Genomic DNA, 100056 nt, shown 5'->3' on the forward strand with positions numbered 1-100056 from the left:
TCCATGCTTACAGGCTATCACATAGAGTTTGAAACCATTCCTAGCGTCAAAGAAAACGCAGAAAATGAAAACGAAAAAGAAACGCCAAAAGTAGGGGTAGAAGCTTTAGAGTCTTTGTTTAAGAATTAAAATAATTTCTGTCTTGATCGAAGAGCTAAAAGAAAAGAAAAAAGAAATCACGCATTCTTTGATTTTATCTAAAATGTCTTTAGGGGCAGTGGTTAGGCTTATTTTTTGTTATACATTAGAGGGGATAGTATTAGATTTGAGAGCGTATCGTTTTAGAGCTTATTATCACGAAAATAAAGATACCTTGCTTATTAAAGGCAAAAAACGCCTTCTTTACAATTATATTAAAGTCCATATAGCGTTGAACTTGCTATGGACGATTAGAAATCGCGCGTATCATTGGGAAAACTTACTCAAAATCCAACCGAACAACCGCCCACGAATAACTACACCATTCAATGGAAAAACAGAAAACATTCCAATGGACAGAATTTTAGTGATTGGTATTGAACCTAACAAAATCACTCTATTTTTAGATGATTTGATTAAAAGCATTGAGAATAAAGATTTTGAAGACTTAAGTAGTTTGTAAAAAGTGGGCTACTGAAGCCCTTATAATGTAGAAGCATTATAACTCAAAAATTAGAACAAATCAAGATTTCTTAAAAGCTTACTCGCTTTTTTCATCTTTTAACCATCCTTTTAACACAAGAGCCGTTTTTTTATTTAATTCTTCCACTAACATTACCCTCTTTTTGAAAGTTTTCCTGTTGCCAATATACAGATTTAAAAGCAATTTGATGGTATTTTTTACACCAAATTTTTAAGGCGTTTGTTTTAAGCATCACAATCCCTACTATTTATGGTTTTAGTCCAAAGCCATGCGTTAGAAAAAGCTTTTTAATCTTTAAATCGCACTTGATTGTTTTTGCTTGTTTTAAGGGTTAGGATAAAATAACGCTAACCCCCTAGTTTTTTTGCTAGAGATTAGGGGGTAAATTACCTTCAAAGGATTACTATGTCCAAAAAACATGGTAAAAAGCCCTTGTATTATACTTAAAAATACCTTTTTTTAAGTATAGGGTTAAAATCGTTGTTAAAAAAACCCATTAAGCCAAAGGTTTCCCCTATTTAAGGGGTTTCCTTTAAGGTAAAGTGCTTTTTATTTCTTGTGAAGTTTTTCGATGCGACTTTAAATGAGTGGTTTGCAGCTTTTATAAAAATCGTTTTTGTGAGATTAGGATAAAATAACGCTCACCCCCTAGTTTTTTTGCTAGAGATTAGGGGGTAAAATCCACTTTTAGGAGCTTACTATGAAAAATCATCGTAGTAAACACTCTTGGAGAGAATTATACCTAAAAATCAGTTTTTTGGGTTTAAAGTTTGATCTAGTGGTTAAACGCTAATTCTTAAAAAGAGTTGCCCCCTAGATTAGGGGGTCATCCTTAAGTGGGAAATGAGCTTTTTACTGCCCGTTTTCAATGGTTTTGATTTCTTCATCGGTGAGGTGGTAGAGCTGATAGACTAAGGCGTCAATTTCCTTTTCTAATCCTTGAGTGTTGGCTTTAGGGTCTTTTTCTTTTAGCGCTAGGATTTGCTTCGCGCAATCGGTGATTTTATGGGCTAATTCTTGGTTTTTGGTGGTGATTTTAGGAATGGGTATTTTTTCTAAAGCATGCTTATTGTATTGATAACCACTCTTACCTAAAATACAACCTCCGCAAAAATTTTTAAAATAGAATGTAACAAGTTTAGAATTGAGCAAAGCAGTCAAAAGTTTAAGATTGTAAGCATCACTAACAATCATAAATGCGGTTTTTTCTAAAAATATTCCGCTGTTTTCATATACAAAATACGCCCCTTGTGAAGTCTCTGGATACACAATTTTCTCTTTTTCAAAATCCTCTAAATACGCGCAATTCCTTAAATTGTAGGGGGTGTCTCCTTGATCGCATCGTGTTGCAATAGTGTCGTAATGAGCGTCTAAATGCGCTTTTGTTGCGGGGTATTTTTCTATATCAATGGGTGGGATTTTAGATTTTGTGGCAGAAGTGTAGCCGTTATGGGTGTTAATCACCCACTCCCCCGCCCACTCATAAGAATACCTTTTAATGTCTTTCCCTCTTAAAATGGGCTTGATAAGCTCTTTAGTCCTTTCTCTTTCGCTCATTCCGCTTTCATCTTTTTGCAAATCGTCGCAGTTTTTTAAGATTGCGTCTCTTTTTTCAGTGGGAATGATAAAGGCTTCGTTAGCGCCGGTTTTAATCCCGTAATTGATTTGAATGCCCCAATCTTTAAGCGGGGTGCCGACGCTCTCTATTTTGTCCCTTAAATCCAAAAGCGTGGCGTTGGCAAAAATAAAGCTTTCTGTTGAAAGCGCGTTTTGTTTCATCAAAAGGGAGGGGGTGCTTTTCAAATCGTCTTTATCGTTTGAGGTGGGTTCGTAATAATTAAAATCGCTCTCTTTAAGGGGCGCTTGCTTGATGAAATGAATGATGCTGGTATCCACTGCAGCACTTTCAAAGACTTTTAAGGCGTTTAATTCCATGTAGTTGACAAGGGTGGTTTTTTTGAGTAATAATTCTCTCAATTTGGCGCCGTATTTGGCTCGCGCGTATTTGTTGGAAGTGATGAAAGCGTTAAACCCCTTTTCTTTTAAAAGGTGGTAAGCCAGGGCAAAAAAGTAGGTGTAAATGTCGCTTGAGCTGTTATAGAAATCTTGGTATTGCTTTTGTAATAAAGGCTTTAAGTCTTTGATGTGTTCTTGGCGGATATAAGGCGGGTTGCCTATGATGCAATCAAAGCCTAAAAAATCCCCCTCATCATCTAAAACTTCAGGGAATTCAAAGCGCCATTCAAACGCATTGTGATACTCTCCACCACTTAAAGCATCATCAAGCTTTTTCCTTAAAGCTCTAATACGCCCATAAGAAGCAAAAGCCTCTTCCTCTTCTTTGGGGCTTAATTTAAGCGTGCCAAAAAGGCTTGGGATAAAGTAATTTAACCCATCTAGCAAACTCTTATCGTCTAGGGCAAAGAAATTGTATTTTTTGATGTGTTTTTCAATAGCCTTTTCAAGCTCTGCTTTGGTTTTAGGATCTTTGAGCGTGAGGGAAAAAGTGTTTTTTAAGTCTTGGATTTTGTTGATAAGATCTTGCTTATTTAAGGGATAGAGAGGGTTTGGGTCTTTGTATTGGGCGACTAGATCTTTGTATTCTTGGATTTTTTGCTTGATATTGGGGATCTTTTTGAGATCGTCATTCAAATTAAAGCGTGAGATCAAGCTGTTAGCACACTTAATGTTAATGTCAATGTTGGGGAGGGTTTCAAGATTGTTAGTGTTCTTACCCTTTTCAAAAATATAGTAGCTGTATTTTAAAAGCTCTATCCATAGCCTGAGCTTGGTGATTTCGCAAGAATTGGGGTTAATATCCACGCCAAAAAGGCAGTTTTCAATGATGTCTTTTTTAAGCTCAAAAAGTTCTTTTTGGATGTGGTGGTGAGGGTCGTTTTCGCTATGCGGTATGGTGTATTTAAAGACTTTATTCTCTGGCGTGTGAATGATGATTTCATCGTTTTCTAATCTAAGATCGTGGCGATACAAGGAAGCAATAAGCCCTAGCTCATAAGCAATTAACACCATTTCATTGAGTGCTGAAACCAAGAAATGCCCGCTCCCCACCGCCGGATCGCAAATGCGTAAAGTGAGAAGGAGTTGCAAGTATTCTTTAGCTTTTTCATTTGAAAAATTTCTGTCTATTTTTTCTCGCAACGCTTCTAAATCTTTGCAGTCCCACTGATAAGTGGCGTTGAATTTATCCAACACAATCGGCGTGATACTCTCTTTACACATGTAGCTTGTGATGAAGCTTGGGGTATAAAAGCTCCCCTCTTTATAGCCGTTGAGTTTTTCAAAAACAAGCCCCAAAACGCTAGGGTTAATCAAACGGCTTTCGTTAGTATTTTGATTATCTTTAATGTCTTTAGGGGTGGTGGTGAAATCATAAACGCGCAAAAATTCAAAAAGGTATTCCAGCAAGGTCCAATCTTTTTCTTCTTGGTATTTTTTATCTTTTTTGAGAACGGAATTTTTATAGAGTTCTAGCTTTTTATTTTTTAAAAGCCTGATTTCATGCCCCTTTAATTCCAAAGGCGTTTCATCAAACAAACTGGAATTCAAATAAGGGATTTTTTGTAAAATCTTGTCTTCTTTAATTTCTGGTAAACGCTCGCTGTTTTTCTTGGCTAGGACTTCAAAAAAGAGGGTGTTTAGGGCGTTGAAATCCTTAAAGTTTTCTATGGTTAAGAAACGATCTTTATCTTCAAAATGCTTGAAAGAAATTAAAAGGCTTTCTAAAAGCCGTAAAAACAAGATGCGGTTATTCCAAGCGATGAGTAACGCCATGACTTCTTCATCGTCTAAATCTTTGTATTGTTTTTTTAAAGCATAACTTAGGGAGTTTTGGGTGCGGCTGGGCTTGATTAAAATTTTCCCTCTGTCATTTTTCTCTTCTAACCCTAAAATATAGAGCAATTCTTCATAAAAATCTTTGTTAAGCGTGTTAGCGTCAGAATATTTTGGAATTTTGAGCAAAAAATTAGGGCTTAGGGCTTGATAGATTAGGGCTAAATTTTCTTTTTTGAGAGAGATATGGTGGTATTTCAAAGAACGATCAAGTTCATTAAGGCGCTTTTGGCAAACATCATAAAACGCTTCTGTGCGTGTATCGTTACCCTTTCTATCGTGGCAATTTTTAAAGGCGTTTTCAATTTCTTTATCTTTATTAAAAACCTCAAATTCGTTCGCATCAATAATATAAAGCTCTTTAATAGTGGCTAAGATAAGATGCTTAAGGTTGTTATTACCCTCTTTTCTTTCTATGAGATAATAGAAAAGGCTTTCATGAAAGGCTTTAACATTCAAATCACCCTTTTTAATAAATTCGTTGGGGTTTTTAAGGGCTTTAAATTCAATGATCACTTCCACTTTGTCATTGTCATTAAGAATAGCGCTGTCTATTCTTTTGGTGGGCTTAACCTTGTATTTAAAAACACCTTTCAATAAATCATTAAAAGCGTCGTTGTGGTGGTTTTCATTTTCTTGTGGGTTGGTTTCTAAAAAGGCGTTAAAAGCGGTTTCAAAAGCTTTCAGTTGCTCTTGATTCGGGTAGTTTGTGTTGGGTAAATCTAATTTTTTATAATCCATGTTAATTCCTTACATCGCTTAAAAACACATGCTTTAAAAGTTTATCGTTGTTTATAAAAGCGTTTTTTAATGCCACGCTTTTATAAGTGTAATGCTTTTCAATGCTTTAAAATTGGATAGAAGCGATTATAACAAAAGTGCCATGAATTTTAAATAAAACGCTTTTCTTTAAAATTGTTCCATGTGAAACATTAGGGTAATTGATCTATTGATAAGCCTTATTTAATTTTTTGACTTCCTCAAAACATGTATATAAATGATCAAGGGATATGTCCAAAATGGGTTCAAACATGAAAGAGTTAATGTGGATATTTTCAGGAGTAATCATTAAAACCTTTTGTATAATTCTTTTTTCATCATCAAATAGTTCTTTTTTAGTGGCATCATATAACTCCCTTGTTTGATTTTTCTCCGATTTGAATTCTTGATTTAGTTTATTTAAATTTAGTTTATTTAACATCCATTCTTCAGCTTTTAATCTGATCACTATTGAAAAAATAATCTTATTTTGTAGTTCAATATGATTACGATTTTTATCGTTATAAATTTCTTCTGCAACATTATAAATTGCTTGAAAGTATAATTCTGAGTTATCTTTTTCAATTTTTTTCTTTTTTCGCTCTGTGCCAAAAACGCTATCAAAAATCTTTGAAATAACTTGAATTTGAATATTTTTTGTATCTTCTTTAATGTGCAAGCAACTTGTAAGTTTTATATAATTTCTGTCTTTGTCTGCTTGAAAGCTTGTGTATTCAATCAAATTTCTCACAAAAGGTATCAGTGTGAAAAAGTCTTTATCATCTTCTGAGTCTCTAATCCATTTAATAAAACTCTTCAAATACCCACCTTTTTCAAAAATTATTTCTCTAGCATCATTTTTGCGGATTATTTTAATCTGTTCTCTAGGAATATCCAAACGGCTTGCTAGGGTGCGATAAAAATCAAAATTATGCGTCATCACGAGCAATTTAAATTGTCTGCATTCTTGCAAATCCTTAAGATACTCAATAATTGCATATTTATTTCTATAATCAAAAGAGTCTGAAATATCATCAAAAACTAAAAGTTGGACTTTGTCGCTTCTTTTTCTAGCCTCAATTTCAAACAAGATTTGTAAGATATATAACGCTCTCTTTTCTCCTCCGCTTAAATGTTTTTGCAAATCTTCTTTTTGAACATTCATATCCTGATTGTCATCAGAAAATATAAATTTAAATTGCGCGGTGTCTTTATTCAATAAAATATCTTTTTGATTTTGAAGCTCCACTTTAAAGGGAACAAGAAATCTTTGATTAAAAATTTCAATGACAGATTCCCATTCTTTCTGGTCTTTGTTAGCTTGTTTTATAATTTCTTCTATTTTAGGCTTTTTCTCTCTATAAAGATTAACCAAACTTTTAACATTTTGAATAACTTGTTTAAGATAGCTAAACAACACCTTTTTTCTAAAAGAATCATAATCTAAAAATTCTGTCAATAATGTATTATCCTTACTGATAGCATCTTTAAAGGCTTTAAGTTCCTTATTAGCATTTATGACTTTTTCAATCTTATCAAAGCTCTCTTTAAGATCCTCATTATTTAAAATTCTATTTTTTTCATTTTCAAAAATATCTGACAATTTTTGATAATTCGTAATTTCCTCTCCAGCAATTTTCAAACTATGGTTAGCTTTAAAAAACCTGTTATTTTCTAAAGCTTTTTTAAGATCATCAGCATGGTTTGTTCCAAAATCCCCACTATTCATATGTTTAAAAATCTTAGATTGAGACAATAACTCTTGATATTTATTAAAATACTGCTCAATCAAATCATGATGCTTATTGACAAAATCTTTTACTTTTTTTGATCTATCAAATATATCACGATATTTAAAAGAATAGTGTTTTTCGCTGCTTTCTATTTCCGTCAAATGATTATCTAAAATTTCATAAAAACTTTTATTTTTTTCATTTTTAATGGTTTTTATTTCTTCTTCATAATCAAAACCGCTTGCAATATCTCTAAGACTTTTTAAAAGTGCCTTCTTTTCTTTTTCTAATTCTAAAAGAATATTATCATATCGTTGTTTGAGGTCTGATTTTGCCATAAAAGTTGTAACGCTGTCTTCAGAGCTAAATTCTTCATCATAAGAATGAAAAACAGCAACATTTTCTTTTGATATTTTCTCACCATTAAATTCAATCTCTATTTTACTTTTACGATTAGGATAAAAATTATCTTTTGGCATTTCGTTATTTATCAAATCGGTCAGGCTTTTTGCAAATGAAGTTTTAAAAACCCCATTTTGAGCATATAAAAGATAGCTGTTTGATCGTGAAAAATCTAAAAATTTTTCTTGTATCTTGCCTATCCCATAACAATTCTCTATATTGATAATTTCTAACTTCATTGACTACTCCTTAGTAAATTTAATCAAACCTTATCGTATTCATTTCAATAAGACCTTTTTAAAGATTAAGTTTAAATTGATCCAAATTGAGATTGTTCCATGTGAAACATTAGAGTAATTGAGCTTATTAGCTCTAATCTTTACGATTTAAAATTTCATTAACCAACGCGCTTAATTGATCTTTGTTCGTTTTGGTTTTGTATTCAATATTCACGCCTTGCTTTTTTAAAGCTTCAAAAAATTTCTTAGCGGTTGAAATTTTCCGCTCTTCTTCAGGGCGTAATTCACTTTTTTTATCAACCCCCTTAGTTTCTACCACTAACAACACTTTTTTATCGTTATTTTCAACCACATACCCAAAATCAGGGCTATAAGTTTGATTTAACCCTACCGGGATTTTAACCCTAGGGAGCTTGCCAAAAACAATGATTTTAGTGTCGTTAGATTCTTCAATCGTGTCTTTTTCAATCTCGCTCTCCACTTGCATGAAATTTTCATACAGGCATTTTTCTCGCACGCTTGAATTTTTAATTTCATATTTATCCCCATCCAAACTCCCGTCTAAAAATTCTCTAATTTCTCCTTTTTCATCATAAAACGCATCGTTTTTTCTGTTTTTAATCGTCGTTTCGCGCATTTGATAGGAAATTTTATCTTTAATATTTTGATAAATGATTTCCAAAAACAGCTCTTCTAACCGCCTTAAGCCCTCTTGTTCGTTTTTTTTAATTTCATTAAACTTGTTTTCATCAATGTTTTCCAACACTTTAGCCACGCTTTTAAAACTCAATTTCACCTTATTAGACAAGGCGCTGATAAATTCATGCAAGCTCCACACGCATGCGCTTTCTCGCTCAAAAATCTCTGTTTTGGCGTTATTTCCCATAGTTTCTACTTTTTTATGCGTCGTAACCGAAACGATTTTTGAACTGACCTTAAAAGAAGCATTGATCTTTTTGACAATCTCATCAATCAAGCTCTCGCTATCAATGGCATAAGCGATCCGGGCTTGATGATTCAAACCCGCCCATAAGGTTTCAAATTTTTTAAAATTTTCTTTATTGATTTTGATTTTTTCAGTTTTTCGCTCGTTTTTGTTCCTAACTCTAAAATGGCCAATCAAGCGATCTTTTAAAAAATCTTTTAATTTTTCAAAATCCAAGTATTTTTCATCTTTTAATTTTTCTAGTTCCGGCTCTTTTTTTAAAAATTCGTTTTGATTGAGGGTGAGTTTAAAGTTTTCATCATCTGTTCTTTCTCCAAAACCCAAACCCTCCAACTTTTCAAATAAAGCCCCGTAATACCCTTTTTTAACCATGCCGCTTTTTTCTAACTCTTCTGCACTAAATACTTGTTTAATCAAACTATGTTCGCTTATCTCTTGCTGGATCGCTCCTACAAAATCCCCCTCCACTTGCGGCACGATCACGACTAATTCATTGACAAAATCAAAATCAGCATGCTCTTTAGTGATGCGCTCGCCCTTATCATTCACAGCGAGCCTTAGCCCCCTACCGATTTGTTGCAATTTAGTGATATTGGAATGGCTAGGGGCTAATTTGCAAATCGTCATCACGTTAGGATTATCCCACCCCTCTTGCAACGCCCATTGCGAAAAAATAAACCTGAGATCGGAATCAAAACTCAGCAATTTTTCTTTTTCTTTTAAAATGAGCGCGATCACTTGGGCTTCATCGCTCTCTTTCTTGCTTTTAGCAAAATACCCTCCATGCACTTTGTAAATAGCGTCTTTAGTGCGCTCTAAATACGCTCTGTAATTTTCATCTAAAGGCTTTTTTAAGACTTTTTCAAGCTCTTGTTGGTAAAGTTTTTCAAATAAAAGGGCTAATTTAGCCGGCTGTTCATTTTCGCTTAAATAGCTATTCACCCCGCTAATAAACACCATGCACAAGGCTTTAATCCCCTTTTTAAAAAGCCCTTCTTCTCTTTCAAAATGGCTTTTTATCGCTTCTTTCAGCATCACTTCTTGCTCGCCCTCTAAAAGATGAGAAAAAGGCTCTTTTTGATCCAGCAACAAATTAACGCCGTTCAAAAAACGCACCTCTTTTTTAGTGATGTTTTCTACAATGTAATCTTCTAAAGCGCTGATTTGAGTTAGCACGCCTAAATTATCATGCGTTTTGACTTTGACGCTTTGAGTTTTATTTTCCAAATTCGTGTAATTGATCGTCGCTTCATTTTGTTTCTTGTTAGCCTCTTTAAGCTCTAAAAAATACTCATCACTCTCCCCCACAGACGCCACGCTAATGCTTTTCACTAGGGCGCAATCAAACGCTTTTTTGCTGTCTAGCGCGTAAATCAGATTATTATAACCATCTTTAAAAGTCGCCCCAAACCTGAGCGTGATTAAAGCGTTTAATTGTTCCAAATATTTTTTTGTTTTATCGCCTAAAAATCGGTGCGGTTCGTCCATGATTACGATGGGGCGCATACTCGCTAAAGCTTGCATGTAACTTTTTGCGCCATTGAATAGATTCGTGTTTTCTAGGCATGATTGATTGATAATGTTATCTTTTTTATTAAAGGCGGAAAAAGTCATCACCAACACACAGCATTTGTGGTTGCTCGCTAGAATAAACCTTTCTGTATTTTCATAGCTTTCTAAATGCGTGTTAGAATACTCGCTTTTAAAAAATTCTCTGGTGATTTCAACACTCTTTAAAACCCCTAATTTAATAGCGTTGCTTGGCACTAAAACGATAAATTTTGACAAATGGTAGTTTTTGTGCAAGGCATAAACGCATTCCAAAAAGCAAAAGGTCTTCCCGGTGCCTGTTTCCATTAAAATATCGCAGTTTAACGACTTCTCAATCCCCACGCTTCCCTGGGTTATTTTTTGTTTCGATCGCAAATTCTCAATATTTTCTAATAAAACATTTTTGAGCGCCTCTGTTTCAAAAACAGGGTTAGAAATCCTTTGAATATCTTCTTTTGACTCTTCAAAATAGATCCCCTTAAACACCCCTAAAATTTGGTCCCGGCATTGCTCCTGATAATCCAATCGTTTGAATTTGATTTTCACCTCTACCCCCTAATCTTTAAATCGCCGCTCTCTAATTTCAAATCAAACAAATTACTGCCCAATTCCAAACACAGCCTGTCGTTACTGATAGCGGGCATATACATGCTAATTTTTTCCACCCCTTTATCTTTCAAGTTTTCTAAAACCTCACTCATTTCTATATCCCCCACAATGAAAGCCGTATTTTCAGCCAGATACAAGGCGTTTTCAATCAAGCAAGTTATAGGGGTGGTGAGCTCCAAACCCTCGCAGCCTAAAAGCTTGATTGAAATCGTTTGGGTTTCCATTTTGTCAGGGTTTGAATAAGCGAACAAATCCTTTTGATGGGCTTGACTGAGATTTTTATCATTAACATGCGTTTCATCATCAATGATTTCAAACGCTCTAAACCCCACGTCTAAATTGGGGCAAGCTTCTTGGATTTTAGCCCCCGCTCTTTTAATCCTTTCTTCGGTGATGTCAAAAATGCTTGGGGAGAGTGATTTTAGGGTGTTTAAACAAAAATCATGCGCGCTTTTGTTTTTCTTGGGATCAATTTTTTCATCTAACTGGACGAGAATGAAGCGCCTTTCTTTAAATGCGGCGTTCAAGCCATTAAATAACCCCCCCCCCTCACTTAATTTTTGATAATCGCTCTTATTACTCTCTAACACGGCATGCGCGGTCGTCCCACTCCCAGCGAAAAAATCTAAGATGATGTCGCCTTTTTCGGTAGTTTGATCTATAAGAAAACTTATCAATTCAACAGGTTTAGAATAATCAAAAATATTCTTAACATTAAAAATTGATTGCAATTTTTTATTTGACATATCATTAGAGTATTTATTATCTAAAAATTCTATACTTGAAATATTTTTAGTGCGGTTAAAATATTCTATTTTATAAGGCTTGCTATCAGATATTTTAGCCTTTGTGTAAGTTTTTGTATAAATTCTATTGTTTTTAACTTCTACAAAACCATTAGCCAATCCAAAATCAAATTTTGCTTTGCTCCAACGCCAAACCCAATCAATCGTTCCAAAATTACCTTTTTGTCTTTCAGTATAAGTTTCCAATCCGCCAGCATAAAACTTTTCATTACCAATTACAATTTCATAATCCATTTTTTTATTATATTGAAGTGAATTGTAATCCAAATTTTGATTTAATTTATACCCACCTCTTTCATTGTAAAATTCATCTTTTAAAGGGTAATCGTTTTCATCAATATCAATCTGTTTAAAATTAATACTATTCTTTTGATAACACAAAACATAATCATGATTTTTAGCGATTTGATTAGTAGATTTTCCTGCTTTCTTTGTTAATCTTGGCATTTCAGCCACAAAATTCCCCTCCCCAAAAATTTCATCGCATAAAAGTTTGAGTTGGGCGGCTTCGTTATCGTCAATAGAAATGAAAATCACGCCGTCTTGTTTGAGCAAATCTCTAGCGAGCAGCAATCTAGGATACATGAAACTAAGCCACCCGCTATGGCTTTTTAACCCAAAAAGATTCTTGATATAATCCAACTTTTCTTTAGAATAATCCAATTGTTTTAAAACCTCTTCATTGGATTGCGAGAAATCATCGCCATAGATAAAATTCTCGTTTTTCGTGTTGTAAGGCGGATCAATGTAAATCATTTTGATTTTTTCACTATAGCTTTGTTTTAAGATTTTGAGAGCGTCTAAATTATCGCCCTTGATGAGAATGTGCTTGCTCGTGGATTCATGTAAGGGCTTTAAAATCTTATGATTTTTCTTAAAAGCTTGATTCAAGGCGATTTTCTTACCCACAAAATCCAACCCATAGCCCTCTTCTTTTATTTCGCTAAAATCCCCGAGTAACGCTTTTAATTTTCCTGTATCCAGCGTGAGTTGGTTGTCATTTTCTATACTCAAGCAACCGGGAAAATAACGATTAAAAATTTCTACATTTTTTTTCATTAACGCTTTTTTCTTGATCCATTTCTTTATTTTGCATTACTATCCTTTATTTTAAATGATTTAAATTACCCAATTCCGCCTTAATTTTCAATTTTCAAATGTTCCTTGTGAAACGCTAGCGTTTTTTAAAAAATCTTGTTTCACTTCAGCGATAATGTTTTCATCTCTGGCTAAGTCAATGTATTCAAAACTATTCCCGCTCTGTTCCCCCCCTTGGAGTAAATCCCCGCTTTTTCTGTATTGTAAATCCAATTCAGCGATTTTAAAGCCGTCTAATTCATCAGCAAACTTTTCCAATCGTTCGTTTTCTTCTTGGATCGTGCATAAAAAACAATAGCCTTTCAAGCCGTTACGAGACACGCGCCCCCTTAACTGGTGTAAAGTCGCTAAGCCTAACCTTTCGGGCGCTAAGATCACCATCACGCTCAATCGTGGTAAAGAAATGCCCACCTCAATGAGCGTAGTCGCTAAAAGAATGCTCCCAAACTCTCTAAATTCTTCAATCACTTCTTCTTTATTTTTATCTTGCCCTGAAGTGGTATAAACATTTTTAAAGCGTTTTTGCCAAAAACTCGCCCCCTCACTGAGCGATAAATACGGGATTTTTTCGCTCTCATTCACCAATGGATAAACGACAATGACTTGATGGTTTTTAGCGATTTCTTCGCTGATTTTTTCCATCACTATTTTAAAATCTCTTTTATGCAAGACTAAAGTTTCAATTTCTTTAGGGTAAGGGATTTCTCTAATCATGGTCGTTTTCACAAACGCGCTTTTGGCTAAAGCCAGAGTGCGAGGAATGGGGGTAGCGGAAAATTGCAAAGAATGGGGTTTATTGCCCTTACTGCTTGCCATTTTTTCTAATTGGTAGCGCTGCTTGGTGCCAAATCGGTGCTGTTCATCAGTGATTACTAGTGCGAATTCATTCAAATCGCGCTTATCAAACAACAACGCTTGCGTGCCGATAACCACATGCGTGATTGTTTCAAACAAATGATTGGATCGCTTCTTGTGGCTCCCGCCGAGCAATAATTCCACTTCAAAATAAGGGGGTAAAAATTTTAAAGCTTCGTTATAAAGCTGTTTAGCGAGAATGGAAGTGGGCGCCATTAAAAGGGTTTTATTAGGGTAAGCTAATACCATGCTCGCTAAAATCACCATCGTTTTCCCGCACCCCACATCGCCTATAATCAAACGCTTGCACGCTATAGAACTGGTGAGATCGCTTTGGATTTCTTTAATGGCGTTTTGTTGATCGCGCGTGAGTTTGAAGGGTAAAGAAGCGGTAAACGCTTTCAGGCGTTCGCTGTTATTGGGGCATGCGATTTTAGCGCCAAATTGCAATTTCTTGCGATCTAAATTTTTCATATAAAAAAGCATTTCAATGTATTTTAATGCATTTAAATGTCGTGAAGGAAAATTTTTATTCGTTTCAAAATCCTTGACAAAATGCGGCGTGGGGAAAAAGATTTCTAACAACAAATGCGCGATATTTTCTTTAACGCCTTCCTTTTTTAAATTTTCTAATGAAATGAGTTTTTGTAAATTTTCTTGTATTTTTTTATGATTTTTAACTTTTTTAAAAATTAAAGAAATTTTGCCAAATTCGGTAAGGATTTTAGGCGTGTTAATGATATAAGCTTGATTAAAAGAGCTTTGCTCTAATTTACCATAAATGAACAAACTCTCGCCGGTTTTAAACTGGCTGTGATGGAACGCGCTGTGATTGAAAAAAACAAGCTCTAAATTTTTGTAAAATCGTTTGGAATAGGCAAAAATCTTTAAAACTTTGGCGTAGTTTCTTTTATCTAAAATACCCACTTCTAAAACGCCGCTCAAGCCCGTTTCAAAACGCTCTAATAAATTCAAATCTTTATAGCCTTTGGGCGTATAAACAAGCAAAGCTTCTAAAAGCGATTTCACGTTCAATGTTTTTAATAAGTCATCTGTTTCTTGCAATTTGTTCTTAGTCAATCCTTAATCGTTTTTATGATAAGATAACCAAATTATACATTGACTTAAGGAAATTTAATTGATGAAATCTAAAATCACTCATTTTATCGCTATCTCTTTTGTTTTAAGCGTGTTGAGCGCATGCAAAGACGAGCCTAAAAAATCGTCCCAATCGCACCAAAACAACACTAAAACCACTCAAAACAATCCAATCAATCAAGCGAATAAGGATATAAAAAAGATTGAGCATGAAGAAGAAGATGAAAAAGCCACTAAAGAAGTGAATGATCTGATCAATAACGAAAATAAAATTGATGAAATCAATAATGAAGAAAACGCTGATCCTTCGCAAAAAAGAACGAACAACGTTTTGCAACGAGCCACTAACCACCAAGACAATCTTAACTCCCCACTCAACAGGAAGTATTAAAGTGTGAAATTTTTTTCAAAGGATTTATTTAAAAAAGTAACCCCTTTATTTTTAAGCGTTTGTTTTTTAAGCCCTACCCTTACGCAAGCCAAAAGTCGTTTTTATGTGGCTTCTCAATACCAGGTAGGGAAAATGATCATGAAAAAATACAACGATCTCAAACGCACGATTGAAGGGGCGAGCTTTTCTTTAGGCTGGGAGATTAACCCCACTAACTACTGGTTTTATTCGCGCTATTACTTTTTTATGGATTATGGGAATGTCATTCTCAATAAAAGAACGGGCGCTCAAGCGAACATGTTCACTTACGGCTTTGGAGGGGATTTGATCGTGGAATACAATAAAAACCCCTTGTATGTATTTTCTCTTTTTTATGGCATGCAAGTTGCCGAAAACACATGGACGATTTCCAAACACAGCGCGAATTTCATCATTGACGATTGGCGCAGCATTCAAGGGTTTTCGCTCAAAACTTCCAATTTTAGGATGTTGGGTTTAGTGGGGTTCAAATTCCAAACCGTGCTATTCCACCATGACGCTAGTATTGAAGTGGGGATCAAATGGCCTTTTGCTTTTGAATACGACTCACCCTTTGTAAGGCTTTTTTCTGTCTTTATTTCGCACACTTTCTACCTTTAAACTAATTCCAACCCCACTGGGCAATGATCACTCCCTAAAATATCTTTATAGATTAAAGCGTCTTTTAAGCATGTTTTTAAAGGGTTAGAGCATAAAAAATAATCAATGCGCCAACCAATGTCTTTATCCCTTGCTTGTTGCATGTAACTCCACCAAGTATAAGCCTTTTCTTTGTTAGGGTAAAAATAACGGAAAGTGTCAATAAAACCGGCGTTCAAAAGCTCGTTGAATTTTTCTCTCTCTTCATCGCTAAAGCCGGCATTTTTTCGGTTGGTTTTGGGGTTTTCTAAATCAATTTCATTGTGGGCCACATTCAAATCCCCGCACACAATGACCGGTTTTTTCAATTCTAAAGCTTTTAAAAATTTTTTAAATTCCACTTCCCAGCTCATGCGATAATTAAGCCTGGATAGGGCTTGTTGGGAATTAGGGGTATAAACATTCACCAAGTAAAACGACTCAAATTCGCAAGTTACCACGCGCCCTTCTTTGTCATGCTCTTCCATATTAATCCCATAGCTCACGCTTAAAGGCTCTTTTTTAGTGAAAGTTACCACCCCAGAATAGCCCTTTTTAATCGCGCAATTCCAAAAATCAAAATACCCTTTAAATTCAAAAGTGTTTTGTTCTTGTTGCATTTTAGATTCTTGAATGCAAAAAACATCTGCATCAACGCTATTAAAAAAATCCATAAAGCCCTTAGTCATGCAAGCTCTTAACCCGTTCACATTCCATGAGATCAATTTCATTGTAATCCTTGTTTAATTTTGAGTGAATTATATCTTTTTAGTTATTTTTTTAAAAATTAAGCTTTATTTTACCTTTTTTATGTAATAATTGTCTTTTGCTTGGCTTGATAGCTCAGTCGGTAGAGCAGAAGACTGAAAATCTTCGTGTCGGTGGTTCGATTCCGCCTCAAGCCACCATTTTAAACTTCATTGAATAAATAATTCCCCTTTTTGACACACACCACACGAGAGTTTTCAATGCTCAAAGGCGTGCTTTTGGCTCGTGGTTGCTCTTCTATTTCTAAAACCATGCACACCCCTTCTTTAAAGCGCACATGGTTTTTAACCCATTCTTTATACTCACTGCTTTCTTTGATTATATCGTTTAAATAATGCCCTTCATACACTTCCACAAATTCCATGAATTTTTCATTCAAATTCAATTCATTATGCGTTATTTCGCTTTTTCGTGTGGAAGAATAAGCCAATTCGCTGGTTTCATAAAAAGTCGGCTCTATTTGATCGTCTTGTTTGGGGCGCTCATAAATGGCTTTCACTAATTGCGTGGTGATTTCATATTCACTCTCCCACGCTTGTTTTAAAGGCTCTTCTATTAGATAACATTGCCTAGTCGTGCCGTCTTTTCTTGCTCTGGCCCTTTTACACTTTTCTGTAGAGCTTCTGGCTTGAAGAATCGTAAAATTGTTTTTAGCTTCAAAAGTTTGTGGCTCTTCTAAAGGCTCTGTTTTATGAACAGAGATTTTAGTATAGGGGGTAATGATTTTACCGCTTTTATTTTCAGCGGTGCTGTAATCGCAAGGGGTAATATCTGTCGCAGTCTGTTTGTCTTCATCAACGCGTTTTAAAATGCTTGGGCGATAGGCTTGCAAGTTTTCATCATCATAAACCCACTTCCCGCACGCAAATTCTTTAATATTAGGATCTCTAATGGCTTGTTTTTCCACATTATCCTTATTCTCATTGCTTTCATTATTTTCATCAATATCAGCGTTAGAGGTGTCGTTAGGGAGCGTTTTTTCGGTGGGTGGCGTTATAAAGAGGTTGTTTTCTTGATCTTCTGAAGAATGCTTTAAAGGGGGTTTGGTGTCGTTTGTTGGCGTTTTAACTTCGTTAGTGGGGCTTATTTTGCTAGGAGTTACTAAAGGCTGCAAAAGGCTGTTTTTAGAGTTTTTAGAGCCTAGTTTGGACTCTGGGTAAGAAAAGTTTTGAGAAGGTTGTTGCGATGAACTAGGCTTGTTTTGTGGTTTTTGCATGGGCATGTTTAAAGAAGGCATTTGGTGCGCGTGCGCTTCTTTCAATTCTTTTGAAGAAAAAACAATTTGGGTGTTTCTAGGGATAGTAGGGCGGTTGGGGCTTAAGGTCGTTTCTAAAGAAAGTTTTTCATCAAGGGGTTGATAGACGATTGCAGTGGATATGTGGGTGATAGTGAGCGTGAGTTTTTTGTGTGGGGAGATATTATAAACGCCTAAAACTTGTCTGGGTTCTTTAGAATCAAGGACTTTAGCCTTAAAAGTGCCTTTATGCGGCGAAGTTTTGATTTCTTCTAAAAGCTCGATCACAAGGGCTTGAAGAGGGTTAGAGAAAGTCAGAAAGAAAGACAGACAAAGGGATTTTTTCATGCTTGTTCCTTTTTATTTTGGATTATAGCTTAAAAAAAGGTTTAGTAAAAGTCATCAATAAGTTATAGATAGGTAACACTTTAATTAATAATAATTAGTAACAGTAGTAGGGGCGTGAATGGATGGAATGAAACAATAAAAAGCTTTAGAGGTGTGCGTTTTTAGGGGGGTTGTGGGATTTAAAAAAGAGTGAATGAAACGCTTTTTCATAAGCCTTTTTTCATTCACTCAAATTGAAAGCGGTTTTTTTGTCGTTCAATTCGTTCAAGCGGTTTTTGATTTCTTCTCTAAGGCTTAAAATAAAAGGGCTTTTTTCTTCTTCAAGCATTTTTTTAACGCTAGAATACATTTTAGAAATGCTTGAATGATCCTTTAAATCCAAAAATTGAGCGAGCGAAAGCGTGGGGTTAGGGGTATAAAGCCTAGCGAAATACACGACTAATTTTCTCGCCAAAGCGACATTTTTTTGGCGCGAAGAGACTTTGATTTCGCTGGATTTGAGATTCAAGCTTTGCGCGACAGCGAGCAAGATATTTTCCAAGCTTGAGCCTTCAGCATGATCTTTTTGCAAATCTTCTAAAACGGTTTTAGCGAGGTTCAAATCAATGGAAGCGTTCATCAAGTTCGCGTTCACGCTGATTTTAATGATTGCGCCTTCCATTTGGCGGATATTGTCGCTGATGTGTTGGGCGATGTATTCCATCACTTCTTCAGGCAAAGTGATTTGATTGAGTTGGCATTTTTGTTTGACAATGGAAAGTTTGGTTTCTAAATCAGGGGGCATGACTTTAGCGGTTATCCCCCATTCAAAGCGCGATTTTAAGCGATCTTCTAAGCCGGCGATGTTTTTAGGCGATCGATCTGAAATCAATACGATTTGTTTGCTGTTGGCATGCAATTCGTTAAAAGTGTGGAAAAATTCTTCTTCTAGCTTGGGTTTTCCTTGCAAAAATTGAGCGTCATCTAACAAGAAAAAGTCGCAATGGCGGTATTTTGCTTTAAAAGAATCCATGGTTTTGTTGTCTAAATGCTTTAAAAAGTCTGTCAAAAAGTCTTCTGAAGTGACTAACACGACTTTTTTATGCTTTTCTAGGGCATGGTTGCCGATAGCGTTTAAAATGTGCGTTTTGCCTAACCCTGTGCCGCCATAAAAAAGCACCGGGTTATAAGGGGGGGTATCGCTTTGGGCGACTTTTTTAGCGATTTCATAAACGGTGTTATTGCATGAGCCTACGACAAAATTTTCAAAAGTGTAAGAGTCTTTGACGCTCGTTTTTGTGGCTTTGTAATTGATATTAGATTGGGCGTTAACCTGGATTTTAGGCGCTACTTCAATACGCACATCCACGCTATGGGCTAAATGCATGCCGACTTTATTCTGGCTTAAAATTTCTTTAAGCAACGCGCCGTGTTTAGCCGTAATCCAATTGCATAAGAGCATGTTAGGGGCATAAAAAAAGGCAATGTCGCTCTTGCTCGCGTTAGGGTCGTATTTGAGCTGGCTCAAGCAATTTTCATACTCTATGAGGCTGACTTTTTGTTTGACTAACGCCAAGATTTCTTTTTCAATATTGTTGTTGGTATCCATGGCGTTATTATAGCGTGAATAAGTTGTGAATGAAAAAGGAATAACATGTGAATGAAATGTGAATGAAGCCCTAAAATTAAGGTGTTTCTTTTAAGGGTTTGTCTATAATGCTTGCTTTATAATAAGCTAATGGATGCGAAAAAAAGGATTTTCATGCTACTTTGCGCTGGAAGGAATGAAACTTTAAAAAAAGCGGTGCCTATTGGTGTGGGCTTGATAGAGAGCGCGATTAATTTAACGAGAATGTGTTTAAAAAACCCTGATACAGAAAGCCTTATTTTTATAGGGAGCGCGGGGAGTTATAGCCCAGAAATTGAGCTTTTAAGCGTGTTTGAAAGCGTTCAAGGCTATCAAATTGAAGAGAGTTTTAGCCATTTAAACAGCTACACGCCTTTAAATAATTCCATTCACATAGAAACTAAAGAGCAGGCTCTGTTTGAAAGGGTGCGTGTGAATAGCAGTAACTATATCCACACCGGCGAAATGTTTGCTAAAAAAATGGTTCAAAAGGGCGTTTTATTAGAAAACATGGAGTTTTTTAGCGTTTTAAGCGTGGCTAAGGCGTTTTCTTTGAAGGCTAAAGGGATTTTTTGCGTGAGTAACCATGTGGGACTTAACGCGCATAAGGAATTTAAAGAAAACCACGCCAAAGTCAAACAGATTTTAGAAAACATCATTGATAGTTTAATAATTTAATAGTTTAGCTATCATGGAGCATTCTAAATTAAAGGCGATCACATGTTTGAAAAAATACGCAAGATTTTAGCGGATATTGAAGATTCGCAAAATGAAATTGAAATGCTTTTAAAATTAGCGAATTTGAGTTTGGGGGATTTCATTGAAATTAAAAGAGGGAGCATGGACATGCCAAAGGGCGTGAATGAAGCGTTTTTTACGCAATTAAGCGAAGAAGTGGAGCGATTGAAGGAGCTTATTAACGCTTTGAATAAAATCAAAAAAGGGTTATTGGTGTTTTAAATGTGCGGGATTGTAGGTTATATAGGGGATAGCGAGAAAAAATCCGTTCTTTTAGAGGGATTAAAGGAATTAGAATACAGAGGCTATGATAGCGCTGGTTTAGCCGTATTGAGTAATGATCGTTTGGAAGTGTTTAAAACTCAAGGGAAATTAGAAAACCTTAGATTGGAGCTTAAAAATAAAGAGTTTTTGGATTTTGGCGTGAGTATCGCTCACACCAGATGGGCAACGCATGGCAAGCCAAGCAGCGCGAACGCCCACCCGCATTTTACAGAAAATTTAGCATTAGTTCATAATGGCATCATTGAAAATTACGCGAGCTTGAAAAAAGAATTGGAAAACAAAGGGCATGCGTTTTTAAGCCAAACGGACACGGAAGTCATTGCGCATTTATTAGAAGAAACGCTTAAAAGCGAGAGCGATTTATTGAAAGCCTTTGAAAAAAGCATCAGCCTTTTGAAAGGGAGTTATGCGATTTTAATGCTCCATAAAAGGGCTAAAGAGAGCCTCTTTTACGCTAAATCTTCTTCGCCTTTAGTCGTGGGTAAGGGCAAAGAGGGGGTGTTTTTTGCGTCCAGTTTGAGCGTGTTAGCCCCTAAAGTGGATCAATTTGTCATTTTAGAAGAAAACAGCGTGGGGCGGATTTCTTTAGAAAATTTTAAAGATTTAAACAATATTGAAAACATGAAAGATTACGCTTTTGAAAACAAGGATTATTCTAAAGGCAATTTTAGGAATTATTTAGAAAAAGAGATTTATGAGCAGCACAGCAGTTTGTTAGAGTGTTTAGAGGGGCGCTTGGAAGCCTTGAGTGTGTATTGCGAGATCGATCCTGAATTTTTAGAGAATGTGAGCGAAATCACGCTGTGTTCTTGCGGGAGCAGTTACCATGCGAGTTTGGCGAGCGTGTATTTGTTTGAAAGATTAGCCAAAATAAGAGCGAGGGCCATTTTAGCGAGCGAGTACCGCTACGCTAATTTTAAAAGCAACCCTAACGAGCTTTTTATAGCGATTTCTCAAAGCGGTGAAACCGCTGACACTTTAGAAGCTTTAAAATTAGCCAAAGCCCAAGGGCTTAAAACCATTAGCTTGTGTAACGCCCCTTTTAGCATGATGAGCCGCATCAGCGATCACACGCTTTTAATTAGAGCGGGGGTAGAAAGGAGCGTGGCATCCACTAAGGCGTTTTCTTCGCAAGTGATGCTTTTATGGCTTTTGAGCGTGTATATGGGCAAACAGCTAGGGACGATCTCTAAAGAAGAAGAAAGAATCCAAGCCAAAAACATGCTCAATAGCGTGAATGCGATGAAAGTAGAGCCTAAATTGCATGAAAAAATCAAGCGCCTATCCAAACGCTACTTGCATGGGCATGGCTTTTTTTATATCGGGCGCGATGTGTTTTACCCGCTCGCTTTAGAAGGGGCGTTGAAACTTAAAGAAATCAGCTACTTGCACGCTGAGGGGTATGCGAGCGCGGAAATGAAGCATGGGCCTATTGCGTTGGTGGATTCTAACCTTTTTACCATTGCTTTATTGTCTAAGCATCTGTTATTTGATAAAACCAAAAGCAATATTGAAGAATTGAGCGCTAGGGATTCTACGATTTGCGTGTTAAGCTCTGAAATTTTAGAAATTGCTGATGATTTTATCCAATTAGAAGAGAGCGAAAGCTACATGGAGGAATTTTTCCGCATGAATTTAGCGGTGCAGCTTTTAGCCTTAGAAATCGCTATGCGCCTGAACCACGATGTGGATCACCCAAGAAACTTAGCTAAAAGCGTTACCGTGGAATAAAAAGCGATTAGGAGTCAAATAATGGAAGTGATTTGTAAACACTACACCCCTTTAGACATTGCGAGCCAAGCGATCCGCACTTGTTGGCAGAGTTTTGAATACAGCGATGATGGAGGCTGTAAAGATAAGGAACTCATCCACAGGGTGGGGAATATTTTTAGGCATTCTTCCACTTTAGAGCATCTTTATTACAATTTTGAAATCAAGGGTTTGAGCAGGGGGGCGTTGCAAGAATTGAGCCGGCATCGAATAGCGAGCTTGAGCGTGAAATCAAGCCGCTACACTTTAAGGGAATTGAAAGAAGTGGAGAGCTTTTTACCCCTTAATGAAACGAATTTAGAAAGAGCCAAAGAGTTTTTAGTGTTCGTGGATAATGAAAAAGTGAATGCAATGAGCGTTTTGGCTTTAGAAAATCTAAGGGTTTTATTGAGCGAGCATAACATTAAAAACGATTTAGCCAAATACGCCATGCCTGAAAGCTATAAAACGCATTTAGCCTATAGCATTAACGCTAGGAGCTTGCAAAATTTATTGACTTTAAGAAGCAGCAATAAAGCCTTAAAAGAAATGCAAGATTTAGCCAAAGCCTTATTTGACGCTTTACCTGGCGAGCATCAGTATTTGTTTGAAGATTGTTTGAAGCATTAGATTTAAACAATACCGCTTAATAACGCTCATTCTTTAATGTTTTAAAAACGCCTTGTGTTTGATTAGATGAGATTTTAAGGGGGTTTGTTGTAGGATTTCATCACGCCCCATAGTTGCATTATGGGGCAAATCACCTTAAAAGGAGCATGTTATGTCAAAGCCACATAACAAACGCTCTTGGAGATCATTATACTTTGAGTTTGCTTTTTTGGGGCTTAAAGTGATCGTTTCTGTGAAACGCTGATTTTTCTAAGAGCGTTCCCTTAAGTTTAAAAGCTTAGGGGTTTCCTTTAAAAAGCGGGTTTGTCCTTGACTTTTGGGGCGTTTATTTTTTTAAAACCCTGATTTTAGCGCTCATTAAATCGTGGTTTAAAGCTTTTTTGATGTTTTCAAATTGGCGTTTTTTGTTTTTAAGGCTAATGATTTCACTATCCAAATCGCTTAAAATGTTAGCGATAGCGGCTTGTTCGTCTAAATCTTTAGGGACAAAAAAATCAATTTCTTCAAAAACTTGTTTTGATATTATATAAGTAGCAGTAACTCCTGCTTTTCCTAATAAATATTGTTTATTATTTTCCATCAAATAATAAATAAAATCTGCATTAAAATCTTTGTTAGGAATAATAGCGTTTATCTGTTGATTACAAGCCCCATTAACTCTTAAAATTGCATTTTTCCCAATACTAGCAATACAAGTAACCAAAACACTATTTTTTGGTATCATTCTTATCGTATCCAATCCTTTTTGCGTGATTTTTCGCTCTGAGTTAAAAATATCTTTATTGTCATTTATATCTGTTGGTGTGATCCAAGAAATTGTTCCATTCCAATACTCGCTAATTTGTGTTAAAGGTGTAGAGCCTGTGATAATAATTCCAAAATCTTTAACTTTTACTCTTTGCCAATTTTGATTGAAGCCTTTCAAGCGTTTCCTTTGGCTCAATAGTTCAAAGCTTAAAGCTTTTTTAACGCTCTCTTTTTTAAGAATGAGGGCGTCTAAAGAATAAAGATAACGATCCACATCGCTTAAAATGTTAGCGATAGCGATTTGTTCGTTTAGGGGAGGTAGGGGGATTAGTAAATTTTTAATTTTGTTTGGGCTAACTTCTAAAAAAGTGCTACCACTTGCCAACTCTAATAATTTATTTTTTAGTGTTAACATTAAATAGTATAAAAATTCATTATTGATCTTTTCTAATGGTATCAGCGATTGAAAACCTTGATTTGTTGTAGCCACCACTTTAAGAATGGCACAATCTCCAATGCTGGCGCGACTTGTCAATAAAATTGTTCCTATAGGTAAAAGTTTGGCACTTGACTTTTTTAACCCTAATGGCGTGATTGTTCGCTGACTTTTATAAACATATTTTGTTATGCCTATTTCTGTAGGCGTGAACCAATTAATACTGCCATTCCAAAATGATGTTATTTGAGTGCTAGGTGTGCCTCCGCCAATAATCTCGGCAATATCCCCAAGCCTTACTCTTTGCCAATTTGAGGGCGTTGTCAATGCGTCCATGCGTCCTATCACCCCATTAGCCCCAAATCTTTCAAATGCTCTAAAACTTTTGATTCGCTCTCTTTGACTTCTTTGTCTAATTCTAACAAGCTGTTAGAATAGCTTGAAATGATTTCATTAAGAGCGCTAGCAAAAGCGTTGATGCGTTTTTGGATCTTGTTTTCTAGGGCGTTTTTCAAGCTGTTGAGCCATTTGTCTTTGATGATGAGATCTTTAATTTCATTGATTTCAAGGTTTTTATACTGGTGGAACGCTTTTAATTCCAGCTCCTCATAAGCTTTATTTTTCACTTTTAGCGCCTTGTTTTTAGCTTCTAGCCATTCTAAAGCGGTTTTTAGGATTTGTTTATCTTCTGGGTCTGTGGCGTTTTTTAGCTCTTTTTTCAAAACGCTTTCGTTGATTTTCAATCCATCAAAAAGCCCCTCTTCGTTAGAATGCTCTTCTATAAATTCTTCAAAATTAGCCTCTTTTTCATTGAGGGCGTTTTCTAATTCTTCTAATTCTTTCGCTTCTTTTTCAAAAAAGCGTTGTTTGATTAAATGTTTAGGGATTAGATCGCTTTTGTAGTAGGTTTTTTGAATGACAAAATCCGGCTCCTCTAAATAATTGGCTTTTTTGTTTTTGTCTTTTAGGGGGGTTAATTTTCTCAATTCTTTAGCGCTTATAAAGCCATTGAATGAGATGAGGAACCAATCGTCTTGCAAGACTTCGTTATAGTAATCTTTGAAGAGCTGATACACGCCGTATTTGTCTAAAATTCCCACTTTTTCAAATTCTTTTAAAACCTTTGAGCAAACGCTTTCTATGAGGGTTTTTGGGTTAAAACCTGGCTCTAAATCATTAAAAGTTTCAAATAAATTCAAGCTTTCAAAAGCGCTCAAAACAGAAGCGTGGAAGGTTTGGTATTCTAGGCTTTGAGTGATTAATTCTTTGATGTTTTCGCATTCTGTTTTTAAAGCGTAATAACCCTCTTTATCGCTCTTTTTAAACAGCGTGTTTTTAAGCTCTTTAAAAACTTGAAAATAAGGGGCGTAGGCTTTTATTTCGTTTTTGGGCAAATAACTGGCCTTGTGGCTGTTGATTAAAGCGAACAAGTCTTTTTCCAATTCTTGCTTGGCGGCAATGTAGCGCGGGATATTCAAGTTATAGTCGTTAGCGCTGATTTCTTCTAGGCTTACCATTTTGGAATAATAAGGGATTTCTTTGTAAGCGTTAAAAGTGTCTATCATTTTTTGGACATCTTGCTCCCTCAAGCGGTTTTTATTGCCGTCTTTTTTAAAATCCTTGCTCGCATCGATCACAAAAACGCCCTTTCTGGCATGCGCGTTTTCTTTGTCTAAAACGATCACGCATGCAGGAATGGAAGTGCCATAAAAAAGGTTAGGGGCTAGGCCTATCACGCCTTTAATATAGCCTTTTAATAAAAGATTTTTTCTAATCACTCCCTCAGCGTTCCCCCTAAATAGCACCCCATGGGGTAAAATCACTGCCCCTTTGCCTGTGTTTTTTAAGGATTTGATGATGTGGAGCAAAAAAGCGAAATCGCCGTTTTTTTCAGGGGGTGTGCCGTCTTCAAAACGATTGAAGCTATCGTTAATGACTTGCTTGCTTTTGGGGTCTATGCTCAGCCCATCAGTCCAGTTTTTCAGGCTAAAGGGAGGGTTAGCCACGACATAGTCAAAGGTTTTTAGCATGCCATTTTCAGTAGTAAAAAGGGGGTTAGAAAGGGTGCTAGAACCCCCTTTAGCAATATCAGCATCAGCGCTATTTGTGTAAGATCATATTCATTTTACAAAGGGCTGTGGTGGAAATGTCTTTTTCTTGACCATAGATAGTTAAACCTTTTTCACCGGCCAAACTAGAAGCTTTTAATAATAACGAACCGCTCCCGCAAGTGGGATCATAGATGCTTTTATCCTGTCTGGTGTTTTCATCAATGCCAAGCAAAAGGGACAATAAAAGCGAAACTTCGCTAGGGGTGTAAAACTGCCCTTTGGATTTACCGGACTCGCTGGCGAAATGGCGCATTAAATATTCGTAAGCATCACCCAACAAATCATCGTCTAAAGCCCCATGCGCGCCCAAACTCAAATCCGCAAAGATTTTAACCAAATTAGAAAGGGTGTCAATCATCGCCTTACCCTCGCCTAGCTTAGTGTTATCGTTAAAATCCACGCTGTCAATCACGCCTTTTAAATCGTTTCGCTCTGCGATCTTGGCGATGATTTTATTGAGCTTGTCGCCTATTTCCTTATCGCCCTCTAAAGCGAGAATGTCTTCATAAAAACACCCTTGTGGCACTTCTATTTCACTATCAGCATTGTTTTTAGCGTCATTTCTGGCTTTATCGCTGATGTATTTTAAAAAAAGCAGGTTCAAAACATAGTTTTTATACTCGCTCGCATCCATTCCGCCCCTTAAACTATCCGCTCCAGCCCATAAAGAGCTATACAATTCGCTTTTTTTGATCGCCATTTTAACCGCCCTATTTTGTTTTTAGGATTATAATATAAAGCGGTAAAAAGCGTTCTTAAGGGGTTTATGATGAAAACAGAAAAAGAAGTTCAAAAACAAGTCATAGAAACTTTTAAAGCAATGGGCTATGCGTATTTAGGGGATTTAACAAAGAGCGATAATGAAAACATTAATAAAGAAAGCCTAAAAGCATGGCTAATTAAAAGTCAAAAAATTGAGCCTGAAAGGTGGCATAAAATTGAGCATAAAATCAATGATGCTTTAAAAAACGACTTATACGAAGCGAATCAAAAATTTTACGATCTTTTGATTTATGGCGTGGGAACTAAAATAAGCCAGAATGAAAACACTCAAACGACTTATCTCATTGATTGGAAAGATATTTCTAAGAATGAATTTAGCGTGGCTGAAGAAGTGAGCGTTAAAGGGCCAAACGCAAAGCGGCCGGACATAGTGCTTTACGTTAATGGGATCGCTTTAGGGGTGCTAGAATTAAAAAAATCCAGCGTGAGCGTAGAAAGCGGTATCAGGCAAAATTTAGACAACCAAAAGAAAGAGTTTATTAGAGATTTTTTTAAAACGATCCAATTGGTTATGGCGGGCAATGAAAGTCAAGGGCTAAGATATGGCGTCATAGAAACTAAAGAAAAACACTACCTTTCTTGGAAAGAAGAGGGCGTTTTAAAAAATTTGTTTGAGACGATTGAATGCTTTTTAAAGAAAAAAAGGTTTTTAGAATTTATCCATGATTTTTTGATTTTTGATAAGGGGCAAAAGAAATGCGCCCGGTTCCACCAGTATTTTGCAATTAAAAAAACGCAAGAATTTATCCAAAGAAAGGAAGGGGGGATTATCTGGCACACGCAAGGCAGCGGTAAGAGCCTTACTATGGTGTGGCTTACTCAATGGCTAAGAAGGAATAAACAACAAGCGAGGGTTTTAATCGTTACAGACAGGAGGGAATTAGACGCTCAAATTCAAGGCGTGTTTTTGGGAATAGGCGAGACTATTTATCGCGCAGACAGCAAGAAGGATTTGTTGAGCGTGCTGTTTGAAAATAAGAAATCTTTGGTTAGCTCGCTTGTCCATAAATTTGATGACAACGACTTAGAAGATTTAAAAAAACAACCTGTTTTAAAGGAATGGGTTGTTTTAGTGGATGAATGCCACAGAACCCAAAGCGGCAAATTGCACAAAGCCATGAAAAGCCTGCTCCCTAATGCGATTTTTATCGCCTTTAGCGGCACGCCTTTATTGAAACAAGATAAAAAGACAAGCCAGGAAGTGTTTGGGAACTATATCCATTGCTATAAATTTAATGAAGCCGTTAGCGATAGGGTGGTGCTGGATTTAAATTATGAAGCCAGGAGCGTGGATCAATATGTCAGCAACCCTGAAAAGCTGGATGAATATTTTGAATTAAAAACCCAAGGCTTGAATGAGACGGCTAAAACAGAGCTTAAAAAGAAATGGGTTAATTTGCAAAAAGTTTTTTCCACTAAAGACAGATTAGCTCGCATTGTACAAGATATTGTATTGGATATGGCAAAACTCCCACGATTGAGAAATGAAAAGGGGAATGCCATGCTGGTGGCTGAAAGCGTGTATAACGCATGCCGGTATTTTGAACTCTTTTTAGAAACAGAATTAAAGGATAAGGTGGCTGTGATCACAAGCTATGAACCCAATATCGCTGATCTTAAAGATTGCGGGAGCGATGAGAGCGAAGAGAGTTATCAATACCGCATTTATTGCAAAATGCTGCAAAACTTTTTTAATGAAAAAGATGAGAAAAAAGCCCTCAATAAAATTAAAGAGTTTGAAGAAAAAGTTAAAGAGCGTTTTATTAATGAGCCTAATAGAATGAAGCTGTTGATCGTGGTGGATAAGCTATTGACCGGTTTTGATGCGCCAAGCCTCACTTATTTATATATTGATAAGAAAATGCAAGATCATGGGCTTTTTCAAGCGGTGTGCAGGGTGAATAGATTAGATAGCGAAGATAAGGATTTTGGCTGTATCATAGACTATAAGGATTTGTTTGATAGCCTACAAGAAGCACACAGCGATTACACTAATAAAGCGTTTGAAAACTATGAAAGAGAAGACATTCAAGGGCTTATCTCTGACAAAGCCCAAAAGATTAAGAAAAAATTAGAAGAAACTAGAGATCAGTTAAAATCGCTTTGCGAAAGCGTGAAAGAGCCAAAAGATGAAATGGATTATATCGCTTATTTTTGCGGGAGCGATTTAGAAAAAAACGCTCAAAAAAGGCGGTTGTTTTACCAGCTTGTTGGCGCGTTTTTAAGAATGTTTGTGGAATTGAATAACTTAGAAAAGCCCATTTATTCTAAAGAAGAAATGCAACCAATCAAACAAGAAGCGGGATTTTATAGGCATTTACAAAAAGCGGTTGGCTTGAGTAGTGGGGATAGCGTGGATTTAAAAAGCTATAGCGAAGAGATGCGCCGGATCTTAGACGCTTACATTAAAGCCACGGATAGCGAGACGCTAATCCAAATAGAAGATCAAGGGTTGTGCGAAGTTTTAGTCCAAATGAATGTTAATGATTTTAATAAGGCGTTATCTCAAGTATTTAAAAATGAAAGCTCTATGGCAGAAAGCATCGCTAATAACACCAGAAAACGCATTATAGAAAAAGAAGCGAGCGATCCTAAGTATTACGAAAAATTATCTTCGCTTTTAAACGATTTGATTCTCCAGTTTAGGGAAAAGAAATTAACCTATTTAGAATACTTGCAACAAATCCAACATTTAGCCAAAAAAGTTATCCATAAAGAAGATAGAAATTACCCTAAAAAGATCAACACTAACGCTTTAAAAACTCTCTATGATAATTTAGATCAAAATGAACCATTAGCTTTAAAAATAGACGCATGCATAAGGGGTAATAAAAAAGATGGTTGGGTGGGGCATAATCAAAAAGAAAAAAACCTTAAAATCGCTTTAAGAAAAATCATAAACGATAAGGTTTTGTTAGAAAATGCCTTTAATTTAGCCAAACACATAAAGGAGTATCATTAATGAACGCTTATTGTTTGACTTTAAATAATACCAACATCGCTATAGAAAAAAAGGATATTAAGCATTTACACATTAGCGTTTGCCCACCTGATGGCTCTGTGCGTGTGTCTTGCCCCCTAGCTTTAAACGATGAGAGCCTTAGGTTTTCTTTGATTAAAAGACTCCCTTGGATAAAAGAACAGCAACAAAATTTTTTAAACCAAAACAGACAAAGCCAAAGAGAAATGCTAGAGAGAGAAAGCCATTATCTTTTTGGGAAACGCTATTTGTTAAAGATTGAACACACTATAAAAAAACACTTCGTCCTCCAAAGCCCTAAATATTTAATCTTGCATGTCCATCAAAAGACAAGCTTAGAAAACCGCTTAAAAGTGTTAGAAAACTATTACAGACAAGTTTTGAGAGAAAAAATACAAACCTATATCAACCAATACGAAAAGATTTTAAACGAAAGCATACAAAGCTTTAGAATCCAAAAAATGAAACGGATATGGGGGAGTTGTAATATTGCTAAACGCACCCTACTTTTTAATTTGGAATTGGCTAAAGCGCCTAGTGAGGGCATTGAATATGTGGTTGTGCATGAATTATTGCATTTAAAAGCACGCCACCATAACGAATATTTTAGGGATTTGCTGAGTTTGTATTTGCCTAATTGGCAAAGGGCTAAGGCCAGCCTCAAAGAAACTTATTTGGAGCGCTCTTAAATGAATGCTCCACAATATTAGTGAAACTGCTAAGCGGCTAATTTGAGCGGCTCATCATAGCGCAACAACCCCCCCCCCTTTTTTAAAGCCTTTAGAAAGTGTAGTTCAAATACGCTGTAACCGATCTTCCAGGCGCGGGTTGCAAGCCTGCAGGGCTAGAGCCAATCCCTGTAAAATAATACTTCATGTTAAAGATATTATTGATTTGCAAGCTTCCTGTAACTCTGTGTCTCCCATTTTCCCAGAAAATTTGGCTCACTTGGATATTCCACACCCAATACCAAGGCAAGAGCCCTTCATGTTGGGTCATACACCAAGCTTCGCATTGATAACCGCTATTAAGAACGCTTTCATAGTTGTTCCCCCCACTATAATATTGCATCCCATAATAGCCTCCTGCTGCGCTGTTGCTAATCCCGCTATAAGCGCGGCTGTAAAAATAGCTAGAAATACCAATGGTGGTTTTACGCCAATTGTAGCGAGCGTCAAAAATGAACTGGAAAGGGCTTACAAATGGGAAATGCTTGTTATAGCTTGTCCCTTTTAGCACATCCCCGTTCAAGTCTGTCAAAGGGCCATGGCTAGTTACACGAGTGTCAATGTAGTTGAAAGCGGCATGGAATTGCAACCCTCTAATAGGCCTGTAATACAATTCTAGCTCCACGCCTTGAGAATAGCCATTAATGGGGCGCACATTACCCTTCATGGGACCGCTTGTATAGACTGAATACTGCCCGGTGGCAAAATCGCGCGCCCAAATCCTGAAGTAGTCTGCATTGAAGCTGAATTTATCCTTATAGGTGTAGCGTGCTCCTGCTTCCACCGTGTCAAAGTGTTGGGTAAAATACTCCGCTCCTCCATAGCTCAAAACGTCTAATTGAGGCGGGACAAAAGAGCGTTGGTAGTTGAAGTAGGTAAGCACATTGTGATCGCCTTGCACAGGGATAAAGCCAATGTTGGTTGAGGGCATCCAATTGTTCATGTGCTTGATTTTTCTTAAATCCTTCTCAGGGATTTGCACCCAATTAGCCGCATTTTCGTTGTTGTATTGCACAAAAGCGTAGCGCAAACCAGGCACGATGAAAAAGCGCCCATCCCAAGCTTCAATGCGATCGCTCAAATAGACTGCCGTGTAATTGTTACGCCAGTTATTCCAGTTTCTATAAACGCCATGCTTGATGTGGGGTTTCCAACCGCTCATCACGTTAGCACCCTCACACAAGAAGCCTGCCCCCTCACCGCTCGTTTTGGTGGCGCATTCATTGGTGTTTAAGTATTGGCGCTGTAAAAAAGTGGTGGTCATGAAACGCAAGCCCATGATAAAGGTTTGCTTGACTTTCCCGGTATTGACGATCAAATTCACTTTAGGCTCAAAAGCGTTGTTAATGGAGCGCACAGGGTTTTCTACTTCTGCCCAGCCATTGTAGTTGGTGGCATAATAAGGCACAGCCAAGTTGTACCCTGCCGGAAGTCCTGCCGCCCTGCATACCGCTTCGCTAAAACAAGTAACCATGTTAGCGCTATTGTAGCTAGAACTCACCTGAAAGTCCCTAGTCATCAACTGCCCATAGTAGGTGAAGCTAAAAGTCCCGCCCACTCTGTCTAAATCCCCGAAGCGGTTTTCATACACAGCCCCAAAGCGTTGTGAACGTCCGCCTTTTTGGTTTAAGGGGCGCAAATTAGCGAAGCGGTTTATTTTGTAATCTTGCTCGCTGAGTGATCCCGGTTGAGCGATAGCAAAATCGTAGTATTGGTAATAGGCTTTAATCCCATTGCTTTCATTGATGTCATAGATCCCATCTAGCCAATAGTTTGAAATATTAGAGGGGCTATTGTCCCTAAAGCCTTGTCCTCTAACCCAGTTAGCTTGCGCTTGGATACCCACATGCTTATTAATCATCCCTCCACTCCTCACGTAAGTGTTATAGAGGAGATTGTTGCCTAAAGACTTGATAAAAGAAGGATCGCCGGTTTTATCAGGGGGAGCGGCAAACCCGGCGTTTCTAGCCTTAGCCCAATAAGTGATCCTTTCAGTCGCTTGGTTTTCCCATTGAGTAGGGATAGGTTTAGTGATGATATTGACAATACCCCCATAAGTGTTAGGCCCATATTGCACGCTGCCTCCACCTTTAATCACGTCAATGCGATCAATGGCTTGAAAGGTAACAGGGAAAATGTCTAGCTCAATGTGAGCGTAGGGGGCCATATAAACAGGAATACCATTAACTAACATGAGCGTCGCATCGCTATGCCCTGAACCTCCAGCTCCAAAGCCACGGATTTGGATAGTGGGCATAGCTCCTACGCCTGTGGCATTCCTAATTTGCAGACCGGGGACATTCTGTAAAGCTTCTTCAATGCTTTGGTTAGCTTGTTGGGTGAGCGCTTTATTAGAGATCACCGTGCGGCTTCCTGTGTATTTTTTCACTTCTTCATCTTGCCAACTCTTAGGCGCGGTAATCCCGCTATAACCCAAATTGACCTGCCCAGAATAATCAGATCTATCCTTTTTCCCGGAAGTAGAAACCTTGCCCAAAGTGTAGTCTTTTTCCTTAGCGAACAAAGACTCTTGGCAAATCAAACTAGCAGTTAAAGCCAACAGAACTTTTTTATGCAACACAAACTCCTTAATGTTTTGAGAGATTAAAAAATGATTTAAACTTTTCAAGTAAAATCACACCAATAACGAACGCCTATTAAGTAATAAAAACAAAAAAAACTTAATAATGCACGGAATTTTATCATAAAAATTCTTAAAATTTTATTAATCTCATGAAAATCTTTTTTTTTTTTTTTTTGATTTGGCTGATTTTACTCAATCTCTAGTGAAAAATCCCCATTTTTGACACACGACAAGCTTGCATGCGTTCTCAAAACACACAAGACATTCTTTGACGCTCAAAGTGGTTTAACTTTCCATCTAAACACTGCCCCTTGTAGAATAAAATCCATAAACCGATAATCTAGGCCTAAGCTTTAAGTGATCTCAAAAGCGCTAACACCCTAAATGATTATCTTTTTGTGTTTGTGTGTATTACCATTTTAGTCTTAAAATCCTTTGTCAAAAGGATTTTTGCACTGATTTTTTCTTGATGCCTCCTGTTTTTTAGATCTCATTTTTCAACTTTTTCAACTTTTTATCGTTTGGTTTGAAAAGCGATCAGCGACTCATTGCAAAAGATCGCCTCTCATCTTTAATTTTACAGCACTTAATGATGAGATCCAAAATTTCTAAAACCTGCTTTTCTTCTTCGTTATTGTGTTTTATACTCACCGTGGGGTTGTATTCGGTTACCTCAACGGCCCCTAATCGGTCTTTAAAACTTTCTAAAAGCAAGCCCAGTAATTGCTTTAATTCATCAAAACTCAGCCCGTTATTTTCACGCACGCCGGTAGAAGTAAAAAGCTTGCCATCCATAATGTCTAAATCCAAGCTAAGGTAAATAATACCCACCGCTTTTAACAATTCTTTGGTTTTTTGAAGCACTCCTTGCATGTTTTCTCTTATCGCGCCCACGCTAAATAAAGGGATTTGCAATTCCTTAATCACATCTCTTTCGCTCTGTTCGGTGCTTCTTACCCCAAAATACACCAAACATTTAGGATCAATTTCTAACCCTCCCTTTTCTAACCCCAAAGAGCAAAGCTTCTGCCATGCCTTTTCTTCGCTCTCGCTCATGCGATTAAACCCACTACGGACACGATTTAAAACCATGCCTAAAGGCATGCCGTGGATATGCTTTGAATCGCTGTCATAAGCCGTATGAATATCCGCATGCGCGTCTAAATACAAAATCCCTATTTTTTTGTCTTTATGAACGCTCCTAAAGGCTTGGAAAATCCCAAACATGTTCGCATGCTCTGAGCTTAAAATCAAAGGGAATTCTTTTTTCTCAAACACTTCTTTCATGCAAGGGATCAAATTTTCTTTACAAAAAAGGTAGTAATCTTCAAAATTCTTAGCGTATCTAAACTCTTTATAAAGCACGCACCGCTCTTGAGTGATCGTTTGCATGCCTTTAATCACATCGCCATGCGTTGCGCTCAAAACCTCTCTCAAACGCCTAACCCCTTTATCGGTGCCTCTTTTTGACGCTCCTAACTCCGCTTCTAATCCTACTAAAATCATTTTATAACTCCTTCAAATTCCTTTTTCTTGCTGATAGCCCCATTTGTCCTTACTCAAATAATACGCTCCATAGCAAAGCCCCATAAACACTAGCGTGAGATACCCTCCAATGCGTTCATTCGCATCCATATACGCCCCTATAAGCCCCACTAAGCACCCGCTGATGCCAATGATTTGGATTAAGGGATTGAGGGGGGCTTTATAAGGCAGATCTTTTAAGGATTTCCCCAAAGCCAGATACTCTTTCCTGAAGCGGTATTGCGCTACGCTGATGCTGATCCATACAATAATCACCATAAAACTCACCACATTGATCAAGCTTGCCATGATTTTTTCTGGTGCAAACGCTTCGGTGAGCATGCCAATAAGTGTAACCCCTAAAGATAAATATAAAGCATAAGTGGGCGTTCCAGAGGCGTTAAGTTTAGCAAAAAGGGGGAAAAACATCTTTTTTTGACTTAAGCCATAAATCATCCTCCCTGAAGCGTATAACCCAGAATTAGCGGTGGATAAAATCGCAGTGACAATGACAAAATTCATAATATCTGCTGCATAAGGGATACCCACGCCCAAAAAGGGTAAGGGGATTTTTTCTAAAGCGCTCACAAAAGGGCTTTGCGTCAAACCGCTATCCGTCATGGGTAAAAACACCGATACCACAAACACCGCCCCTAAAAAGAAAAACACGATCCGCCATAAAGTCGCCTTAATCGCTTTAGGCATGACTTTTTTCGCATCTTTAGTTTCTCCTGCTGCAACGCCAATAATCTCTGTGCCCGTGTAAGCAAAAATCACCGCTAAAATCGCCCCAAAGAACGCCCCCACTCCTTTAGGGAAAAAGCCTTTTTCTAGCCCTTGAGTCTCCCCATTAAAATAGAAATTAGCAAACACGCCTTCAAATCCATGCAAATAAAACGAATAAACAATGCCAATGCCCCCAAGCACAATAAACACAAAGACCGCTAAAACCTTAATGGTGCTGAGCAAAAATTCGCCTGTGGCAAAAATCTTAACCGAAAAGAAATTCAATAAAAATAAAAGCGCAATGCATGCGATGACCCACACATACACAGGAACAGTCGGGAACCATCGTTGCATAAGCAAGCCTATAGCGATGTATTCCACGGCCACGGTTAAAACCCAGCTCAGCCAATACATCCAAAAGACCATATACCCTGTGCTTGGGTTAATGAAACGGCTCGCATAATCCCCAAAACTCCCTGTAGTGGGATACACGCTCGCTAATTCCCCCAAAGATAAAACAATAGAATAGACAATAATCCCTCCAATCAAATACGCTAAAAGCGTGGCTAAAGGGCCCGCGCTAGCGATATTCCCCCCTGTGCCTACAAAAAGCCCGGTGCCAATCGTCCCCCCTAAAGCGATCATCATCAATTGGTTGAAGCCAATGTCCCTACTTAAGGTTGTGTTGTCTTTCATAAACGCATCCTTTAATCGTTAAGTGAATTCTATTTTAAATCCCAACCAACGATTACAAAATAATAAGAAAATGAATAACAAACAAAATTAACTTCATTGTGTAAAAGAGTAATACTATTTAGCTTTTTAAAAGAAAGATACCCAATCGTTTAATGGAGTGAGTATAATCATAACTGACACTACTATTTAAAGGATTAACATGACTATTGGGTTGGTCAAAGAAAGCATGGATTTAGAATCACGAGTGGCTTTAGTGCCTGATGATGCGGCGCTAATCACGCAAAAGGGCGTGGAGGTTTTAGTAGAAAATAGCGCCGGCGCTAATAGCGGTTATAGTAACGAAGCGTATGAGAGCGTGGGGGCTAAAATCGTGGATACTAAAACAGCGTGGGGGCAAGATTTGGTGGTCAAATGCAAAGAGCCTTTAGAACATGAATACCATTTACTAAAAGAAAAAGCGACTCTGTTTAGTTATTTGGATTTAGCGTATCAAAAAAGCTTGTGCGAAATGTTTATAGATAAAAAAATCACTTCCATTTGCACTGAAACCATTGCCGGGCCTAAAAACGACTACCCTATTTTAGTGCCTATGAGCGTGGTGGCTGGGAGGTTGGCTGCGCATTTAGTCCAGCATTATTTATTGGCTTTAGAGCATGTTAAAGGGTTTATGGGTAAGGGGGTCATGCTTGGGGGGTTATCGGGCACGCAAAGGGCTAAAATCGTCGTGGTTGGAGGCGGTGTGGTTGGCATGGAAAGCGCGAAAGTCTTAAGCCAAATGGGGGCTAAAGTAACGATTTTAGAACTAGACTACGCTAAATTGCAAAACCATCCCTATTATCATTTGTATGATTTAGAAGTTTTAAGCGTGAATGAAGCCAATATCATTCAAGCCTTAAACGGAGCGGTGGGGCTAGTGGGAGCGGTGTTAGTTACAGCGAGCCAAACCCCTAAAGTGATCTTAAGAAAGCATTTAAAACGCATGCAAAAACAAGGGGTAGTGATAGATGTGGCTTGCGATTTAGGGGGGTGCATAGAGACCATACACCAGACAAGCCATTCTAACCCTGTGTATGTGGAAGAGGATTTGTTGCATTATGGCGTGCCGAACATGCCAGGGATTGTTGCTAAAACGAGTTCTACGGCTTATAGCCATGCAAGCGTGCCGTATTTGTTGTATTATTTAGAGCATGGTTTGAAGGGCTTTTTAAAAGCCAACACTAAAATCGTGGCAAACACCCTTGGAGGCTTGAGCGCTTATAACGGCTATATCACCCAAGAAGGCATCGCTAAAACCTTCAATCTAGCGTTCAAATCGCCTTTAGAGGTTTTAAAGGAGCTTTAAAAATAAGTTGTAAAAAAGGGCATGGCGATAAACCATGCGTCTTAATGTGTGGAAATATTTCAAAAAAAAAAAAAAACACTTTTTAATGTTATAATCTACCCTAAATCATACAAGGGGTTTTTATGGCAAAAATTGATAGCTATGAGTGGTATCTAAAAAATACTTTAAAAGAAGAATTCTATTACCAAATCCCTATCTACCAACGCCCTTATCAATGGACAAAAGAAAACTGCGAAAAGCTTTTAGACGATTTGTTTGAAGACTATGAAGAGGATAGAGAAAGCGATTATTTTTGCGGCTCATTAGTCTTAGTCAAATCCGATCCCAATTCCAAAACCGAAATCTATGATATTGTGGATGGCCAGCAACGCTTAAGCACTTTCATTCTGTTGGCAAAAGTTTTAGCCGATCTTTATAATGATTGTTTAGACCCTAAGCATTTAGAACATTTACAAGAGGGTTGGAAAGATAGGCATACAGAAAGAAAACGACTGAGTTTTAACACTATAGGGTCTAACGCTGAATATGATTTTCAAGATGCATTAGATTTTTTTGATGACTCTCATCATGTAAGTAAAAATGATGAAAACAATTACTTAAAAAATGCGGTTTGTTTAAAAGACTATCTCAGGAAAAAAGAGATTGAAAACATTAACGATTTCATTGAGTGGCTGTATTCTAATGTTAAATTTATCACCATCATTTGCCCAAGTATAGACAAGGCGTTAAGGATTTTTAATGTTTTAAACGCTAGGGGTTTGCCTTTGAATGCGACAGATATTTTTAAGGGAGAGTTGTTAAAAGAATTGGCTAAAGAAGAGGATCAAAAAAAGCTTGTGTCTCGTTGGAACGCCTTAAGCCAAAAATGCTCAGATAATGATTTAACAATGGAGACATTATTCAGCTGGCATTTGACCTATCTCGATCCGGTAACTAGTGGGAAAAAAATGGAAAAAAGACTCGTTACTTGGTTTAAAAATCTTAACAAAACCCCTTTAGAATACCTTAAGGGCATAGAAAATTTCTATAACGCTTATGGTGAGGTGTTAGAAATGCAAGACCGACACGCTCATTTGCTCTCGTATAAAGACGATGATCATTTATGCGTTATGTTGTGTGCTAGCTTGTTGCACCGCTATAGCGAAAGCGAGATAGAGACTTTAAAAGAATTGTTAGTCAAGTTTTATTACCAAGATTGGGTTGCAGGGCAGACAAAAACCACACGCAGCCAAACTTGTTGCAACATCATTAATGCCCTAAAAGAAAAGAAAAGCGTAGAGAATATCGCTTCTATTGTGAAAAAATATTTTAAGGATAAAAATATCACGCAACGCTTTAAAGAAAACCTGCAAGACAGCAACTTATACACAAAATTCTACTTAATTAATGGCAAGCCTCCTAAAAAAAATTCATGGCTCAAACCCGTTCTCATTCTAGTGGAATATTTCATGAGCGATGACGATTATCCTAAACGCATTCAAAAGAACGATTTTCATGTTGAACACATCTTACCCCAAAAACCCGATCCTTCAAGCCAGTGGATGAAAGACTTTAGCGAAGAAGAAAGAGGATTATACACGCATTCTTTAGCCAACCTCACGCTTTTAGGAGGCAATAAAAACTCTCAAGCTTCAAATTTGGATTTCAAAGATAAAAAGAAAATCTACATGGGAGAAGAAATCAGGTCAAGAAAAACGAAAACTTCTAATGTGATGACTTGCTATAAGATGACCATAGACATTGCACACAAATACACAGAATGGACGCCCAAAAGCTTAGAAAAAAGAAAAGAAAAGTTGATTCAAATCATTGAGAGTGCGCTTGAGCTCTAGGGATGCGCCCCTAGAAAGTGAACACGTAATTCACATACCACGAATACACGCGTCTAAACCCTATATCCAAATTTTTTGCAGTGATGTAGGGGTTTTTCTTTAGCATGGGGAATTTCACGCCCGCTTCAATGCTGGAATGTTTTAAGATCCTTAAACGAGCCCCCACATTGAATAAAAATTGGAAAGAAGTGGCTTTTTTGCTCACCAAAGCTTGCTCCACTAAAATACCCTCAAAACTTGGTGTCGCCATAAGCCATGAATTGCCGGCCAATTGCACCCCACCAAAAGCCCCCAAACTCATGATGCCGTTATTGATGACATTGACCATTAAATCCATAGCCCCCCCATAAGTGAGCATGTTGGGTTCAAAGGTTTTAGGATCAGCAAGGCTCGTTAAACGATTGATTTCCTGTTTCCCAAGAATTTGACCCGCCAATCGCGCCACTTCGCTGTTATAGTTAGGGTTTTTAAGCCTAATAGAATTGGCATGAGCGTAGTCAAAAAACCCATAAAGGCGTAAGCCAAAGTATTTCCCAAAGAAAAATTGATACCCTAAAAGCGCATCAAACCCCTTGATAGTAGCGTTGGTGGCTTGTTTTTGAGAATTAATATCCGCATGCATTTGGGCTTGCCCTTGCAAATAACCCGCTCCTAAAAAAACGCCATTGCCATCCATCGCTGATAACGCGCTTACAGAAACAACTAAAGCTAACAAAGATTGAGAAAAAAATTTTTTCATGGATGATTCCTTAACATAATGTTTAATTCTTAAAAAGAATACCCAAAAAACAATTAAAAACGATTAAATAATGAAACATTAACCACAATAAAAACTTTTCATGAACTTTACACAAGATGATAAAAAAGCAATTAAAACCCCCTTTTTTAAAATTTTGTTTCAAGCTTTAAGCTACAATATACGCATGAAAGATTCACATCAAACTATCGGCGTGTTTGTGCGGCCCACTCATTATCAAAACCCCCTTTTTGAAGAGCTGGAGCGAGCTAAAGAATGGGTTTTAAAGCTTTTAGAAGGTGAGGGGTTTGGAAGCTTTATGATTGATAGCCTTGATGGAGCACAAGATGAACGATTGATAGAAAAAGCCTATGCGTTTTTGTGTTTAGGGGGCGATGGCACGATTTTAGGGGCTTTAAGAATGACGCATTCTTACAATAAGCCGTGTTTTGGGGTTAGAATTGGGAATTTAGGGTTTTTGAGTGCGGTTGAATTGAACGGGTTGAAAGATTTCTTACAAGATCTCAAGCAAAACAGGATCAAATTAGAAGAGCATCTGGCTTTAGAGGGCCGTATTGGAAAAATCTCTTTTTATGCGATCAATGAAATTGTGATCGCTAAAAAAAAAGCTTTAGGGGTTTTAGACATCCAAGCTTATGTGGGCCATACGCCCTTTAACACTTATAAAGGCGATGGGCTTATCATTGCCACGCCCTTAGGCTCGACCGCTTATAATTTGAGTGCTCATGGGCCGATTGTGCATGCCTTAAGCCAGAGCTATATTTTAACGCCCTTGTGCGATTTTTCTTTAACGCAACGCCCTTTAGTGTTAGGAGCGGAATTTTGTTTGAATTTTTGCGCTCATGAAGACGCTCTTGTGGTCATTGACGGGCAAGCCACTTATGATTTAGAAGCCAACCAACCTCTATACATTCAAAAAAGCCCCACGACCACCAAGCTCTTACAAAAAAATTCAAGGGATTATTTTAAGGTGCTTAAAGAAAAGCTATTATGGGGGGAAAGCCCTAGCAAAAAAAAATAAAAAGGGTAAAAAATGCGAGATTTCAATAACGCTCAAATCACACGCTTAAAAGTGCGTCAAAACGCTGTTTTTGAAAAATTGGATCTAGAGTTTAAAGATGGCTTGAGCGCGATTAGTGGGGCTAGTGGGGTGGGCAAAAGCGTCCTTATCGCGAGCCTTTTAGGGGCGTTTGGGCTTAAAGAAAGCAACGCTTCAAACATTGAAGTGGAATTGATCGCGCCTTTTTTAGACACGGAAGAATACGGCATTTTTAGAGAAGATAACCACGAACCTTTAGTCATCAGCGTGATTAAAAAAGAAAAAACGCGCTATTTTTTAAACCAAACAAGCCTGTCTAAAAACACGCTCAAAGCGTTATTAAAAGGTTTGATCAAACGCCTATCTAATGATAGATTCAGCCAGAATGAACTCAATGATATTTTAATGCTCTCCTTACTAGATGGCTATATCCAAAACAAAAACAAGGCGTTTAGCCCCCTTTTAGGTGTGCTTGAAGAAAAATTCACCCATTTAGAGAAGCTAGAAAAAGAAAGGCGGTTATTAGAGAATAAAAAGCGTTTTCAAAAGGATTTAGAAGAACGGTTGAATTTTGAAAAAATGAAATTAGAGAGGCTGGATTTAAAAGAAGACGAATACGAACGCCTTTTAGAGCAAAAAAAATTGCTCTCCAGCAAGGAAAAATTGAACGATAAAATCGCTCTGGCGTTAGAGGTGCTAGAAAATACCCACAAGATCACGCATGCTTTAGAGAGCGTGGGCCATAGCGCGGAGTTTTTAAAAAGCGCTTTATTAGAGGCAAGCGCTCTGTTGGAAAAAGAGCAGGCTAAATTAGAAGAGTGCGAGCGTTTGGATATTGAAAAGGTGTTAGAAAAACTTGGCATGCTAAGCGGGATCATTAAGGATTACGGGAGCATTACGCATGCTAAAGAACGCTTAGCGCATGTTAAAAACGAATTGCACAACCTAAAAGAAATTGACCATTATTGCGAAACTTACCACAAAGAAATAGAGCGATTGAAAGCCGAATGCTTGAAATTGTGCGAAGAAATAGGCGGCTTTAGGAAAGAGTATTTAGCCGGTTTTAACGCTCTTTTAAGCGCTAAAGCGAAAGATTTGCTCTTAAAAAGCCCTAGTTTGATCTTAGAAGAAGCCCCCATGAGCGAGAAAGGCGCTCAAAAACTCGTTTTACATTTACAAAATTCCCAATTAGAGACTTTAAGCTCTGGAGAATACAGCCGTTTGAGGTTGGCGTTCATGCTTTTAGAAATGGAGTTTTTAAAGGATTTTAAAGGTGTGTTGGTGTTAGATGAAATGGATTCCAACTTGAGCGGCGAAGAGAGTTTGGCGGTCTCTAAAGCCCTTGAAACCTTGAGCAGCCATTCGCAAATCTTTGCCATTTCGCACCAAGTCCATATCCCAGCGCTCGCTAAAAACCATATTTTGGTGTTTAAAGAAAACCACAAAAGCCTTGCAAAAACCCTTAGTAACGAAGAAAGGGTTTTAGAAATCGCGCGCATGATAGGGGGGAGCGAAAACATAGAGAGCGCGATTTCTTTCGCTAAGGAAAAATTAAAGGTGTGATGATGAAATTTTTTCTTTTAAAGAAAATCAGCGAATTTTTAAACACCCAAACGCATTTTAACCTCAAACGCTTGAGCGCGTCTAGCTTTTTATTAGAAACTTTTTCTAAAGAAAAACACGCCTTTGTTGTAGATTTGAACGCGCCTTATATCGGTTTGTCCAAAAAACCCCCAGAGAGCGTTTTAAAAAACACCCTAGCGTTAGATTTTTGTTTGAATAAATTCACTAAAAACGCCAAAATTTTACAAGCAAACATCATTGATAACGATCGGATTTTAGAAATCACAGGCACTAAAGATTTGGCTTATAAGAGTGAAAATTTTATTTTGCGTTTAGAAATGATCCCTAAAAAAGCCAACCTTATGATTTTAGATCAAGAAAAATGCGTGATAGAAGCCTTTCGTTTTAATGACAGGGTCGCTAAAAACGATATTTTAGGGGCATTGCCTCCTAATATTTACGAGCATCAAGAGGAGGATTTGGATTTTAAGGGATTGTTAGAAATATTAGAAAAAGATTTTTTATTTTACCAACACAAAGAATTGGAACACAAAAAAAATCAAATCATCAAGCGATTAAATATTCAAAAAGAACGCTTGAAAGAAAAATTAGAAAAACTAGAAGATCCTAAAAATTTACAATTGGAAGCGAAAGAATTGCAAACTCAAGCCTCATTGTTGCTCACTTACCAGCATTTAATCCATAAGCATGAAAGTCGCGTGGTTTTAAAGGATTTTGAAGATAAGGAATGTGCGATTGAAATTGATAAGAGCATGCCCTTAAACGCTTTTATCAATAAAAAATTCACTCTCAGTAAAAAAAAGAAACAAAAATCGCAATTCTTGTATTTAGAAGAAGAGAATTTAAAAGAAAAAATCGCTTTTAAAGAAAATCAAATCAACTATGTTAAAGGAGCGCAAGAAGAAAGTGTTTTAGAAATGTTTATACCGGTAAAAAACTCTAAAATCAAACGCCCGATGAATGGGTATGAAGTGCTGTATTATAAGGATTTTAAAATCGGTTTAGGGAAAAACCAAAAAGAGAATATCAAACTCTTACAAGACGCAAGGGCGAATGATTTGTGGATGCATGTAAGAAATATTCCTGGATCGCATTTGATCGTTTTTTGCCAAAAGAACGCACCCAAAGATGAGGTCATTATGGAATTAGCCAAAATGTTGATTAAAATGCAAAAAGATGCGTTTAATAGTTACGAAATTGACTACACGCAGCGAAAATTTGTCAAAATCATCAAAGGAGCTAATGTCATTTACTCAAAATACCGAACTATTAGTCTAAAGGACACTTAAACATTCTAAGGAGATTAGCATGGGTGTTTCAGCTTTAGGCAATGTAACTTATATCAATCAAAACGCTCCTTTAAATTCTGCTATCCAACAGGGTGCAAGAAGTGATATGTTGGATTTAGTGCAAAGCTTTCAAAGCAAGCTTGAATTAGCCCAAGAAACAAGGGCGTTAGAAAACATGCAAGCTATTAGCGATAAAGATCCTAAAGAAGGCTCCAAAAACCGCTATCCAAACAGCCAAAGGGCTAAGGCGTTTGGCTTGGAAGAAGAAGAAATTGAATTGTGGCATGAAGAACATTTGCTGGATATTGTGGGGTAGGGTATTGCGAATAACCCCTATCCTTTCATGAGTTTAAAATGAAATAATCAAGTCCCCGTTTTTTAAACATTAAAAGATTTTAGCTATCAATATCAATCGCAATAGAATCTTATATTTTTAACAAAAGGGAATGCGTCATGTTAAGGGGTGTCAAAAAAGCGGTTTTTAGGGTTTTGTGTTTGGGGGCGTTGTGTTTAGGGGGGTTAATGGCAGAGCAAGACTCTAAAGAGCTTATATTTTCAGGTATCACTATTTACACGGATAAAGATTTCACTAGGGCTAAGGAATACTTTGAAAAAGCTTGTAGATTAAACGATGCTGATGGTTGTGCGATCTTAAGAGAGGCTTATTCTAAAGTCATCCTAAAAGGAAGTGCAAGAGAAAGCATTGAAAAAGCTCTTGAACACACCGCTACTGCTAAAGCTTGCAAATCAAACGATGCTGAAAAATGCAAGGACTTAGCAGAGTTTTATTTTAATGCAAACGATCTTAAAAATGCTTTAGAATATTACTCTAAATCTTGTAAGTTAAATAATGTTGAAGGGTGTATGCTGTCAGCAACTTTTTATAACGATATGATAAAGGGTTTGAAAAAAGATAAAAAAGATCTAGAATATTATTCTAAAGCTTGCGAGTTAAACTATGGCGATGGCTGTGCGATTTTAGGGGATATTTATCATAATGGTGAAGGCGTAACACAAAATTTTAAAAAAGCTTTTGAATATTCTGCCAAAGCTTGTGAATTGAACGATGCTAAAGGGTGTTACGCTCTAGCAGCGTTTTATAATGAGGGTAAAGGCGTAGCAAAGGATGAAAAGCAAACGACAGAAAACCTTAAAAAGAGTTGCGAATTAGGGTTAAAAGAAGCATGCGATATTCTCAAAGAACAAAAACAATAAAATCCTAGCCCTATTAAGCCCCATTAAACAGCTTTCGTTTAACTGGTTGCTTTTATGATATTTAACAAACCCTTTGTCCTTTCAAAAAGAGAAAATGGCGGTGGAGTCTCTTGGTATTTGGATCTTGGGGGTCTTTTGATAAGAGTGTTAGCACATTTGGAAAAATCAATCAAATCCATTGTTGTTTTGATGTAACTGGGCAAGTTTAACAGGCATATTTCAAAGAGTTTATAGCTCGCTAAAGCGTCTGCGTAGGCTCTATGGCTGACTTCTATGCCAAACCCTAAAAGCTCTTTTAAAAAGCTCAAAGAATAACGCATGGACAAAATGGCTCGTTTGGATAAATCCAAAGTGCAAAGCTTTAAATTCAATAAGGGGCAATGCAATTTTTCTACAAAATAACGCCCTAAAAAGTTGTAATCAAAATTAGCGTTGTGGGCCACAAACACGCTATTGCCTAAAAAAAGCCTCAATTCTTGCAAAGCTTCATGCGCGCTTGGGGCGTTTAGGGTGTCTTCATAAGTGATGCCTGTAAGATCAGAAATATAATCAGGCACGCTTTTGACTTTCACAAGGGTTTCAAAACGATTGATAATTTCCCCCCCTTTCACTTGCACGGCCCCGATTTCTAAAATCTCATGCTTTATGGGGCAAGAGCCGGTGGTCTCTAAATCAATAAAGGAAAAAACCTCATCTTTAAGGGGGGTTTTAAGGTTTTTGAGCGTGATTAAATTTTCACTCGTTTCTATGAAATTAAGCCCGCATGCTTTTAAATATTCCAAATTGATTTCATCATAAATAAGGCGAGAGAGCGATTTTTCTAGCATGCCCAAGCTTAAATCCTGGTGCTTTAAGCGAGCGATTAGGGCTTGGATGTCTTTATGCAAGAGGTTGTCTGACATTCTGTAAGCCTTCAATAGCCAGCTTACGATCTTTGGATTTAAAAATATAACTCCCTGAAACCACCACATCCACGCCCGCTTGTTGGAGTTCAAAGATATTTTTATCGTTCACGCCCCCATCCACTTCTAAAAGGCAGCTCGGGTTGTAGCGCCTGATCAATTCTTTAACTTTCAAACACTTTTCTAGCACTAAATCTAAAAACTTCTGCCCACCAAAGCCCGGATTCACGCTCATTAAAAGCACTAGCCCCACGCTTTCTAGCAAGTATTTAACACTCTCTTCATGCGTGTGGGGGTTTAGGACAACGCCTGGCGTGATGCCTAGATTTTTAATGAGTTGCAACACCCTGTGGGGGTGTTTTTCATTTTCTGCATGAATGCTAATGATTTGCGGTTTTAAAGGAGAAAATAATTCTACAAAAAAGCTCGCGTTTTCTACCATTAAATGCACATCTAAAGGCACTTGGCTCATTTGAGTAACATTCTCTAAAATCACAGGCCCCATGGTTAAATTAGGCACATAATGCCCATCCATCACATCCACATGCAAAAAATCAGCGTTACTCACGCTCTCTATCTCTTTGGCTAAATGCAAAAAATCAGCGCTCAAAAGGCTCGGGGCTACTTTCAAAATACTTCCCTATTTCCAATGTTTTAAAGTAAAATATTAGCATCTTTAATCAAATCATAAAAGGGTTTTTATGGATTACAAACATTTTAAATGCAAGCATGCGAACATCGTTATAGAAATTATTAGTCTTTTAGAAAAAGGGGTTAAAAAAGCCCAAGAAATTTTAGAAAAACCGGACGCTGGGAGTTACACTAAGTTAGAAAACAGCAGCGGGGATACGCCCATTAAAGCGGATTTAGCCCTAGATAAGTTTTTAGAAGAAAATTTTTTGAGTTTAGAAAATGTCAAAAGCGTTTTTAGCGAAGAAAAAGAAACGCCTGTTACTAAAGAAAACGGCTCCTATTTGATCGCTTATGACCCCTTAGATGGGAGTTCAGTCATGGAGGCGAATTTCTTAGTAGGCACGATTATAGGGGTTTATGAAAAGGATTATAAGGCGCAAAATTTAGTTGCAAGCCTTTATGTGGTTTTTGGGCATAAAATTGAATTAGTGGTGGCTTTAGAAGAAGTTTATCGTTACGCCTTTTATCAGAACAAGTTTCATTTTATAGAAACCATCGTTTTAGAAAATAAGGGTAAAATCGTCGCTAGCGGAGGCAATCAAAAGGATTTTTCTTTGGGCTTAAAAAAGGCTTTAGAGGGGTTTTTTGCAGAAAATTACCGCTTACGATACTCAGGATCTATGGTGGCTGATGTCCATCATGTGTTGGTTAAAAAAGGCGGGGTGTTTTCCTACCCGCAAAAGAAATTGCGAAAGCTTTTTGAAGTCTTTCCTTTGGCCTTGATGGTTGAAAAAGCTAAAGGGGAAGCGTTTTATTTTGATAAGGGGGTTAAAAAGCGTTTGCTAGAACAAAGCGTGGAAAGCTATCATGAAAAAAGCGAATGCTATTTAGCCAGTCCGCATGAAGCTCAGGTTTTAGAAAAATATTTAAAGGGAGAATGATGCAAAATAGCGCTAAAAAATTAGAATACGAAGAGCGTTTTAATGCCGCTCTTTTGAAATTACAAGCATGCCAAGAAGAAAAGCAAGTAGCGAGTTGCTTGAAATGCGAGCAGGTTTTAAAATGCGAGATCCGCAACAGCTATGTGGATGCGGCTTATGAAAGCATGAGTTTAGGCGAAGCGGGCGGGTTTGATTTCAATTAAATGGGATTAAAATGGCTAGTAATGCTACCTTGCAAAAGAATTTAGACGCTTTTTACACCCACCCCAAAATCGCGCGATTTTGTTTGGATTTACTAAAAGATCTCATCATTCAAAATCTAGGGCTAGACTTAAACGCATTCCATTTTTTAGAGCCAAGTGCAGGGAGTGGGAGCTTTGTTGATGCGTTAAAAGAATTAGGGATTGCTGATTGCATCGCCCTTGATATTGCCCCTAAAGCTCAAGGCATTCAAAAAAAAGATTATTTGTTGGAATTGATTGAGTTTGATAAAAAGCGTGTCATTGTTGGCAACCCTCCTTTTGGGCATAGAGGGAAATTAGCCCTAGATTTTTTAAACAAATCTTTAAACGAAGCGCCTATTGTAGCGTTTATTTTGCCTAATTTATTCAAACGCTATTCCATTCAAAAACACATTGATAAGCGTGCAAAATTGGTTTTAAACGCTGATTTAGAAAAAAACGCTTTTATTTTTAATGAACGGCCCTATGATGTGAAATGCGTTTTTCAAACCTATATGCATAAAAATATCGCCCTAAATCTTAAAGACGAACGCATCATTGCACCCCCTAAAATCCGCCATAATGACTTCATCACTTATATTCATAACAACACGCCACACACCCTAAAATATTTCAACAAAGAAAAATACCAATGGGATTTTGCGGTGGTGAGACAAGGCTTTTATGACTACAACGAAAAGATCACCAATGCAAATTTACTGGTTAAAAACCGACAATATTTTTTTATTAAAGCCCACTCCAAAGAAGCTTTAAGGATTATCCATAAAATTGATTTTAACAAACTCGCTCATAAAAACACGCAAGTTTTAGGGTTTTCTACTTATGATTTTGTGGAAGAATATTGCAAATTAAAGGAAATGCATGCTTGAAAAAGTGTTCCAAGAAATTACCAATAAAAGAAAGTTTTTTGCAAGTTCTAGCACAGGGGAGCAGTTTGAAAACCAATTTAGGAATGAATTAAAAAAACACTTTAGCGAAATCAATGGCGATTTAACAGAAGAATTAAGCCATATTGAAGAAAAGCCTAATAAAGAAATCAAAACCGCTTTTAACCAACTCAAAAAGCAAGTTTTAGAAAAAAATCACCCACACACCCTTAAAAACCCTTTTTCAAACCTTACAAGCCATTTTTTATACCAGCCTTTTGGCTCACAAAATTACCCTGATTTTTTGGTTTTTATTTTTGATCATGTGGTGGGGATTGAAATCAAGTTTTCTAAAAACGATAAGGGTGAAAAAAATCTTCAAACTTCTCGCCCCATGTGGAATTCAAACCTGCCTAAACCCAATGCGATTTATGTGTATGGAGTCGCTAATGCAAACATCACTTTTTTTAAAGGCTCAGATATTTTGAGTTATGAAATCAGAGAGGTCTTGCTCAAGTATTTTGATACTTTAGATAAAGATGAAGGAAGTTTGAAAAACGCCTTAAAGGATTTAGAAAACCCTTTTGGGTTTGCCCCCTACATCAGAAAAGCTTATGAGCATAAAAAGGAATTTTCTAACCACCACCAGATTGAAAGCTTCTTTTCGCCCAACCACATTTTAAGAGAGCAGAATGTCTTGGAATTTTTGAAAACGCTCACTCATTAGCGTATTTATTTCCCACTTATCTATTTCTTGTAGAATGCAAATTTGTTTTTAGCGTAAAGAAATTGATGATCGGTCTCATAGAAAAACCTCCTTGCATTCTCTCCCCCTTTTTTCACTTCAATGCACTTCGCTCCAAACTTTTCTTTTCCACGCATAAGCCAAGAACGACAGCACCGCAAAGAAAATCATGATTTTTATCCCTAAGGTATTCCTTTCATGTTTTTTCCTATCGCCTGCTTTTTCCAAATATGCGATGACTTGTTTTTGAGCTTGTTCACTCAACCCCACTCTAGGCATAGCCGTGCCAGGCAAAAGCTTTTGCGGATCGTTGATGAAAATATTCAAGCCATGTTCGCCTTTAGCTCTAATCATCATGGACAAATCAGGTGCATGAGAGCCTAAATAATTGGCTAGATCTTTAGGATCGCTAAAGGCCTTATCTTTCGCATAATCCAGGCTATGGCACCTTTGACAGCTTTGCGCGAACACTTCCTTATCGCTCAAATTTTTAGGCAAAATAGAAGTGAGATACGCCACAATATCGCTCAAATCTTTATCGCTAAATTGAGAAAACGCCGGCATAGGATAGGGCCTTTCATCGTTGAACTTATGGCTCAATTTCGCCGTTTTCACGGGGTCTTTGATGAAGTGGGCTAAGAAATTCGCGTTCAAAACCCCCGCCACATGGCTTAAATCCGGTGGCACGACCCCAAAAGAGTTGCTCGCACTAAGGCTGTCCATAGGGGCTGGAATGTTTTGGGATTTAATGCCATGGCAAGCGGTGCAATTTTCAGCTACAAGCTGTTTGCCTTTATTGGCGTCGCCATTTTTTAAATCCATCGGCTCTAAATCCTTGAAAGCAAAATCCGCCGGAGCGACTTTAGGGTGCATCACCGAATGCGCATAAGGCTCAACCCCATAATAAATCACGCCTACCACCACAATAAGGATGATTAGAATCTTAAATTCTTTCATCTAACACCCCCTTGTTTCTTGCTCTCAGCGATAGTGATAATGGGCAATACCACAAAGAAAAGGGCCAAAAAAGTGATTGAACCCGCTAAGCCAATGTATTTACCGATCCCAAGCGGAGGCAATTTACCATAGATCGTTAAAACAATCATATCAATGATTAAAAGCCAAAACCACGCCTCAAACGCAGGCCGTTTGTGCGCGGGAGCGACAACCGGGCTTCTGTCCAAAAAGGGCAGTAAGAAGAAAATCACTTGCGCCACGCCAAAAGCCATTAGCCCTAAATCAGCGCTAAAGAAAAAGCCCCTTAAGACTTCATAGCTCCATAAGAAATACCATTCAGGGTAAATGTGAGGCGGCGTTTTAAGGCTGTTAGCCCTTTCAAAGTTGATAGGATCCATCGCGAAATCATAGTGGTAACACACCAAGTAAAAGAAAAAGACCATGAACGCGCAAACCACAAAAATATCTTTAGACAAGAACACCGGCCAAAAAGGAATGACTTTGGATTCTTTTTTCTTGCCTTCAATGAATTTCTTTTCTTCTAATTCAAAGTCAATCTCTTCGCCTTCTTGGTTATTGACATGCGGGATGCGTAAAGAATAAAAATGCACCCCAACAAGTAGAATGATCGCAATGGGCAGTAAAAAGACATGGAGCATGAAAAAGCGCGTTAAAGTGGAATCCGCCACGACATAATTGCCCCTAATCCATTCCACCACATCAGCCCCAATAAAAGGAATGCCCCCAAATAAATTAGTGATAACCGCTGCGGCCCAATAGCTCATCTGCCCCCAAGGCAACATATACCCGCTAAAGGCTTCCGCGCTAAAGACCACAAATAAAATCATCCCGCTAATCCAAATCATCTCACGGCCCTTTTTGTAAGAGCCATAATAGATGCCAACAAACATGTGGATATAAATGATGACAAAAATCATGCTCGCTGCCGTGGCATGCATGTGGCGCCAAAGCCAGCCATAAGCCACTTCTTGCATGATGGTGAAATTCACGCTATCAAACGCCATTTTCGCATCAGGCTTGTAATACATGAGCAAGAAAATCCCTGAGACCACAAGCACGCCAAAAAGGGTCAATAAAATCACCCCCATCGCCCATAAGAAATTGATGTTTTTAGGGATCCAATATTCTGTCATTAGCACTTTAACAAGCTTGTTAGTACCAAGACGCATGTCCAGCCATTCGCCTAAATTCTTCGCCTTTTTTATCTCTGCCATGGAATTCTCCTTACGCTTTAGCCATCATTTTCTTGTATTCAGCCCCGGCTTCACCAAAAGTGATTTTAGTGCCTTCAATTTTAAAAGGCGGGATATCAAAAGGGCGTGGAGGGGGGGTGCCGGCAATATTCACGCCATCAGCAGTGAAACGCCCCCCATGGCATGGGCATAAAAAACCTTTTTCTTCATCTTGATAAGTGGGGATACACCCTAAATGCGTGCAAATTTGAATGGCTGTGGTAAAAACGCTCTCGCCAATTTTAAAATCGCGCTTCTCATTAAAGCCCTCTTTTTTAGAACGCTTGAGGATATAGACCGGTTTCCCACGCCATTCCACCGTGGAAAACTGCCCTTCTTGCATGTTCGCCACATCTATGGTTGTAAAACCGGCTGAAACAACGCTTGGAAGCGGATCCCAAGTCTTTTTCATCGCTACTAGACTCGCTATCGCCCCTATAGCTGTAACGCTAGCAAGGCTCATTCCTAAAAAATCACGCCTTTGAATATCTGCCATGATTAAAAAACTCCTTAATGATAATTACCTTTTAACGACTAAAGGCATAGCAAATCCCTATTTTACAACAAACTCTCTTAATAATCTTTTTAAAATAACAAATTGAGACCAAAATCAAACGCTTTTAACGCCGTTTTAAAGAAATTTGAGCGCGCAGATGTTTCAAAAGGGTTTCTAAAATATCGTTATCGTCTTTGCTTGGGGCTTTCAGGCTTTCTTTATGTTCATCGCTATAAGTAAGGGTGATGTTTTGATTGAAATTAGAAAGTTTAATGATGCCAAGCTGGTTGGCTAAAATTTTAAGCGTAATGATTTGCAAAAATTGAGCGCTCAAATCGTCTATTTTGCCAAACCTGTCTTCTATTTCTTCATGGATTTGCCCCACCTCATCTGTATTTTCACACAAACTCAAACGGCGATACAAATCCAACCTCAAACTATCGCTTGCGATGAGTTCAGGGTTTAAAAAAGCGCTCACGCCAAGTTGGATTTCTACGCTTTTTTCAAGCCTTTTCTTCCCCCCACTCAATTCATAAATCGCGTCTTCAAGCATGTGCGTATAGAGCGCATAACCGATATTTTTAATATGCCCGCTTTGATCCTGCCCGAGCAAATTCCCGCCCCCCCTGATTTCTAAATCATGATAAGCGATACTCTCCCCACTGCCTAAATACGAATTTTTTTCTAAAGCGAGCAAGCGTTTTAAAGCCTGTTCGTTCAAACTTTTTTGATCTTCTATGAGGAAATAACAAAAGCCTTCTTTTTTGCCTCTCCCCACACGCCCTCTTAATTGGTGCAAATCAGCCAGCCCGAAATTTTGCGCATTATCAATAATAATCGTGTTAGCGTTAGGCAAATGAATCCCTGATTCCACAATAGAAGTGCATAATAAAACCTGATAGTTCCCCTTATCAAACTCTAGCATGATTTCTTCGCTCTTATTAGCGTTAATCTGGGAATGCAAAATAGCGATTTTGAGTTTAGGGATTAAATCTTCTAGCTTGGTTTTGACTTTTGAAATGCTAGCGATGTGGTTATGGATGTAAAAAATTTGCCCGTTACGGCGTAATTCTCTATGAATAATCTCTTTTAAGAGTTCGTCATTCTTTTCTTTCAAAAAAGTGCGGCTGGGCTTTCTGTCTGTGGGCGGGGTTTTTAAAGAGCTAATGCCTTTAATTTGAGAGAGCGCCATGTTTAGAGTGCGCGGGATAGGCGTAGCGGACATGCTTAAAAAATGCACGCTTTTGCTCAATTCTTTTAAAGCTTCTTTTTGTTTCACGCCAAATTTATGCTCTTCATCCACCACCACTAAACCCAAGTTTTTGAATTTCGCGCCTAAAATCGCATGCGTGCCTACAAGAACATCAACTAGCCCTAATTCTACGGCCTTTAAAAGCTTGTTTTTTTCGCTCGCATACCTGTCCAAACGAGCCACTTTAACGCCAAAATTTTCAAAACGCGCCCTTAAGGTCTCAAAATGCTGGTGCGCTAATAAAGTAGTAGGCACGACTAGCGTGCTTTGAAAGCCGTTTAAAAACGTGCAAAAAATCGCATGCATCGCCACTTCTGTTTTCCCAAAACCCACATCCCCATTCAACAATCTGTCCATCACCCTGTGAGAGCTTAAATCCCTTGAAATTTCAGCGATGGCTTTTTCTTGATCGCTGGTGTATTCAAACCCCGCATGCGATTTAAAGACCTCCAACTCCGCTAAATGCACATCCATCTTTTTACCCAAGATCAAATTGCGTTCAGCCGCTAATTCAATGATCTTGCCTGCAATTTCTAAAAGCTTAGTCCTGACTTTAGCTTTTAATTTGAGAAAACTCCCTTTCCCTAGACGGTCTTTAGCTGGCACGCTATCGCTTTGCGCCACATAGCGAGCGATGAGATGCAAGTTTTCTACCGGTAATAGCAGTTTGTCTTCGCCCAAATAAGCGATTTCTAAAAAATCCCTCTTGCTCCCTAAAACGCTGTGCTGGACTAATTGAGAAAACACGCCCACCCCGTAATCATCATGCACCACCCATTCGCCCGCATTCAATTCATTCAAAGCGAGCTTGGATTTTCTATGCTTTTTCTTCCTTTCAAAAGAATTGAGCGAAATAAAAATCCCATCAGGTGTTTTAAAGTTTAACACAAAGGGGGCGATCACGCATTCCATGCTGCTTTTTTCAAGCACACTTATCGCATTGTCTAAAATCGTTTTATTAGGAGCTAGGAGCGTGATTTTATGGTGCGAATGCAAAGCGATAAAGCCTTCTAGGGCATGCGCATGGATTTCTAAATCTTCATAGCCTTGCGCGTTTTCTAAAACCTTTAAAAATTTGAAACGCTCATCATCCAATTCGTTTAAGCTCGCTAATTCTTGAATTTCTTCTAAAGCTCTAGGGCTTATAACGCTTTTATAAACGCTTAGCAAGTCTTGTGCTTTTTCTCCTAAAAACCACAAACCAAAACTGGTTAAATCTTTAGAAAAGCTATTTAAGGGGCTTTGTTCCACTTTTGTTTTTAGATCCTTATAGGATGGTTCGTCCAAACTAAAAAGCGTGGGGGGGATTTCAATTTCTAACAAATCTTCTTTAAGACTCATTTGAGTGGTAGGGTCAAATTCCTTAATGCTCTCACACTCCGTGTCAAAAAAACTCAAGCGATACGCCTTAGAATTAGGTATATAAATATCCACAATATCCCCCCTAAAGCTCGCTTCGCCTTCCAATTCCACTAAGTCTAAAATTTCATAGCCATAATAAAAGAGCTTGTCTTTCAAATCCTTAAGGTTATATTTTTCTAAAAGAGTGATTTTAAAGCTTTTTAAAAGTTCTTTTTTAGGTAAAGGGTGCAATAAAGCGCTAATAGGGGCAATGATGATAGTTTCTTGCTTGTTTTCTAAGGCCTGATAAAACTCCCTCAAACCCCCTAAAAGCTGTAAAAATTCTTCAAAAAACGAACGCAAATCGTCGTTTTTTTTAGCCCTAAACTCTGGGAAAAGAACGGCTTTAATATTTGGCTTAAAATAGCTTATGACTTCTTTAGCGAGCCTGGATTCTTTAAAATCCTTACAAGCGAGTATTTGATAATCAAAGCCTTCATTTAAGGCTTTATAAAGGCTAGATTGGATCATTCCCTATTTATTTTCAATTTTCTTTTCTTGCTCATTGATCAACAACGCACCCCCTTGAAGGTTTTTAGGGCGAGTCTCCCCAATCAAAATCCCTTTCCTTTCCACCACAAGCTCTTGGCTAGAGATCTTACCATCAAGGCGCCCTAAAGGCATGATTTCTACCACTTCCGCTTCCACCGTGCCAGTAAACTTGCCATTCACTACTAATTTATTAGCGAAAATCTCACCCACTACCGAGCCGGTTTGCCCAATCACCACCGTGCTTTTAGAATGCACCACCCCCTCTAATTCGCCATCCACATGCAAATGGTAATCCAAATGAAGCTCACCCTTTATTTTTGTGCCTTGAGCGATGATAGTCGCTGGTCCTGTTTTTGCATTAGCCGATTTATTATTGTTATCAAAGATTGCCATCTGATGCTCCTTTCCTTATTAAAAACTTCTTCAAAATCTTTCATGTTCCATTTGGTGAAACTCATGGGGTTTATGGGTTGATCTAAGAAGCGCACTTCATAATGCAAATGCGGCCCTGTGCTCATCCCTGTATTACCACTATACCCAATCAACTGCCCTTTTTTGACAAATTCGCCCGTTTTTACGACGATTTTATTCAAATGGGCGTAGTAGGTTTTAAAACCAAAAGGGTGGAAAACTTTAATCAAATTCCCATACCCCCCATTCCACCCTTTGCTCGCTAACCCCACTACCCCGCTCGCGCTCGCATACACAGGGGTGTTAATAGCGGTGCTTAAATCAAGCCCGGTATGGTTGTGCAACACATGCAAAATAGGGTGGATTCTTTTATTAAAGGCAGCTGAAACGCGCCGATAGGATTCTAGCGGGTAGTCATTAGGGATAAGGCGCATGATAAAGCTTTTTTGAAGCCCGGTAATCCCAGCGACATCCAAGCGGCTGGAAAAATTGCCCTCTTCTTTTTCTTCTTCAGGCCTATTCACCCCCACCACTTCTTCTAAATCGTTGATGCGTTCCCCTGAAAGTTGCAAATCGTCTAAAAATTCATCCATTTGCAAAGAAAGCTTTTCATTCGTCTCTCTTTTTTTCTCAAATTCCTTAGTGATTAAAGCATGCTGTTTTTCAATGTTTTTAATTTCTTTATTTAAAACCAGTAATGAAACGCCTAAAAACAATAGAGAGCCTATAACGCTCAACAGCGCATACAAGCCAATTTGGCGGAATAAGATATGCACATTAATATAACGGCTCCCTTTAGAGTCCGTAACCATCACAATCAAACGCCTGTCTAAAAACACTAAAATCCTTACTGGCTTATGAGCGCGTCTTTATCCACATGCTCTTGGAGCTGGACGATGTCTTCTAAAACCCAAAACAAATTCTTCCATTCAATAAATTTATTTTCTTCCAAAGCGCTTTGAAAATGATCTAAATCCCATGCCAGAAATTTTTGCACGTCTAAAATTTTACCCAAAAACCGCACTTCATAATGCAATTTTTCACCGCCGCTATTACCGCTCTTCCCGCTATAGCCAATCAACTGCCCTTTTTGGATAAAGCTTTTAGGCTGCACATTGACATGATCTAAATGCGTGTAAATGGAGCTAAAACCAAACGCATGCTCAATGCGCACCAAGTTCCCATACCCCGCATTAGAACGAGTCTTCACAAAATCCACAATCCCATCAGCGCTCGCATACACAGGCGTGTTTAATGGCGCGATAAAATCAATCCCGGATTCAACGCCCTTAATCTTTTTAATGGGGTGGTTCCTTTCTTTGGTAGGTTTGATAGCGCTATAAGTTTTTAGGGGCATGCCATTAGGAATGAGCATGAGCGCTAAATTTTTTTGATTTAAGCTCAAATTTTCTAAATCCACTTCATCATAGAGATGCCCTCCCCCATTAGCCCCCTTTTTGATTTCAATCAAGGATTCTAGCCCACGGATCTTTTGCCCCACAATAAAGAGCTCTTCTCGCTTGTTTTTAATCTCTTTTGCTAGGGCGTAATTTTTTTGATACAAATCCCCAAAATCCCTTAAAACCGCATTCCTCTCGCTTGTCATCGTATCCATTTTAGCGATTAAAAATTTTAAAAACCCCACGCCAAGCCCCACGATCAACAAAAGAATGATAACAGAAATGATGAGGTTGCGTTTTAAGTTTTTAGAAAATTTGAGCTGTTTAGAGCCTGATTCATCAATGATGGTGATCATAAGCTGGTTTTGTGGCATCAATCCCTCTTCTTTGGATAGCGTTTATAAAAAGCGTTGGCCACTAGAAATGAGCCATACACCAAATAATTTTCATTTTCTTCCAAATCTTCAAACAAAGCGTATTCTAACCCTAAAGCTTCTAAAATCCCTTTAAGCTTTTCTAACTTGATAACCCTTTCTTCATGCAATTCTAAAATCAAAACCTTTTTAACCACAGGCTTTAAAATTTCTAGCACCAAAAAAGCGTCCTTATCTTGATAGCAGTTATAAATCAAAACGATTGGAGTGTTAAAAACGCGTTTGATTTCTTCTTTTAAGGCTTTGGCGCTATGGGGGTTATGCCCCACATCTATTAAGACATTAGGGCTTAAAAGCTCGCAACGGCCGATTAAATTTAGGGGCTTTAGGTTTTTTAAAACTTCTTGTTTATTGCATGGCAATAGCGTTTCAAACGCTTTTAGAGCCACTTCCAAATTCATCGCTAAAAAATGGGCTAAATGGTGGCGTTCAATATAATCCCTGACTCCTTTTGAAATTTCATTTTGAACCACAATCAATTGCGCGTGTTTGTCTTTGGCGATTTTTTGAGCCACATTTAAAACCAGTTCTTGTTGGGGAGCGATGATGCTAAGAGGGCCCATCGCCTTTAATTTGGTAGTCGCAATGCTTTCTAAACTATCCCCTAAAAATTCCTTATGATCATAATCAATGGGGGTAAAAACGCTTAGGGTTTTTTCCAAAGCGTTCGTGCTGTCAAACTCCCCCCCAAGCCCCGCTTCTAAGACTAGATAATCGCAATCTTTAGCGAGCATGACGGCTAATAAGGTAGCGTATTCAAAATACGAGCAAGCACTGCTGAAAGCGTGCGGTTGCAATTGCTGGTGGGCGTTTTCTAAAACGCTTTCTTCAACAACAGAGCCATTCAAAAAAAAGCGCTCCCTAAATTCAAAAACATGAGGGGAGGTGAAATGCAACACTTTAAAATTTTGATCGGCTAATAAAAGGGTTAAAAACCGCCCGGTGCTGCCCTTGCCATTAGTCCCTACCACATGAATGACTTTCGCTTGAATCTCAAAAAAAGCGTTCTTAAAATCCTTATAAATTTGAATGAAGCGGCTAGGGTCAAACTTGTGGTATTCTTTAGGCTTTGTTTCTAAAAACGCCTTTAATCCATGGCTATTTTTCATTATTGAATTTCCCCTCATAAGCGATTTGCGCGACAAATTTAGTCAAAGTTTGCTCCACAGCCTGATTGATAGCGTAATAGCGGTTCTGGTAGGTGTTAAGGGGGTCTTGCAAATTCACGGCGTAATTATAATACCCGCTATTTTGAAAAGTCTTTTGTGTGCCTCTTTTATTATCGTAAGTGTAGCTTACAGACACAGTCGCGCGATAGAAAGTCGTAAAGCCTTCTTTATTTTGCGTGATGCTCGTATCGGTTACATTCGTGATTTCTATAATAATGATAGAATCCGCATCTTTTTCACTCGCTAAGCGGTTTTGGAAGCGTTGCACGACTAAACGATTCATCAAGTCTTTAAACTCTACAGAATTTTCAGGGTTAGGCAAATTCACAATGAGTTTCACGTATACGCTATCGCCTAAAGCGTTTTGAGCGTAAGCTGCAATAGGCTTATACCCACAACCCTTGAACCAAAGCAACAAAATAAAAAAAAGTAAAGCCCTCATGCGACAACAAAATTAACAAGCTTATTAGGCACATAAATTTCTTTTTTAACGCTCGCCTTTTCTAAATATTTCTCTAATTCTTTTTTAGCCAAAACAATGATTTCTTCTTTGCTGGCGTTAATATTGACTTTCAATTCCGCACGCCTTTTGCCATTAATGGTAAGCCCTAAAGTCATAAAGTCTTCCATCAAAGCGCTTTCATCAATTGCTATAGGCTTGAAATTCTCTCTTTTAAAAAGCATCTCGCTCAACTCCCATGCGGTGTGCGGGATAATAGGCTCTAAAATTTGCAACAACACAAAATAACCCTCGCATAAAATCCGCTCATTATTTTGCGCACTCAAAGCGTTTAAGGCTTCCATGCAGCTTGCGATCAAAGTGTTAAACGCGTAAGCGCTTTCAGCCTTATTGAAAATTTCATGCGATTTTTTTAACGCTTCATAGACTTTTTTACGCCCTAGTTTTTGCGCTTCATTCAGGCCCACTCCTTTAAATTCAGGCTTAGAAGTGGTAGGGGTAATGGCGTTCGCTTTATCATATAAGCGCTTGATAAACCGGTGCGCCCCCTCTAAAGCGCTGTCATTCCATTCCAATTCTTTAGCCGGTGGGGCAGCAAAAAGGATAAAGAGCCTTGCAGCATCAGCCCCGTATTTTTTAAGTATCTCTTTAGGGCTAACGACATTGCCTTTAGATTTGCTCATCTTAGCACCATCTTTTAAGACCATGCCTTGAGTGATAAGCTGTTTGAAAGGCTCATCTAAATGAAGATAGCCCAAATCCCTTAAAGCCTTAGTGAAAAAGCGCGCGTATAACAAGTGCAAAATCGCATGTTCAATGCCGCCGATATAAGTGTCCACCGGCATGAAATACTTCAAGTAATTTTGATCAAACGCTTGATTTTCACGCTGATTTTTGGGGGTGGTGTAGCGCAAGAAATACCAACTGGATTGGATGAAAGTGTCCATGGTGTCTGTCTCTCTTAAAGCGTCTTTGTGGCATTTGGGGCATTGAGCGAATTTCCAACTCGCATGCTTTTCTAACGGATTGCCCTCCCCATCAATCACAATGTCTTCAGGTAAAGTTACCGGCAGTTGGGTTTCAGGCACAATCCCGCAATGTTTGCAATGAATCATAGGAATGGGCGCTCCCCAATACCTTTGACGGCTCACTCCCCAATCTTGCAAGCGGTAGTTGATCACCCTTTTACCGAGGTTTTCTTTTTCAAAATAAGCGATGATTTGCTCTCTGGCCACTGAGCTAGAAAGATCGCTCCACTCCCCGCTATTTTTTAAAACCTCTTCTTTGGTATGGGGCAAACTTTGAGAACTTTGAGTGATCACTTTAATAGGGATATGATAAAGATTAGCGAATTCAAAATCCCTTTCATCGCAGGCTGGCACGCCCATTAACGCCCCAGAGCCATAATTAGCTAGGGCGAAATTAGCCACCCAAACAGGGATTTTTTGCTTCGTTAAAGGGTGGATAGCGTAAATGCCTAAAAACGCCCCTTTTTTCTCTAAAGCCCTTTCTCTTTGAGTCGTGTTTAAAATCGCTTTAATCATCTTTGAATCTTCTTGACTCACTCGCTTAATGGCATGCTCTACTAAAGGGTGTTCTGGGGCGATGGCGATGTAAGTTACGCCATAAATGGTATCCGCTCTTGTAGTAAAAACTTCAATTTCTTGAATGCCGTTGCAAGCTTTCAAGCACTCATCAGCGATTTTAAAGCCAAATTGCAACCCGCTAGATTTCCCTATCCAGTTTTTTTGCATGATTAGGACTTGAGAAGGCCAATGATCTTCTAAAGTTTCTAAGTCTTTTAGTAATTCTTCAGCGTAGTTTGTGATCTTCAAATAATATTGATAGAGTTCTTTTTGAACAACTTCCGTATCGCAACGCCAACACCTCCCATCAATGACTTGCTCATTAGCTAAAACGGTTTTGTCGTTAGGGCACCAATTGAGCATGGCTTTCTTGCGATAAATTAGCCCCTTTTCCCACAAATCAATGAAAAATTGCTGTTCAAATTTCGTGTAATCCGGATCTGAAGTGGCGAATTCCCTGTTTTTAGAAAAAGAAAACCCTAAAGCTTCAAACTCTTTTTGCATGGCTTCAATGTTTTCATAAGTCCAGGTTTTAGGGTGGATACCATGCTTAATGGCCGCATTTTCTGCAGGCATCCCAAAAGAATCAAACCCCATAGGGTGTAACACATTATAATGGTGCAAACGATAATAACGCGCTAAAGCATCGCCAATGGTGTAATTGCGCACATGCCCCATGTGGATTTCCCCACTAGGATAAGGCAGCATGCTTAGAATGTATTTTTTAGGGAGGTTAAAATCGTCTTTAGGCTCAAAACTCTTATTTTTCCACCAAAATTCTTGCCATTTTTTTTCTATATTGATAAAATCCATCACTACCCCTTAATCCGTTTCGCTCGTTACAACGCTTTCAATCAACAAAAAGATGAGACTGAAAGCGTTACTAATCAACGCCCCAATCATGAGCATGTAAGCGGTAACCAAATTATTTAAAATCTGTAAAAACACAAACGCCGGTATGAGGTGCAACACGGTAGCTAAAGAGCTGGCCAACAGCTCTGAAGCGAAACGCTTGATCACCCCAATTTTGAGCGTAACAGAAATAAGGTTTAAAGCTAACGCTACAAACAACACCACCGTATTAGGCTCATACAAAAACCCTGCAATGGTGGTTAAAGAAATAAGGCTGAACAGCACATGAATGACCCGACCCCAATCCATAGAAACTCCTTAAACTTGACCGCCCTCATACAAACGGCGCATTTTTTCTTTCTCTTGAGCTTTTTTGATTTTTCTAGCCTCATTCTCATAATATTTACCCATATCAAAGCCTAACAATAACGCTACTTTAGGGGCGATGAAAATAGAGCTATAAGTCCCTACAATCGTGCCTATTAGCATGGGCAATGAAAAGCCAATGATGATCTTACTCCCAAATACGCACAAAATCAACACCACAAAAAACACGGTTAAAGAAGTTAGAAGCGTGCGCGTGAGCGTGCTAGAAATGGCTTCATCAATGGCTTGAGTGGCGTTTTTGGTTTTTTGAGAGAGCATTTCTTCTCTGATCCGATCAAAAATAATGATCGTATCATTAATGGAATACCCAATCAAAGTGAGCAAAGCCGCAATCACTTCCAAATTCATATCAATCTTAAAAACAATCACTGAGCTTGCCACTAAAATCACATCATGCACAAGCGCAATGATGCTCGCTAAAGCGAAGCGCCATTCATAGCGGAAACTCACATAAACCATGATCGCCATTAGGGCTAAAATCAGCGACAAAATGCCCTTTTCTTTCAACTCGCTCCCCACTCTAGGGCCCACGGTGTCAAATTTACGGATTTCAAAATCGCCGCTAGGTTTTAAAATGTTAGCCACGATAGCGTTCAAGTCTTCGTTTTCAGCCGTTTCTACAAAAGGGAATTTGATTAAAATCTCTTCTTTAGAGCCAAATTCGCTCACTTGAACGCCCTTGAAGCGAGCTTCTTTTTCAAAAAGATCGCGCACTTCTTTAATGGGGGCGTTTTGAGCGTAACGCACTTGCACCAAACTCCCCCCCGCAAAATCAATCCCTAAAGAAAACCCTTTAAAAAACAAAAGCCCTAACGCCAGAAGCACCAAGATCGCTGAAACGATCACCCCATAATTGGAATAACGCATGAAGCTTAAGATTCTAACTTGTTTGAATAATTCCATAAAATCTCCTAAGCTCTTTTATTCACGCCAAACCAAAAGTAAAGGCTTTTTGTTTGAGTGAGTTTAGGCAAAAGGGCTTGATAAATCCCTTGCGTGCCTATAATAGCGGTGATGATAGAGGCTAAAATCCCAATGCCTGTGGTTAGGGCAAAGCCTTTAATCGCTCCTGTGCCATAAGCGTATAACAACACTGAAGCGATCAAGGAAGTGATATTGGAATCAAAAATCGCTCTACTCGCATTGATATAGCCTAAATGGATCGCTTTAGCGATGCCCTCATTCTCTCTTAAGACTTCTCTAATACGCTCATTGATAATGATATTAGCATCCACGGCAATCCCCACGGTCAAAACAATCCCCGCCATTCCCGGTAAAGTCAGCGTCGCTCCAAAAATCGCCATGACCGCCACGATCAAAAAAAGATTGACCACTAACGCCATACAAGCGATCACCCCAGCCATGGAGTAATAAAGCACCATAAAGCCCATCACTAAAATAAAGCCTCCAACTAGAGCGATAATGGAAGTTTTAATGCTGTCTTTCCCTAAACTCGGGCCTATAATCCTTTTTTCTAAAACCTGAATGGGCGCGCTCATCGCCCCACTCCTTAAAGCGATCGCTAAATCGCTCGCTTGAGCCACGCTAAAATTCCCGCTAATCTGCCCGCTCCCCCCACCAATACGCTCCCTAATCACCGGGGCTGAATAGACCTTATTGTCTAAAACGATCGCCATGCGTTTGCCCACATTCGCGCCTGAAAAATCCCCAAAAATCTTAGCCCCTTGCGCATCTAGCGTGAAGCTCACCACCGGCTGGTTGTTTTGATCGTACACTACTTTCGCATCTGTAAGCATTTCGCCATCTAAAATGGGGATCGCTTTAAGCAAGATTTTACCCCCCATTTCCACATCAGACAACAACACGCTGCCTAATTTTTGAGCCTCTAAATCCGTCATTTTCATCGCATCTTTATTGTGTTCTTCATCCACCGCCATCATTTGTAAATGAGCGGATCTTGAAATCAAGTCTTTAGCGCGCCGTTCTTCTTCTAAAGTCTTAATGCCGGGCAATTGCACCGAAATTTCTTCTTTACCTTGCTGGATAACTACAGGTTCTGCCAAACCAAATTGATCCAAGCGGTTACGAATGATCCCTATCACTTGCAAGATCGTGTTTTTACGCAATTCTTCTTGCTCTAAAGGGGTGAGCTTCACGCTATAAAACTCCGCTTCTTTTTTGATTTCAAACTGGCTATGACCTTGCAATTCCAATAAAAGCGCGTCTAATTTTTTCGCCTCATCTTCATCTAAAAGCTCAAAGCTGATCCCCTCTAAATTGGATTTAATGTCTTTAAGCAAGATATTTTGCTTTTTAGCGTTGTATTCTAAAGCGGACGCTAGGCTTAAATACTTGTTTTTTAAAGCCTCATCGGTTTGTACCCCTAAAAGCATGTTCAACCCCCCCCTTAAATCCAAACCTAAAGTGATCTTAGGGCCTTTAGTTTCTAGTAAAGAAGGCACAGAAAACCCTACCCCTAAAAGAAGCGCGCAAATAAAAACGATTAAACGAGGGTTAAAAAGTTTCATTAGTTGTTATTTTGCACCGCTTCTTCGTCTAGTTTGAACGCTATGTAGTTTTTAGAAAGTTTAGCGGTGGTGTCATCATTGAGCTTCACGCTAAAAAAATTCGCTTCCGCTTTAAGCACCTCAACGATGAGCCCTCCTTGAGTGACAATTTTATCGCCCTTAGTCAAGCCTTCTATCATTTCTTTATGCTTTTTTTGTTGCTGGCGTTGCGGGCGAACAATCAAAAAATAAAAAATAAGAAACAACACCAAAAAGGGTAAAAGCGTCGTTAGAATGTCTCTTGTTCCCATTTAATTTCCTTAAAAGATGTTTTAATCTCAAATTATAGCATTTTTAGCTATTTCTTTAAAGCCGCTCTTTTATCTAGCGCGAATAAATATAAAGCCCCTATGATCCCAGAAATCAAAGATCCGAGTAAAATCGCAATCTTTGCCACTTCCATAGCGTCCTTATGCTCGCTTGTGAAAGCCAGATTAGAAATAAACATAGACATGGTAAAGCCAATCCCTGCTAAAAGCCCAGCCCCTAAAATATGCCACCAGCTGATGCCTTTAGGGCGCGCGGTGATTTTAAGCTTTTCGCCTATAAAAGTGATTAAGAAAATCCCTAAAGGCTTGCCCAAACAAAGCCCTAAAATGACCCCAAAAAGCACCTTATCCACTTCTAAATTGATGCTAGAATCAACGCTCACCCCTGCGTTTGCAAACGCGAATAAGGGCATGATGAAATACCCGCTAATGGGGGCTAAAAAATGCTCCAACCTTTCTAAGGGGCTTTGTAATGCGTTCGCTTTTTCTTCAATGGAATGCAAGATTTCTTGCTGCTCTTTGGTCAAAAGCGCTCCTGAACTCGTCTCTGCGTATCGTTTGCCTAGTTCTAAAAGCTCTACATTTTTAGAATCTTTAGGGATCTTCACCGGTATCATAAAAGCTAAAATCACTGCAGCGATTGTCGCATGGATACCGCTTTGATGCACGCAAAACCAAAGCAACACCCCTAAAAGCAAGTAAGGGATGAGCGAGCGGACATTCAAGCGGTTCAATACCGCTAAAATCAGAACCACCCCTAAAGCCCCTAAAAGCCATGCGAATTTTAAATTCGTGGTATAAAAGAGCGCGATCACCACAATAGCCCCCAAGTCATCAGCCACCGCTAGAGTGATTAAAAAAACCTTTAAGGCGGTTGGCACCCTCTTGCCTAAAAGCATGATCACGCCTAAAGCGAACGCAATATCCGTCGCCATAGGGATCCCAAAACCATGCTGAGAGAGCGTATCAGCGTTAAGGAAAAAATAAATCAATCCTGGGGCTATCATGCCCCCAAGAGCCGCAATCACAGGGAAAGAAGCTTTTTTGAAACTGGATAATTCCCCAAACAACAATTCTCGCTTGATTTCTAAACCTATCATTAAAAAAAATAACGCCATTAAAACATCATCAATCCAGTTATGCAAACTAAAGCCGATAAAAAAATCCCCTATTTGAAACCCAAAAGGGGTGTGCCATAGCGCAAAATAACTTTCTTTTAAAAACGAATTGGCCACCACCATTGCTAAAACAGCGTTCAAAAAGAGGAAAATCCCTCCAAAAGACTCGCTTTTAATGAAGTTTTTAAGCGTCACACTGAGCGCGTTTTCTGTTTTTTTGATATTCATAGACAACCTTAAAATTTTTAATTTCGGACCCATAATTTTTCAAGCAGTCTTTTATGAGCGTAAATAATGCCCGCTTGTATCTTAAAATGGGGGGCTTGAGTTTTTAAAAACTCAGCGTAATGAGACACTTGCGCTTTATGGCTTTGCTGGTAATTTTGAGAGCTTTTATAATCTAAAACATACAAATTTTGCCCTCTATCCCACAATAAAACATCTATCCTAGACACAACCCCTTCAAATAAAAAAGCCGTTTCACCCCTTAAGGCATGATTTTTAAAAAGAGTTTGTATCTCTGCATCGTTTTCAAAAAGCTCTAAACTTTCTTCTAACGCTTGGTAATCCAAACCATAAAAACCATGATGATAGTTTAAATATTCTAAAACGCTCTTTTTAGGAATATTATAAGCGTATTGGTATTCTAACCCCTTGTGCAAAGCGATGCCAAAATTGATCGCTTCCTGGTCGTTATTCTTTTCATAATCGCTAGGCTCTTCTTCTATCTCTTGGACTTGCTCGCCATAGGCATGGGGCTTGATGAGAGCGCTTGTAATTAAAGGCTCTTTTTGTGGAGAAATAACCGGCATAATTTCGCCCTCTTCTAAAGGCACAAGATCCAATTTTTCGTGCATTGTTTTGTTTTTGCTTTCTTTTTTGTCTTTGGCCACGACAATCAGCCCTAACTCAGCCCTAGTGAATGCGACATAATACACATTAATTTCTTCGTGATCTTTGGCCGCTTCTTCTTTATTTAAAGCCCTAGCGTAATCTTTATCCGCGACCTCACGATTTTTCATTCTGTAATAAAGGCGAAGAAGCTCTGTGCCGTCATATTCTTCAAGGAGTTGATCGGCATGGCTTGAATTAGGCTTGCCCAAGCGTTCGCACACGATCACATAAGGGAATTGCATGCCTTTAGATTTATGAATGGTCATGATCTGCGTGCCTTTTGGATTGAAAGAAGCGATCGATTTAGCCTCTAATTTTTCTAAAAAATCATCGGCGTCTTCGCACCCAATGGCTAATTCCAAGCAGATTTGTGCAGGCTCTCCATAAAGTTTAAACTGCTCCATAATTTTCCACACAAAGCCTGCCACGCTCTCTTTTTTGGGGTTAAAACCAGGTAAAGCGATCACATCATCATGCAAGTATCCAGCGAGTTTTAAAACGCTGTGCTTATAAAAGGGCTTGTAAGGTTCTTCCGCTAGAGCGTATTTTAAAGCGTTCTTAATGATTTTAGATTCTACAAATTGAGACAATTTCGCACTAGATTCCGTGCTTGGATAAATTTCGCTTAAATGCTCTTGCAAATAATTTTTGATTTCTAAAGCGTCCTTATTGGTGGCGCATAAAATAGTAATGTCTTTAGGATCAATACGATGCTCTAAAAGGTTTTGAGCTTCTTGTAAGACCTGATTTAATAACAATTCTTTTTCATCAGCCACCAAAGAAACTTTAACATAGCCCTCTGTAACATGTCTATTGTTGGAAGCTTTAGGGTATTTTTGCTCCAAATAAGCGGTGGGGGAATTTTGATAAGCCTTTTTAAAAATGGTGTTCACATAATTAATGATTAAAGGTACACTGCGGTGGTTGAATTCCAAATTATCGTGGTAAAAATCCTTAGAAATGCTTTCAAATAAGGAGCTAAAACTCCCCCTAAAGGCATAAATGCTCTGCTTGACATCGCCCACAAAAAACACGCTCCTGTGCCATTTCGCTTGCCCTATCCCCGCTTTAATCTCATCAATAAAAGGGGCTAAAATCTTATAATCGTTCAAGCTCGTGTCTTGAAATTCATCAATCAAAATGTGTGCGATCTTGCTATCTAATCTGAAATAAAAAAACTCCGCCGGCATTTCTTCATAACCATTCAATAAAACATGGACCTTATCTTTAATCGCATCAAAATCTAGGGCTTGGATTTTAGAAGTGGCTTTATCATAAAGCTGGATGAATTTAGGGAATTTTTTAAATATTGCGGTTTCTTTGGCTTCATAATAGCGTTTTAAATCGTTTTCAATCTCTTCGCATTCGCTCTCTAAAGTGGGGATTTCACTTTTAAGTTTTTTGAAAGATTGATATTCGCTCTTTTTTTCAAGCCAGGTTAAAGAGCTGTTTAAAAATCCCCTAAAACTATCGCATTTAATGGCTGTTTTAGCCCTATCTGACGCTGTTTCTATGCTTTGAATTTGTTCGTTTAAGCTCCTTAGTTTTTCTAAAAAACCCTTTTCATCAAATGCAGGCTCTTTCTTATTAGGATCAAATAAGTAGAGCTTGTTTTTTAAAAAACGCAACCGCTCTAAAATGGAATCGCTTGTGTAATTATCATAACTTAAGCATTGAGCGATAAAAACGCTCAATTCCTCAAGCTGTTCGCTGTTTAAAGCACCCAAAAAACCCTCATTAAGCTGTCGTTGGTGCGCTTTGGTGTCTTCATTGACTTCAAAATTCGCGCTCAACCCCACAAACCAGCAAAATTTCCTTAAAATGCTTTGAAAAAACGCATCAATAGTGCTAATCCTAACTTCAGCGTTTAAAAAGCGTTGGTAGATTTTTTGAGCGCTATTTCGCACCAAGCTAGGGTCTAAATGGTATTTTTCTTCTAATTCTTTCAGGATATTTTGGGATTTTTCTTTTCCGCTCTCAAGGTTTTCTTTTTGCAAGATTTTTAAATAGTCTAAAATGCGCTCTTTCATTTCGGCGGTGGCTTTTTTAGTGAAAGTGAGCGTTAAAATCTCGCTAGGATTAGCCCCCTTAAACAATAGGGCTAAAAACCGCACGCTCAAAGCGAAAGTTTTCCCACTCCCTGCTGAAGCCTTTAAAGCCATGCATTGTCTTTTTGCATCCATTATAGCTACCCTAAATTTCTGTTTTGTCTTTATTATAACCTAAAAGCCTTTTTTACTTAAGCTAAAAAACCTTAATCTTTTGCTATAATCATAGGGTTTTGTCGTTTTTCTATCATTTTAATAGGAATAAAGGCAAAGACAGCGTCAAATTCACACATGCTAATCCTTGTATTTAGGTGTTCTTAAGAATTTAAGAATCAAATGAGCATGGAGGAAGAGAACCAAAATAACTTTAAGGAGAATTCTCGTGGTAACCATGAAAGATTTATTAGAATGCGGTGTGCATTTTGGACACCAAACAAGGCGTTGGAACCCTAAAACCAAAAAATTCATTTTTGGCGTTAGGAAAAATATCCATATTATTGATTTGCAAAAAACTTTGCGCTATTTTAGATACACTTATAATATCGTGCGCGATGCGAGCGCTCAAGGCAAGAGTATCATGTTTGTAGGCACTAAAAAACAAGCCAATGAGACTTTGAAAGAATTTGCTGAAAGCATTCAAGTCCCTTATGTCAATTACCGCTGGCTTGGTGGCATGCTGACTAATTTTAGCACCATTAGAAAGTCGGTGAGGAAATTAGAAATCATTGAAGAAATGGAAAATAGCGGTCAAATTGATCTATTGACTAAAAAAGAAAAGCTCATGATTTTAAGGAAAAAAGAAAAGCTGGATAAGTATCTTGGTGGGGTGCGCCACATGAAAAAAATCCCTGATATGATTTTTGTGATTGATGTGGCTAAAGAAAAAATCGCTGTCGCTGAAGCGAGGAAACTCCATATCCCTATCGTGGCTCCCTTGGACACTAACTGCGACCCTGATTTAGTGGATTACCCCATTCCTGGAAATGACGATGCGATCCGCTCTATCAGGCTATTTTGTAAAGAAATGAGCGAAGCGATTTTAGAGGGGCGAGAACTCATGCAAGAAGAAATCGTCCATGCGGATGAAAATAGCGAAGAGATAGAGTTCGTGAGCAATGAAGAAAAAGAAGAAATGCTCGCTGAAATCCAAAAAGAAATCACTCAAGGAGCCGAATAATGTCAGGAATTAGCGCTCAATTAGTCAAAAAATTAAGGGACTTAACCGATGCGGGCATGATGGATTGCAAAAAAGCCCTTGTGGAAGTGGCTGGGGATTTGCAAAAGGCCATTGATTTCTTGCGCGAAAAAGGCTTGAGTAAAGCCGCTAAAAAAGCCGATAGGATCGCTGCTGAGGGCGTGGTCGCTTTAGAAGTAGCGTCTGATTTTAAAAGCGCAATGATGGTAGAAATCAATAGCGAAACGGATTTTGTGGCTAAAAATGAGGGCTTTAAGGAATTGGTGAAAAAAACTTTAGAAACGATCAAAGCCCATAACATCCATACCCCAGAAGAGCTACTTAAAATCCTGTTAGACAACAAGCCTTTTGAAGAATATTTGCACTCTCAAATCGCTGTGATTGGTGAAAACATTTTAGTGAGAAAAATCGCTTATTTAAAAGCCCCTAGCTCTCATATTGTCAATGGTTATGCGCATTCTAACGCCAGAGTGGGTGTGTTAATCGGTATAAAATACGATAATGAGAAAAACGCTCCAAAAGTGGTTGAACTAGCCCGAAACATCGCTATGCATGCCGCAGCGATGAAGCCTCAAGTGCTAGATTGCAAAGACTTTAGCCTTGATTTTGTCAAAAAAGAAACTTTAGCCTTGATCGCTGAAATTGAAAAAGACAATGAAGAGGCTAAACGCTTGGGCAAACCTTTAAAAAACATCCCCACTTTTGGGAGCCGCATTGAATTGAGCGATGAAGTTTTAGCCCATCAAAAAAAGGCTTTTGAAAACGAACTAAAAGAGCAGGGCAAGCCTGAAAAAATCTGGGATAAAATCGTTCCTGGAAAAATGGAAAGATTCATCGCTGATAACACCCTGATTGATCAACGCCTGACCCTTTTAGGGCAATTCTATGTCATGGACGATAAAAAAACTATCGCTCAAGTGGTTGCTGATTGTTCCAGAGAGTGGGATGATGATTTAACAATCACTGAGTATGTGCGTTTTGAATTGGGCGAAGGCATTGAGAAAAAGGCAGAGAATTTCGCTGAAGAAGTGGCTTTGCAAATGAAGTGAGATTTTAGAAAACAACCTTTAAAGGTTGTTTCTTCTAACCTTTCAACTTTCTTTATTTAAAATTTTCCATTTTAAGGTGCTTGAAATTTTTGTAATTTTCAATCTCTACGCTTTTAATCATTTGAATTTCGCCTTTTAATGAGCCTAGTTGATACTGCCAAGTTTATAGTCGCTCTAATTTTACATTATTTGATTAAATTTTGAACACTCGCCTATTGTAAACTTTGCGTTTAAATTACAATAACAAGTTAATCCGCATTCTTTTTGATTTAAGGGTTAGTTTTGATTGTCTTTCTAGGGATCATGCAAGTCTCATTTTATTTAATTGGGTTCAATCTAACTTGAATAGACTTTTTCTAATCTATCCTCTAAATTTAGCCCTAATACAGCAGATCCGGCAACTTTAGACTCCTTTTTTGGAGTTTGGGTTAAAAAGAGCCTTTTATTTTATCTTAAAGCGGTTTTTCTCCAATGCGTTTTGAATCGCAATAGAGGGCGATAGGTAATTGTAACGCACTAAAATTTCGGTGATTTCTTTAAAAATAGGGGCTGCAATCTTGCTAGCGTAATATTCTTCCTTGCCGTGCGAGCCTAAAATAACCACGCCGATAGTAAAAACCTGCCTTTCATCTTCAGCGAACCCAAAAAAAGAGCTGTTGTAGGATTCTGCGCTATAACTCCCGTTTTTAGCAACCCTAGCCGTGCCGGTTTTACCCCCTATGTATAGCCCTTCAAATTGAGCGTTTTTGCCTGTGCCATAACGCACCACTTTGATTAAGGTTTCTTTCATTTTCCTAGCGCTTTTTGGGTTGATGACTTGAAATGTGGGTTTGGGGCTAGGGATGTAAATATCGCCATTAGGGGCGGTTTCTCGTTGCACTAAATAGGGGGTAGTTAATTTGCCTTCATTAGAAAACACCGCATAAGCCCTTAAAAGCTGCAAAAAAGTCGCGTTCAACCCATAGCCATAAGAGACGCTCCCTTTTAACACTTCACGCTTGAAAGCGGACAAAGGAGGGATCTTCCCTGTGGCTTCTAAGGATAAGTCAATGCCCGTTTTTTGAGAAAATCCATAGCCTAAAAGCCCGTTATGGAAATCCTCTGGGTTTAAGTTTTTACTGATTTTTATCATGCCCACATTGCTAGATTGGATCAAAATGTCTTCCACAACGGCTTTTTTACTGGGGATAAAGTCGTCTTTAATGGTGTATTTTCCTAATTGGTAATAGCCATGGTTTAAATCAATGCGTTCTTTAGGGTTGATCAAATTCTTATCCAACAGCAAGGAATAAACAATGGGTTTAATCGTGCTGCCTGGCTCAAAAACCTTTTCAGCAACGCTCAAATTCAAGCTTTCATAATCGCTGGTTTTAATGGCGTTAGGATTGAAGCGCTTGCTTGAAGCCAGCGATAAGATTTCCCCGCTTTTAGGGTTAATGATACCCACTAGGATTTCTTTAGCCCTGAGTTTGTCTTTGGTTTTATCTAATAGGGTTTCAATTTCTCTTTGGAGTTTTAAAGGAATACTCAAATACACCTCATAGCCATCAAGCCTTTCAACCTCTGTGTAAGAGTGGTTTTGGATAAAATTAAAACTCACGTCTCTTTTGCCTGTTCTTATGCCATTTTGTTGGGCTTTAAGCAAGTGATCTTGAGATTTTTCAACGCCTTTCTTACCGGTAGTTAAAGTGAGCTTGTCTTCTTCTTGTTTTTGCACATAGCCAATGATTGGCTCTAGGCTATTTTGATAAGGGTAATGCCTAGAAACGCCGCTCACTTCAATGTTTAGCCCTTGCTTTTGCCACACCTTATCGTGCGCGTCTTTGAAATTTTGAAAAACCCCAAAGGTTAAAAATTTTTTATTCAAGTCCCTAATATTAGCGGCCATATTGGGCGTGAGATCATAGGCTAGAATAATATAGCCTTTCGTATTGATGGCGTCTTTTAAGGACTTTTTAGGGATATTGCTATAAATAGAAAGGAAATCAATGAAAAAATCTTCTTTATCCGGGTTTAAAAACCTTGTATCAAAGCCCAGTTTGAAAAGGGTTTGCGAAGCGGCCAGGCTGTAGTTGTCTTGACTATGGATAGTCCCCCTAGCCGCAGTGTCTTGTTTGCTCATCACTAGAGTGGGCATGTTGGCTTGGGCAAAAAAAGCTTTCTTAAAAGCCACCATTAAAAAAACGATAAAAAGCAATAAAAAGATTAATGCTGTAACAGAACCCTTGTATTTTTGGGTTTCTAAAAATCGCTCTGGGTTGAAGTTAGGATCAATGTTTTTATTATCCATGAACGCTTACTTGAAAATGGCGTAGCTTCGGTTTTTCACAACGCATGAGAACATGAATGTTTGATGGTAAAATCTGTTAAAATGGGGTGCAACAACAACGAACCCTCTCTTTAAAAAAAGACCAAGCGATCATTTAAAGAGAAGCCACTTAAGAGACTAGATCTGCGTTCTTAAAAGCTCTTTATAAGCGCTAATCGCTTTGTTGCGCACTTCAAGCATGAGTTTCATGCTCGTTTCAGCTTTCCCTATGGCGATAGCCGCTTGGTGCAAGTCTTTGATTTGCCCTGTCGCCATATCGGCTAAGGCTTTATCAGACTGCTCTTGAGTGTTGTTAAGCTCATTGATAGATTGTTTCAAAAGTTTAGAAAATTCCCCACCTTTTTGTTCTTTAAAGGTGCTACCTGATTCTTCTCTTTTAGTCCTGTTGTCCGTGTTAAGCTCAGAGAAAGGACTCAATAAGCTTTTATCATTGTGTATGGCTTGCATAGAACCTCCTTAAGCTCTTTTTTAAAAATCTAACTCTATTAAATATTTTATTCATTTTGTATTCTACTGATCTTTGGCTAATACTACCTAAATTTCCTTATACTACCATAAATTGTTACAAATCATTCATGTTTGTAACATGCCAATCGCGTTTTGCGCCATGTTTTTAGCGCTTTGAAAGGCTGCAACATTGGCCTGATAAGCTCTAGTCGCTTCCACTAAATCCGCCATTTCAACCACCGCATTCACATTGGGGTAAGCCACATAGCCTTGAGCGTTAGCGTCAGGGTGGCTGGGATCGTATTTCATCAACGGCTCGCTATCATCGCGCACAATCTTATCCACCACCACGCTTGTAATGGGGATTAAGGGGTTGTCATCGCCTTCATCTAAAGGGTCTTCATAGGGGATAATTTGATTGTTTTGGGCGATTTTTTGATTTAAAATCTCGTTGAAATCAAAAGCCCTAAACACCGCTTCTTGCCTCCTATAAGGGCCTCCTTCGCTCGTGCGTGTGGTGTTAGCGTTGGCGATATTAGAAGAAATCAAATTAGCCCTTAAGCGTTGGGCGGACAAACCATAACCGCTAATATCAAAAGAAGATAAAAACATGCTTTCCCTTAACTATAAATTCTTACTGGAATCAATGGCGTAATTGATCACGCCTCGATACTTTTTTAAGGCTGAACTCAAGGCTAAATACATGGTAGAGTTCTTGCCCATTTCGCTCGTTTCAATGTCTAAATCCACGCTGTTGCCATCATTTTTAGCCAAATGCCCGTCCCTAAAAAAAAGACTCGCCCCATCTTTAACGCTATTTTCAAAGTCTAAATGCCTAGGGTTAGTGTGGGCTAAAGGCAAAACTTTACTGGTTTGGTTTTCAAAAATTTCTGCTTTTTTCTTCGCTAAAACGCTTTCAAAATCCAAATCCTTTGGCCTGTAAAAGGGGGTATCCACATTAGCGATGTTAGAAGCGATCATATCCTGCCTTAAAGCCCTATAATCCAACGCCTTATAAACCAATCCAAACGCTTTAGAAAAATCCATCAAAACCCCTTTTTTAAACCCTTGCAAATTAATAACATGCAAAAAGCATTCCAAAACCGGCTCGCTTTTTTCTCGCTTTTTCATTAAAGAATGCGATCAATTTCAAAGCATGCTTAAGCTTGAGCACTAAGCCAATTCAGAGCCATTATAGTGTAAAATACCCCTAAAATACCTTAAAATAACGCCTATTCAAAAACCAAAATAAGGAAATCCTAATGACTACAGACAGAAACCTGTTTTTTTGCGCTTCGTTGTTGATTTTTTTAGGGGTATTGATGAGCTATTCGCTCTCAACTTACACCACAGTGGTGCTGTATCATTATGGGGAATTCCATTTTTTCATACGCCAGCTTTCAAGCGCGATCATGGGCATTATTATCATGTGGGGGTTGTCTAGGGTTGATCCTAGCAAGTGGTTTAGCCGTTTGGGGTTTTTTCTTCTTTTTGTCCCATCATTACTCATTATTGGCATGTTTTTTTTGCCAGAAAGCCTTTCTAGTAGTGCAGGGGGGGCGAAGCGATGGATTCGTTTGGGGTTTTTTTCTCTAGCGCCTTTGGAGTTTTTAAAGATTGGTTTCACCTTTTTTCTTGCGTGGAGTTTGTCTCGCACCTTTGTGGCAAAAGAAAAGGCTAATGTCAAAGAAGAACTCATCACTTTTGTGCCTTATTCGGTGGTGTTTGTAGCCTTAGCGATTGGGGTGGGGATTTTGCAAAACGATTTGGGGCAGATCGTTCTTTTGGGGGCGGTTTTAGCGGTGTTGTTGGTTTTTTCTGGGGGGAGTGCGCATTTGTTTGGTTTGATTGTTTCAGGGGCGTTTGCGATCAGCGTTTTAGCGATTGTTACAAGCGAGCATAGGATTTTGCGCCTGAAATTGTGGTGGTCTAATTTGCAAAACTCGCTTTTCACGCTCTTGCCGGATAGATTAGCGAACGCTCTTAGAATAAGCGACTTGCCCGAATCCTATCAAGTCTTTCATGCAGGCAATGCCATGCATAATGGGGGGTTGTTGGGGCAAGGGCTTGGGCTAGGGCAAATCAAGCTTGGATTTTTGAGCGAAGTGCATACAGACATGGTCTTAGCTGGGATCGCCGAAGAATGGGGATTTTTGGGGCTATGCGTTTGTTTTATTTTGTTTTCTGTTTTGATTGTTTTGATTTTTAGGATCGCTAACCGCTTGAAAGAGCCAAAATATTCGCTATTTTGCGTGGGCGTGGTGTTGCTTATTAGTTTTTCTTTGGTGATCAACGCCTTTGGGGTGGGTGGGATTCTTCCGGTTAAAGGTCTAGCGGTGCCGTTTTTGAGCTATGGAGGGAGTTCGCTTTTAGCGAATTGCATCGCTATAGGGCTTGTTCTAAGCCTAGCGCGATACATTAAGGGCTAAAAATATTAACCCTTTTTTAAAAATCAGTGCCACAAAAAGGGTTCAACTTCTGCGTCATTCAAATCAAAAACCACTTTATAATAATCTTTGACTATCGCATTAATATCCACGCCCTTAAAGGCTTCAGGATGGGCTTTTAAAGCGATAAAAAGGCTAATGAGCGGGGCTCTAGGGCCGCCAATATCCATTGTGGGGAGTTTATAAACTTGCTTGTTTTTAATGGCTTTAATAGTAGCAAATTTGGGGTTGTTTAACACATCTTCAGGGCTAAGCGGGCTTATCCACCAAATAAAGATAATCTCAGGGTTTTCTTTAACGATTTTTTCCACGCTAATGTCAGCACGCCCAAACTTAACGTATTTCAAGCCAAAATTGTCTATACCCCCTTTTTCTAAAATGTCTGAATCGAGGGCTTGATGGCCGCTGATTTTATTGGCTTTATGGAAAAGCTCCACCCCTTTTTTCTTTTTGACACCTTTCAAACGCTCAGCAATAAAATCCAAAGTTTCTTGCATTTTAGCCAGTTTTTTAGAAGCGTCAATTTCTAAGGCTTTAGCTTGAGCGTCAATATCTTCCATGACTTCTGCAATGGTTTTTTCTTGGAAAGAAAGAAATAATATACCAAATTTTTTCGCATGCTCTACCGCTTTAGGGTTGCCCACAAAAGTTACCACAAGATCAGGGCTAAGCTTTTTTAATAATTCCACATTCAACGCCGCCACATGATCACTGCTCATGGATTTAATGCGTTTAGGATCTTTAAGAGTGGCTTTAACAATATCAGATTTAAAAGCGTAATCCGAAATGCCTACGACCCTATCCCAAGTATGGAACATAGCAGGCACTTCTGCAAAGCTACCCAAGTAGATTATTTTAGAAACAGGAAGCTTTATGGCTTGATCCCCAAAATAATCCTTGACTTGGACTTCTTGCACTGAAGCGTTAGCCACGCCTAATAACGATGAAACAATGAGTGTACCTAAAGAATAAGAGATTAAAGCTTTTTTAAAGCGAGCGATTAGCATAACAATTCCTTTCGTATAATTTATGAAGCGATTATAACACCATTAAGGAAATACAAGCAGTAAAAATGAAACTATTTTTCACAAAATCCTAAAATATTAAAGAAAATATTTTTTCATTAACTTTTTAAGATTATACTCCACCATGTTTCCGCTGATTGAGTGGAAAGCATAATAAATTAAATCTGTTTTAGGTTTAATTTTGATCCAACAAAATTTTAAAACACTTAAGGAGTTGTATATGTTAGTTACAAAACTTGCCCCGGATTTTAAAGCACCTGCCGTTTTAGGAAACAATGAGGTTGATGAACACTTTGAGCTTTCTAAAAATTTAGGTAAGAATGGTGCGATTCTTTTCTTTTGGCCAAAAGATTTTACCTTTGTATGCCCTACAGAAATCATTGCGTTTGACAAAAGAGTGAAAGACTTCCACGAAAAAGGCTTTAATGTGATTGGCGTGTCTATTGACAGCGAACAAGTGCATTTTGCATGGAAAAACACCCCTGTAGAAAAAGGCGGTATTGGTCAAGTAACTTTCCCTATGGTAGCTGATATTACCAAAAGCATTTCTAGAGACTATGATGTGTTGTTTGAAGAAGCGATCGCTTTGAGAGGAGCTTTTTTGATTGACAAAAACATGAAAGTAAGGCATGCGGTGATCAATGACTTACCATTAGGCAGAAATGCAGATGAAATGCTTCGCATGGTGGACGCTCTCTTGCACTTTGAAGAACACGGTGAAGTGTGCCCAGCAGGTTGGAGAAAAGGCGATAAAGGCATGAAAGCAACTCACCAAGGCGTTGCAGAGTATCTCAAAGAAAATTCCATTAAGCTTTAATCGGCTTAATTCTTTTAACCAAGAGAGTTCTTTCTTGGTTAAATCCTTTCTTTTTGATTCTTCGCTTAGTTTTAAAGTTTTCGTATCGTTTTATCTTTTTATCATTTTTGAATTAATTTTTTTTTAATAAAGGGGTTTTTATGAATGCATTCAAGCGTATTATTAGTGTGGGGGTAATTGCTTTAGGTTTGTTTAACCTTTTAGACGCCAAACACCACAAAGAAAAAAAAGAAAACCACAAAATCACTCGTGAGCTTAAAGTGGGTGCTAACCCTGTGCCGCATGCGCAAATCTTGCAATCAGTCGTGGACGATTTGAAGGAGAAAGGGATCAAATTAGTGATCGTGTCTTTTACGGATTATGTGTTGCCTAATTTAGCGCTCAATGACGGCTCTTTAGACGCGAATTACTTCCAGCACCGCCCTTATTTGGATCGGTTTAATTTGGACAGAAAAATGCACCTTGTTGGTTTGGCCAATATCCATGTGGAGCCTTTAAGATTTTATTCTCAAAAAATCACAGACATTAAAAACCTTAAAAAAGGCTCAGTGATTGCCGTGCCAAATGATCCGGCCAATCAAGGCAGGGCGTTGATTTTACTCCATAAACAAGGCCTTATCGCTCTCAAAGACCCAAGCAATCTATACGCTACGGAGTTTGATATTGTCAAAAATCCTTACAATATCAAAATCAAGCCTTTAGAAGCCGCATTATTGCCTAAAGTTTTAGGGGATGTGGATGGGGCTATTGTAACAGGGAATTACGCCTTGCAAGCAAAACTCACCGGAGCCTTATTTTCAGAAGACAAAGACTCGCCTTATGCCAATCTTGTAGCCTCTCGTGAGGATAACGCGCAAGATGAAGCCATAAAAGCACTGATTGAAGCCTTACAGAGTGAAAAGACCAGGAAATTTATTTTGGATACCTATAAAGGGGCGATTATCCCGGCTTTTTAAGCCATTTGGATAACATTCGTCTTTAAGATGAATGGTGCTTTATAGGCACTAATAATAGGCGCTAATAAAAAGCTTTGTTCTCATTGGATATTGATCAAAAATACTAAGAGTATTTTTAAAATAAAACGAAAAGAGCTTGCACTAATCAAGCGACAATTTCTTAAAAGCGTTATTTCTTAAAGGGGGAAATGGCGCAAAATAACCCCCCCTTATCCCTTTAAACCACCCAAGCAGAAATCCCAAATATCTTTAGTGTTTGGGATGAATGCTTTAGTTCCGCTAGGAACTATACTTAAATTATACTTAACATTATTTTTCACTAGTGGAATGAAACGCTTGCATTCAATGAGGTATTTTGGGTATCATTCATGGCGTGAAATTATTAACACTAGCACTAACATGATAATATTTTCACTGACACCTTTAAACAAGGTGTCGCTTTTCATTCAATTCGCAAACAACGATTATTCGTTGTATCGCACTTGCGAATAAATGCAACGAAACCTCTTCACATAAGTGTCATTAGGGTTGTGTTTCACAACATGATCAATCATTTTGCAGAACTCAATCAGTCTCATATTGTCAATTTCATCTGTGGAGCACAGCCAATGCCTAAAATTTTAATAAAGACCAGTTTTAAACAATTATTAAACTGAGTGAGTTATAGAGCGGTGGAATGAGTTGGAAACAAGTTGGCTGATTGTCTTTAGCGTTTGGGTTAATGCGTTTTTGAAAAGATTTGGAGTTTATTAAAGATAGCCAAGCTCATAGAGTTTGTTGCTCATTTTCACTAACAAGCCCCCTAGTTTTGACCCCCCTTCCCCATGTTCTACTAAAATAGTGATAGCGTATTTGGGTTTTTCATAGGGCAAAAATGCGGTAATCCACGCATGGGATCGATGGAAATATTCCATATCCTTTTCTTTCATGCGATTGACGATGTTTTGAGCGATTTCTACGACTTGCGCGGTGCCGGTTTTGCACGCTAAAGTAACCTTAGAACCCCTTGTGGAATGATAAGCGGTGCCGTCTTTATGGTTGCACACTTCATACATGCCCATGCGCAAGGCTTGGAGCTTCTTTTTTTGAAAACTATTCAGGGGATCTTTGAGTGGTTGTTTATTATTGATAGCAAAATGAGGCGTTGCCAGTTTGCCTGTCGCAATGAGTCCCGTGTAGGCTAGAACCTGCAAGGGCGTGGCTAAAAAAGAGCCTTGCCCAATAGCGGTAATGAGCGTGTCCCCAACGCGCCAATCTTGATTGAAGCGTTTGAGTTTCCACAAATTATCCGGCACAATCCCCACAAATTCATTCGGCAAATCAACGCCCGTTTTTTCCCCAAAGCCCACTTCCCTTAAAGTTTTAGAGAGTTTTTCTATAGAGATTTCAAGCCCAAACTTATAAAAATACACATCCACGGACTCCCTAATGGCTTTATACAAATTGGAATTGCCATGCCCTGTTTTTTTCCAATCCCTAAATTTGCGCTTACCCACTTCAATAAAAGGGGGGGTGGGTATGGTGGTGTTTTCTGTGATATGAAGGTTTTCTAAAAAGCTCAAGCCCACGCCCATTTTAACCACAGATCCCGGCGGATACAAGGCGTTAGCGAAGCGGTTTAATAAGGGGTTATAAATATCATCTTGAAGTTTTTGCCATTTGTCTTGACTGATCCCGCCTACAAAATCGTTCAAATTGTATTCAGGGTAACTTCCTGCAACGAGCAATTCCCCATTTTCTGCGTTCATCACTAAAATAGCCCCTCTCTTATTTTCAAAGAGCTTGTCCGCTTCTTTTTGCAAGCGTTTGTCTAAACTCAATTGCAAGTGGTTGTTGGTGCTTGGCGGCACGACTTCTAAAGTGGCTAATTCCTGATTGAGTGCATTGACATGCATGATTTTATAACCCACCTTGCCTTGCAAAAGCTTGTTGTATTCTTTTTCAATGCCGGTTTTGCCTACAATCTGGCTGTATTGATTCTCTTCATCGTCTTTTAAATCTTGCAAACTTGCCACCCCCACATAACCTAAAACATGCGAGGCTAAAGCGTTATTAGGGTAGTAGCGCTTGTCTAAAGGGCGCACAAAAATGCCTTGAGTTTGAATGAGTTTGGTATAAATGGATTGCATGGTGGCGTAGGGAATGAAGCCCACCACTTTAATGAGGTTATGGTTATAAAGCGAATTTTCTTTTTGGTAATTATTTAAAAGCGTTTCTTTGGAAAAATTAGGGAAAAACTTTTGGATCATTTCAATTTTTTCTAAAAGCTCTTTTTGTTTCAATCCACTAGGCAAAAACACGCCAAACACCAATTCATTAAGGGCTAAAAACTCATGGTTTCTGTCTGTAATATCGCCCCTTGTAGGGACTAAAAATTCCTTTTTGGTCATGTTGCGTTCGGCCAGTTTTTCATAGTATTCTTGATTTTTAACGCTTAGAATAAATAAATTTAAAACTAACAACCCCCAAAACCCTATAAAAACAAAGAGTAAAAGCTTATAGCGAAGATTTTTCATACAAACCCCACAAAGCGCTCTCTATGAGTGCAAAAAGAGCGAGAAAGCCGATCGTCTTCAAATCCAAAGACACCGAAAAAAAGCGCGATAAATAGAGGTAATAAACCAAAAAGACATGCAAAGTTTTGAATAAAAAGCCGTCATTAAAAAGCTTTAAAGAGTTTTTATAAACGATTTGGTGGTAGATTAAAAACAATAAAGCTAAAACGCCTAAAGTCTTTAAATGCATGCTCTCAAACCAAAACAAACAACCAAACACGCTCAAATTGGGTAAAAAACGATCGTATTTTTTCGCATAAAACAAGAATAAAAACCCAATCATAGGGGGTAAAAAAGGCATTAAGTCTCTCAAAAGGCTATAAAAATAAAAACTAAAGATCCCTAAACATAAGAAAAAAAAGGAATCTTGTTTTAAAGAGAGCATGGTTTTGTGGCTTATAAGGGGTTAGTGAGCAAGTATTTCAAAAGGGTTTGGCGCACTATTTCAAGGGTTGGGTATTTTGAAGAAAGAGCGTTAAAATGGGTGGTATTGATTAAAAAAGGTTTAGGAGCGTTTAAAAAAAGGCGGTGTTGCTCGTTTTTATTCAACTTGTCAAATTTCGTAAAAAGAGAAAGGTAGGCTTGATCGGGCCTTAAAAGGGCTTGAATGTTTTCTTTAGCGTTTTTATCAATTTCTAAATCCAAGTGGCGTGCATCTATCAAGTGGATAAAAAGTTTGATTGAAGTCCTAATGCTCAACAATTCCCATAAAAACCCCTCCCATTCTTTTTTCAAGCTTTTAGAAACTTTAGCGTAGCCAAACCCGGGCAAATCAATCACATTAAAAGTGGTCGTTAAGGCGTTTTCTTTATCTTCCCAAGTGGTGGAAAAAAAATTCACTAAGCGGGTTTTTCCCGGCGTCGCTGAGCTTTTGGCGAGATTTTTCCCTAACAAGGTATTAATAAACGAGCTTTTGCCTACATTGCTGCGCCCTAAAACCACCATTTCAGAAGTCAAACTCGCAGGGCATTGAAAAAGCTGGCTAGAAGAAGTGAGAAAATGAGCGTCTTTAATGGCGATCATGGTTTTTCCTTAGCGCCTTTCTTCTTCAATTTAGCCTTACGATTTTCTTCATTAATATCTTCCATATCAAACACAAATTTAGCGGGCCGTTTCGCGCTCCCTAACACGTCAGCATAACCCTTAGCTTTGTTTAAAATGATTTCATCGCCGGTGATGACATTAGATTTCCCCACTTCTCTAACCACCGCATTTTGCAATAATTTGTATTCCCCATTCAGCGCGTTATAAATGAGCTTGTCAGCGCTCCCGCTGATTTCACGATTATCCTCTGTAAAGATGTTAAAATGCGTGTTCCCTGTGGCTTCATAACGCTCTGGCTTTCGTTTATCGTTTAAAAACACGCTCACCTTATCCGCAAACAACCGGTCTTTACCTTTTTTGATCTGCACATTGCCTTGAATGACGGCGGTTTTTGTTTTGTCGTTCGCTACAAATTGGTTGCCGGTAATCTCTAAAAGCTCTCTTTCTTTTTTCAAACCTTTATTCTCTGTTTTTTGCGCGTCCATCACGCTTAAAATACCAAAACAACACACCAAAAAACACCACCAACGCATTAAAATCCTCCTTTGAAAGTGGGGAATTTTTTCTTTTCTTTCTGACTTTGTTTGATTTCATCTAAAAACAAATTGGCTTGAATGCTTTGAGCTTCAATAATAGCTAATGCATGCGAATAGGAAATGTCAAGCCCTTCAATCTTACTATCCTTTGAAGTGAGAATGAAACGGCCCTTGCCTTTAAAATTTTGCTCCTTATGGTTATAAATCCCTGTTTCACTCCAAAAACTAGAATCATCGCTTCTTTTATAAGTAACCCCATTAGGGAAGAAATACAAATCCTGCTGCCGTTTGGCCTTAGGAGACTCAACGCTTTCTATCGTGTCTTCATCATAACGGCTGATTTTAGAATCAAAAAAGATCTCATGATCGTCGTATTGTAAAGCTTTTTTGCCCTCTATGGACAGATCAAGGATTTTATCGTTGATTTGAAACGCTTTAAAATTTTCTAATTCAATTTTAGGGATATTTTCTTTAGAGACCACGCTAGTGGGTTGGGAACGCAAAAAGAAAAACACTAGCCCTATCGTGATAAAAGACAAAACCACAAAGAAGTTTAAAACGCTATTAGAGGTAAAGCTTGAGCGCTTCATCTTGCAAGCCTTCTAATTCTAAGAGATAATCAATCGCTTCCCTAACAGCCCCCTTACCCCCTGAATTTTGCAACACTTTATAGGCCTTGCTTTTAAGCAAGGGGTGCGCATCAAAAGGAGCGAAACTCAAAGCGCATGCCTTAAACATGCCTAAATCGTTATAATCATCGCCTACACATGCGATTTCTTGCGCACTCAATTGCAAGTCTTTTTTGAGCCGCTCCACAACCACGCTTTTATTTTCAACGCCCATAAAAACAAATTGAACGCCCAAACTCTCCATGCGTTTTTTGACCATGATTGAAGTTCTTCCTGTAATGATAGCGATTTTTTTGCCTAATTTTTGCCATAGCGTCATGCCAAGCCCGTCTTTAACATTAAAAGCCTTGATTTCGTGAAAATTTTCATCAAAATACAACGATCCGTCTGTGAGCGTGCCATCCACATCTAAAAGCAATAACTTAATCATTCTCTCGTTAAAACCGCATTCTGGTTATATTTTTTCATAAAATCCCTAGCCTCTTCTTCGCTTTGAAACCCTTGAACTAAAACCTTATACAAATCGTCCTTAAAAGCAACCTTGACGCTGTAATTTGGATTTTCTGCTTGCAATTTATCCGCTAAAGTTTGAGCGCCTATTTGGTTTCTAAAAGCCCCCATTTGTAAAGAAAATTTCCCTCCGCTCACGCTTTTTTCGCTCTCGCCGACTTTAAATTCCTTGTGTAAGATCTTTGAAGAGCTGGCGTTAAAGGATTGTTCGTATTGCGTGGAGATAATCCCACCAAAACCCAAAACAATAAGACGCACGCTGGCCGTGCCTTTTTTAACCATGTCAATATCCCTAGCGGCCGCATTAGACAAATCAATGATGCGATCGCTCACAAAAGGCCCTCTATCATTAATGCGCACAATGGTGCTTAAGTTATTATCAACATTGATGACTTTCACCACGGTGTTCATGGGTAAAGTCTTGTGCGCAGCGGTGTGGGCATACATGTTATAAATTTCCCCATTACTGGTTTTTTTGGCATGGAAGTTAGGGCCATACCAGCTCGCAATGCCATCAAATTTTTCGCCTAAATCCACTTTAGTGGGGTAATACCACTTGCCCCCCACTTGATAAGGGCGCATGGTGGCCCTTTGGATCGCGCTAGAATCGCGCATGCCGTTATCTAGGGGTTGTTTTGTATTGCTGTCTTGCGAATCGGAGTGGTGTTTGAAATGGCGTTCAAAAAAATTGCGCTTATAGGTGGCTTTTTTGGTTGTCGGATCATAGTCTTTAGCGTTTTCATAAGCGCGCAAGCTTTCATGCTTATAAGACAAATTCTTTATTCCCTCTTTTTTAACCGCACAAGCACTAATCAAAAAAATAACGCCTAAAAAACAAACTTTTTTTAACGCCAAACCCATTAAAATTCCCTTGTAGCGAGTAATTTCTTATTGGTAGGGATGATTAAACGCTGGTGGATAAAGATATTAGAATCTTTGAGGTTATTGGCTAATTGGATACTAGAAATACTGACTTGATAGCGTTTAGCGATAGAAGATAGGGTTTCTTTAGGCAAGACCACATGGGTGATGAAAGGGCTTTTAGGATTAGCTTGAGCGTTTTTATTTTGTTTGAGTTGGCGTTGTTTGAAAAGGGCGAGTTTTTCATAAGGGATATAAATGGTGTAGGTGGGGTCTTTAGAAGGCAGAATGTTATAGCGGAATTGGTGGTTGTAGGATTTTAAGGTTTCTAAACTCAAGTTTAAATTTTTGGCCACTTGGATTAAAGAAGTGTGCCTTTTAAACGGAACGCCCACCAAACTCACCCTCGCCCCACGATTGAGCAAGTATTCTTTATCTTTGAGGTTGTCTAGGCTATTGAACTTTAACGCTAGGCTCAGAATGGAGCGGATATACTCTCGTGTCTCTTTAGGGAGGTATTTTTTATCTTCATCTAACAAAATCTTAATGTCCGAAGTGCCAGCGGCTTTAATAGCGTTTTGAACCTTGCGTAAGCCGTAATTATACGCCATAGCGACTAAATACCACTCCCCAGTTTGTTTGTAGAGCCGTTTCAAATAAGTGATTGCTGCCTGAGTGCTTTTAATGGGGTCTCTTCTTTCGTCAATGTAATGATTGACCTTAAGCCCTAATTCTTTAGCCGTGCTTGGCATGAATTGCCAAATCCCTACCGCTTTTTTCCTACTATAAGCCCTTGATGAAAATTTAGACTCGGCCATGGCTAAAAATAAAAATTCTTGCGGAACGCTCGCTTCTATGAGCATGTTTTTAATGATGGGGATGAACTGGTAATTCACATCAAATCTTTTGACAAGTCTTTTCCATTCTTCTTCTTCATTCATTTTCTTTAAAGCGTTGGGCATTTGGGATAAAAAGCCCGCATTAACCCCAAAAGCCTCTAGCGCTTTGGTGTCAATATTAGATTCAAAAGCCATTTTCGCATGGCCTAAAGAAGCCAATAAAAGGGTAACAAAAAAAACCAACCATTTTTGACTAAAACACTTCATTCTTTTTGGCATCATATCCTAATAATTAATCTAGCTTTTAAAATAGCTTCGATTATAACTAAACTTGAATAACGCTTTCTAACACAGCCCTAATTTTAGGGGAAGTTAAAGAGCGTTTGAGCGTTATGCGTGCTTAAAGAAGCGAGCTCTTCAGTCTCTATGTGGATGATTTCGGCAATTTTTTGAGCGATTAAAGGGATATAAGTGGGGCTATTCCTGGTGCCTCTAAAAGGGTGTGGGGTTAGATAAGGCGAATCCGTTTCTAAAAGAAGCCTGTTTTTAGGGATTTTAGGGAGGATCTCTACCAATCTTTTAGCGTTTTTAAAAGTGCTAACCCCCCCTATCCCATAGTAAAAACGATCGCTCAATTCCAAAAGCATGCTATCAGCGTTAAAGCAATGCAACACCCCAAAAGCCTTAGGATAGCTTTTTAAAAGATTCAAACTATCAAAACTCGCCTCTCTGATGTGGATAATCAAGGGTTTGTTGTGTTGGATAGAAAATTCAATCTGTTTGGTGAAAACTTCTTTTTGCTTGCTTTTATAATTTTCTCTTTCATTCAATTCAGGCAAGCGGTAGTAATCCAATCCGCATTCGCCTATCGCCACGCATTTTTGATGCCCAACAAATTTTTCAAACAAGCCTTCATCAAAGCTTTCCACATCATAAGGGTGAGCGCCTATGGCAAAAAACACGCCTTCAAATTTTTCGCTAATTCCTACCGCTCTATCCAGATCCTTCATGTCTGCGCCCGGAATCACGCATTGAGTAACGCCTTTTTCCAGGCTTTCTTTTAACACTTCTTCTAAATCGTTTTCATAATCCTTGTGATCCAAATGGCAATGCGTGTCTATAAACATGCTTTTATCCTATGGTTTTATTTAGTATGTTACAATACTTAAGCATTTTAACATAAGGAAAATAATCATTAACGATGTTCAGCGGTCTAATCAATCAAATAGCTAAAGTGAATAGTTTCCACAACAATATTTTAAGCATAGAGAGCGATCTCAATCCCAAGCTTGGCGATAGCATTGCGATAAATGGGGCGTGTTTGACCGCCATAGAAAGTTCAAAAACGCATTTTAGCGTGGAATTGAGCCAAAAAACCCAAAACAGCGTAGCGTTAGAAAATTACAAGGATTTAGTCCATATTGAGCCAGCCCTAAAAGCCGATGCGAGTTTGGATGGGCATTTTGTGCAAGGGCATATTGACGCTATCGGGGTCATTGAAAAAATCATTCACAACGCTAATCAAGTGGATTTTTTCATCAGCGCTTCTCAAGAAACGCTTTTATTGTGCGTTGAGCAAGGCTCTATTGCAGTTGATGGGGTGAGTTTGACTTTAAGCAAGGTAGAAGAAAAAGGGTTTTGGCTAACGATTATCCCTTACACTTTAGAAAACACCCTTTTTAAGACTTATAAACTCAAACGGCGCGTGAATATTGAAACGGACATGTTAGTCCGCAGCGTTGCGTCTATTTTGAAAAAAACAAAAGGGTTTGAAAAAAATTTCTCTTGGAATGACGCCGATGCCTTGACTTTAGGGTATTAGATGAATAAAACCATAAAAGCCGCCGCTCTAGCCTATAACATGGGGCAAGATCATGCCCCAAAAGTGATTGCAAGCGGGGTGGGCGAAGTGGCTAAAAGGATCATTCAAAAAGCTAAGGAATACGATATAGCGCTCTTTTCTAATCCCATGCTGGTGGATTCGCTTTTGAAGGTGGAATTAGATTGCGCGATACCTGAAGAATTGTATGAAAGCGTGGTGCAAGTGTTTTTATGGCTCAATAGCGTGGAAAATAACGCGCAAATGTCCAAGTGATCGGGATATAAAGTTAAAACGATGGTAGTGGAATTAAAAAACATTGAAAAGATTTATGAAAACGGGTTTCATGCTCTAAAAGGCGTGAATTTGGAATTGAAAAAAGGCGATATTTTGGGCGTGATAGGCTATTCAGGGGCGGGGAAATCCACGCTCATTCGCTTGATCAATTGTTTAGAGCGTCCTAGTTCTGGCGAGGTTTTAGTCAATGGGGTCAATCTGTTAAACTTAAAGCCTAAAGAATTGCAAAAAGCGCGCCAGAAAATAGGCATGATTTTTCAGCATTTCAATTTATTGAGCGCTAAAGATGTGTTTGAAAATGTCGCTTTCGCTTTAGAAATCGCCCGATGGGAAAAAACTAAGATTAAATCAAGGGTGCATGAATTGTTGGAATTGGTGGGGTTAGAAGATAAAATGCATTTTTATCCTAAACAGCTAAGCGGTGGGCAAAAGCAACGAGTGGCGATCGCTAGGAGTTTAGCGAATTGCCCTAATTTGTTGCTTTGCGATGAAGCCACATCCGCACTGGATTCTAAAACCACGCATTCTATTTTAACGCTTTTAAGCGGCATTCAAAAAAAGCTTGATTTGAGTATCGTTTTCATCACGCACCAGATTGAAGTGGTTAAAGAATTGTGCAATCAAATGTGCGTGATCAGCAGCGGCGAAATTGTGGAAAGAGGCTCGGTGGAAGAAATTTTTGCTAACCCTAAACATGCCGTTACTAAAGAATTGCTTGGCATCAAAAACGAGCATGGGGATCAAAAATCGCAAGACGTTTATCGCATCGTGTTTTTAGGGGAGCATTTAGACGAGCCGATCATTTCTAATTTGATCAGGCGTTTTAAAATAGACGTGAGCATCATTTCAGGCAATATTGAAGAGCTTACGACTAAAGATATAGGGTATTTAGTGGTGCGGTTTTTAGGCAGTGTTGCAGAGACTCAAAGGGCTTTAGAGTATTTAAACGCTTTAGGCTTGCAAGTGGAAAAATTAAAGGATTAAAATGATTTCTCAAATGCTCATTCAAGCCACGCTAGAAACGCTTTATATGGTGTTTGTGGCGAGCTTTTTGGCGGTTGTTTTTGGCTTGCCTTTGGGGGTTTTATTGTTAGTGAGTAAAAAAGGGCATTTGTTAAACAAACCCCTTTTGCATAAGATTTTAGACACTTCTATCAACATGACTCGCTCTTTCCCTTTTATCATTCTCATTATTTTGCTCCTGCCTTTATCACGCTTTTTGATTGGCACAAGCATTGGCTCTAGCGCGAGCATTATCCCGCTAGCCATTTCAGCCATTCCTTTTGTCGCAAAGCTTTTTGAAAATTCTTTAATGGAAGTAGAGCATGGCAAGATTGAAACCACTTTAAGTTTGGGAGCGTCTAATTTAGAGGTCATTAAAATGATGCTTTTAGAGAGCTTGCCCTCTTTAGCGAATAACATCACCATCACCTTAATTTCTTTAATAGGCTATTCGGCTATGGCAGGAGCGTTAGGGGCTGGGGGCTTGGGGGATTTAGCCATTAGGATTGGCTATCAAAGTTATAGGGGCGATGTGCTTTTTTATGCGGTGGTTGTGATCATTGTTTTAGTGCAAATCATTCAAAGCACGGGGGATTATGTGGTGAAACGCCTAAGAAAGCATAAGTATTAGGGATTTGGCTCTCATCAAATACGAATATTCAAAGCCAACTTTAATACTCTTTGGCTTTTTAAATAGGATCGCTAAGCTTTGTTTATGGCGAAACTCAATTCTCTAAAAACGCTTTAAAAGGTTATCGCTCAACACTTGAATTAAAGCTTTTTACAATCAATATTCAATTAAATCGCTATGCAAAAATGGGCTTTATTTTGTGCCGTTGATAAATTTATCCATCTGTTTTTCTAAGTCTATGATTTGCGTTATCGCTCCTTCTAAAATTTCAAAATTTTTAGCGTTTTTTGGGGCAACGCATGCGAGTTTGTTGGAAGCTTTTTCTAACGATTGGATGTCTTTAAGCAAGGTTTTTAAAACTTCTACGCTTTTAAAATCCTTTTCAAAATAATCATCAAATTGCCGTTCTGTTTGAGACAAGTTCTCCAAAAAAGCGCTTTGAAGGCGTATTTGGGTGCGATCATGCCCGGTTTCTATGCAGGTTTTATAGGTTTTATCGATCGCAATAAAAGCGTCTTTGGCTTTCACAAAAGCCTTTGAAAGCTCAACAATGATTTCATAATGTTCGCCTTCCGCTCTTAAAAACCCTAAAAAGAGCGAAATGAATAATAACTTTTTTAGCACTTTATCCCTTTACCATTGATAAGAAAAGCTCACCCCATAGCGGCTACTGCCCTTAAAATCGCTAGAAATTTCAGGATAGAGCATCCATTGCTTAGGTTTGTAGCGTGAAGTGAATAAATAAGCAAACCCCCATGCGATAAGGCTGCCGATCGTAACTTGCAAGATCGTGTGTTGTCCTGCCACCACTCTGCTAGCGTCAGTAAGGATTGCAAGAGCGATCACAGGAAGAGCCGGCTTCCACCCATAGCGGTAATACACAAACCCAGCCGCGCTAAACGCCCCCCCAGCATGCCCGCTTGGCATGCCCCTCCAAGAATTACAGCATGGCCGTTTAGCAAATCCCACTCTAGCCCCATCTTTATGGGCGGTGCTAAAAGCTCCTTTAAGGCCATAAATCACTCCTTGAGTAACCAATGTGCCGACCGCTAATTCCCCTAAACCTCTATAATCGCGCATCGCCAAACTGACTGTGCCTACAAAAATAGGTAAAAACCTAAGTACATCGCCAATCTCTTCTAAAATGTATGCCCCCTCATTGATCGGCTCACTCCTTAAAGGATAGACCCATAAGAGCAGGATCAAAAAAAGACCTTTGAGTTTTTTCATTGAAACGCTCGCTTTTCTAAAGCGCAAACTTGTCTGTTCAAATAAGCATAGCCTATTAAATAGCATGCGATAAAGACTAAGCCAATAATAATGAGCGCGTAAGAATTTAAGCGGAATAAGACGCTGATTAGAATAAAAGGCAAGTTGCACAGAATAAGGATAAGCGCGCATAAAGGGTTAGGGTAATTGAAAGAGCGTTGTTGCAAGAATTTAAATAAAAGGGTGTGCAAATGCAAGTTATCTGGCATGGTGGCTTTCTGGCGTTTTATTTTGCGCCTTAGGATACTAAAAAGCACCTCTATGACCGGATAAAGCATTAAATTGAGCCCAAAAAACACGCTGATTTTTTGCTCCAAACTCAAATGTAAAAGGGAAATCCCGCACACCAAACCCAAAAAATACGCCCCCCCATCGCCTAAAAAAATCTTTCCTAAAGGGAAATTTAACACCATAAACCCAAGCACCATGTAAGCCAGCAAACAAGACAAACTGCTAGGGTCTATATAATGGATGACTAAAAGAGTAATCGTGCAAATCCCTGATGCCAGCCCGTTAAACCCGTCAATGATATTAATAGCGTTACTGATACCCACCAGCATAAAGATAGCGAATAAAAAAGCGATAAAATAAGGCAAGCTAAAAAGGGGCGAAAAATCGCTCACCACTAAAGGCGTTGATGAGATGATGCAAACAACCCCTACGGCTTGCAAAATAAGGCGTATTTTGGGGCCTAATGAAAGGTTAATGTCTTCTAAAAAACCGCTTAAAAAAACTAACAACAAACCCAAGAAAACAAAAAACCCCTTAAAAGGCATTTCAAAAGGTTCAAAATAACAAGCCAACGCAAAAGAAAGAAAGATCCCAAGCCCCCCGGCTCGTGGGGTTCTTGCATGATGAAAGCCCTGTATCTTATTAGCGTTATCCACAAAGAGCATGGATTTTTTAGACCACAGAACGATCAAAGAGCAAATAAATAAACTGGTTAAAAAATATAGCACCCACAACACTTTTTATTGGATTTAATTGACATTTTGTTTTGGGTATTATAGCATTTTTAAAAGATAGCTTGATGACAAAATCTTATAAGCATAAGGAGGGGTTTTATGTTACAATTCCAAAAATCATTATTATAAAATAAAGGATAGCCATGCGTTTTGGATTGAATATTGATCACATTGTTACTTTAAGAGAGATAAGAAAGACTTATGAGCCTGAGATTTTAGAAGCTTTATTCATCGCTAAAAACACCCATAAAGTGGATTTAATCACCATCCATTTGAGAGAAGACAGACGGCACATTCAAAATGAAGATGTTTTGAAGTTGCTTGAAATAAGCCCTTTGCCTATTAATATTGAATGCTCTATCAACGCTCAAATCACTGATTTTTTATGCTCTTTGAAAAATAAGCCAAGTAAGGTTACGATCGTGCCTGAAAACAGGAATGAGGTTACGACAGAGGGGGGGTTGGATTGCTCACTAAAGGGTTTAGGAGAGGTGATTAGAGCGTATCACAATAAAGGCATTGAAGTGTCTTTGTTTATTGATCCTTTAAAAGACTCTTTGCATTTTGCAAGGGAGCATCAAGTCAAGCAAGTGGAGTTCCACACTGGGGTGTATGCGAATTTGCACAACGCTTTATATTCTAACGCTAACAATCAAATCCATGCCATTAGCGCGCTCAAAGACAAAAGCCCCAAAGAATTGAAAGAAGAATTGCACAACGCCTTTTTGCAATTAAGGAGAATGAGTAAAGAAGCGTTTTTTATGGGCATCACGGCGTGCGCGGGGCATGGGTTGAATTATACTAATGTGAAAGAATTGTTAAAAATCCCCTCTTTAAGAGAGCTTAATATCGGTCATAGCGTGGTTTCAAAAGCGGTTTTAGTGGGCTTAGAAAAAGCGATTTTAGAAATGGCGCAACTTATTAAGCGATAAAATGGCTAAAAAGAAAATTGCGATCAGTTGCGGGGACATTCAAGGCGTAGGCTTAGAATTGATTTTAAAAAGCCATAAGGAAGTGAGCGCGATTTGTGAGCCGTTGTATCTCATTGATGGCGAACTTTTAGAGCGGGCCAATCAATTGCTTCATAACGCTTATGAAACTAAAACGCTTAACACACTCGCTATCCATTCCCCCTTACCCTTATTAAACTCTAGCACGATAGGCAAAGTCAGCGCTCAAAGCGGGGCGTATAGCTTTGAGAGTTTTAAAAAGGCTTGCGAGTTGGCGGATAGTAAAGAAGTGGATGGCATTTGCACTTTGCCTATCAACAAACTCGCATGGCAACAAGCTCAAATCCCTTTTGTGGGGCATACCGATTTTTTAAAACAACGCTATAAAGATCATCAAATCATCATGATGCTTGGGTGTTCAAAACTCTTTGTGGGGCTGTTTAGCGACCATGTGCCTTTAGGGGCGGTTTCTCAACTCATTCAAGTGAAAGCGTTAGTTAAGTTTTTATTAGCGTTTCAAAAAAGCACTCAAGCCAAAATCGTTCAAGTGTGTGGTTTTAACCCCCATGCGGGCGAAGAGGGCTTGTTCGGGGAAGAAGATGAAAAGATTTTAAAAGCCATTCAAAAGAGCAACCAAACGCTGGGCTTTGAATGCTTTTTAGGGCCATTGCCGGCCGATAGTGCTTTTGCCCCCAATAAACGAAAGATAACCCCCTTTTATGTGAGCATGAGCCATGATGTGGGGCTAGCCCCTTTAAAAGCGCTCTATTTTGATGAAAGCATCAATGTGAGTTTGAACGCCCCCATTTTACGCGCTTCCACTGACCACGGCACGGCGTTTGACATTGCTTATCAAAACAAAGCGAACAACAAAAGCTATTTGAACGCGATCAAATATTTGGCTTAAAGATTTTAAAATACAAGCCAACAAAGTATAATTCAATCTCTAATATTATTCAAAGATAAAGACATGATTTTAAGCATTGAAAGTTCTTGCGATGACAGCTCTTTAGCCCTTACAAGAATAGAGGACGCTAAACTCATCGCTCATTTTAAAATCTCTCAAGAAAAGCACCACAGCTCTTATGGGGGTGTTGTGCCTGAGCTTGCATCGCGCTTGCATGCTGAGAATTTGCCGCTTTTATTAGAACGCATTAAAATAAGCTTGAATAAGGATTTTTCCAAGCTCAAAGCCATCGCTATTACGAATCAGCCAGGTTTGAGCGTTACTTTAATAGAGGGTTTGATGATGGCAAAAGCCTTGAGTTTGTCTTTGAATTTGCCCTTGATTTTAGAAGATCATTTGAGAGGGCATGTGTATTCGCTATTCATCAATGAGAAGCAAACTCGCATGCCTTTAAGCGTGCTGCTAGTCTCTGGGGGGCATTCTTTGATTTTAGAGGCTAGAGATTATGAGAATATTAAAATCGTTGCCACGAGTTTAGACGATAGCTTTGGGGAGAGTTTTGATAAGGTTTCTAAAATGCTTGATTTAGGCTATCCAGGAGGCCCTATAGTGGAAAAATTAGCCCTTGATTATAGGCATCCAAACGAGCCTTTAATGTTCCCTGTCCCTTTAAAAAACAGCCCGAATCTGGCTTTTAGCTTTTCAGGTTTAAAAAATGCGGTGCGTTTGGAGGTTGAAAAAAACGCCCATGATTTGAACGATGAGGTAAAACAAAAGATTGGCTATCATTTTCAAAGCGCGGCTATTGAGCATTTAATCCAGCAAACCAAACGCTATTTTAAAATCAAACGCCCTAAAATTTTTGGCATTGTGGGAGGAGCGAGCCAAAATTTGGCTTTAAGAAAGGCGTTTGAAAATTTGTGCGATGCGTTTGATTGCAAGCTTGTTTTAGCCCCTTTAGAATTTTGCAGCGACAATGCCGCCATGATAGGGCGATCAAGCCTAGAGGCTTATCAAAAAAAGCGCTTTGTCCCTTTAGAAAACGCTAACATTTCGCCAAGAACGCTGTTAGAAAGTTTTGAGTGAATGGATACAAAAAGAAAACGCATGATAAAACGCCCCAACATTTATCAATCTTTTATCTGTATTTGAGAGATTAAATTTGAATAAAAGCGCATTAAAACTGAATTAACGAGTAAGCAAAAAGCCTTGAAACGCTTGACGAGAATTGTTTTATTATGGGCAGATTATTAGATTAAATACGGATTAAATCTACAATTTTATAAAAAACCGCTATCATTTAAGTTAAATTTAATGATTATTGCATTATAGTTTCATCACAAAAAGGGTTTAAAAAATCCTTGAGAGTTGGTAGCTCTTAAGGATCTGTATTTGGTGTAGTGGTGTTACGAGCACCATTAACACTATGATGATTAATAATAATTTCGTAGTTATCTCCTTTATGTTATTTATGGCATGTTTCTTAATAGGCATTATTATTCAAACCATTAGGTTGGTAGCTAATGGTTTCAAACATCTATTAAGGAGTGCATGTTTTGAATTGTATCATGTCAAACGCTAAAGATACTTGGGATTTCTTGCTTGAATGGGTTAAATTTTTTATTAAAAGAGCGTTTTAGTCAAATTTAATCTTATTTTTGTTATAATTATAGGCTGTTAAGTTTCAGTTTAAAGGGAAAAAATGCTCCGCTCTCTCTATAGCGCCACTTCAGGGATGCTCGCCCAACAAACGCATATTGACACCACTTCAAACAATATCGCCAATGTCAATACCACTGGGTTTAAAAAATCTCGTGCGGATTTTAATGACTTGTTTTACCAAGCGATGCAATACGCTGGCACCAACACAAGCAACACGACTTTATCGCCAGATGGCATGGAGGTGGGCTTAGGCGTGCGCCCTAGCGCGATTACTAAAATGTTTTCGCAAGGCAGCCCTAAAGAAACGGAAAATAATTTAGATGTCGCTATTACGGGTAAAGGCTTTTTTCAAGTCCAGTTGCCTGATGGCACCACCGCTTATACAAGAAGCGGGAATTTCAAGCTAGACGAGCAGGGCAATCTTGTAACAAGCGAGGGCTATCTCCTCATCCCTCAAATCACTTTGCCCGAAGACACCACGCAAGTAAACATCGGTGTGGATGGCACGGTGAGCGTGACTCAAGGCTTGCAAACGACTTCTAATGTGATCGGGCAAATCACTTTGGCTAATTTTGTCAACCCGGCGGGGCTTCATTCTATGGGGGATAATTTGTTTTCCATCACCAACGCTAGCGGTGATGCGATTGTGGGCAACCCGGATTCTCAAGGCTTAGGCAAGTTAAGGCAAGGCTTTTTGGAACTTAGTAATGTGAGATTGGTAGAAGAAATGACGGATCTAATCACCGCTCAAAGGGCCTATGAAGCCAATTCTAAAAGCATTCAAACCGCTGATGCCATGCTCCAAACCGTCAATTCCCTCAAACGCTAATTGGAGCGGTTGTTGCCATTTTTTAATTTTTGTGGCTAGGGTTTTTAAGTTTTTCAACACCGCTTTTTGGGTTATTGTTTGAATGGTGTTTTCCTTTTATGAAAAAACAGCCAAAACAGCTAGACCGATAAGAACGATAGAGATGATAGCCAGATACCACATTTTCTTTTTATCCGCTTCTTGTTGCGCTTTCTGTTCTGCTTCTTGTTCCGCTTTCAATTTTTTGCGTAAGGTGGCAACCAAAACGCATGCAGGCACGGTTACCCTATAAGCCGGCCCGGCAAGATTGATGCTCACTAACGCGCCTGTGATGACCCAACCAATAGGGCCAGCTAAAATACCCAAAGTTTTTTTAAGCACTACTTTACCCACCACAGACGATAAACCATGCCCTAGAGTTTATCTTACCATTGCATCTGCAACAGATACAGCCAACGCATAAGAATGAGAGCCACCGGCTTTAAACAGCGTTAAAACAGATGCGATTAGGACTTTTTGTTCTCACCGATCACTTTATCAATATTTGTCATGCCCAATTCATGGCCGAGTTCTTTAATCTCTCTCCCACTCATTTTTTCTAAACTATCTTTCAAAAGTTTAGAAAGCATGTTTTTCTCAATCAAAGAGGTTGGAGATTCTTCATGGTAATTAACCTTTAAATGATCGCACGCATCGCACAAAATCTCTTTGTATAAGACCCCTTCGTTTCTAAAAAATTAATAAAAGTATTGCCCCCGTAACGCTGCAATTCTTCAGCGATCCTTTCTGCGTATTTAACGTAATCATCGCCATGCCTTTTGTATTCTGTTGAATTTGTCAATTCTTCATTCATTCTTAGTGTGCCATCTTCATCATAAACAAGCGCATCAAACAAATCTTTCAAATCATTAGAGCTTAAGTGATTTAAAAATTCCAAGTCGCTATTTGTATGCCATATTATTCCTTTAATTTTATTCCTACCACCGCTCAAATCCCACCAACCCCCCTTTTTAGTGATGAGTGATGAGTGATTATAGCATCATTTTTTAAAATCATGTTTAACGCCCTAAAAAGCTCAAGCACGCCCGCTAACTGCGTATAAAAATAGTGTTACAGATGCTAATGAGCTTTATTGATTTTACAACCAGAGAATGATGATAATAATTAAAATATTTTGATGTGCTTATCATTTTGGACAAAACAAATCTGAATTTGGAAGCAGAAATTTATTGATTTTTTAGGTAAGGCTAATTTAACAAACCGCTATTTTGATTTTTGACACAAGGAAACCCCCTCCTTTAACCCTCTAACCCTTACTTTTTGTCGTTTTTATGTTCGTGGTTAGCGGTTGCATTGATTGGCTTGGTTTTGGCTATTTTTTTGACAACTTCCGTTGTTTTGATTTTTAGCATCACCTTTTTGATTGTGGTTTTGATTACTGCAACTGTTACTCATTTTTTCTCCCTTTTAAATTAAAATAAAAACTAGATGCATTTTCGCATCTAGGTCTCCATTCTATACCTTTTTTTCTAAAAAAAAGCTTAAACGGATTCTATTTGCAATGACTTCTTACCTTCATTGGCTTGCTGCGTTTTTAGGCGTAAAGTGGCAACCACAATGCATGCCGGTATGGTTACCCTATAAGCCGGCCCTGCAATATCAATCGCTGTCCATACGCCTGTAATGATCCAGCCAACAGGGCCTGTTAAAAAGCTCAGGGTTCTTGTAAGCACTTGATTGCCCGCAAGCGATAAACCACGCCCTAGAATGGTTTTTGCGACCGCATTCGCAACAATGACCGCTAATTGATAAGATTTAAAGCCTCCCATTTTAAACAGCGTTAAAGTCGCCGCGCTTAAGGCTTGTCTGTTCAAATTGTCAGTGTTTTTTATGGACAATTCATCGCACATTTCTTTCACTTCTTCATCATCCATTTCTTCCAAACTTCTTTCTAAGATTTTAGAAAGCATGTTTTGTTCAATTAAAGTCGTTTCGGTTTTCTTGTTGTAATTAACCTTTAATTTATCGCACACATCGCATAGGATTTCTTTGTATAAAACTCCTTCGCCTTTAATGAAACTCGCAAAACTATTACTCCCATAGTATTGCAACTCTTCAGCGATTCTTTCTGCGTATTTAGCGTAATCATCGCCATGCCTTTTGTATTCTAGGGAGCTTGTGAGTTTTTCATTGTGTCTTTTTTCGCCGTCTTTACCAAAAACAAGCACCTCAAACAAATCCAATAAATCACTAGATTCCAATTGCTTTAAAAATTCCAAGTCTCTATCATATTTGTATGCCATATTATTCCTTTATATCGTTTTATCACTTATTAAAAACAAACGACTTTTCGCGCTCCATCGCTGTTTTTCTAAAGTGGTTACTGATTTTAATATCATTTGTCTAAAACTATACTTAATATTCTAAAAAGGCTTAAACTCAAAAGCCCAACGCTCTTAAGATTGCTTTAAGGCATCAATTCTTTTAAACGCTAAAAATAAAACCCAGACATTTTATAATCTAGGTTTATATTGTATTTTTAAGAAAGGTTTAAAAAGAGTTAAAGAAGATTTTTAATTTCGTTCGCTTGTGCTTTTAGGCGTAAAGTGGCGACCACAATGCATGCCGGTATGGTTACCCTATAAGCCGGCCCTGCAATATCAATCGCTGTCCATACGCCTGTAATGATCCAGCCAACAGGGCCTGTTAAAAAGCTTAGCCCTCTTGTAAGAGCGGCATTTGCCCCTAGAGACAACCCTCTTTGAAAAATCGCCTTTATCACGGCATTTGCAACAATTAAAGCTAATTGATAGGATTTGAAACCCCCCATTCTAAAAGCGTTAAAGCAGCTGTGCTTAGGGCTTGCTTGCCTAATTTATTGGTGTTTTTCACTCCTAATTCATCGCAAAGCTCTCTAATCTCCTCATCGCTCATTTTTTCCAAACTTTTTTGTAAAATACTAGAAAGCATGTTTTATTCAATCAAAGTTGTGTCAGACTTTTTGTTGTAATTGACTTTTAATTTATTGCACACTTCATACAAAATTTCTCTGTATAAAACCCCTGTACCTCTCAACGCGCTCGCAAAGCTATTAGCCCCATAATGCTGTAACTCTTCAGCGATTCTTTCTGCATATTTAGCGTCATCATGGCCATGTCTTTTGTATTCTTCTGAAAGCGTTAATCCTTCAGTAAATCTTTTTTTACCATCTTTGTCATAGACAAGCACATCAAACAAATCTTTCAAATCATTAGAGCTTAATCGCTTTAAAAATTCCAAGTCGCTATTTGTATGCCATATTCTTCCTTTAATTTATTTCTACCGCTCGCTCAAATCCCACCAACCCCCTCTTTTAGTGATTAGTGATTAGTGATTAGTGATTAGTGATTAGTGATTACAGCATCATTTTTTAAATTTAGGCA

General features: G+C 38.5%; 84 protein-coding genes, 1 tRNA gene and 7 pseudogenes (1 of these 92 running past the window's edge). 35 read left to right on the plus strand and 57 right to left on the minus strand.

What is annotated here, in order from left to right; all coding sequences use genetic code 11:
- Positions 1-129, plus strand: the final stretch of a protein-coding gene (nusA, locus tag HPB14_RS07240; protein ID WP_000411603.1) for a transcription termination factor NusA. The gene continues 1059 nt to the left of window position 1, outside the view; only the last 129 of its 1188 coding nucleotides appear in the window; its start codon lies off the left edge, out of view; it ends in the stop codon at positions 127-129.
- Positions 130-133: 4 nt separating this feature from the next.
- Positions 134-601, plus strand: a pseudogene (locus HPB14_RS07245) (CAAX protease); the annotation flags it as partial.
- A gap of 873 nt (positions 602-1474) precedes the next feature.
- On the opposite strand, the gene HPB14_RS07255 reads toward HPB14_RS07245, so the two are convergent.
- From HPB14_RS07255 to recG, 5 genes are all read right to left on the minus strand, one after another.
- Positions 1475-5215, minus strand: coding sequence for a class I SAM-dependent DNA methyltransferase (locus tag HPB14_RS07255; protein WP_000384832.1), 3741 nt, complete (start codon positions 5213-5215; stop codon positions 1475-1477).
- Between the two features lie 205 nt (positions 5216-5420).
- Positions 5421-7607 (minus strand): hypothetical protein, encoded by a 2187-nt coding sequence (locus tag HPB14_RS07265; RefSeq protein ID WP_000763097.1) that lies wholly within the window; start codon positions 7605-7607, stop codon positions 5421-5423.
- A gap of 133 nt (positions 7608-7740) precedes the next feature.
- Positions 7741-10650 carry a type III restriction-modification system endonuclease gene (locus tag HPB14_RS07270; RefSeq protein ID WP_000693731.1) on the minus strand — a complete coding sequence of 970 codons (2910 nt, stop codon included), beginning with the start codon at positions 10648-10650 and terminating at the stop codon, positions 7741-7743.
- Positions 10651-10652: 2 nt separating this feature from the next.
- Positions 10653-12578, minus strand: a complete 1926-nt coding sequence (locus HPB14_RS07275; protein WP_411155670.1) for a site-specific DNA-methyltransferase — start codon at positions 12576-12578, stop codon at positions 10653-10655.
- 87 nt (positions 12579-12665) lie between these two features.
- Positions 12666-14537, minus strand: coding sequence for an ATP-dependent DNA helicase RecG (gene recG / locus HPB14_RS07280; protein WP_014658551.1), 1872 nt, complete (start codon positions 14535-14537; stop codon positions 12666-12668).
- Positions 14538-14613: 76 nt separating this feature from the next.
- Between recG and HPB14_RS07285 the strand changes: the two genes are divergently transcribed.
- Together HPB14_RS07285 and HPB14_RS07290 are read left to right on the plus strand one after the other, a co-directional pair.
- The gene (locus HPB14_RS07285; protein WP_000837056.1) at positions 14614-14961 is read left to right on the plus strand and encodes a hypothetical protein; all 348 of its coding nucleotides are present in this window, start codon (positions 14614-14616) and stop codon (positions 14959-14961) included.
- A gap of 3 nt (positions 14962-14964) precedes the next feature.
- Positions 14965-15600 carry an outer membrane protein gene (locus HPB14_RS07290; protein ID WP_000668036.1) on the plus strand — a complete coding sequence of 212 codons (636 nt, stop codon included), beginning with the start codon at positions 14965-14967 and terminating at the stop codon, positions 15598-15600.
- Here the strand turns inward: HPB14_RS07290 and HPB14_RS07295 are convergent.
- Positions 15597-16349 carry an exodeoxyribonuclease III gene (locus HPB14_RS07295; protein WP_000767559.1) on the minus strand — a complete coding sequence of 251 codons (753 nt, stop codon included), beginning with the start codon at positions 16347-16349 and terminating at the stop codon, positions 15597-15599. The two genes, HPB14_RS07290 and HPB14_RS07295, sit on opposite strands and share 4 nt — an antisense overlap.
- A 101-nt stretch (positions 16350-16450) precedes the next feature.
- Between HPB14_RS07295 and HPB14_RS07300 the strand changes: the two genes are divergently transcribed.
- Positions 16451-16526: transfer RNA gene (locus tag HPB14_RS07300), tRNA-Phe, on the plus strand.
- Positions 16527-16528: 2 nt separating this feature from the next.
- On the opposite strand, the gene HPB14_RS07305 is transcribed toward HPB14_RS07300, so the two are convergent.
- Positions 16529-17968: a hypothetical protein gene (locus HPB14_RS07305; RefSeq protein ID WP_000748994.1), complete on the minus strand. Its 1440-nt coding sequence runs from the start codon at positions 17966-17968 to the stop codon at positions 16529-16531.
- 220 nt (positions 17969-18188) lie between these two features.
- Positions 18189-19556 carry a chromosomal replication initiator protein DnaA gene (dnaA, locus tag HPB14_RS07315; protein ID WP_000380596.1) on the minus strand — a complete coding sequence of 456 codons (1368 nt, stop codon included), beginning with the start codon at positions 19554-19556 and terminating at the stop codon, positions 18189-18191.
- 153 nt (positions 19557-19709) lie between these two features.
- Between dnaA and HPB14_RS07320 the strand changes: the two genes are divergently transcribed.
- Genes HPB14_RS07320 through thyX form a run of 4 tightly spaced genes read left to right on the plus strand, consistent with a single transcriptional unit; the run spans position 19710 to position 22976 of the window.
- Positions 19710-20252: a nucleoside phosphorylase-I family protein gene (locus tag HPB14_RS07320; RefSeq protein ID WP_014658552.1), complete on the plus strand. Its 543-nt coding sequence runs from the start codon at positions 19710-19712 to the stop codon at positions 20250-20252.
- Positions 20253-20294: 42 nt separating this feature from the next.
- A complete protein-coding gene (locus HPB14_RS07325) occupies positions 20295-20534 on the plus strand; it encodes a DUF2443 domain-containing protein (RefSeq protein WP_000461837.1) in 240 nt (79 codons plus the stop codon).
- Positions 20535-22328, plus strand: a complete 1794-nt coding sequence (gene glmS / locus HPB14_RS07330; RefSeq protein WP_000334443.1) for a glutamine--fructose-6-phosphate transaminase (isomerizing) — start codon at positions 20535-20537, stop codon at positions 22326-22328. It begins immediately after the preceding gene.
- Positions 22329-22349: 21 nt separating this feature from the next.
- The gene (gene thyX / locus HPB14_RS07335; RefSeq protein WP_000451923.1) at positions 22350-22976 is read left to right on the plus strand and encodes an FAD-dependent thymidylate synthase; all 627 of its coding nucleotides are present in this window, start codon (positions 22350-22352) and stop codon (positions 22974-22976) included.
- A gap of 325 nt (positions 22977-23301) precedes the next feature.
- Here thyX and HPB14_RS07340 read toward each other — a convergent pair whose 3' ends face one another.
- Together HPB14_RS07340 and HPB14_RS07345 are read right to left on the minus strand one after the other, a co-directional pair.
- Complete coding sequence (locus HPB14_RS07340; protein ID WP_041199458.1) at positions 23302-24495, minus strand: restriction endonuclease subunit S; 1194 nt, start codon at positions 24493-24495, stop codon at positions 23302-23304.
- An 8-nt stretch (positions 24496-24503) separates the two neighbouring features.
- Positions 24504-26970 (minus strand): annotated as a pseudogene (locus tag HPB14_RS07345) (type I restriction-modification system subunit M).
- A gap of 69 nt (positions 26971-27039) precedes the next feature.
- Here HPB14_RS07345 and HPB14_RS07350 point away from each other — a divergent pair.
- Positions 27040-30015 carry a type I restriction endonuclease subunit R gene (locus tag HPB14_RS07350; protein ID WP_000845643.1) on the plus strand — a complete coding sequence of 992 codons (2976 nt, stop codon included), beginning with the start codon at positions 27040-27042 and terminating at the stop codon, positions 30013-30015.
- A complete protein-coding gene (locus tag HPB14_RS07355) occupies positions 30015-30722 on the plus strand; it encodes a YgjP family zinc-dependent metalloprotease (protein ID WP_000995248.1) in 708 nt (235 codons plus the stop codon). Before HPB14_RS07350 ends, HPB14_RS07355 begins: the two co-directional genes overlap by 1 nt.
- Before the next feature lie 91 nt (positions 30723-30813).
- On the opposite strand, the gene HPB14_RS07360 is transcribed toward HPB14_RS07355, so the two are convergent.
- The 3 genes from HPB14_RS07360 to HPB14_RS07370 all read right to left on the minus strand — a co-directional run bounded on the left by HPB14_RS07360 (position 30814) and on the right by HPB14_RS07370 (position 36291).
- Positions 30814-33339, minus strand: coding sequence for a TonB-dependent receptor family protein (locus HPB14_RS07360; RefSeq protein ID WP_014658553.1), 2526 nt, complete (start codon positions 33337-33339; stop codon positions 30814-30816).
- 543 nt (positions 33340-33882) lie between these two features.
- Positions 33883-34851 (minus strand): arginase, encoded by a 969-nt coding sequence (gene rocF, locus HPB14_RS07365; protein WP_000604461.1) that lies wholly within the window; start codon positions 34849-34851, stop codon positions 33883-33885.
- 12 nt (positions 34852-34863) lie between these two features.
- A complete protein-coding gene (locus tag HPB14_RS07370; RefSeq protein WP_000654580.1) occupies positions 34864-36291 on the minus strand; it encodes an amino acid permease in 1428 nt (475 codons plus the stop codon).
- Positions 36292-36490: 199 nt separating this feature from the next.
- Between HPB14_RS07370 and HPB14_RS07375 the strand changes: the two genes are divergently transcribed.
- Positions 36491-37633, plus strand: a complete 1143-nt coding sequence (locus HPB14_RS07375) for an alanine dehydrogenase (protein WP_000152015.1) — start codon at positions 36491-36493, stop codon at positions 37631-37633.
- 122 nt (positions 37634-37755) lie between these two features.
- Complete coding sequence (locus HPB14_RS07380) at positions 37756-39465, plus strand: DUF262 domain-containing protein (protein WP_001062385.1); 1710 nt, start codon at positions 37756-37758, stop codon at positions 39463-39465.
- A gap of 10 nt (positions 39466-39475) precedes the next feature.
- On the opposite strand, the gene HPB14_RS07385 is transcribed toward HPB14_RS07380, so the two are convergent.
- Positions 39476-40204: an outer membrane protein gene (locus HPB14_RS07385; protein WP_000713212.1), complete on the minus strand. Its 729-nt coding sequence runs from the start codon at positions 40202-40204 to the stop codon at positions 39476-39478.
- Positions 40205-40388: 184 nt separating this feature from the next.
- Here HPB14_RS07385 and HPB14_RS07390 point away from each other — a divergent pair, with 184 nt between their 5' ends.
- The 5 genes from HPB14_RS07390 (at position 40389) to HPB14_RS07410 (ending at position 45349) form a co-directional block, all read left to right on the plus strand.
- Positions 40389-41243 carry an NAD(+)/NADH kinase gene (locus HPB14_RS07390; RefSeq protein ID WP_014658554.1) on the plus strand — a complete coding sequence of 285 codons (855 nt, stop codon included), beginning with the start codon at positions 40389-40391 and terminating at the stop codon, positions 41241-41243.
- 12 nt (positions 41244-41255) lie between these two features.
- The gene (locus tag HPB14_RS07395) at positions 41256-42824 is read left to right on the plus strand and encodes a DNA repair protein RecN (RefSeq protein WP_001204487.1); all 1569 of its coding nucleotides are present in this window, start codon (positions 41256-41258) and stop codon (positions 42822-42824) included.
- A gap of 2 nt (positions 42825-42826) precedes the next feature.
- On the plus strand, positions 42827-44134 hold the full coding sequence (locus HPB14_RS07400) for an NFACT family protein (RefSeq protein WP_000667896.1): 1308 nt from the start codon (positions 42827-42829) through the stop codon (positions 44132-44134).
- 19 nt (positions 44135-44153) lie between these two features.
- Entirely contained in the window at positions 44154-44450 is a 297-nt protein-coding gene (locus tag HPB14_RS07405; RefSeq protein ID WP_000539119.1) for a hypothetical protein, read from the plus strand.
- 137 nt (positions 44451-44587) lie between these two features.
- The gene (locus HPB14_RS07410) at positions 44588-45349 is read left to right on the plus strand and encodes a tetratricopeptide repeat protein (protein ID WP_000943867.1); all 762 of its coding nucleotides are present in this window, start codon (positions 44588-44590) and stop codon (positions 45347-45349) included.
- Positions 45350-45387: 38 nt separating this feature from the next.
- Here HPB14_RS07410 and HPB14_RS07415 read toward each other — a convergent pair whose 3' ends face one another.
- Complete coding sequence (locus HPB14_RS07415) at positions 45388-46251, minus strand: 3'-5' exonuclease (RefSeq protein WP_001282619.1); 864 nt, start codon at positions 46249-46251, stop codon at positions 45388-45390.
- A complete protein-coding gene (gene rpe / locus HPB14_RS07420; RefSeq protein ID WP_000861395.1) occupies positions 46229-46882 on the minus strand; it encodes a ribulose-phosphate 3-epimerase in 654 nt (217 codons plus the stop codon). Before rpe ends, HPB14_RS07415 begins: the two co-directional genes overlap by 23 nt.
- Before the next feature lie 70 nt (positions 46883-46952).
- Between rpe and HPB14_RS07425 the strand changes: the two genes are divergently transcribed.
- The 4 genes from HPB14_RS07425 to HPB14_RS07440 are packed head-to-tail and all read left to right on the plus strand — an operon-like array spanning position 46953 to position 49660.
- Positions 46953-47825 carry a class 1 fructose-bisphosphatase gene (locus tag HPB14_RS07425; protein WP_000384735.1) on the plus strand — a complete coding sequence of 291 codons (873 nt, stop codon included), beginning with the start codon at positions 46953-46955 and terminating at the stop codon, positions 47823-47825.
- A complete protein-coding gene (locus tag HPB14_RS07430) occupies positions 47825-48028 on the plus strand; it encodes a hypothetical protein (protein WP_014658555.1) in 204 nt (67 codons plus the stop codon). Before HPB14_RS07425 ends, HPB14_RS07430 begins: the two co-directional genes overlap by 1 nt.
- An 11-nt stretch (positions 48029-48039) precedes the next feature.
- Positions 48040-48936, plus strand: a complete 897-nt coding sequence (locus tag HPB14_RS08330) for a hypothetical protein (RefSeq protein ID WP_000157836.1) — start codon at positions 48040-48042, stop codon at positions 48934-48936.
- On the plus strand, positions 48929-49660 hold the full coding sequence (locus HPB14_RS07440; RefSeq protein WP_014658556.1) for a hypothetical protein: 732 nt from the start codon (positions 48929-48931) through the stop codon (positions 49658-49660). Before HPB14_RS08330 ends, HPB14_RS07440 begins: the two co-directional genes overlap by 8 nt.
- 117 nt (positions 49661-49777) lie before the next feature.
- Here the strand turns inward: HPB14_RS07440 and HPB14_RS07445 are convergent, their stop codons facing one another.
- The 16 genes from HPB14_RS07445 to HPB14_RS07520 form a co-directional block, all read right to left on the minus strand.
- Positions 49778-50635: a cytochrome c1 gene (locus tag HPB14_RS07445; protein WP_000657605.1), complete on the minus strand. Its 858-nt coding sequence runs from the start codon at positions 50633-50635 to the stop codon at positions 49778-49780.
- Positions 50632-51870, minus strand: coding sequence for a cytochrome b (locus tag HPB14_RS07450; protein ID WP_000807881.1), 1239 nt, complete (start codon positions 51868-51870; stop codon positions 50632-50634). The genes HPB14_RS07445 and HPB14_RS07450 overlap by 4 nt, the downstream gene beginning before the upstream one ends.
- A 10-nt stretch (positions 51871-51880) precedes the next feature.
- Entirely contained in the window at positions 51881-52384 is a 504-nt protein-coding gene (gene petA / locus HPB14_RS07455; RefSeq protein WP_000763638.1) for a ubiquinol-cytochrome c reductase iron-sulfur subunit, read from the minus strand.
- A 124-nt stretch (positions 52385-52508) separates the two neighbouring features.
- Positions 52509-55508, minus strand: coding sequence for a transcription-repair coupling factor (mfd, locus tag HPB14_RS07460; RefSeq protein WP_000616281.1), 3000 nt, complete (start codon positions 55506-55508; stop codon positions 52509-52511).
- A 3-nt stretch (positions 55509-55511) separates the two neighbouring features.
- Positions 55512-55826: a bactofilin family protein gene (locus tag HPB14_RS07465; RefSeq protein ID WP_000384500.1), complete on the minus strand. Its 315-nt coding sequence runs from the start codon at positions 55824-55826 to the stop codon at positions 55512-55514.
- 14 nt (positions 55827-55840) lie between these two features.
- Positions 55841-56779: a peptidoglycan DD-metalloendopeptidase Csd1 gene (gene csd1, locus HPB14_RS07470; RefSeq protein WP_000478035.1), complete on the minus strand. Its 939-nt coding sequence runs from the start codon at positions 56777-56779 to the stop codon at positions 55841-55843.
- Between the two features lie 8 nt (positions 56780-56787).
- Positions 56788-57714, minus strand: a complete 927-nt coding sequence (gene csd2 / locus HPB14_RS07475; RefSeq protein WP_001135946.1) for a M23B family cell shape-determining DD-metalloendopeptidase Csd2 — start codon at positions 57712-57714, stop codon at positions 56788-56790.
- Complete coding sequence (locus HPB14_RS07480) at positions 57714-58883, minus strand: bifunctional folylpolyglutamate synthase/dihydrofolate synthase (RefSeq protein ID WP_000797881.1); 1170 nt, start codon at positions 58881-58883, stop codon at positions 57714-57716. Before HPB14_RS07480 ends, csd2 begins: the two co-directional genes overlap by 1 nt.
- On the minus strand, positions 58873-59385 hold the full coding sequence (gene lptE, locus HPB14_RS07485) for an LPS assembly lipoprotein LptE (protein ID WP_001202124.1): 513 nt from the start codon (positions 59383-59385) through the stop codon (positions 58873-58875). Before lptE ends, HPB14_RS07480 begins: the two co-directional genes overlap by 11 nt.
- Entirely contained in the window at positions 59382-61802 is a 2421-nt protein-coding gene (gene leuS / locus HPB14_RS07490; protein ID WP_000345690.1) for a leucine--tRNA ligase, read from the minus strand. The genes lptE and leuS overlap by 4 nt, the downstream gene beginning before the upstream one ends.
- A gap of 9 nt (positions 61803-61811) precedes the next feature.
- Complete coding sequence (locus HPB14_RS07495) at positions 61812-62150, minus strand: DUF6394 family protein (RefSeq protein ID WP_000383764.1); 339 nt, start codon at positions 62148-62150, stop codon at positions 61812-61814.
- Between the two features lie 9 nt (positions 62151-62159).
- Positions 62160-63131, minus strand: coding sequence for a protein translocase subunit SecF (gene secF, locus HPB14_RS07500; RefSeq protein ID WP_000418647.1), 972 nt, complete (start codon positions 63129-63131; stop codon positions 62160-62162).
- A gap of 8 nt (positions 63132-63139) precedes the next feature.
- On the minus strand, positions 63140-64717 hold the full coding sequence (secD, locus tag HPB14_RS07505) for a protein translocase subunit SecD (RefSeq protein WP_000765394.1): 1578 nt from the start codon (positions 64715-64717) through the stop codon (positions 63140-63142).
- The gene (gene yajC / locus HPB14_RS07510; RefSeq protein ID WP_000537214.1) at positions 64717-65007 is read right to left on the minus strand and encodes a preprotein translocase subunit YajC; all 291 of its coding nucleotides are present in this window, start codon (positions 65005-65007) and stop codon (positions 64717-64719) included. Before yajC ends, secD begins: the two co-directional genes overlap by 1 nt.
- 47 nt (positions 65008-65054) lie before the next feature.
- Entirely contained in the window at positions 65055-66371 is a 1317-nt protein-coding gene (nhaA, locus tag HPB14_RS07515; RefSeq protein ID WP_001022258.1) for a sodium/proton antiporter NhaA, read from the minus strand.
- A 17-nt stretch (positions 66372-66388) separates the two neighbouring features.
- Positions 66389-69220 carry a RecB-like helicase gene (locus HPB14_RS07520; protein WP_000339122.1) on the minus strand — a complete coding sequence of 944 codons (2832 nt, stop codon included), beginning with the start codon at positions 69218-69220 and terminating at the stop codon, positions 66389-66391.
- Between the two features lie 247 nt (positions 69221-69467).
- Between HPB14_RS07520 and rpsB the strand changes: the two genes are divergently transcribed.
- A complete protein-coding gene (rpsB, locus tag HPB14_RS07525) occupies positions 69468-70262 on the plus strand; it encodes a 30S ribosomal protein S2 (protein WP_000258276.1) in 795 nt (264 codons plus the stop codon).
- Positions 70262-71329: a translation elongation factor Ts gene (tsf, locus tag HPB14_RS07530; RefSeq protein ID WP_000014478.1), complete on the plus strand. Its 1068-nt coding sequence runs from the start codon at positions 70262-70264 to the stop codon at positions 71327-71329. The genes rpsB and tsf overlap by 1 nt, the downstream gene beginning before the upstream one ends.
- 55 nt (positions 71330-71384) lie before the next feature.
- Here tsf and HPB14_RS08685 read toward each other — a convergent pair.
- The 6 genes and pseudogenes from HPB14_RS08685 to flgB form a co-directional block, all read right to left on the minus strand.
- Positions 71385-71450, minus strand: a pseudogene (locus HPB14_RS08685) (AAA family ATPase); the annotation flags it as partial.
- A gap of 321 nt (positions 71451-71771) precedes the next feature.
- Positions 71772-73619 carry a peptidoglycan D,D-transpeptidase FtsI family protein gene (locus HPB14_RS07535; RefSeq protein WP_000369069.1) on the minus strand — a complete coding sequence of 616 codons (1848 nt, stop codon included), beginning with the start codon at positions 73617-73619 and terminating at the stop codon, positions 71772-71774.
- Between the two features lie 6 nt (positions 73620-73625).
- Positions 73626-73752 (minus strand): annotated as a pseudogene (locus tag HPB14_RS08335) (transcriptional regulator).
- A 23-nt stretch (positions 73753-73775) separates the two neighbouring features.
- Positions 73776-74105 (minus strand): flagellar hook-basal body complex protein FliE, encoded by a 330-nt coding sequence (fliE, locus tag HPB14_RS07540; protein WP_001147918.1) that lies wholly within the window; start codon positions 74103-74105, stop codon positions 73776-73778.
- Between the two features lie 126 nt (positions 74106-74231).
- Positions 74232-74717: a flagellar basal body rod protein FlgC gene (gene flgC, locus HPB14_RS07545; protein WP_000480107.1), complete on the minus strand. Its 486-nt coding sequence runs from the start codon at positions 74715-74717 to the stop codon at positions 74232-74234.
- 12 nt (positions 74718-74729) lie between these two features.
- Positions 74730-75236: a flagellar basal body rod protein FlgB gene (flgB, locus tag HPB14_RS07550; RefSeq protein ID WP_000745496.1), complete on the minus strand. Its 507-nt coding sequence runs from the start codon at positions 75234-75236 to the stop codon at positions 74730-74732.
- 131 nt (positions 75237-75367) lie between these two features.
- Here flgB and HPB14_RS07555 point away from each other — a divergent pair, with 131 nt between their 5' ends.
- Entirely contained in the window at positions 75368-76534 is a 1167-nt protein-coding gene (locus tag HPB14_RS07555; protein ID WP_000205885.1) for an FtsW/RodA/SpoVE family cell cycle protein, read from the plus strand.
- Between the two features lie 23 nt (positions 76535-76557).
- Here HPB14_RS07555 and HPB14_RS07560 read toward each other — a convergent pair whose 3' ends face one another.
- Positions 76558-77559, minus strand: coding sequence for an ABC transporter substrate-binding protein (locus HPB14_RS07560; protein ID WP_000903769.1), 1002 nt, complete (start codon positions 77557-77559; stop codon positions 76558-76560).
- A 238-nt stretch (positions 77560-77797) separates the two neighbouring features.
- Here HPB14_RS07560 and HPB14_RS07565 point away from each other — a divergent pair, with 238 nt between their 5' ends.
- Both HPB14_RS07565 and HPB14_RS07570 read left to right on the plus strand, forming a co-directional pair.
- The gene (locus HPB14_RS07565) at positions 77798-78394 is read left to right on the plus strand and encodes a peroxiredoxin (protein WP_000961634.1); all 597 of its coding nucleotides are present in this window, start codon (positions 77798-77800) and stop codon (positions 78392-78394) included.
- A 140-nt stretch (positions 78395-78534) separates the two neighbouring features.
- Positions 78535-79350 carry a MetQ/NlpA family ABC transporter substrate-binding protein gene (locus HPB14_RS07570; RefSeq protein ID WP_000990976.1) on the plus strand — a complete coding sequence of 272 codons (816 nt, stop codon included), beginning with the start codon at positions 78535-78537 and terminating at the stop codon, positions 79348-79350.
- A gap of 464 nt (positions 79351-79814) precedes the next feature.
- On the opposite strand, the pseudogene HPB14_RS08340 reads toward HPB14_RS07570, so the two are convergent.
- The 10 genes and pseudogenes from HPB14_RS08340 to HPB14_RS07615 form a co-directional block, all read right to left on the minus strand.
- Positions 79815-79889, minus strand: a pseudogene (locus HPB14_RS08340) (sodium:calcium antiporter); the annotation flags it as partial.
- A gap of 210 nt (positions 79890-80099) precedes the next feature.
- Positions 80100-81866, minus strand: coding sequence for a penicillin-binding protein 2 (mrdA, locus tag HPB14_RS07575; RefSeq protein WP_000793674.1), 1767 nt, complete (start codon positions 81864-81866; stop codon positions 80100-80102).
- Positions 81847-82290: a hypothetical protein gene (locus tag HPB14_RS07580; RefSeq protein ID WP_000949876.1), complete on the minus strand. Its 444-nt coding sequence runs from the start codon at positions 82288-82290 to the stop codon at positions 81847-81849. The genes mrdA and HPB14_RS07580 overlap by 20 nt, the downstream gene beginning before the upstream one ends.
- An 11-nt stretch (positions 82291-82301) precedes the next feature.
- On the minus strand, positions 82302-82928 hold the full coding sequence (gene yihA, locus HPB14_RS07585) for a ribosome biogenesis GTP-binding protein YihA/YsxC (RefSeq protein WP_000560428.1): 627 nt from the start codon (positions 82926-82928) through the stop codon (positions 82302-82304).
- Positions 82925-83482, minus strand: coding sequence for a lipopolysaccharide transport periplasmic protein LptA (gene lptA, locus HPB14_RS07590; protein WP_001267775.1), 558 nt, complete (start codon positions 83480-83482; stop codon positions 82925-82927). Before lptA ends, yihA begins: the two co-directional genes overlap by 4 nt.
- Positions 83482-84075, minus strand: a complete 594-nt coding sequence (locus tag HPB14_RS07595; protein ID WP_000831016.1) for a hypothetical protein — start codon at positions 84073-84075, stop codon at positions 83482-83484. Before HPB14_RS07595 ends, lptA begins: the two co-directional genes overlap by 1 nt.
- Entirely contained in the window at positions 84050-84544 is a 495-nt protein-coding gene (locus HPB14_RS07600; RefSeq protein ID WP_000593735.1) for a KdsC family phosphatase, read from the minus strand. Before HPB14_RS07600 ends, HPB14_RS07595 begins: the two co-directional genes overlap by 26 nt.
- Positions 84541-85485 (minus strand): septal ring lytic transglycosylase RlpA family protein, encoded by a 945-nt coding sequence (locus HPB14_RS07605; RefSeq protein ID WP_000521854.1) that lies wholly within the window; start codon positions 85483-85485, stop codon positions 84541-84543. Before HPB14_RS07605 ends, HPB14_RS07600 begins: the two co-directional genes overlap by 4 nt.
- On the minus strand, positions 85485-86603 hold the full coding sequence (locus tag HPB14_RS07610) for a lytic transglycosylase domain-containing protein (RefSeq protein WP_001126237.1): 1119 nt from the start codon (positions 86601-86603) through the stop codon (positions 85485-85487). Before HPB14_RS07610 ends, HPB14_RS07605 begins: the two co-directional genes overlap by 1 nt.
- Before the next feature lie 83 nt (positions 86604-86686).
- Complete coding sequence (locus HPB14_RS07615) at positions 86687-87451, minus strand: TatD family hydrolase (RefSeq protein WP_000469322.1); 765 nt, start codon at positions 87449-87451, stop codon at positions 86687-86689.
- A 74-nt stretch (positions 87452-87525) separates the two neighbouring features.
- On the opposite strand from HPB14_RS07615, the gene ribE reads away from it, so the two are divergent.
- From ribE to metI, 4 genes are read left to right on the plus strand one after another with little or no spacing between them, the layout of a single operon-like run.
- Positions 87526-88146: a riboflavin synthase gene (gene ribE / locus HPB14_RS07620; protein WP_000491114.1), complete on the plus strand. Its 621-nt coding sequence runs from the start codon at positions 87526-87528 to the stop codon at positions 88144-88146.
- Entirely contained in the window at positions 88147-88419 is a 273-nt protein-coding gene (locus HPB14_RS07625; protein ID WP_001044047.1) for a FlhB-like flagellar biosynthesis protein, read from the plus strand. It begins immediately after the preceding gene.
- A gap of 21 nt (positions 88420-88440) precedes the next feature.
- Positions 88441-89424: a methionine ABC transporter ATP-binding protein gene (locus HPB14_RS07630; RefSeq protein ID WP_000259791.1), complete on the plus strand. Its 984-nt coding sequence runs from the start codon at positions 88441-88443 to the stop codon at positions 89422-89424.
- A 1-nt stretch (position 89425) separates the two neighbouring features.
- Positions 89426-90073, plus strand: a complete 648-nt coding sequence (gene metI, locus HPB14_RS07635) for a methionine ABC transporter permease (RefSeq protein ID WP_000625468.1) — start codon at positions 89426-89428, stop codon at positions 90071-90073.
- A gap of 192 nt (positions 90074-90265) precedes the next feature.
- Here metI and HPB14_RS07640 read toward each other — a convergent pair whose 3' ends face one another.
- From HPB14_RS07640 to wecA, 3 genes are read right to left on the minus strand one after another with little or no spacing between them, the layout of a single operon-like run.
- Complete coding sequence (locus HPB14_RS07640) at positions 90266-90697, minus strand: hypothetical protein (protein ID WP_000914298.1); 432 nt, start codon at positions 90695-90697, stop codon at positions 90266-90268.
- A 9-nt stretch (positions 90698-90706) separates the two neighbouring features.
- Positions 90707-91303 (minus strand): lipid A 4'-phosphatase, encoded by a 597-nt coding sequence (gene lpxF / locus HPB14_RS07645; RefSeq protein WP_014658559.1) that lies wholly within the window; start codon positions 91301-91303, stop codon positions 90707-90709.
- Positions 91300-92310 carry an undecaprenylphosphate N-acetylglucosaminyl transferase WecA gene (gene wecA / locus HPB14_RS07650; RefSeq protein ID WP_014658560.1) on the minus strand — a complete coding sequence of 337 codons (1011 nt, stop codon included), beginning with the start codon at positions 92308-92310 and terminating at the stop codon, positions 91300-91302. Before wecA ends, lpxF begins: the two co-directional genes overlap by 4 nt.
- A gap of 140 nt (positions 92311-92450) precedes the next feature.
- Here wecA and pdxJ point away from each other — a divergent pair, with 140 nt between their 5' ends.
- From pdxJ to flgG, 4 genes are all read left to right on the plus strand, one after another.
- A complete protein-coding gene (pdxJ, locus tag HPB14_RS07655; protein ID WP_001210851.1) occupies positions 92451-93239 on the plus strand; it encodes a pyridoxine 5'-phosphate synthase in 789 nt (262 codons plus the stop codon).
- 1 nt (position 93240) lies between these two features.
- Entirely contained in the window at positions 93241-94164 is a 924-nt protein-coding gene (gene pdxA, locus HPB14_RS07660; RefSeq protein WP_001074987.1) for a 4-hydroxythreonine-4-phosphate dehydrogenase, read from the plus strand.
- Between the two features lie 63 nt (positions 94165-94227).
- Complete coding sequence (gene tsaD, locus HPB14_RS07665) at positions 94228-95250, plus strand: tRNA (adenosine(37)-N6)-threonylcarbamoyltransferase complex transferase subunit TsaD (RefSeq protein WP_000603647.1); 1023 nt, start codon at positions 94228-94230, stop codon at positions 95248-95250.
- 616 nt (positions 95251-95866) lie between these two features.
- The gene (flgG, locus tag HPB14_RS07670; protein ID WP_000946437.1) at positions 95867-96655 is read left to right on the plus strand and encodes a flagellar basal-body rod protein FlgG; all 789 of its coding nucleotides are present in this window, start codon (positions 95867-95869) and stop codon (positions 96653-96655) included.
- 22 nt (positions 96656-96677) lie between these two features.
- On the opposite strand, the pseudogene HPB14_RS08625 reads toward flgG, so the two are convergent.
- The 5 genes and pseudogenes from HPB14_RS08625 to HPB14_RS08510 all read right to left on the minus strand — a co-directional run bounded on the left by HPB14_RS08625 (position 96678) and on the right by HPB14_RS08510 (position 99913).
- Positions 96678-96952, minus strand: a pseudogene (locus HPB14_RS08625) (flagellar biosynthesis protein FlgG).
- Between the two features lie 188 nt (positions 96953-97140).
- On the minus strand, positions 97141-97335 hold the full coding sequence (locus HPB14_RS08630; protein ID WP_324185925.1) for a hypothetical protein: 195 nt from the start codon (positions 97333-97335) through the stop codon (positions 97141-97143).
- Complete coding sequence (locus HPB14_RS08635) at positions 97311-97571, minus strand: DUF3944 domain-containing protein (protein ID WP_411155671.1); 261 nt, start codon at positions 97569-97571, stop codon at positions 97311-97313. Before HPB14_RS08635 ends, HPB14_RS08630 begins: the two co-directional genes overlap by 25 nt.
- Positions 97572-98175: 604 nt before the next feature.
- Complete coding sequence (locus HPB14_RS07690) at positions 98176-98937, minus strand: DUF3944 domain-containing protein (RefSeq protein WP_000323712.1); 762 nt, start codon at positions 98935-98937, stop codon at positions 98176-98178.
- A gap of 257 nt (positions 98938-99194) precedes the next feature.
- Positions 99195-99913, minus strand: a pseudogene (locus HPB14_RS08510) (DUF3944 domain-containing protein).
- Positions 99914-100056: the final 143 nt, after the last annotated feature.

This window comes from Helicobacter pylori HUP-B14 (genome assembly GCF_000259235.1).
In the GTDB taxonomy this organism is placed as follows: Bacteria; Campylobacterota; Campylobacteria; order Campylobacterales; family Helicobacteraceae; genus Helicobacter; species Helicobacter pylori_CU.

What these genes read in the sequence shown, in the direction of transcription:
- HPB14_RS07255 (WP_000384832.1), bottom strand. Translation starts at nt 5,215, where the DNA reads ATGGATTATAAAAAATTAGATTTACCCAACACAAACTACCCGAATCAA.
- HPB14_RS07265 (WP_000763097.1), bottom strand. Translation starts at nt 7,607, where the DNA reads ATGAAGTTAGAAATTATCAATATAGAGAATTGTTATGGGATAGGCAAG.
- HPB14_RS07275 (WP_411155670.1), bottom strand. Translation starts at nt 12,578, where the DNA reads ATGAAAAAAAATGTAGAAATTTTTAATCGTTATTTTCCCGGTTGCTTG.
- HPB14_RS07285 (WP_000837056.1), top strand. Translation starts at nt 14,614, where the DNA reads ATGAAATCTAAAATCACTCATTTTATCGCTATCTCTTTTGTTTTAAGC.
- HPB14_RS07295 (WP_000767559.1), bottom strand. Translation starts at nt 16,349, where the DNA reads ATGAAATTGATCTCATGGAATGTGAACGGGTTAAGAGCTTGCATGACT.
- HPB14_RS07305 (WP_000748994.1), bottom strand. Translation starts at nt 17,968, where the DNA reads ATGAAAAAATCCCTTTGTCTGTCTTTCTTTCTGACTTTCTCTAACCCT.
- dnaA (WP_000380596.1), bottom strand. Translation starts at nt 19,556, where the DNA reads ATGGATACCAACAACAATATTGAAAAAGAAATCTTGGCGTTAGTCAAA.
- HPB14_RS07320 (WP_014658552.1), top strand. Translation starts at nt 19,710, where the DNA reads ATGCTACTTTGCGCTGGAAGGAATGAAACTTTAAAAAAAGCGGTGCCT.
- HPB14_RS07325 (WP_000461837.1), top strand. Translation starts at nt 20,295, where the DNA reads ATGTTTGAAAAAATACGCAAGATTTTAGCGGATATTGAAGATTCGCAA.
- glmS (WP_000334443.1), top strand. Translation starts at nt 20,535, where the DNA reads ATGTGCGGGATTGTAGGTTATATAGGGGATAGCGAGAAAAAATCCGTT.
- thyX (WP_000451923.1), top strand. Translation starts at nt 22,350, where the DNA reads ATGGAAGTGATTTGTAAACACTACACCCCTTTAGACATTGCGAGCCAA.
- HPB14_RS07340 (WP_041199458.1), bottom strand. Translation starts at nt 24,495, where the DNA reads ATGGACGCATTGACAACGCCCTCAAATTGGCAAAGAGTAAGGCTTGGG.
- HPB14_RS07350 (WP_000845643.1), top strand. Translation starts at nt 27,040, where the DNA reads ATGAAAACAGAAAAAGAAGTTCAAAAACAAGTCATAGAAACTTTTAAA.
- HPB14_RS07355 (WP_000995248.1), top strand. Translation starts at nt 30,015, where the DNA reads ATGAACGCTTATTGTTTGACTTTAAATAATACCAACATCGCTATAGAA.
- rocF (WP_000604461.1), bottom strand. Translation starts at nt 34,851, where the DNA reads ATGATTTTAGTAGGATTAGAAGCGGAGTTAGGAGCGTCAAAAAGAGGC.
- HPB14_RS07370 (WP_000654580.1), bottom strand. Translation starts at nt 36,291, where the DNA reads ATGAAAGACAACACAACCTTAAGTAGGGACATTGGCTTCAACCAATTG.
- HPB14_RS07375 (WP_000152015.1), top strand. Translation starts at nt 36,491, where the DNA reads ATGACTATTGGGTTGGTCAAAGAAAGCATGGATTTAGAATCACGAGTG.
- HPB14_RS07380 (WP_001062385.1), top strand. Translation starts at nt 37,756, where the DNA reads ATGGCAAAAATTGATAGCTATGAGTGGTATCTAAAAAATACTTTAAAA.
- HPB14_RS07385 (WP_000713212.1), bottom strand. Translation starts at nt 40,204, where the DNA reads ATGAAAAAATTTTTTTCTCAATCTTTGTTAGCTTTAGTTGTTTCTGTA.
- HPB14_RS07390 (WP_014658554.1), top strand. Translation starts at nt 40,389, where the DNA reads ATGAAAGATTCACATCAAACTATCGGCGTGTTTGTGCGGCCCACTCAT.
- HPB14_RS07395 (WP_001204487.1), top strand. Translation starts at nt 41,256, where the DNA reads ATGCGAGATTTCAATAACGCTCAAATCACACGCTTAAAAGTGCGTCAA.
- HPB14_RS07400 (WP_000667896.1), top strand. Translation starts at nt 42,827, where the DNA reads ATGAAATTTTTTCTTTTAAAGAAAATCAGCGAATTTTTAAACACCCAA.
- HPB14_RS07405 (WP_000539119.1), top strand. Translation starts at nt 44,154, where the DNA reads ATGGGTGTTTCAGCTTTAGGCAATGTAACTTATATCAATCAAAACGCT.
- HPB14_RS07410 (WP_000943867.1), top strand. Translation starts at nt 44,588, where the DNA reads ATGTTAAGGGGTGTCAAAAAAGCGGTTTTTAGGGTTTTGTGTTTGGGG.
- HPB14_RS07415 (WP_001282619.1), bottom strand. Translation starts at nt 46,251, where the DNA reads ATGTCAGACAACCTCTTGCATAAAGACATCCAAGCCCTAATCGCTCGC.
- HPB14_RS07425 (WP_000384735.1), top strand. Translation starts at nt 46,953, where the DNA reads ATGGATTACAAACATTTTAAATGCAAGCATGCGAACATCGTTATAGAA.
- HPB14_RS07430 (WP_014658555.1), top strand. Translation starts at nt 47,825, where the DNA reads ATGCAAAATAGCGCTAAAAAATTAGAATACGAAGAGCGTTTTAATGCC.
- HPB14_RS08330 (WP_000157836.1), top strand. Translation starts at nt 48,040, where the DNA reads ATGGCTAGTAATGCTACCTTGCAAAAGAATTTAGACGCTTTTTACACC.
- HPB14_RS07440 (WP_014658556.1), top strand. Translation starts at nt 48,929, where the DNA reads ATGCTTGAAAAAGTGTTCCAAGAAATTACCAATAAAAGAAAGTTTTTT.
- HPB14_RS07445 (WP_000657605.1), bottom strand. Translation starts at nt 50,635, where the DNA reads ATGAAAGAATTTAAGATTCTAATCATCCTTATTGTGGTGGTAGGCGTG.
- HPB14_RS07450 (WP_000807881.1), bottom strand. Translation starts at nt 51,870, where the DNA reads ATGGCAGAGATAAAAAAGGCGAAGAATTTAGGCGAATGGCTGGACATG.
- petA (WP_000763638.1), bottom strand. Translation starts at nt 52,384, where the DNA reads ATGGCAGATATTCAAAGGCGTGATTTTTTAGGAATGAGCCTTGCTAGC.
- mfd (WP_000616281.1), bottom strand. Translation starts at nt 55,508, where the DNA reads ATGATCCAATCTAGCCTTTATAAAGCCTTAAATGAAGGCTTTGATTAT.
- csd2 (WP_001135946.1), bottom strand. Translation starts at nt 57,714, where the DNA reads ATGCCACAAAACCAGCTTATGATCACCATCATTGATGAATCAGGCTCT.
- HPB14_RS07480 (WP_000797881.1), bottom strand. Translation starts at nt 58,883, where the DNA reads ATGAAAAATAGCCATGGATTAAAGGCGTTTTTAGAAACAAAGCCTAAA.
- lptE (WP_001202124.1), bottom strand. Translation starts at nt 59,385, where the DNA reads ATGAGGGCTTTACTTTTTTTTATTTTGTTGCTTTGGTTCAAGGGTTGT.
- leuS (WP_000345690.1), bottom strand. Translation starts at nt 61,802, where the DNA reads ATGGATTTTATCAATATAGAAAAAAAATGGCAAGAATTTTGGTGGAAA.
- HPB14_RS07495 (WP_000383764.1), bottom strand. Translation starts at nt 62,150, where the DNA reads ATGGATTGGGGTCGGGTCATTCATGTGCTGTTCAGCCTTATTTCTTTA.
- secF (WP_000418647.1), bottom strand. Translation starts at nt 63,131, where the DNA reads ATGGAATTATTCAAACAAGTTAGAATCTTAAGCTTCATGCGTTATTCC.
- secD (WP_000765394.1), bottom strand. Translation starts at nt 64,717, where the DNA reads ATGAAACTTTTTAACCCTCGTTTAATCGTTTTTATTTGCGCGCTTCTT.
- yajC (WP_000537214.1), bottom strand. Translation starts at nt 65,007, where the DNA reads ATGGGAACAAGAGACATTCTAACGACGCTTTTACCCTTTTTGGTGTTG.
- nhaA (WP_001022258.1), bottom strand. Translation starts at nt 66,371, where the DNA reads ATGAATATCAAAAAAACAGAAAACGCGCTCAGTGTGACGCTTAAAAAC.
- HPB14_RS07520 (WP_000339122.1), bottom strand. Translation starts at nt 69,220, where the DNA reads ATGGATGCAAAAAGACAATGCATGGCTTTAAAGGCTTCAGCAGGGAGT.
- tsf (WP_000014478.1), top strand. Translation starts at nt 70,262, where the DNA reads ATGTCAGGAATTAGCGCTCAATTAGTCAAAAAATTAAGGGACTTAACC.
- HPB14_RS07535 (WP_000369069.1), bottom strand. Translation starts at nt 73,619, where the DNA reads ATGGATAATAAAAACATTGATCCTAACTTCAACCCAGAGCGATTTTTA.
- fliE (WP_001147918.1), bottom strand. Translation starts at nt 74,105, where the DNA reads ATGCAAGCCATACACAATGATAAAAGCTTATTGAGTCCTTTCTCTGAG.
- flgC (WP_000480107.1), bottom strand. Translation starts at nt 74,717, where the DNA reads ATGTTTTTATCTTCTTTTGATATTAGCGGTTATGGTTTGTCCGCCCAA.
- flgB (WP_000745496.1), bottom strand. Translation starts at nt 75,236, where the DNA reads ATGAAAAAGCGAGAAAAAAGCGAGCCGGTTTTGGAATGCTTTTTGCAT.
- HPB14_RS07555 (WP_000205885.1), top strand. Translation starts at nt 75,368, where the DNA reads ATGACTACAGACAGAAACCTGTTTTTTTGCGCTTCGTTGTTGATTTTT.
- HPB14_RS07560 (WP_000903769.1), bottom strand. Translation starts at nt 77,559, where the DNA reads ATGCTAATCGCTCGCTTTAAAAAAGCTTTAATCTCTTATTCTTTAGGT.
- HPB14_RS07565 (WP_000961634.1), top strand. Translation starts at nt 77,798, where the DNA reads ATGTTAGTTACAAAACTTGCCCCGGATTTTAAAGCACCTGCCGTTTTA.
- HPB14_RS07570 (WP_000990976.1), top strand. Translation starts at nt 78,535, where the DNA reads ATGAATGCATTCAAGCGTATTATTAGTGTGGGGGTAATTGCTTTAGGT.
- mrdA (WP_000793674.1), bottom strand. Translation starts at nt 81,866, where the DNA reads ATGAAAAATCTTCGCTATAAGCTTTTACTCTTTGTTTTTATAGGGTTT.
- HPB14_RS07580 (WP_000949876.1), bottom strand. Translation starts at nt 82,290, where the DNA reads ATGCTCTCTTTAAAACAAGATTCCTTTTTTTTCTTATGTTTAGGGATC.
- yihA (WP_000560428.1), bottom strand. Translation starts at nt 82,928, where the DNA reads ATGATCGCCATTAAAGACGCTCATTTTCTCACTTCTTCTAGCCAGCTT.
- lptA (WP_001267775.1), bottom strand. Translation starts at nt 83,482, where the DNA reads ATGCGTTGGTGGTGTTTTTTGGTGTGTTGTTTTGGTATTTTAAGCGTG.
- HPB14_RS07595 (WP_000831016.1), bottom strand. Translation starts at nt 84,075, where the DNA reads ATGAAGCGCTCAAGCTTTACCTCTAATAGCGTTTTAAACTTCTTTGTG.
- HPB14_RS07600 (WP_000593735.1), bottom strand. Translation starts at nt 84,544, where the DNA reads ATGATTAAGTTATTGCTTTTAGATGTGGATGGCACGCTCACAGACGGA.
- HPB14_RS07605 (WP_000521854.1), bottom strand. Translation starts at nt 85,485, where the DNA reads ATGGGTTTGGCGTTAAAAAAAGTTTGTTTTTTAGGCGTTATTTTTTTG.
- HPB14_RS07610 (WP_001126237.1), bottom strand. Translation starts at nt 86,603, where the DNA reads ATGCCAAAAAGAATGAAGTGTTTTAGTCAAAAATGGTTGGTTTTTTTT.
- HPB14_RS07615 (WP_000469322.1), bottom strand. Translation starts at nt 87,451, where the DNA reads ATGTTTATAGACACGCATTGCCATTTGGATCACAAGGATTATGAAAAC.
- ribE (WP_000491114.1), top strand. Translation starts at nt 87,526, where the DNA reads ATGTTCAGCGGTCTAATCAATCAAATAGCTAAAGTGAATAGTTTCCAC.
- HPB14_RS07625 (WP_001044047.1), top strand. Translation starts at nt 88,147, where the DNA reads ATGAATAAAACCATAAAAGCCGCCGCTCTAGCCTATAACATGGGGCAA.
- HPB14_RS07630 (WP_000259791.1), top strand. Translation starts at nt 88,441, where the DNA reads ATGGTAGTGGAATTAAAAAACATTGAAAAGATTTATGAAAACGGGTTT.
- metI (WP_000625468.1), top strand. Translation starts at nt 89,426, where the DNA reads ATGATTTCTCAAATGCTCATTCAAGCCACGCTAGAAACGCTTTATATG.
- lpxF (WP_014658559.1), bottom strand. Translation starts at nt 91,303, where the DNA reads ATGAAAAAACTCAAAGGTCTTTTTTTGATCCTGCTCTTATGGGTCTAT.
- pdxJ (WP_001210851.1), top strand. Translation starts at nt 92,451, where the DNA reads ATGCGTTTTGGATTGAATATTGATCACATTGTTACTTTAAGAGAGATA.
- pdxA (WP_001074987.1), top strand. Translation starts at nt 93,241, where the DNA reads ATGGCTAAAAAGAAAATTGCGATCAGTTGCGGGGACATTCAAGGCGTA.
- tsaD (WP_000603647.1), top strand. Translation starts at nt 94,228, where the DNA reads ATGATTTTAAGCATTGAAAGTTCTTGCGATGACAGCTCTTTAGCCCTT.
- flgG (WP_000946437.1), top strand. Translation starts at nt 95,867, where the DNA reads ATGCTCCGCTCTCTCTATAGCGCCACTTCAGGGATGCTCGCCCAACAA.
- HPB14_RS07690 (WP_000323712.1), bottom strand. Translation starts at nt 98,937, where the DNA reads ATGGCATACAAATATGATAGAGACTTGGAATTTTTAAAGCAATTGGAA.